Genomic DNA, 110123 nt, shown 5'->3' with positions numbered 1-110123 from the left:
AGTAAAGGTGATAGCCCGGAAACACCGGCCACCAATCCTCCAGCACGGGCGCCAGCCGGCCCGCTTCGATGTGGGGTTTGACCAGGTCATAGGGCACATAAGCCAGGCCCATGCCATCGAGCGCCGCCTGCAGCATCAGGAACGTATTGTTGAACACGGTCTGCCCATTCACGCGCACGCTCAGCGCGCGTCCATCCTTTTCAAAATCCCAGGCGTACAGGCCGCCGTGCGTGGGCAGCCGCAGGTTCACGCAACAGTGCTCCGTCAGTTCCTGCGGTGTGGCGGGCAGTGATCTGCCGGCCAGATAGTCCGGCGACGCGGCGACCGCCATGCGCAGGTCGGGCGCGATGCGCACGGCGATCATGTCCTTGTCCACGCGGTTGCCCACGCGCACTCCCGCGTCGAAACGTTGCGCGGCGATGTCGGTCATCGCGTAGTCCACGCTGAATTCGATCTGCACGTCCGGGTACTGCCGCAGAAGCGGCAACAGGCGCGGCCATAGCGCCGTCACGATGGCGTGGTCATGCGCGGTGATGCGTACCGTGCCCGCGGGCTTGTCGCGCATCGCGGTCAGCGACTCCAGCTCCTGCTGTATTTCGCTCAGCCGGGGACTCAGCACACTCAGCAGCCGGGCGCCGGCTTCAGTAGGTGAAACGCTGCGGGTCGTCCGGGTGAGCAACCGCACGCCCAGGCGTGCTTCCAGCGCCAGCATGGCGTGGCTGAGCGCAGACCGCGACAAGCCAAGCTGGGCCGCAGCGCGGGTGAAGCTGCGGGTCTGCGCCACGGCCATGAAGGCATGCAGATCGTTCAGTTTCTCTTTGGTCATTGGTGAATTCCGTGCACCAGGGAATACGGATTTTGCGATCTTCTCATCTAATCCGCCGGATCATACAGTGCGACGGGTGGGCGCCGATGGCCGGTCGGCGCCCCGCCAAACCCGACGTGGCGCGCGGCAGACAGCGCCGCCGCCCAACGAACAGAGGCAGAAAAGCATGCAAAAACACGTAAGCAAGATCGCGGTCTGCGCCGCGCTCGTCCAGACGGCGGCGGCGCAAGCCGCGGAACCGCAGCCCACCGCCTCCCCCGCGGCCCAGCAGATCGCTCGCGCGGGCGCGCAGGCATCCATCGCCGGTCCGGACGACTACTTCACGGGCCGCGCGCGCATCGATCCCGTGTGGGCGGCGGACAAGGACGTCAATGCTTCCGGCGCACTTGTGACCTTCGAGCCCGGGGCGCGATCGGCGTGGCACACGCACCCCGCCGGACAGCGGCTAGTGGTGACGTCGGGCGTTGGACTGACCCAGGAATGGGGCAAGCCCGTGCAAGAAATCCGCCCGGGCGACGTGATCCACTGCCCGCCCGGCGTCAAGCACTGGCACGGCGCCGCACCCGGCACCGCGATGACCCACCTGGCCGTCACGCCGTCGGTCGACGGCAAGAACGTCAACTGGATGGAGAAGGTCAGCGATGAACAATATGCCTCGCGCTAAAGCCCGCATGACCCAATTTCGCACTCGCGCGCTTGCCGCTGCCGTTGGCCTGGCCGCAGCGATCGCCCCGCCCGTCCACGCGCAAGGAGCCTCCAACGTGACAGACAAGACACAGACGGCGACGCAGGCCCCGGACTCGCTGTCCGCCCGCCAGGCGGCGATCGTGCCCATTGCCGCGTTGGCGGCAACCGGCGACATCGCGCGGCTGAACGCGGCGCTTGAACAAGGTCTGGATGCCGGATTGACGGTCAGCGATGCCAAAGAGGTGCTGGTGCAGCTGTACGCCTACGCCGGCTTTCCGCGCAGCCTCAATGCCCTGTCCGAACTGATGAAGGTAAGGCAGGCCCGCCAGCAACGCGGCATCCAGGATGCGCCCGGCGCCGAGCCCAGCCGGCCGATCCCGCAGGGCGACGCGCTGCTGGCAGCCGGAACGGCCAATCAGACCAAGCTATCCGGCGGCCCGGTCCAGGGCCCCTTGTTCGACTTCGCTCCCGTCGCCAACCAATACCTGCGCACGCACCTCTTTGGCGACATCTTCGAGCGCGACAACCTGGACTGGCAAAGCCGCGAAATTGCTACGGTCAGCATGCTGGCCGCACTGACGGGCGTCGAATCGCAACTGCAATCGCACATGCGGATCAGCATGAACGTGGGTCTGACGGCGCCCCAACTGCGCCAGCTTGCCCAGGTGCTGGCGTCACAAGTCGACGCGCAGACGGCCCGCCGCGCAACGGACGCGCTGGACCGGCAATTGCTGGTGCAAGCCGGCAAGTGACGGCAAGGGCCGGCTCCTGTGCAGGCAGCACCGGCCTCGGACACTGGCGAATTTGTCCCTTTAATGAACCAACCCGGGATTTTTTGGGCAAAATTCCGGACTCAAGCAATGATCCCCGCCACCCGAGGCAAGGCAGCTTGTCGTGCCCTCCCCCTGGACTCCCTACATGACGCAATTGCAAATCAACGGCCAGACCAAGGACGTCAACGTCCCGGATGAAATGCCGATCCTATGGGTCCTGCGCGATGAACTGGGCATGACCGGCACCAAGTTCGGCTGCGGCATGGCCTTGTGCGGCGCCTGTACGGTGCATATCGACGGTACGCCCGTGCGATCCTGTCTGACGCCCGTCTCCGTGGCCACCGGCCGCCAACTCTCCACCATCGAAGGCATGGAAGCCGATCCGGTCGGCCGGGCGGTGCAGGCGTCCTGGGTTACCAACAACGTCGCGCAATGCGGCTATTGCCAGGCTGGCCAGATCATGACGGCGGTAAGCCTGTTGAAGGCGACTCCCAATCCGACCGAACAACAGATTGCGGACGCCATGAGCGGCAACATCTGCCGCTGCGGCACGTACCCGCGGATCCTCGCGGCCATTCAGCAGGCCGCAGCCCGCCTCGCCCAAGGAAGCAAGCAATGACCGCCGCCGTTCAGCATTCGCGCCGTGCCTTCCTGCAGGGCAGCCTGGGCGTACTCACGCTGGCCGTCACCGCAAAGGGATGGATCACGGCGGCGGTGGCCGCCGAGCCGGATGCCAAAGCATACGGCGCCGACAGCATGCCCGGCGGCACCGTGGACGACCCGCTCGTCTTCGTCAGCATCGCTGCCGATGGCGCCGTCACCATCGTGGCGCACCGTGCCGAGATGGGCACCGGCGTGCGCACCAGCCTGCCGATGGTGGTGGCCGACGAAATGGAAGCACGCTGGGAACGCGTGAAGGTCGTGCAGGCCCCCGCCGACGAATCCCGCTACGGCAATCAGAACGTCGACGGTTCGCGCAGCATGCGCCACTTCCTGATGCCGATGCGGCGCGTGGGCGCGGCCGCCCGGCAGATGCTCGAAGCGGCTGCGGCGGCGCGGTGGTCCGTGCCCATTGCCGAGGTCAAAGCCGAACAGCACGAAGTGCTGCATGTGCCGAGCGGCCGCCGTCTTTCGTATGGCGACCTGGCGGCGGACGCGGCCAAGCAGCCCGTGCCCGCGGGCAACGCCCTCAAACTCAAGGCCCGGTCCGAATTCCGCTACATCGGCAAGGACCAGGTGCGACTGGTCGACCTTGAAGCCATCGGCAAAGGCCAGGCGACCTACGGCATGGACATGCGCCTTCCCGGCATGGTCTACGCCGTCGTTGCGCGCCCGCTCGTCGTGGGCGGCCGGGTGCGCCGCGTCGACAGCGCCAAGGCGCTCGCCGTGCCCGGCGTGCTGAAGGTCGTAGAAATCCCCGTCATGCAAGGGGCGCCCGCCTTCCAGCCGCTAGGCGGCGTGGCGGTTGTGGCGCGCAACACCTGGGCCGCGCGGCAGGGGCGCGATGCGCTGCAGATCGAATGGGACGACGGTCCGAACGGCGCCTATGACTCCGTCGCCTACCAGCAGACGCTGCAGGCGGCGGCGCGCGCGCCCGGCAAGACGATGCGCAATCAAGGCGACGCCGCGAATGCCTGGACCAACGCGCCGGAAGCCGAGCGCGTGTCCGCGGAGTACTACGTTCCGCACCTGGCCCACGCGTCGATGGAGCCGCCCGTCGCCACCGTGCAAATCCTAGGCGATCGCGCCGAGGTCTGGACGTCCATCCAGAATCCGGTCGCTGCCCGGGACGCCGTGGCCGCGCGCCTGAAGCTTGAGCCCGCCAACGTCAAGGTCAACGTGCTGCTGCTGGGCGGCGGTTTCGGCCGCAAGTCCAAGCCCGATTTTGTGGACGAAGCGGCCATCGTCGCCCGCGCCATGCCCGAAGGCACGCCGGTCAAGCTGGTCTGGACCCGCGAAGACGACATCCATCACGACTACCTGCACACGGTCTCGGTCGAGCGCCTGGAAGCCGTCATGAACACGCAGGGGCAAGTCCAATCCTGGCTGCACCGCAGCGCCTCCCCCACCATCGCGTCGTTGTTTGCGCAAGGCGCCAAGGGGCAGCAGATGTTCGAGTCCGCCATGTCGGCGATCAACATGCCCTATCGCATTCCCAATGTGCGCGTGGAAACCGCCGAAGTCGAAGCCCATGCGCGCATCGGCTGGTTCCGGTCCGTCGCCAACATTCCGCATGCCTTCGCGGCCCAGTGCTTCATCGACGAACTCGCGCATCGCGCGGGCAAGGATCCTCAGGCATTCGCGCTGGATCTCATTGGCCCCGCGCGCCAGATCGATCCGGGCACGTTGGCCGACACCTGGAACTACACCGAATCGCCTGAGCGCTACCCCTACGACACCGGCCGCCTTCGCGGAGTCATCGAGGCCGCGTGCAAGGGCGCGGACTGGGGCCGCACATTGCCGAAGGGGCATGGGCTCGGGCTGGCCTTCTGCTACAGCTTCATGAGCTACACCGCCACGGTGGTCGAGGTGGCGGTGGACGACAAGGGCGAGATCCGCGTCGTCGCCGTGGACATGGCGATGGACTGCGGCCCGCAGATCAACCCCGAACGCATCCGCGCGCAGATGGAAGGCGGCGCCATCATGGGGCTGAGCCTGGCGCTGACCAGCGAGATCACCTTTGAAAAAGGCCGCGTCAAGCAAAGCAACTTCCACGACTACGAGGTGCTGCGCCACAACGCCTCGCCGCGCGTGATCCGCACGCATCTGGTCAACGACGACCACGCGCTGCCACCGGGCGGCGTGGGCGAACCGCCAGTGCCGCCCGTCGCCCCCGCGCTGTGCAACGCGATCTTCGCCGCGACGGGCAAGCGGATCCGCACCCTGCCGGTCCGCAAGCTGGCATAAGCGGAAAGCCAACCTATGACTGAATCAGGGCCGTCCGCCATGAACGCCTTTTTGATCCGCAGGGAGCACGCCCATGGAAAGCGTTGATGTCCGCGTGCTGCGCGCGGCGCGCGACTGGCAGGAGGCCGGGCATCGCCTGATGCTGGCTACGGTCGTCAAGACATGGGGCTCGTCGCCGCGGCCCGTGGGGTCCATGATGGTGCTGCGCGAGGACGGCCGTTGCATCGGCTCGGTGTCCGGCGGCTGCATTGAGGACGACCTGATCCACCGCTACACGCGGGCTTACGGCGACGGAAGCATTCCACAATCGGCGCCCGAACTCGTCCGCTACGGCGTCACGGCCGACGAGGCGCACCGGTTCGGACTGCCCTGCGGCGGGACGCTTGAACTGCTTCTGGAATTTGCACCGGCCGGCGGAATACTGAATGAACTGGTCCGCCGGCTCGAGACCGGCCAGCTCGTACAGCGGACGGTCGATTGCGCCACCGGCGCGGTCACGCTGAGCGACGCCTCGGCGCCGGAGGCCCTGCATTTCGATGGCGTCACCCTGTCCAGCACGCTGGGCCCGCAGTACAGGCTGTTGCTGATCGGCGCCGGGTCGCTGGCCGAGTACGTCGCCACCATGGCGCTGTTCAATGATTTTGCGGTCACCGTGTGCGATCCGCGCATCGAGCATCTGGGCACCTGGTCCGTCGACGGCGTGGCATTCACCACCGAAATGCCCGACGACGCAGTGAGCGCGCTGAACCCGGATTCCCGCACGTGCATCGTGGCGCTCAGCCATGACCCCAAACTTGACGACATGGCGCTGCTGGAAGCGCTGCACAGTCCCGCCTTCTACGTCGGCGCCATCGGCTCGCGCCGTAACGCCGCCAGCCGCCGGCAGCGGTTCATCGAGCATCTGGACGAAACCGAAGCATCCGTGCAGCGGCTGCACTCGCCAGTCGGCCTGCACATCGGCAGCAAGACGCCGGCCGAAATCGCGGTGAGCGTGATGGCGCACATTCTGGCGGTGAAGAATGGCGTGATGACTGGATAGGGGCGCCGCCGTTCGCAAGTGATGTGTACCTGTCTATACTAGGAACCGCATCTTTCCTTGCTTACGTATCGCACTCCCAGGATCCCACCCGTGGCCGCTTCTCCCCCCCGATTGTCCGTCCCGGCCAATGCCCTGCCCGCCCCGCTGTACGCGCAGGTCAAGCAGATGATCGCGCAGCAGATCCGCAGCGGCGTCTGGCCTGCGCATTACCGCGTGCCGTCCGAAGCCGAGCTGGTCGATGAACTGGGATTCAGCCGCATGACGATCAACCGCGCACTTCGCGAACTGACCGCCGAAGGCCTGCTGGTGCGGATGCAAGGCGTCGGCACGTTCGTCGCGCAGCCCAAGGCGCGCTCTGCGCTGTTCGCCGTGAACAACATTGCCGACGAAATCGCGGCGCGCAATCACCGCCACCACAGCCGCGTCGTGCGGCTGGCCGAAGAACCGGCCGGCGCCGAGCAAGCTCAGGCGTTGGACATCCGCGCAGGCCAACCGGTGTTTCATTCACTGATCGTCCATTACGAAGACGACGTACCCATCCAGCTTGAAGACCGCTACGTCAATGTCCGCCTTGCGCCCGACTACCTGCTGCAGGACTTCACCCAAAGCACGCCGTACGAATACCTGACGCGCGTGGCGCCGCTGAGCGCCGGCGAGCACGTGGTCGAAGCCATTCTTGCCAAGCCGCGCGAATGCCAGTTGTTGCAGATCGACCGCGAAGAACCCTGCCTGCTGATCCGCCGGCGCACCTGGTCCGGCGACCGCGCGGTGACACTGGCCCGCCTGATCCATCCGGGTTCACGCCACCGGCTGGAAGGCAAGTTCACAACGTGACGTTCACCGCTTTCCGCACGCCGTACCTATGACGCGACGAGTCGCGTCCGACTGAACTGCAACGCGCCAGTGCGGCGCCCTCCCGCATGACGTTTCCCATGCCGAAATCTCACAGGTTTCGGCATTTTTCATTGGGGTAATCCCTCAGTCCAAAATAAGTCATCTGCTATTGTATATACAACCATAGTCGTCTTAAGATCTGCTCACCTTGGCGCTGGATCACAGCGCGCCTTGACCCGATCCAGGAGACTTCACTTGAACCCTTCCCTCCGATTCCGCGATGCCGTCATCCGCGCCCCGCGCGGCAGCCAGCTCAACACCAAAAGCTGGCTGACCGAAGCGCCCTTGCGCATGCTGATGAACAACCTCGACCCCGATGTGGCCGAAAACCCGAACGAGCTCGTCGTCTACGGCGGCATCGGCCGCGCGGCCCGCGACTGGGATTGCTACGACAAGATCGTTGAATCGCTCAAGGCCCTGAACGACGACGAAACCCTGCTCGTGCAATCGGGCAAGCCGGTCGGGGTGTTCAAAACGCACGCCAACGCGCCGCGTGTCCTGATCGCCAACTCCAACCTTGTCCCGCACTGGGCCACCTGGGAACACTTCAACGAACTGGACGCCAAGGGCCTGGCCATGTACGGCCAGATGACCGCGGGCAGCTGGATCTACATCGGCAGCCAGGGCATCGTCCAAGGCACGTACGAAACCTTTGGCGAAGCCGGCCGCCAGCATTACGGCGGCAACCTGTCCGGGCGCTGGGTGCTAACCGCCGGCCTGGGCGGCATGGGCGGCGCGCAGCCGCTGGCCGCCACCTTGGCCGGCGCGTGCTCCCTGAACATCGAATGCCAGCAAAGCCGCATCGACTTCCGCCTTCGCACCCGCTACGTGGACGAACAGGCAGCCAACCTGGACGACGCGCTGGCCCGCATCGCCAAACACACGCAGGCCGGCCGCGCCGTGTCCATCGCGCTGTGCGGCAACGCCGCCGAGATCCTGCCCGAACTCGTGCGCCGCGGCGTCAAGCCCGACATGGTCACCGACCAGACCAGCGCGCACGATCCCTTGAACGGCTACCTGCCCGCCGGCTGGTCCTGGCAGGAATACCGCGACCGCGCCCAGCGCGAACCGGCGGCGGTCATCAAGGCCGCCAAGCAATCCATGGCCGTGCACGTGCAGGCGATGCTGGCCTTCCAGCGCCAGGGCATCCCCACCTTCGACTACGGCAACAACATCCGCCAGATGGCCAAGGAAGAAGGCGTCGCCGACGCGTTCGACTTTCCCGGCTTCGTTCCGGCCTACATCCGTCCGCTCTTCTGCCGCGGCGTGGGCCCCTTCCGTTGGGCTGCGCTGTCCGGCGACCCGCAAGACATCTACAAAACCGACGCCAAGGTCAAGGAACTGATTCCCGACGACGCCCACCTGCATCATTGGCTCAGCATGGCCCGCGAGCGCATCAGCTTCCAAGGCCTGCCGGCGCGCATCTGCTGGGTCGGGCTGGGCGAGCGCGCCAAGCTGGGCCTGGCGTTCAACGAAATGGTGCGGTCAGGCGAACTGTCGGCGCCCATCGTCATCGGCCGCGACCACCTCGATTCCGGCTCGGTCGCCAGCCCCAACCGCGAAACCGAATCCATGCGCGACGGCTCGGACGCCGTTTCCGATTGGCCCCTGCTCAACGCCCTGCTCAACACCGCCAGCGGTGCGACGTGGGTGTCGCTGCACCACGGCGGCGGCGTCGGCATGGGCTTCTCGCAGCACTCCGGCATGGTCATCGTGTGCGACGGCACCGACGCCGCCGCCGAGCGCATCGCCCGTGTTCTGACCAACGACCCTGCCACGGGCGTGATGCGGCACGCGGACGCCGGCTACCAGATCGCCATCGACTGCGCACACGAACAGGGCTTGAACCTGCCCATGGTGACCGGCAAGCGCTGACACCCGCGCGGCGCAGCCTCGCGATGGACCAGCCCGCGCAACAGACCGCATGACAACGATAGCAAGCAGCCGGACCGCCGGCGTAGGAGAAAGAGGAATGGAATTGCATGTGAAACCGGGCCACTTGACGCTGGCCGACCTGCGGCGCGCCTATCAGCAGCCCGTTAGCCTGACGCTGGATCCCGGCGCCGCGCAGGCCATCGACGCCAGCGTGGCCACGGTTGAACGCATCATCGCCGAGGGCCGCACCGTCTACGGCATCAATACGGGCTTTGGTCTGTTGGCCTCGACCAAGATCGCGCGCGAAGACCTGCAGGCGTTGCAGACTTCGCTGGTCCGCTCGCACGCAGCCGGCGTGGGCGAGGCGCTGGACGACGCCATGGTACGGCTCATCATGGTGCTCAAGATCAACAGTCTGGCTCGCGGTTATTCCGGCGTGCGCCGCCATGTCATCGACAGCCTGATCGCGCTGGTCAACGCGGGCGTGTACCCGCACATTCCGCGCAAGGGTTCTGTGGGCGCCTCGGGCGACCTGGCCCCGCTCGCGCACATGTCGATGGTCCTGCTGGGCGAAAGCCAGGCACGCTACCAAGGCGAATGGCTGCCCGCGCGTGAGGCGCTGGCGCGCGCGGGCCTCGCGCCGCTCACGCTGGCCGCCAAGGAAGGGCTGGCCCTCTTGAACGGCACCCAGGTGTCCACCGCGTTCGCGCTGCGCGGCCTGTTCGAAGCCGAAGACATGATGGCGGCAGGTCTGGTGTGCGGCAGCCTGAGCGTCGAGGCCATGCTGGGCTCGCGCGCCCCCTTCGACGCCCGCATCCACGCCGCGCGCGGGCAGCTTGGACAGATCGACGTGGCCGCCGTCTACCGCAGCCTCTTGGGCGACGACAGCGAAGTCGGCCACTCCCACGCCGATTGCGGAAAGGTGCAAGATCCCTACTCGCTGCGCTGCCAGCCCCAGGTGATGGGCGCCTGCCTCACGCAGATCCGCCACGCGGCGCAGGTACTGGAAATCGAATCGAACGCCGTGTCCGACAACCCGCTCGTGTTCGTCGAGCAGGGCGACGTCATCTCCGGCGGCAACTTCCATGCCGAACCCGTGGCGCTGGTCGCCGACAACCTGGCGTTGGCGCTCGCCGAAATCGGCGCCCTGGCGGAACGGCGCATCGCGCTGATGATGGACAAGCACATGTCGCAGTTGCCGCCATTCCTGGTGCGCAAGGGCGGCGTCAACTCGGGGTTCATGATCGCCCAGGTGACGGCGGCGGCACTGGCAAGCGACAACAAGGCACTGGCCCATCCGGCCAGCGTGGACAGCATGCCCACGTCGGCCAACCAGGAAGACCATGTGTCGATGGCGCCCAACGCGGGCAAGCGGCTGTGGGCCATGGCCGACAACGTGCGCGACATCCTGGCCATCGAATGGCTGGGCGCGTGCCAGGGCCTGGACTTCCGCGAAGGGCTCAAGACCTCGCCGCAGCTTGAAGCCGCGCGCCGCGCGCTGCGCGAGAAAGTGCCCCACTACGAAGAAGACCGCTTCTTCGCGCCCGACATCGCAGCGGCCAGCGGCCTGATCGCCGCGCAAGTCATGAACGGCCTGATGCCGGCCGGTCTGCTGCCCAGCCTCTGACGCTGCCACCCCGGCCGGAAGCATCCGGCCGTCATTGCCTCGCCGCGCGTACGGGCCCATCAGAAGGCGCCTGCGCGGCGTTACACGCGAGATCGACCAAGGAACCGAGAGAGACAACAATGCAAGCATCCTCGCAGTCAGACACACCGGCAGAAGCGCAGACACTCAAACGCGGGCTGAACGCCCGCCACATCCGCTTCATGGCACTGGGCTCGGCCATCGGCACGGGCCTTTTCTATGGGTCGGCCAAGGCGATCCAGGCGGCCGGCCCCTCGGTGCTGCTTGCCTACCTGGTGGCCGGCGCCGCCGTCTATATGGTCATGCGCGCCCTGGGTGAGATGGCGGTGCGCAACCCGGTGTCCGGATCGTTCGGCCACTACGCCACGCAATACCTGGGGCCGTTGGCTGGCTTCCTGACCGGCTGGACCTATGCGTTCGAGATGATCATTGTCTGTCTGGCCGACATCACTGCGTTCGGCCTGTACATGGGGTTCTGGTATCCCGACGTGCCCCGATGGATCTGGGTCTTGTCCATCGTCTTCTTCATCGGCGCCATCAACCTGCTTTCCGTGAAGGTGTTCGGCGAACTGGAGTTCTGGCTGTCGCTACTGAAGGTGGGCGCCATCCTCGCGATGATCGCCGGCGGCCTGGGCATCATGCTGTTCGGCATGGGGATGGGCGCGGACAGCGTTGCAACCGGCGTGCACAACCTGTGGGAGCACGGCGGCTTCATGCCCAACGGCGTGGGCGGCCTGATTGCATCGCTGGCCGTGGTGGTGTTCGCCTTTGGCGGCATCGAGATCATCGGCATCACCGCCGGCGAAGCCAAGGACCCCGGCCGCACCATTCCCCGCGCCATCAACGCGGTGCCCATGCGCATCCTGCTCTTCTACGTGCTGACGCTATTCGTGCTGATGTCGATCTTCCCGTGGACGCAGATCGGCAGCCAAGGCAGTCCCTTCGTGCAGATCTTCGACAGCCTCGGCATCAGCTCCGCCGCCACCATCCTGAACATTGTCGTGATTTCGGCGGCCGTATCCGCCATCAACAGCGACATCTTCGGCGCGGGCCGCATGCTGTTCGGCATGGCCCAACAAGGCCAGGCGCCGCGCGGCTTTGCCTCGGTATCGGCCAATGGCGTGCCGTGGATGACGGTGGTGGTAATGACGGTGGCGCTGCTCTTGGGCGTATTGCTGAATTATCTGATCCCTGAGGATGTTTTCTTGCTGATCGCCTCCATCGCCACGTTCGCCACGGTGTGGGTGTGGCTGATGATCCTGCTGTCACAAGTGGCGATGCGCCGCAAGATGAGCCCGGAGGAAATCTCGCAGTTGAAGTTCCCCGTCCCGCTCTGGCCCGCTGCCCCGTTGATGGCCATTGCCTTCATGGCCTTCGTGATCGCAGTCCTGGGCTACTTCCCAAGCACACAGGCGGCGCTCGGCGTGGGCGCTGTCTGGATCGCGCTGCTTTGCCTGGCCTATCGCTTCTGGGTATATCCCAAGCGCCTACCGGAGCGGCAGCCGGTGCCCGCGCCCCAGGGTTCGGATTGAACGACGCGGCGCCGGCGCATGTGTTTGCGCTAGCGCCTGCACCAAGGAGAAACGCATGAGACAGGTCTGGCGACATTTCCACGCCGCCACGATGGCCGGCGGCACCTATTCCGTAATCGACAACGCGGCCATCGTGACCCGCGCCGATCGCATCGAATGGATCGGCCCGGATTCCGAACTGCCCGCCGTGGATGCCGCGCACGTCCATGACCTGGGCGGCGCGTGGGTCACGCCCGGCCTCGTCGATTGCCACACCCACCTGGTATTCGGCGGCGACCGCAGCAGGGAATTCGAACAGCGTCTGCAAGGGGTCGACTACGCCACCATCGCCGCCCAAGGCGGCGGCATCGCCAGCACCGTACGCGCCACACGCGCGGCAACCGAAGACGAACTGTTCGCCAGCGCCCATCGCCGTGCGCTGCATCTGCTGCGTGATGGCGTCACGACGTTGGAGATCAAGTCGGGATACGGACTTGATTTAGAAAATGAACGCAAGATGCTGCGCGTGGCAAGGCGCCTGGGTCAGACGCTGCCGCTGACCGTGCGGGCAACCTGCCTGGCCGCGCACGCGCTGCCGCCGGAGTTCACAGGGCATCCGGACGAGTACATCGACGAAGTCGCGCTGCGCATGCTGCCGGCGCTGACGGCGGAAGGCTTGGTCGACGCCGTGGATGCCTTTTGCGAACACCTTGCTTTTACGCCGGAGCAGGTCGAACGGGTGTTTCAAGCGGCGGTCCGGCTGAACCTGCCCGTGAAACTGCATGCGGAGCAGCTGTCGTCACTGCACGGAGCGAGTCTGGCGGCGCGCTATGGGGCACTGTCTGCCGATCATCTGGAATACCTGACCGAGTCCGACGTGCTGGCAATGGCCAAGGCGGGGACGGTGGCGGTGCTGTTGCCAGGCGCGTTCTATGCGCTGCGCGAAACGCAACTGCCGCCGGTGGATCTGCTGCGCCAGCACGGCGTCCCGATCGCGATTTCGACGGATCTGAATCCCGGGACGTCGCCGGTGCTGTCGTTGCGATTGATGCTGAGCATGGCGTGTACGTTGTTCAGGATGACGCCGGAAGAGGCACTGGCGGGGGTGACGCTGAATGGGGCGCGGGCGTTGGGATTGTCAGCGACGCATGGGACGCTGGAGGTGGGCAAGGTGGCGGATTTTGTGGCGTGGGATATCACGCATCCGGCGGAGCTGGCGTATTGGGTGGGTGGGGATGTGGCGAAGCGGGTGGTTCGGCATGGGGCATTGCTCGACGTTTCGGCGCTTTAGCATCCCGGACTGCGCCGTCGAGGATTACGAAAGCTTCCAGCCATAGCGTCTTCCACACCAACCGCGAGACCGCAAGCCTGCATGTCAGCAACTGACTTTGCCGGTCGACGTACTAGCAATCAGGCTTGCTCCGCATGTGGTCTTCATCCCCTCCAGCGCAGTAGGGATACCGCCTATTTTGTAAGCGGCATTTCCCTCTGCGATGGCGAAGACGCCATTGCACCTGGGGCAAGAAACCTTGTGCCCCACACCGGCCAACGGCCTCCCGTTGAAGTTGGTGTGTTCAAAGCCCTCCAGCACCACGCCGCCATGATCGGTGCTGTCGCCCTTGCGAATAACGTTGGGCATCGCTATGCCTCCTTCTACTGGACCGAGTTGGTCTTCGGACCCAATGGGCCGCCGTTGGGAAGCCCCGCAATAAAGTCATCGAGCATGCGCTGCTCCCGGGCGACCACGGCGGGGTCTCGATAGCGCGGCGCGCTTCGCTCCTGCGCCCGCTGATAATCAATGACCTGTTGACCGTGCCAGGCCTTGAACTCCGGAGAAGGCGCTTTAGACATCGGCGCGTGCTGAGGCCGCAACGCCACGTCAAACGGGTCGTCAACAGGCAGCTTTCCTGGCGATGGCGGCCTGATGCCGATGAAGGTTGCACGGTCCGTGCGGCGCAACGGCACCACCACGCTGCTATCGGCGTTGAGGTAGCTTGCCATCGTGGCCAGCGCCAATCCGACAAACGGCGATGCAGCGCCCGTGTCACCCAGCCGCTGGGTCAGGTCATAACTTTGAGCCGAGTCGAGCAGATCCACCGGATGCTGAGCCGCATGCAACGCCGGGGCCAGTTCGGCGATGGCGCCAGACGGTTTTCCCGTGTCGAAGAATGCCCGCGCAGGTGCCGCGCCCAGCGCCGAAACCGCCTGATCCCAGCCGTCGGCAAGCGCCCTATCGCGTGAAGCGCCCTTGAGCGGCATCGAGCTCTTTGCGTCCTGATGCAAGGAAACCGTCACCGGCCGATGCAACCGCGCCAGCACCTTCAGGCGATCCCACTGCTCGAAGCCGCGTTGCGTGATCGGGGCGGGGAAAAACGGGCTGGGTTTGAAGGCATGTGGCGGCGTACGCTCCCAACCGGTAAACGCCGGGTCAATGGAGTCGGGCTTGGACTGCGTGTACTTGGCGAACTCGCGCAGCCAGCCGATGCGTTCGGGGCGGGCGACGACCAGCGCCACCACGCTATCAGTCAGCTCGCCTGGTTGGCGGGGGCCCGTGCCGAGGCCAATGGGCTTCTCGCCGTGACTCATCAAGATGCGAGCCATGTTGTAGCCCTCGACGACATACAGCAATAGCGCTGGCATGTCAGGGTTTTGCTCGAAGACACCAAAGACTGCCTCGATCACGGCTTCTGGCGTGTCGTTGCAGATGACGCCATTTTTCAACTGTCCGACGCGGTGCCAATGCAGCCCTGCGTCTCCGAGCTCCAGGCTGGCCATATCGTTCAACATTCTTGCTGTCCGCTCAGGACGAAGGCGTAGACGCTCCGCGTTGGGGTTATAGCCTCGAACCACCGTGATGGCAGGAATTCGCCAGCGCTCCGGGAAACTTCTCAGCGCGAGCTCGGTAGCGTTGGAAATGCGCTGCTGCCAAGCCATGTCTTTGAGCGTCGCATCGATTGGATAGTCCTTTGGGTCCATAGGCAGTGCCGAGCCAAGATGCAACGTGTTGGACTGGCTCGTGTTTTGCTTTTGCAGCTCCGCCCAAACCTGGCCTTGCCGGAAGACATCAATGCTGACCCCCACGCGAACGATATCCAGGGTTTCGAGGCGAGGAGACGAGCGTGGAGCATTGAAGTACATGTGAACACCTGACGATACTGTGTCAACAAAAAAAAGGACGGCTAGGCCGGTCGGGCGGCGGTAGCGGACAAGTGACGACGGTCAGTGGGTCTGAGGGGGCGTCGGCGGCAAACGCGGAACCGCAGGCCATGGCTAGGGGTACGACTAGACCCGTGTAGATCGAACGCCCCGTCATCGGTATGCCCCTACTTTCCTCGGGCGGCGTGAACGCTGCGCTCGCGCTCGCTGATGGTCTCATTCACGATAAGCGTGGGAATGGGTGCACTTAGCGCGGATCCAGGTAGAAATCCGCCACCAGCAGCCCCAGCAAGACCCGCAGCGTCCTGCATCGGCTCCCTATTGCTGCGATATAGATCGGTTGCATCGATCAGACGCTTATTGATATCGATCTCGGCCTCATACAACTCGGCGAGCGCACTATCGGGCAGGGTGGACACACACCAATCCGAAGCGGCCTTATTTCAACCGTCTCTGTAGTTCGTTTCCCAGCTAAGCCGCCAATCCGCCACTCTGCATAAATAGGCATAAAACACTTCATCGTCAATGCTGCAGGCCTTCCCGATGGCCAGGTCGTACGCGACGGCGCGCCGGCGTCGTCTGCTGGGCTTCGGCCAGCTCTTTGCGCAGGATCACGATGCAAGGCTTGGGCTGCTGCTTTTGCACGTAAGCATCTGTCGCATTGGGCGCGACGATGGCGCGGGTCTTTCCGGTGATGGGGGGTGAGTGCATCGCTTGAACTCCCCAACCTTAGTTGCGCTTCGGACCCGACGGGCCATCGCCGGGTAGCCCCGCAATAAAGTCATCAAGCACGCGCTGCTCCCGAGCGACCACCGTGGGGTCTCGATAACGCGGCGCATTGCGCTTCTGCTCACGCTGATAATCCATGATCCGTTGCCCTAGCCAGGTCTTGAATTCGGGAGACGGTTCATCGGTAACCGTTGTGTGCTGAGGCCGCAGTTTCACGTCAAATGGGTCGTACTCGGGCTTCTTCCCCGGCGCAGGCGGGCTGATGCCAATGAAGGTTGCCCGATCGGTGCGGCGCAATGGCACCACCATGCTGCTGTCTGCGTTGAGGTGGCTTGCCATGGTGGCCAGCGCCAGGTTGACGAAGGGCGAAGCCGCGCCCGTATCGCCCATGCGCTGCGTCAGGTCGTAGTTCTGGTTGGAGTCGAGCAGATCCACCGCGTGCTGTGCATCTTGCAGGGCGGGGGCCAGCATGGCTAGATTGCCCGACAGCTTGCCCGTGTCAAAGAACGCCCGCGCTGGCGCTGCGCCCAGCGCCGTGGCCGCCTGGTTCCAACCGCTGGCGAGCGCTTTGTCGCGCGCGGCGCCCTTAAGTGGGGTAGACGCCGTGTCTTGTTGATGCAGCGAAACCGTTACCGGCCGGTGCAGCCGCGCCAGCACCCTCACGCGATCCCACTGCTGGAAACCGCGTTGCGTGATCGGAGTGGGAAAGAAGGTGCTCGGCTGAAAGCCGCGGGGCGGCAAACGATCCCAACCGATAAAGGCCGGGTCGATGGAATCGGGGTTGGACTTGGTGTACTTCACGAATTCCCGCATCCGGGCTAACCGCTCGGGTCTGGCGAAAACGATCGCCACCACGGCGTCGGTGGGCGTATCGGGCGTGCGCTCGCCAGGTGGTGCAATATTGAACAGACGAAGGTCCGAGCTGGACAGCGCAGCCCGCAAGTTGAAACTATCGAGCGCGTACACCAACAAAGCCGGCAAATCGGGGGTTCTCTCGAACAACTGGAATATGGACTCGATTGCCATTTCCGGGTCGGTGTTGCAGATGACGCCATTGTCTAACTGTCTAACATCATGCCAATGCAGGCCTGCATCGCCAAGTTGCAGGCTTACCATCTCCGTAAGCGCTATATCCATTCGCTTGGGAGGCACGCGAGGCCTTTCCATTCGCGGGTCGTAATCCCGCACGATCAGTACGGTGGGCACGGGCCAACGTTCCGGAAAGCTCGTCAGAGCCAATTCCAGCGCATTGGATTTTCGCTGGCCCCAGGCAAGATCCTGAAGGGTTCCGTCGACGGGGTAGTCTCTAGGGTCCATGGGCAAGGCGCTGCCCACCAGCAAGGCGTTGGGCTGCGCGGCGCTTTGCTTTTGCAATTGGGCCCAGGCCTGGCCTTGACGATAGACATCCAAACTCAATCCGACCCGGACTATATCCAGGGTCTCCAGACGGGGTTGCAACATGGGAACACCTTTGGAGCTAAAGGGAGTATTCGGTAAGACCGCCGCCGTGCGTAGCGCTTTCGAGGATGGCAACGGACACGCCATTGCTGTTAGCGGCGCAGTTTCCGGCTCGGGAAGCGGCGGAGCCACCGGGGCAACCGCCCACCAACGCAACAGTAATGAGGCAGCCAGAAGCGAGAGCGGGTTCATGGGTTCCTCCGTGGCCCGCACTGTAGGCCGCGGCCTTGGTCTCTATCATCCACACGCTGCCAGGCGAGCAGACTGGGATAGTCCGCATCGAGGGTAATTCTTGGCAGAAATCCCCCACCCTCTAGCGGCGCGTTCGGAGACGGTCTCTTATTGCTTTGATAAAGAGAGGCATCGGCAATCAACTTCCTGTTCGCCTCTGATTCAATTTCGTAACAACGCAACACCGATTCATCGGGTTCGTCGGGCGTTGCCTTAGATTGGGATCGCCAAGCTCCATCTTCACTTTTCCAACTCAGACGCCAGTCCGCCACTCTGCACAAGTAGGCATAAAACACTTCATCGTCAATGCTGCAGGCCTGCCCGATGGCCAGGTCATACGCCACCGCGCGCCGGCTGTGCATGGCGCTCATTGGAATGGCGGAATGAAACGAGATTGCTTCGTTGCTGCCAGCCGGTGCATCCATCATCCGCCTACGCGCCTGATTGGGAGTCTCTTCGAACACCGCGTCGTAACGACCTTGCCCCAACGGCGTCACGTGCGCGACGCGATGCCAGTCGGCCGCCCACGCGCTGTTCTCCGGATCCAGATAGGGATTGCGGCTCGGGTCATTCAGGTCAGTCGCCTTTTCCTCCAGCGCCCGCTGCAGCGCCGGGCCGCGCAGACTGTCCGTCGAAAGCGTCATCACGCGCGTAGTGTGGACACCGATGCCACCGTTTGTGATGGAGATCGACGCGTCGATGGGGTCGGTAGCGGTCCATACAGGCTTGATGCCCCGGGACCCTTGGCGATCCAGCGTCGTGCCGCCCCCAACAAAATCCGGCAGGAATGGGACCGGCAAGGCGGGCGCTTGAATGGTGACGGTCTGGCCTATTGAGAAGTTGGCGTTCGCGACCGTCGCGCGTCCGGAACCGAGTTCGGTGCCTTCCCAGGTGCGCTCGCCCTTCCCTGCGCCCCGCTGCCCCAACAGCGTGTACAGATAGGAAGGGGGACGCCCGACCTCCTCACCTTTGCCATCGCGTTCGCGCGTCGTGAAAACGCGCTGGAAGAAGCGACCGCCAAGCGCCGACAGCGCGGGAACCAGTATCTTGCGGTAGTCGACGTCATCCGCACTGGTCTGGTAGGCCGGGTTGTATGGCCTCGTCGCAGACGTTTCCGGGACAAAGGCGTTATAGCTTGCGGCTTGACCCACCCCCTGCCAGCCAATCCCCTGAACGTTTGCCATCCCGACCGTCTGATCCTGCGGCGAGAAGTACAGAAACACGCCACCTCGGTTGTCTCGCTCTGCAAATGTGATCGCCTTCCCATCGATCGAGGTTTCACATTGCTGCCCCGTCCAGCGAAGGCCGCCGATGCAGCTATCCTTGCTGGCATCGGCCATATCTGCCAAGGACGGCGTCTGATGGGGACTTCGGCCGATAAGGTTGACGATGTTGCTGAGCGTCTTTACGCGCGCCGGCGTCGTCTGCTGGGCTTCGGCCAGCTCTCTGCGCTCGAAGAATGTTTCCGCCAGGCTGTAGGGCGGGCTCATCATGACAAAACCATCGATAGGCCGCAAACCTTCATCGTGGAGCATGGCATTGGCCAGCATTGTGATGAGATTGCCCTGGCTATGTCCGACCACATTGATGGTGTCGTCGTCGCCCGAACGGCCATCGGGATGCCGATAGGCGCGGATGATCCGGACCAACATCGCCAGCCGTTGCGCCGCCAGCACCATGTAACGCCGCGACGGCGCCGGAAACAGCGGATGGTCGGGAGATCCAAACATCAAATTTGCCGGCAGCCCCGCCACCTTGCCGGAAAATCCACGGCCAAACATGTCCGGCAGAGTCGTTGTGGCATTGGCAAAAAAGCCACCTTCCTTTGTCCCGGCCTTGTCCAACCGGTTGCCGAAGCGGTCCAGCCATTCGCCATGGGGAGTGTGCTTCTGGATTCTGCCTTCCTCTTCTCGAAAGCCCCAATAGAAAGGAATCACCACACTGCGTGAATGACCGCCATGCTTGCCCGCCGTCGGTCGGCGACGGTAGTACACCGCATCGGGATTCGGCGCTTTCCCGTCATCGTCCTTCGGAGATGTGTAGAGGGCCGGATTGAGCGCAGCCGGACTGCGCTCGCCCCGCTTGGTGAACAGATGGTCCAGACGTTCGTTCAACCCCGTGCAGATCCCGGTTTCCAAGTCGTCATAAGCACCCGCCAGATCGTTGACCCCGTGAATCAGGATCACGATGCAGGGTTTGGGCTGCTGCTTTTGCACGTAAGCGTCTGTCGCGTCGGGCGCGAGGATGGCGCGGGTCTTCCCTGTGATGGGCGGTGAGAACATCCTTTTAACTCCCTTCTGCTTTCGGGCGGAGCGCTGGCGCTTCGGTGCGCTTCAAAAGCCAGCGCATTTCGATTCAATACAGCCAACGGTCCTGATCCAAAATCAGCCCGGAATACGCCGAGCTCTCATACGCATCCAGGCAACGCATCAGATTGTTTGTCTTGCCCGTCTCTTGCAGGACCTTCGTATCCGCGGGCACTACGCGCTTGAAGTACTCCCTTACGTGCGCGTAGGCCTCTTCCTCGTGACTCCCTAGTTGAAAGTACCCCCCTCTCGCGGTACCTGCCTCATCATCAGGTCCCTGCTGCTGATAAGTACCCAGGCAATACGCCATCCCCCACTTCTTGAGCATCAGCCGCATATCGTCGCGTTCGCCGGCCATCGCGAAAGCCATCGGAAGAAGCAATGCGAGTAGCCCTCGGATCCTCATTTCAATTCCCAGTAGTGCACAGCAGTAGTTTTTTCAGCCGACGTTGCGTGCGTGAAATAACAACTATCACCACAATCCATCCCATCCCACAAAGTGACGTGTCCGGTTGCGTTGCGCCAACCTGCAATCTCAAAAATGACGATGCCTTTCATTCCAGAGAGTTGGATATAGGCGTCCTGGCCGCTAGTCTTGATTGAGAGGTCTGGCTTACCAAACTGGCGTCGAATAAAATTCAGCATGTCAGACACGCGCATGATGTAGGCCTTGTTGTCACCACCGCGCAATTTGTATTCGCCAGGCCCTTTTGGAATCTCCATACCGCCATAGTTGAAGGCTCGGCTGAGACGTACCCCGCACGCGTTTGCATAGGCAATGGGATCCTCGACATAGTGTTCGTAGACACTTCCGCCAGCCAAGCGATACGCATCTTTCGCCGACACGCCTACTGGATAGGCAGACCACATCTCTGCAAACTTTGGTCTCCTGATACGAATTTCCGACCGAACCTGGCCCGCCGCTGCGCTTACGGTTCCCATGTCTTAGCTCTCCTGTGAGGCGACCGCGATACGCTGATTAGCCAGCACATTTTTTAGGGTCGCTGTTTTATCTTCACCAACGATCGCGTCAAGGAGTATGTCCAGAGGCGGTTCGCCCCCCTCCGATCGAAGTCGAACCTGCACGGCGTCCCCTGACTGATAGTTGATGGTCTCCACGTGTAGATTCAGGTCTGCGGAATGGCGGGAGATATCACTGATTGGGGTTTCCGCTTTGCCGTAAGTCCAAAATATTCTTCGTATTGCCTTTTCGTTGCCGGCCGGCATCTGTGTTGGTCTGTCAGGGGTATTCGATTGCGATGCCCCAGAGCCATTTCGAGGAAGCAGCGTTAGCGAGGCGACGTGCATCGCCCCCATCTCCACGAGGTCGGTGCCACCCTCGGCATCCGTAACGCCATCACGCACATCTCCATTGCTGAGCGTGATTCTGTACGGATGCCTGGCGGCGGGTCGTTCGCCGTCAGGCAACGTCAATACAAAGCGTCTCTGAGTCGATCCGACATCGAACTGAGGTAACGTCACGGATTCGCTCGCCGCACCCACCCAGTCGAAGCTGCCTGCTTTGAAGGTCATGGCACCGGGGCAGCCGTACTCGATGTTGCCCCCTTCCATCTTGATGTAGGCGCCCTGACATAGCAGGGTGATGTGCTTGTCGGCGGTCACCAGAACATGTTCATTACTGGCGCTGACCACGACGCTCTTGTTTGCCTGAAGGTGGATCGACGCTTGTTGAGCCTGGACGCGCACCTGCCCTTGATGCGCGATTTGGCGCAGATCACCGGCATGGGTGAATTGACTGATGCCTTGCCCGGCGTTCATGACGATGGACTGGCCCGCCGTGACATGTTGGTTTTGCTCAGCGACCGTATCCATATGCTGGCCCGCAGCGAGGGCGATGGAGCGCGGCGTGGCTGCGGCAATGCCTGCGGGGCTGCTGAGGCCGATAATGGGCTGCCCGCCGTTTTCGCCGCTCTCGTCGTTTGCGCCATGCCCCAAGTCGCGGACGGCGTTGGACAAGGTTGTCTGGGGACCGGCGTCGTGCGGCAGATTCTGATGCTGTTCAGCGTACTCACCGAGGTTTTTCGCCAACTCGAGCGCACTTTCCAGGCATTGGACCAACTGGGTGCGAGCAAGGTGTCCCCCTTGGGCGTTTGGCTGTTCATCGGTGGTAAGCAGCAGGCCCTGTGCGGCGCGCAGGGCGCCGTGCAGGTCGGTACGCAGCTCGAAGCCTTCACCGCGGGGGCTTCCGCCGCGGGGCCGAGGGTGCGTCAGGTAGCCAAGGTGCAGATGGGTTGCGCCATGGTCGTTCATCAGCGCGGCGCTGATCTGAGAGGTGGTGTCGTCCAGCCGCAATTCACTGGCGCGGTTCCCTTTGTGTTCCTTGCTTTTGACCGTTGCCAGTTCCTTGAATTTGGGCAATTCGTACGGCGGCAATTGCAGGCGGTTGTAGGCCCTGCCCGTAATGATCGGCTGATCGGTATCCCCATCCAGGAACTGGACGATGACCTCCTGTCCGATGCGCGGGATGGCCATGTGGCCCCAGGTGGCGCCGGCGATATTCTGCGACACGCGGATCCAGCATGAGCTGTGATCGTCCTGGTTACCCAGCCGATCCCACGGGAATTGGACCTTCACCCGTCCGTATTCGTCGGTAAAGATTTCCTCGTTAGGCGGACCAACCACGACGGCGTTCTGGGGGCCATCGATACGTGGCGGGGGCAACGGTTCGGCGCGCCACTCTGCGTCGTCCGGAACGAGATCGGCCTCGTAGCGGTAATGCGTACCCAATTGCGCCTGGGCGCTTTCCTCTGCCTGACTGGGGTGTTGCGTACCGCGGTGAACGATGCGCACCGGACGCCATCCGCGGTTCATATCTTCGCGCGGGTGGCCAGCCAGGATGAATGAAATGCCCGGCTGCAGACGGGCATCGTCGCCTTCGACCCGGGCGATACAGGCATCACGACGGCGACCGCGTAGGCGGTTCACGGCGAACGGCCTGCCGGCCTCGTCAAACTTGGCACGTGCGGGGTAGTCGTATCGCTCGTAGCGACGCCCTTGATGGTTCAGGTTTTGCCCGTCGCTACTGTGCTGATGGGTGTAGCGCGGGTTGTGAAAGGTGTAGTCGCGCTGCGTCTGGCGTGCGGTGCGCACGTTCTCGATGTACGAGAAGCGGCGCAGAGCGGGCTGCGGCTGGTCACCGCCCGGCGTTGGGTGATACTGCACGGGATCGTCACCCACGCGGCCGTGGATGAAGAGGCGATCGCTATGAACCAGCTGATGGCCCTCGGCGGTGTGGCGAAAGGAGTAGAAAAATCCTTCCTCGCGCATGATGCGCTCGACGAACTGGTAGTCGGTGTCGCCAGCCTGGACGCAGTATTCACGGGTCAGATGCTCAGTGGTGTTGCGCTGCTCGTAATCCTGGGTAAGTCCATGCGTCTTGAGGACGGTTTCGGCAATTTGCGGGACCGAAAGGGACTGGAAGATGCGCCAGTCGGAACTGAGTTTCAAGCGCGCAAGACGCGGCTCGACGATCGCGGAGTAACGGGTTCTGCGGAAGCCTGTGTCGCCCTGAACGAAGGCCGAGACGGCGCCGTGCACGTAGCGAACCGGCGTATCGCCGTGCCAGATGGTGAGCAGTGCGGCACGGTCCAACACTGTGCCGAAGTCGATGGCAGCGCTGGCGCTGGACAAGTCAACTTCAAGCAGGAATGTCTCGGACAACCCTTCCTGCAACGTAAATTCAACTACCTCGAAGGACTCATCGCCGATGGCGAATGTGAAGCGCAGATCAGATTGGGTGGGCATGGCGAGCTTCCATTTGGGTCATGCCACGCTGGTCGCTCTTGGCGCCAGGCAGCACTGCCCTTTTAGAAGCCACACCTATGCCCCGTAAATCAGATCAATATTATTTTCGCGATAGACGTGTGCTCTTGTGATCGGCATCATGCTCGCTGCCCCGCTTTGCGCGTCGAGGGAATGCAAGCCGCGAGAAAAGGCAAAGAGAGAATGCGCAAGATCGAGAGGCCGACACCGAAGATCGGCGCAGCCCTCCCTTGAAGCAAACTCAGGCAGTCAGAAACCGCACGACTTCCGCCCAATCATTCGTCGACAACGCCACATCCTCGTAGTCGCCTTCTTCCTCGTCCCAACGCGAGACGCAGTAGCGCTGGCTTCTGCCGGATTCGCGGTCGGCGTAGTTGGCGTAGTCGACATACACCTTCAAGCCGCGCTCCTCGTTCACGAAGGACGGCGCCGCGTCGATGCGTTCAGACGCGTCAACGTAGCCTTCGGGCAGAGTCGGCAGGGTGGAGATGTCGTAGCGGGGAAATTCCCGGCGCAGTCGGTCAAGGTTCATATGGCAAGCTTTAGGGCTGGCGCGGCAGGAGGGGCTCGAACCCCCGACCTCAGGCTTAGAAGGCCCGTAGGAAATCTACCTAACGCCTTGATTTCACACGGGTCTTTGTAATATGCGTTAGAACAAATCCCGTTTATGGGCCACGATTATATGCGGCTTAGCAGCCATCTGTTCTAACGCTCAGCTTGCAGCAGTTCGGCCGAAGCATCCCGGTTTCGGCTCGCACGTCTGATTTAGAGCGGCCTGCTCCGAGAACCGGTCGGGCGGAAAATGGTGTCCAGCAGCGTGTCAAGATGGGCAGGTTTTGTGAGCCAGGCATCAACGCCAATCGGTAGAACAACCGAATCCGCTAATCGCACGCTGCCACTAAAGATGACGACGCGGGGCGTATTGTCTGGGCAGAGGGTCTTAAGCCGCGGCGCCAGTTCAAGGCCTGAAGCATCAGGCAGTTCAATGTCCAAAAGAATCACGTCGGGCTTGAACTCAATCGTAGTCCGCATTGCCGTCGCACCGTCGCCCGCGGTCCGCGTCAAAACAGACTCGTCCATCATCAGACACTCGGCGGTCAATTCGGAAGTCGTCGAATCATCGTCAACGATGAGAACTCGCATTGCCCAGGATCCTTTAAACAACTGAAAGATACCTGCACGGCGCGAGAGTGCTTGAGCGCCGTTGCGTTGGCTCCAAGACTTGCACTTTGCGACAGATCCGAATCATGGTCAACCCGGCCTAGTTGTCCCTCTGCACCTATACTGACCTCCCCCGGGAGGACCTCATGTGTAGTCATTACCAGACCCTGAAAGATGCTGAATTGCTGCTGAAGAAGTTCGGCGTGACCCGGCCGGGTGTGCTCGGCAAGTACGACATGTGGCCGCGCTATCAGGGCACCTTCGTCCGCCGGCCGCCAGAGCACGACGCCGGCGACGAGGCCGTGCCCGGCATCGAAGCCGTGACGGGCCGCTGGGGCCTGATCTCGGGATCCACCCGGCCGGACGCGCTACCCGGCGCGGAGAAGCTGTCCACCTTCAATGCCCGCGACGACCGCGTCGCCAACGCCTTCACCTTCCGCAATGCCTGGCGCCGCGCGCAGCACTGCATCATTCCCGCCGATGCCATATTCGAACCTGACTGGCGATCCGGCAAAGCAGTGGCCACGCGCTTCACGCGGGCCGACGGCGCGCCGCTGGGCGTTGCCGGCCTGTGGGACCGCTATCGCGACGCGGCTGGCCAATGGCATGAGAGCTACACGATGCTGACCATCAGCGCGGACGACGATCCCCTGTTCCGCGACTACCACCAACCCAACAAAGAAAAACGAATGGTGGTGATCCTTCCCGAGGGCGCATACAGTGACTGGCTGACCGCCAGCGCCGATCAAAGCCGCGACCTCCTCGTCCCCTTCCCCTCCGAAAAGCTGGTCGCCACACCGATGACCTGACCCCGGTTTTGCTGCAATACACTGTACATCCATACAGTTTTACGCAGCAGAATCATGCTTTGTTCCGTCGTCCGCACCCACCATCTCGGCCAGAAGCGCCGCGACAATGACCCCGCGCCAGCGGTAACCGGCAGCGTGCGGATGTACTCGATCACGCGCGAGGACATGCGGCGCCAGGTACGCGTCATGACGATGGATGGTCTGGCCAAGTTCGGCGCGACGGCGAAAGGGCCGATACCCGACCTGCTCGAGCCGGAGCTGCTTACCTTCTGTTCTGACAGGGGGATGATGGTCTGCGGCTTCGAAGAGATCGACGGCCGGCGCTACTACCAGGGGTGGTGGATGCAGTGGCTCACCGCATAAGATAGAAATACAATCTCACAACTCAATTTTCCATTGCGGCCATGACCGAATCGATCGAACAACTTGAAGAGCGGAAGCGCAGGTTAGAACTTGAAACCGCGATTGCACGAATGGAGCGCCAGGAAAGGGCGATGAACGTGCTCTCTAGAATTCCTTCAATCGCTCGCCGCATTGCGGCTGTGGTGGTACTGGCTCTCGGAGCGATCGGCGCAATACTGTTGGTCCGCGGCCTGCTATTCCAACCACACGGCATACGGGCAGAAGCCAACTTGATTTCCGGCGCTATCTACCTATCCCCATTGGTAACAGTTTTGCTTTGGAAATTTTTTCGTCGATAGAGGCGCTACCGAGCAGGGCCTTAATGTAGTCTTGCAGGCCATTCACTTGGTCAGCCCATCCTGCAGCATCCTTTCCCACCTCGCCAAGTCGTCGTCCAAGGCTTTGAGCTCGGCCGAGACACTCTCCAAATACGCCGATCCAGTCGGGGCCGGCGCCATCAGGTCCGCCGCCGGCGTTGGGTGCCTCGGCGCGCCGGCCGTCGAGCTGCTTGAGCAACCCGCCAACACGAGCAAAAGCGGCATCACGTTCGCGCTCAGCCTTGGCCAGCTTCGATTCGGTTTGTTGGCGCGCCAGGACAGCGCCGCGGTATTCGGCATCAGCACGGTCTCTCTCCTCCTGCCAGGCGCGCTCGATGGCCGCCTGGCGTTTTTCGATTTCCGCTTGCTTGGCATCTGCGCCTGCCTCGTATTGGCTGGCGCCATACCAGCGCACGCCCAGGACGGCCGCGGCCAGCACCGCCGCGCCGATCAGGTAGGGCAACGCCGCGCGCAGCAGCGGGTTCATCGGGCCACCTCTGCCACCGCGCGTGCGTACAAGGCCGGCCACGTCTCTGGATGCGGCCTGCCCGGCCGCCAGGTGCGCAGGTAGAGATTCCAGGCGCCCTGCTCATCGCCGACCGCTGGCAGCCGGCCGGGGTCGCTCCAAAGCAGCAGCCGCGCCAGGCCGGCAGCCAGCACATCGTCGTTCTCGATGGCGTCCCAGATGGCGGCGTCCCGCGCCGGCACGCCCCGGGCCTGGTAAAGGTGCGCGGCCGCGGCGCGGGTGGCGACGTGCAGCCGGACGCCGTGCACCATCCCGCCGCCCTGCTCCGCCTGCCAGAAGCTTTTCGCCGGCCCGGTCGGGCGCGGCGGGTTGCCCACGAGTTGGCGCCGATGCTCGAAGCGCGATTCTTGCAGCCCGATCGCCAGCAGCATGATGCGCGCTTCGGGCGTGTCCATACTGGCGGGCAACAATGCCAGCGCCGGGTTGATCCCCGCGACGATGATTTCGGACAGCGTCATAGCTTTGGGCTCCTGATGTGCTTGGCCGTCACGGCGGCCACGTAGAAGGCGGCAGAGGCCGCGAGAGCCGCGTCTCCCGCGCTGGCCCAGCCCGCCACGAAGATGCGGCAGGCCGCGCCGGTAGCTGTCAGGCACACGGCCGACAGGCCGATCCGCTCGAGCGTTGTGTCCTTGATGCCGCGCGCGAAGACCGCCAGAGCCGCGCCGCCGGCCACCACCAGCCAGCAGACGAAGGCGAGGACCGCCCACAGCGTGAGAATGATGGTGCTGTCCATGTTCATGCCCCTCTGCCGCGCACGCGGTCGATCACGGCTTGCCACAACGCGCCGACGGGCGCCGCCTGCACCGCCTCCCAGGCGCGCGAGACGATGGCCATTCCAAACATGCCGGTCAGAAAGCCGGCCAGCCCTTCAGGAATGCCCAGCATGAGCGACAGGTACGGCGCGGCGTAATAGGCGACCAGCGAACCGCTGACCGCCATGCTGAGGCGCGCCGGCCAGGACCCCTGCAGGTATCGCATCGATACCGCGGCGCCAAGCACGCCGGCAAACTTTGCCGCGAAGGCGTCGAAGTCTTGGATGTTCAATCGCGTCCCCTATAGACGTAAAAAAACCCGCCGGAGCGGGTTTGATGTGGCTGAATCTGCTACTTGGAGAGGTAGAACGTACCTCGCCATTTCTCGTCGTAGTCGACCATCGACGACTTCGCTTCTGGGTGCTGCTCGAAGAAAGAAGCCCAGTCGAACTCATCATAGGTGTAGCCAAAGTGTGCGGCCATGAATTCAATAGCCGAGCGAGAAGGCCTGCCGACCAGCGTTCGCCCATTTCTGGTCATCGAATCTGACCAAGCCATCTGTTGGTCCTCCACGGGGTCCAGCAGAAGCTGGATATCGTGAGGGTTCTTGTAAACCAAACGAGGATCCTCAGACGTGACCCTCGGGCGCTCATCGACCGCCGGCGTAACCTCGGTGTCAATGACCACAAATTGAGCGCCAGTGCGCTCTATCAAGTCGAGTAGTTCCGCATGCCGGATCGTGTGGTAGTAAAAACCCAGACAGAACACCACGTCGAACTTTTGGCCCTCCAACCTGCGGAATACATCTCCCTGCTGCAGATCGTACCGGCTTGGAGCAATCCCATAGTGATGGAAAGTTTCCTTCGCGTTTGCGATCAACTCCGCTCGAGGTTCGATTCCCGTCACATGGGACGCTCCAGCCTGCAACGCAGCGAAGCTCCAACGCCCGTCATGGCTCGCTATATCGAGAACGCGCCGGCCCTCGATCCTGTCGGCGTTGCGCGCAACGATAGCCTCATGGCGACTATTCAGTCGATGAGGGAAAGGGCTTGTGTTACTTGTCTTGTAGAACTTCTCGTACTTGTCAAAAAAGCCCATGTCTGCTCCCGATAAGAAATCGAATTATCACCGATCTTATCGGTGCAGGTTAGTCTTCGGCCATGGTGCGCATCTAGCCCGCAATAGCGGGCTAGATTGATTGATTTCTTCGTAGACGATACAACCCTCGGGGTGTAGATCATGTAGCTCGGTCAGCTGAACAAACCCCAAATCGACCAAATTCCAAGGACATCTCGCCTAATCATCGCCAACAACCTGGGCGCTGGGCGCCAAGAATCTCTCGCCATCGAAGCGCCACCAAACGTCCGGCATCGGATTTTCATCGGACACGTTGATTAGCGTGGCGACGAATTGCGGGGTAAACCGAAGTTCAATCGGAATCTCAGACCCGTCGTCAAAGAACATCGGCTGGATGATCTCGACCACCATGCCATTTTCAATTCGCGCGTAGATCATTACGAATACTCCATGACGATAACGACGCCGGAACCGCCAGCAGCGCCAGACTGACCAGCTTGCGAAGCGGCCGACGCACCGCCGCCACCGCCCGCGCAATATGCCCCGCCATCATTGCCGGAGCCGCCCGCGATAGGCGTGCCCCCGCCACCACCGAATACGGAACTCGAGCCAGCTCCCCCCATGATGCGATTCAATGCAAGCGCAACGCCGTTATCCCCGGGAGTGCCAGTGGAGTTCAAAATATTGCCCCCAGTGGCGGGGCCTGCGCGTGAGCCAGATTGGCTGACTAGAGGAAACGATGAGGTAGTAAGCCCCACGGCGCCACCGCCTCCGCCCGGCGCTGTGACAATCGCACCGAAAGCTGACGAACCGCCAAATCCGCCACCACCGCCAACCGCGCCAGCGGCCCCGCCCGCGCCAACAGTCACAACCTGCCCGGTAAACCCAGACGTCAAGCGAGTTTCGGCGTACGCGCCACTACCGCCGCCACCACCACAAGAGGTAGCGCCAGCTCCATTCGCCTGGCAGCCACCGCCGCCGCCACCTCCACCGCCGACCCTGATGATGGCCGAACTTGATTGGGCCAACTTGGTGAAGGTGGTTGCCCCCGTGGTCGTGAACGCGCCGCCATCAACGCTCACTTGTTGAGTGCCCCCGGAATTGCGGTACACCGACGTTCGGAGCAGCGCTCCAGCGTTCTGGTTCACCCATCCTGCGACGCCTGGGCCTGGTTCGGCGACGTTATCGGCACTCGTCGACTTGTAGACGATTCCGCCATGGCTAACTTGGGCACCAAGGGGCCAACCGCCGTCGATAGCCTGCCATTTCGCAAAGCCATTCAGTTGCATCTCGCCGAGCCCTTCCGTGAGCTCGTTGAGAATGCCGTTCATCTCGGATCGGCCCACCGGACGGTAATTGGCGTTGTCGTTGGGCAGCTCGTAATCCGGCGTCCAGCCAGCCTGCAGCGATACCTTGCCGTCCGGTTGGTCGGCGGTTGCCAGCGCTTCTTTATCGCCCGTCGCAGCAAACGACGTTTTGTAGATCCTGGTAGCCATTTACGCTCCGAAGTTTCCGTTTTCGAAATTGAGGTGTTCAGGGCCAAAGCCCCACGAGGGTTTGACTTGCACCTTCCAACCGACCCCCACTGTGGACGGCCGGGGAAGGATGTCCGTTCTCTCCAACAGGCGTCGCAACCGGTAGTCCGGTGCCTGCGTGAAGAAAAAGGTGACCAAGTTCATGTCGTAGCTGTCTGCCACGTAGGCGATGCCGTCACCGAATACGCTCGCCAGCGCCTGATTGATGTTCGGCGCCGTGGGCCGCATGGTCAGCTGAAACCACCGCAGCTTCAGCAGTTTCCTCGCGGACTCGATATCCAGGCTGACCTGGCCGTCGGAGGAGCGCCCGAAATTGCCATTGCCGAAGTTCTTGTTTTCGGTGCCAAAGCCGAATACCCCCTCAACCCGGCGGGGCTCACCGATCTCGAGCGACACGCCAAGAATGCGCGCCCAGACCGCTAGTCCAAATTCATTGGCCGAGTCCAGATCGAAGACGTCCCGATGCCATGCGCGCCAGAAGTCCATCTGGTGTGTGTCGATCCACGCTTGATCATTCCGCGACAGCGCCACCGCCCGCGGCGCGCCCTCGTACTGCCATAGGATCGACCGCATCAGGTCGACCGAAAAGTCGAATTGCTGGGTTCCGCTCATGCAATCACCACCTGGATGGAGCTGCGCTGGGTCCGGGCGATCTGGTCGGGCGCAATGTCCATCGAGTCAGCGGACCACACGCCTGACCCTACAACCGACAGTTCGACCTTTTTCACAAAGATGGTCGGCTCCTGCTGGTTGATGGCGCTGGCGATTTCAAAGGTCGACACGTCGCTCCCCACCACAAAGCTCACGTCGCCCTCAATATCTCCGTTGACGCAGTTCATGACCAAGTCCGGGATCAGCTGCTGGACGTCCAGCGTGCTTGCCCTCACCGTGACACGGATGAGGAGCGCAACCTCCTCCGGCCGGTCGAACTTCACCTCGTACAGCCGTCCGTTAACCGGGTCCGGAACCTGGACGACGACCGCGCCGTTGTAGCCGCCGCCGACGGTCTTGGTCTCGAAAAGTGCCTGCGCAACCTCTTGTTCCGTGCCGCCTTCCACGCACGCCCAAATGCTGTGCTTGCGCATGGGGATGCCGTCGATGACTTGGTCGACGTCCGCATAGTTCTCGAGGTAGTAGCACGAGCGCACCGCCTCGATGCTGTAGAGCCGCGACACGATCGCCTCGTTGATCGAAGTCGTCTGAAGTGCCAGCGTCTGCGCGCGCCGGCGCCGCAAGAGAACATCGTTCTCTTCCAACTGGCCCGGAAGCGCCGCCACGGGGTTGGTGATCGTCTCCCATCCCAAGACGCTGGAGGCTACGGTGTTCAGCCCGCCAGGCGGCACGACCATCTCGCCGTCCTGCAGGGCGCGCAGGTTTCCCGAGGCGGTGCCGCCCGAATCAAGGACGACCGTTGTCACAAGTTCGAACTGCTCACCCTGATCGGTCTCGGCGATCGATCCGGCCGGAACGTTCGTGCCGGGAATACCACCAAGGAGCGCGCCGATGATCAACGACCGCACGCTGCTTCGACGCCTACCGCCAGTCAGCGCGACGAGAGAGTCCAGAAACACGCCGCCGGCGAGGTTCGGGTTGATCTGGTTGGCGAGCTCGGCGTTGTTCCGGGCGATCGCGTCCCGCTCCTCGGTGATGCGGGTGATCAGCATGCCCTGGGGCGTGGCCGCATCCGTCGGCATGTCCTCGCCAAACACTGCGCGGAATTCGGCTTCCACCTGTGCCCGCGTGGTGGCCGTATCCACGACGATGACGCCGCGGTTTGCGATGAAACTGTAATCAGCCATTGATCGTTACCGTGCCATATGTGGTCTGAAGCGTCGCCGTGTACTTCAGCGTTTCGCCCTCAATTTGGGTGACGAGGCTCAAGATGCCCGTCACATCCGGGGTCGTAAGCAAGCGCCGGCGCAGGGACGCTTCGAACTGCGCCAGGTTCGGCTGCTTGCTGAATGCCTCGCGCAGAAACGGGATGCCCTCGTCATAAGCGTGGATCATCTCCGCGCGCGCCGTGGCGGCGAAATGCTTGGCTTCCTGGGCCACGGCCTGGCGATCGGTCACCATAGCCAGATTGCCGTTGGGCAGCGTCACGAAGTCGTTGTCGTCGTCGGTCTGAAACGAGATCAATTGGGGCCTCCCGAGTTTCCGCTGCCGGGTTGCACCCCGTTGTGGGTATGGGTGCTTCCGATGTTCTTGCCGTTGTGCGTCAACGTGCCGCCTGACATCGCCACGTTCCCGCCGCTGGTGGCCACGTTGCCCTTGAACTCGATGCTCCCGATCCATTCCGTCTCGGGTATTTCCACCTTCGCCTTGGGCGCCTTGATACGCACCTCGCCGGCGTGCAACGAGATGCAGACCGAGCCATCCATGGACTGCAGGACGAGCGCATCAGCGTTCTCGCCGTCGATGGCCCAATCCTTGATCGTGTCAGGAAAGAACATCGCGTCGGAGAACGAATGCAACCTCTCGGTGTTCGGCCAATCCTCCCGGCCGCCGCGCTGGAACATCAGCGACACATCCCGGTCGTTCGCCTTCAACCAGCCGAAGTCACCTGGCTTGACGGGAAACCGCATGAAGAAGCCTCCGCCACCGAAGCGGAACACCGGGATGTTCGGGATGCTGCCGCGCGAGATCTTCTGCCCGTCCGTCGTGCCGACCATGATCAGCGGCTTCACCACCGCCCGGTTTGAGGCGTCGTCGTAGGAGACAAGCTGAGCGGGCAGCATGTCGTCCAGGTTCTCGCGGATGAACGCGCGGATCCAGGACTTCAGGACGCCCGACATGCTCCCATCGTCGGCGCCGTCGATATCGGGGGCTACAGTCGGCTGCATGTCGCTTGGTAGAAAAATGGATCTTCGTGGCTGGCCACGTCGAACTTCAGTTGATCGATCTTGTAGTCGCCGTTCAGCGACCGGTTGAACTTGCTTTCCAGGCGCAGCGTTCCACCCAAGACCGACTCGCCGTCGATCAGGTAGGTCACCTCCACGCCCTTCGCTGTGGCCTTGGGTATGCCCACCATGCCGCTGTTCACGTTCAGGACCTTGACCCGGCCGCTGACGGCCTTGTCGAAGTCCTGCACGATCAGCCGGGTGTCGTCCACGAAGGCTCGGACCCCGCCGGCCTCGGCCAGCCGGTTCACCTGGCCAAGCGCTCCGCCGGTATAGGTGTAGTTCCCGATCAGCTTGTCCAACGCCTGGAAGACCAGCGTCGCGCCGATGTCGGTGGCCACAGCTGCAGCGATCGCGGACAGTTTCGAGGTCGCCTGGGCGCTCTTGGAGACCACTACCCCGTTCGCCGCGTTGCCCGTCTTGGACTTCAGGACGATGTCCACGTCCGGCGGGCTGCTAGGCTCCGCGCTGATGATGTCGCCTGTGTATACCTTGAACAGGCCGGTGGAGATCCGCCCCACCTCCACGATCAACCGCTTCGGCGTCCGGTTCTTGTTGAACGGGCTCGTCTCGGTCAGCAGGAAGTCGCGCGTCTCGCGGCGCAGGTTCGAGATGGTCACGCTGCACTCGTTCTGCGTGGCATTGGCGTACTTCGTGCCGCTGGCCTTGATCCGCATGCCGTCCGCGGCGCTGTAGTAGTTCATCCGGCCCGACACCTCGATGCCGATTCGGATGGCGCGTAGGTCAATCATCGATGCCGACCTCCGTCGGTTCCAGATAGATCAGCGACTGCGACCGTCCGAACTCCTCCCACCATGGCAACTCGCCGTTCCTGGTCAGGATTGCGAAGTTTCCCTGGTGGCTCAGGTAGCGATACGGCAGGATGGGGAATTCGGCGACGATCCGCTGGCCCAGGACCAAGTCAACGCCGTCGCGGCGCACGTCAGCCAGCATCGTGCCGCGCGCGACCTTGATGGATAGCTCCCACAACACACCGTTGATCGTGGCCGAGAACGTCTGGTTCGGCACCGCCAACAAGGTGATATCTCTCACTTGAACACCCCGCTCAAGACGCTGCCCTTCCGCTCGGTGCCAGCGCCGGATTCCTCCGATGTCTGCTGGCCGCGCTTCACCGTGCTGGACTGGCTCTTGTTCTCCACCTTCGCCGGCGGCAGCTCGCCGAACTCAGGCTTGACCTCTACCCACTCCTGCATCCTGATGGGTACATTGATCGCCATTCCCAGCTCGGGCGTCTCGTCATGCGGCATGTCGACGATCAGCATGTTTTCGTACGAACGAACCTTCGTCTGTACGGTGACGAGCTTGTTCTGGTCGAACGCCTGGCGCAGGGACTCGAACTGGTTGCGCGTGTCATCGGCCAGCAGGAAGTCGATCTGGATTTCTGTCAGCTCGCGCACGACGTGGTCCGACCGCTCGCTGCCGTCCTCGACCGCGAACTTGGTGGCGCGCTTGGCCTCCCTCACCGCGACCCGCATGGGATGGGCCGACGCAAACAAGGTGTCGAAGCTCTCGGAATCGAGGATCGTCACTTGCTGCTGGGTAGACGTGGAAAGGCTGTCGGATAACTGCATTACCGTTTCACTCCGCTGGCGGAATCAGCCTGCAGGTTCCTGAGTTCGTCTTTCAAGCCGCCGCCGATCGACTGGCTGATACCTTGGGCGTCAGTCGCCTGCGTCTGCACCGTGACCTGACCGACCTGGACGTTCGTCTCGGTGTGCGTGTTGCTGGCATTCGAGATTGCGTTCGACGTGACCGAGTTCATCGGGTTGGCCGCGGCCAGGTCAAGCTGCGCCTGTGCCGCCTTCATGTTTTCGGCTGCCTTCGCCTCTGCCTCCGATACCCCCTTGGACACCGTCGATGCGGTCACCTGGATGTCGTCGCTGCTTCCGAAGCCCAACCACTTGCCGATCCGGGAAATGACAGACGAGACGCTGTCAAAGACCCCGCTGATGTAGGCCCAGGCGCTCTTCACCACGCCCACCACGCCCTGGAAGATGGCGCCTATGGACTTGCCCATGACGGCAAACGAGTTCACTGCTCCCGACGCGAAGATCTTGACCGAATCGTAGGCGCCGGCCAGCGCCTCCTTGACCCAATCGAATGCCGCTGTGACAGCCTGCGCCATCGCTTTTACGGTCTCGCCGACGATCGGATACTTCTCCGAGATCTGCCCAATGAGTGAATCGTTCCCGTCCAGGAAGTTCATCACGTCGTCGTACAGCAACGCGAAGAGCGCCACGACGGCGGCAATCGGCGCGGCCACCGCCAGGAACGGGGCAATCAGCGCCCACACCGCCGCGGTTGCCGAGATCACCGCCGGCAGGAACATCGCCGTCAAAATCACCGCCAGACCGATGAAGAAGCCCTTCACGAAGGTGTCGTGCCTGTTCATCCAGGTGACCACCGCATCCAACTTGTCGATGAACCAGGTGACCGCTGGCAGGATCCAGTCGACGATCCCGCCGGCGGCTTTGTCTGTGCTGTCCCTGAACTTCGCCATCGCTTCGGAGTAGGCCTTGGCGCGCTCAGCCGACTCCTTGGTTACGCCGCCCTGCTGCTTCTGGACGCGCAGCATGCGCTCTACTTCCTGCCGGCCTTTAAGGAGAAGCTCCACTGTGCGGTTGTCGGTGATCCCCAGCTCCTTGATCCGGAATACCGCCTCCTCCCGCCCCATCCCTTCTACGGCGCCGGCCAGCTCTACCATGCCCTGCACGGCATTCTTGGCCTGGCCGTTCACGTCCTTGAGGCTGATGCCCAGCGCCTTGAACGTCTTCGCGCGGCCGGACTCCACATCCTGCAGCGCCTCGCCGATGGATTCGGCCATGTCCGTCAGGGAGTCGCGCGCGCCCTGAGCGTCGCCGCCCATGCGTACGATGGTCCTCCCGAAGGCGTCCACATCCTCTATCGCAACCCCGAGCGCCTCGCTGGTGTTGCGGATCTGCTCGACCGTCTGCACGTGGTTGTAGAAGGTCTCCAAGGCCTTGGAGGCGGCGACCGTGGCCAGAATGGCGGCGCCGATCCGGGTGAACACCCCCTTGATCTTCTGCTCCATCAGGCCGGCCCGCCCCTCGGCGGTCAGCATCGACTTTCCGAACTCGTCGGTCTTCTGTTCCGACTTGTCGATCTCCTTGTTCAGCTTGGAGTTGTCGGCGTCGATGACGTACGTCAGGGCGTCCAGCAAGGCCATGTCACTTCCTCTTTTCCGCTTCCATCGCGCGGATCTCGTTGACCTTGTTGGTAGTGGCGATTTCCCAAAGGTCCATCGCCTCTTCCAGGTCAATTACGGTTTTGAGCTCGACGAGTCGGGCGAGTCCTGAGCTGACAATTGACCCAATAAAGGGGTCAGCATTGGCATAATCGAGTGGAGACACTTTTCCAGCAGGCAGTCGAGGAAACCGCGCTGCCCGCCGAGTCCGAAAAAACCGGTGTTCTCCTCGATCATCTCGATCTCCAGCTTCATGAGCTGGATCCCATCGTCGACGTGGTTGTCGATCAGCGCCGCGGTGGTCAACCGTTGCTCGCGCCCGTCCAAGTCCACCGCCACATAGCTCATGAGCTTTTTCATGACCTCTTCCGAGGTTTGGTAGTCGCCCAGCTTGGGAATGTTCGACAACGGGTACTTGGCGATCACCTCCCGCGCCACCGTGGCCGGCAGGCGGGAAATGGTGAATGCCTTTTCCACGCCATCACGGTTCTTGACCATGACGACGCGGGGTTTGATCAGGTCTGCCATGGCGGGCCCTTACGCGCGGGTGCGGGAGAGGTTCTGGAAGGCGAAGGTGTAGGACTTCGACTTGATGCGGCCGGCCGACGCCGGCGAGTTACCGGGCATGCCGTTGGTCATCTTGCCTTCGCTGAGCGTCAGGCTGGCGCCGTCCGGATAGGTGCCCACCAGCGTGATCTCATCGCGCGCGTGACGCTTGTTCTTCGCGGCACGGTTCGCCTCGAAGATCACCGCGAGATTGTTGTCTGCCTCGCTTCCCGGGATCACGTTCAAGGTGATGGTGATGGGCGTCGGCGCGCTGAACACGACCAGGTCGCCGTTGACCGTCATGGCCGGAGTGGCGATATCGATCGCGGGGATGTCAAAAGGATCCGCGTCATCGGCGAACTCGGTGATCGTGAAGCCGGACGGGAAGGACTCGCTGGCCACGCAGCGCAGCGCAACCCCGATAGCGGAAATATCGTACATGTCTGATCCTCAAAAGAAAGACGGCCCGCAGGCCGCCCAAAGTGTTGTCTTGCCCGGTCAGACCAGGTTGTGCGAGCCGTCGACCTTGCGGACCATGTCGCCCTTCGAATAGACCAGCGTGTACTTGGCCGTGAACTCGGTCACGCCCGATTCGCCCGTCTCCTGTTCGATGCTGACGTTGAACCAGTAGCCGTTGTCCTGCACGTCGTGCCAGGCCAGCGGATCGTTGGTCAGCTGGGTAACCGCCACCTTCTGCAGCTCGGTCAGGGTCTTGCCGATCAGGATCGTGCCGTTGTTCAGTGCCTTGTTGACGCCGCCCTGAATGATCGCCATGACCATGCCGCGGCCGTCGTTGTTGGCCGGGATCTTGTTCGTGGTGAGCAGCAGGCTCATCAGCTGGGCCGTCATGTACGCCTTGAGCCATTGCTCGTTGGCGTGCACCGACATGTCCAGGGGCGCCGTCGCGCCGCCCATCAGGTAGCCGCGTTGGAAGAACGAGATCTTCTGGCCGGCGCTGGCCGTCTGACCGTAGTAGTTGACCCGGCGCGCGTCGTAGAAGTCGGCCATCTGGTCGTCGGTCACGTCGGACGTGAGCGTCACACCAGACTGACGGAACATGTAGTTGATGGTGGCATTGGTACGGTCGTAGTCCGTGGCCGCCATCACCGCCATCGGCAGGGCTTCCTTGTACTCGCCGGCCGTGGCGTTAAGGATCAGACCGTTGGAAGCGGTGCCGATCATCGCCGCGTTCCAGGCATCGGCCGTCACCGAGTCCACCGGCCAGTACATCTGGTACTTCACGTTCTCGCCCGAGACGTACTCGGCCAGCGGAATCGCATCTTCCAGGTCCACGGCAACGCTGAAGGAGGCAGATCCGAACGAGTCGGTCACGTTCTCCGACGCGCGGAAGGCCTCCAGAGGCGTCATGGCGGCCGAGCCCGGGGAACTGATGGCCTGGGCACCCTGCAGCGCCAGCATCGCGCCGATATCGCTGCCGGTGGCCGGCGACACCACGATTGCGCCCGGGCCCGTCGCGGCGGACTCGACCGTGAAGGCACCGGCGATGGCGTCATAGGTGACGGTCGCGGCGGTGCCGGTCTGGGCGGTGGCCGCAGTGGCGATCGCAGTGGTCACAAGCTGGGCGACGTTCGTCAGACTGGTGGCGGCCGACAGATTCACGCCGGTGAGCGCGTAGGCAAATTCGCCAACCTTGATGTTCATCGCGCCAGCGCTGACGGCTTGGAAGTCCGCCAGGCTCGCTGAGATCCGGTAGCCGTAGACGCGGCCCGGGCGGGCGACGTCGGGATAGGCAGCAAACTGGAGCTCGGGCGCCTGCGAGGCCGGAGCCGGGCTGACGTACGAGAAGTACTGGCGGGCGAACGCCGCCTCGGGCGAGTCCGCGCCGAAGTAGTCGTCGGCGCCGCCCGGGCGCACCGAGACGATCTGGCCGACGGGCACGCGCGGGTCAGTGGTGAAGCGCCGGCCGGTCAGTTGCTGCTGGGCGACGGCATTGGCGCCGATCACCGCACTGATGATCCGGACGTAGCGAGTCATCTTGATGGACATGTCTTTTTCCTCAAATGCGATGGATGCCCGGCGCAACCTGTTGGATGTGTGCCGTGGCCTGGGTGATGTTGCGGTTGTGGGTGAAGATGACGGTGAAGTTCGGGTTGAAGTCGAAGTTGTCGCGTTCGTTCACGAACGAAGGCGTCACGATGTCTGTCGCGCGCTGCACGCCGATGCCGGCCGCCGTCATGGCCTGCGTGAATTTCATGGACTGCAGAACCCCGCGGACAACGGACAGGACGTCCGAGGCAAGCGGCTGCTCCGGCGCGTTCAGATCGTCGTCGACGAACGCTTGAAACTGGTACATCGACTCGTTGATCTGGGATTCCGTCGCCGTGAGTGCGGCACCGTCATCGCGGTACTTCCGCGACTGCCAGCCCCGCTTACCGCGGCCGATTGGGAAGAAGTAGATGCCATCGTCAACGCGGCCCTGCTTGGCCGGCTGGAAGGCCGCCAGCACAGGGAGGTCAATTCCCTGCTCGGTCAGCAACGCCAGCAGCGCGCCGCGTACCGTGGCCTCAAGCTGCTTCTGCTTCATGCTGGCCCCACATCGACGCAAAGGATGCCGCGCCAGCCGTCCTGGGTGTACCAGTCGGCTCCGCCCACAACGTCATGCCGGCGCCCGCCGTAGATCAGCTGGTCCGGCGCCGCGCCCCGTTGCACGTTCTCCACCGGGTGGGACGTGTAGAGGTTGAAATAGCGCTTGGCGGTGTCCAGCCCCAGGTCGCGGATCGTCGACTCGCCGACCGGCTGCCAGGAACCCTGGATCGTCTGCGGCGGCTCGTACTCGTTGACCCACTGCCCGCGCGCGTTCTCCGTGCGCCCCTTGAACTTGAGCCAGACCGGCGCCTGTTGCGCGATCACGCCGGCCGCGATGCCAAGCACATTGATTCCTGGAATCACGATTTATCCTCCACGACGTGGCTGACGGACTGGATCATCTGGCCGGTGTCGACCAGGGGCTTCTTGGACACTCCCGGCGTTTTCTTCCTGGCCTGGCGAGCTTCCAGCGTCGTCTTCTTCAGGGGCGGCGTGGTCACTCGGGAAATCGTCCGGGCAATGTCGCCAGCCGACCGCGCGCCCAGCGCCTCGAAGGCCTGTCCGATGTCGACCCTACCGTCGATGGCGCCGCGCACCGCCCCGGCGATCTGCCGGCCCCACTCGGCCTTCTTCTGCTCCGCCGTAGGGCGCATAAACGGCCGGGCCGGGATGTTTCCCTGCGGATAGCCGTATTCCTGGATGGCTGCCACGTACGCGACCGGCGTGCCGTCCGGGTACTTGGCCTCAGGGAAGAAGCCGACCCGGATCTGCTTGCCGCCGACGTCTTTCAACGTCGCCTTCAGCTTCTGCGTGCCGCCCTTGCGCACCACCTTCATCAGAACCTTCCCCCGCGGATGGACAGGCCGCCCACGTTGCGAAACGCCGCGCGCTCGGGCAGGCCGCCCACATACACCCCGCCAGCCGCGCAGCTCTTGGACAGAGCCAGGAACTGCTGGCCGTAGGGCGTCAGATTCAGCCAGTGCGACCAGGAATCGGTCGCGGGCGGCGCCTGAAAGGACACGCTCACCTTGTCGATGGTGGCCGAGGCCAGGGCGCCGGGCGCGCCGCCATTACCCGACTCGGCGTTCAGCCGCAGCTGCAGCAGGTGGGCCGTGATGAGCATCCACAGCTGCCCGTTGCACTGACAACCGCGCCCGCTGGTGTAGCACTGCGCCCATTCCGCCACGGCCAGCACCACGTCATCCGGCACGGCGTTGAACATGGGGAACAGGATCCGGAACTTCGCCAGCGGGAAGTCCATGTCAGGCCTCGGCGTCTTTGACCTTGGCGCCGCCGGAGTTGCGACGACGCGCCGATTCGGGTGTGTCTTGGGCCGCCTTGTCCGCGGGCGCCAGGTTGCGCGCAGCGAAGGTTTCCGCGTCATGCTTGTCGTGGGTGGCCGACACGAAGCCGTTCTTCGAATGCGCCTTGAACACGATGTTCTCCTGCAACAGGTTGAACTCGTCCTCCGAAACGGCGGTGACCATGCCCTTGGGCGTCACCAGTTGCTTGTTGGCCACGTTGGCCTTGCCCGTGACCAGGACCGACGCGCCGTTCTTGAGCTGGTAGCGCTGGTCGTTGCTGAGCGTGCTGTAGATATAGATTCGAGACATTTCGACTCCAGAAATGACAAAGGCCGGGTTTCCCCGGCCCTCTGTTCAGTGCGCGCCGATCAGGACGCGCTGATGGTCCGGCGCGCGAACGCCCAGGGACGCAGCACGAAGATGCCCGCCGTGGCGTTGATGGCGTCTTCGATGTAGCCCTTGATGCGGTTCTCGCTGCCCAGGACCTGGTAGCGCACAGGCACGGCCTGGATCAGGCTGGCGCCGGTGATGTCCGACTCGTCCTGGTCCGCGGCGTTCTCGACGAACAGGTAGGCCACGTCCAGGCCGCCATTGGCGTCCTTGAACTCGGCCGTCGTCACCACGCGCAGGTTCGGGAAGTTCTCGCTCAGCCATTGGCGGAACGTCATGCCAGAGGCGGCGGGGCTGTACACGCTGAAGATCGAGCGGTAGCCGGTGGGCAGGACCAGCACCAGGCGGGTCGTGTCCTTGAGCTCGCCGCCCATCTGGGTCTCGAGCTGGTTGTACATGCCGGTGAATTCGGCGACCAGCTGGTCGAAGTTCGCGGTCAGCCAGGGCGTGCCCGCCGAGACGAAGGCCGGCAGGCTGGGGTCGTTCAGCAGGCCGTACACGTTCGTGTCGGGCTGGTTGAAGCCGTAGAAGCCAACCTGGTTGCGGCTGATGTCCAGCGACTCGGTCGCGGCGCGGCGTTTTTCGTCCGCCGCCTGGTAGCCGATGGCCGCTTGGCGGGCGTCTTCCAGCTTGCCCACCTGGAAGCCCTGCTCGAAGCGCACGATGCCGCGCGATTCAACGGACTGGCGGTAGTCGGCGAGCGGGATATTGGTCGAGTCGCCGTACAGTTCGGCCTTGGCGGCGGGCTCGGCGACGCGCACGCTGATCAGCTCGTCCTCCCAGCGGCCAACCGTGGTGATGCCGGCGATCTCGTCGATGTTGCGCACCTGGGTCACGACGCGCAGCGTGCCGGGCAGCCAGGTCTGGAGCATGTGCGAGAGCATCGCGCCGTTCGTGACGGCCGGGCCGGTCAGGGCCGAGTCCATCGCGCGCAGGCCAACGCCCAGGTTCTCCAGGTCTTCGAAGCCGATCTTGGCATCGCTGCCCAGCTTGACGGCGCCGCGCGCGAGGGCCAAGCGGCCGCTCATGTGCATGTGCACCTTGGATTGAGTTTTTGCCATGATTTTTGGTTCCTTTCCGATCAGGCGCCAGGCGCGGCGGGGGTGGTCAGCGTGACCAGGCCGTTCAGCTCGATCACCGCGAGGCGCGGCGTTTCGGCGCTGGGTTCATGACGGGCGATATGCGCGCCGGGGATGACCGTCCCGGCCGTGCCGGCAGAAATGATGCCGGTATCGGGGTCGTAGGAGACGGCATCACCGATGTTCCCGTCGTTGCCCAATTGGACAAAGGCGACAGTCATCGTCGCGAATTCGCCGACCGTTCCGTTACGCGCATAATCGACCTCGATGGCGTAGGCCTTGGGGTTGATCATGATTCCAGCGAAGACGCCTTCGCCGCCTGCCTGCACTCGCTCGTACGTCCCGGGGCCTGACGGCTGGCCGGTCACATAGGTAAAGGCTCGGCCGAAAACGTTGTTCGTCTCGTCGGGCGAATCCAGCACCGCCGAGATGGCGCGGGTCGGGCCGTCGTGGCTGATGTTGCCGGGGATGCCGGACAGAAGATAGTTGCGTGCGGTGTTCGGGATCATTGTTTTTCGCTCCAGAGCTTGGCGGCCGTGTCTTCGGCACGCACCGTTTTGGAATCGCCGACGATCTTTTCGGCGTCGGACTTGGCGGCCTGCAGGTAGCCTTGCAGCACCGCGAGCTCGGCGCCGTCCTGCGCCTTCAGGCCCAGCTTCTTGACGGCGTACTTGGCGACGTGATCTGCCGACACCAGCAGCGCGCTGTCGAAGGCGCCGATGAACGGCGTCACGCGCTTGACCAGCGCGTCGCGGTCGGCGATCTGCTTGATCACCGCGGCGGCGTCATTGGCCTTGATCTCGGTGCGCAGCGTGCCGATCATGCCCATGACCTGCGAGTCCGCGGCGCGCGCGGCGATCTTGTTATTGGCGGCGCCAAGCTTGGCCAAGGCGGCGTCCAGGGCCTTCCGGCTGTCGGCCGTGGGGGCTGCCTTCACAGCCTCGGCAGCAGCCTCGACTTCCTCGAGGGCCGCCGTGACTTCTTCGATCGCGGCAGTGGCCGTCTCGACGGCGCTGGTTGCCTGCTCGGCCGACGCGGCGGTCTCCTCGACGGCGTCCTTCTCGGCCGGCGTCACGGCGGCCGGATTCGGCACTTCCGCGTCCGTGACAGCCTCCTTCTTGGGGTCGTTGTCCGAGACAGCGGCAGCTTGTTCCGCCAAGATTTTCTCGATCAACGCCCGCAATGCTTGTTCCATTTCGGGGGTGATTTCCATATTGATGAACTCCGCTGAGTCGTATGTGATGGTGAGGCAGTCCTGTACAGCCACGTCCGGCCCCGTCCTGCCCTCTTTCACGGATGCCAGATGATTGAATCGAATGTCGCGCTGGATGGCGTCGTACTGCATGCCATCGAACACGCCTTCGCTGAATTCGTATCGACAGCGGTAGCTGGGCGACAGCTCCACCTTGCCGCGGTCGATCAGGTTCTTCATGAAATCCGAGTAGGCCCGGATGCTGTTGCGCAGGTACGGGTATTCGAAGCGCGCGGTTTCGCCGGTGGTGCCCTGCACACCCTTCTTTTCGGCTGGCGTCCCGTCCTTGCCCAGGAACTCGTGTTCGTCGATCCAGGGCACAAGGTTGGCCGAGGCGATGGTCTCGGGCTTTTCCAGCTCTTCCTGCGGCCGGTACACCATGTAAATCCGGTCGGGGTCCGGCGCGCCAATCTCCCGACCCAGATACGGGAACACGCCGACTTTCGTGATCGGGTTGTCGCGCACCAGCAGGTAGCCATTGACGTCAGTTTGTCGCTTGCTCATCGAGGTACTCGGTAAAGTCGATGACCGGGCGCATGCGGCACCGGCAGTTGATCAGCTCGCCGGGGAATCCGCGCTGCCCGGTCCGCTTGTCGATGATGGGCGGGTTGTCCATGCTGAACGTCTGCCCGTCGTACTGGACGTGGAGAGATCGCGGTTCGGCGCCGCCTCCGCTGTGAATCCACTCGAACTGCTTGACGCCGGCGGCCTTCATCCGCTCTTCGTTCATAGCGGACGTGATCTTGCGCGTCTGGTCGACCGCGATCAGCTTGGCCCGGTTGCGGGTGACCTGGTTGAGATTCTTGATCTCGTCGAAGATCTGCCCGCTTCCCTGGCCGCCCGACTGGATCGACCGCATGACGATGCCCTGGATCCGCTCCTGAAACTGCGCCGGGATGCTCTTAATCAGCCCGACGTTCTCCGCTGTGCTGGCCAGGACCTTGTCGTACAGACCGGCCGGCATCTGGAACGTCTTAATGGTCAGGCCGCCGGACATGTCCCGCAGCGATGCGCCTAGGTTCTGCTTGGAAAACCGATCCACCTGCCCGATCGTGCGGTTCGCAAGCGGGCCCGCCTTCTCGGCAAAGGCCTTGCTCCACTTCCGCCCCAGCTCTGCCAGGATGCGCCGCGCCTGAGTGGTCACGCTCTCGTCCTGCGTGATCTCCGGGTTGCCGCGGTACAGCCGGCGTAGCGCGGCGTCGTACTCGGCCAGCATGCCGTCAATCAGAGACTCCATGCTGGCTCGGTACCGGCCCTCAACGGCGACCGGGTACGCCAGCGCCGAGCCCTTGAACTGGGTTGCCTGCTGCTGCTGCCCCCACGCCTGGCGCCGCTTCGTGACCATTTTCTTCGGCATCTACGAACTCGGCGTCTTCAAGGTTGTGGTAATCGCCCTCGCGGTCTTCACGCAGGCGGTTGCGGATGTCCTCCGCATCGATTGCGCCGGAGTTGAACAGCGCGGCGTCCCGGTCGGCCTTGATCTTGTCGATTTCGGCCCATTCCTTGGCGGTCGGGCTGTCCACCGGCATCCACTGGATGGCGATCTCGCCCGGCAGCACGATCCCTTCGGACTTCGCCAGCAGCCGGTAGTGCGTCTCCAGCAGCGGCGTCATGTCGTTGGACTGGATGCTCTCCAGGTCTTCCCTGTACACCGACTGCTCGTAATCCCCTGTGGCGTTGAAGCCCTTGGGCTGCGTGCCCAGCAGCTTGGTCGCCGGCACGTTCGCCACGGAAGCGGACAACTGGTACTGGGTCATGATGCCCGTGTCCACGTCGCCCAGCGCAGTGTCGAACTGCTGGATCGTCTCTTCTGCGCCGCCGACTCGCACGCCGTAGTTGTCGCGGTACGCGACCCACTCAGCAAGGTTCCTTTCCAGTTCCTCGCGGTTGGTTAGGGCCGCGTCGCCCACGTTCAGCGACGTCAGCCGCTTGGTCATCAGCAGCTGAGGACCTTCGTTCGCGCTGCGCTCGGCCGCGTAGGCTCGCTCCATCATCCGCTGAGGCACGCTCACGCCCAGATAGCGGTAGTGCGGCTTCAGGTAGTCCGGCACCGGATACGGCACGAAGATCCGGAGATGGGACTTGTGATAGACCCGGTCCTTGATCTTCCAGAATGTCGGCTCGTAGTAACTCTGGCTGGCCGGGTCGTTCAGGTTGTCCTCGGTCAGCACCGGCGTCACCCAGTTCGGATCGATCTGGGACATGCCGCGGTATGTGCCGGCCTGCACCCCGTCCAGATTGAACGGCGCCTTGTAATACTCCTCGGGGTTGGCCGCCTCGACGTCGAACAGCACGATCCGCCCACCGTACACGCGCCCGAAGTGCACCAGCTCGCGCAGGTGGCGCTTGACCGCGTACTTCTTGTCGCCAGCCATCAGGCGGGCCGAGATGGCGTCCGAGCCGCACGTCAGCAGATAGCCATTGCGGACCGCGTCGCGCGCGGGCATGTTGCACGCCTTGTCGATCAGCCAGTTCGTCGCCAGCATCGCGCAGGCCTGGTAGCCGATGAAGGTGCTGCCTGCAGCATAGAAGCCGAGCTGCGCCTCGTTGACAGGCGTGAAGCTGGCCGTCTTGGGCGTCGGGCGCTCGCCGATGTAGCCGTTGTCCGACGCGACGGTCGGCGCGCCCTGGGGCTGCTCGAACGTCGGCATCTCGAAACGCGCCTGGACCTTGTCGCCCAGTGGATGCGTGGAGAACAGGCCGCGCCGCTTGGAGGCCGGCGCGGGCTCTTGGCTCCGTCGGAACAGGTTGCGAAGGTATTTCATCCGAAGAATCCGCGCTTGCGCTTGATCATGGGCTGCAACGCATACCGCGTCGCGTCCATGTAATGGTTGTTGGCGTCGACAATGTCCGTCAGTACATCGCCCGTCAGGCGGTCCACCTTGTAGCTGTACAGCCTCGCCTCGCGCAGGGTCTGCACGCAGCGCGGATGGATGACGATTTCCTTGTACGAGCGCAGGTGGGCAATGCCGTCTTCCACGCTGCCCTTCCACTTCTCCACGCCTTGCAGCCGCGGAAGGCTGGCGCGCTGGCCGTCCCTGCCTTTGCTCTTGACGTGGCTGATCGTCTCCGGCCTAGCCGAGTCCGCACGGGTCACGTGCTGCTCAATGCCAGGCAGGCGCGCGATCATGAAGTCCGCGATGTCGTCGTTCTCGAGTCCAATCTTGCCGGCCTCGTACTCCACCCACAGCCGGTGGTCATGCACCCAAAGCTTGACGCCCGCCGTCGGGTCTTGGCTGAAGCCCCAGTCCAGACCGAAATACGGGCCATCCCAGCCAGCCGCCGGGTCGAACTCGGCAACGCGGTACTTGCCCGCCAGGATCTGCGCCTCGCTGTTCTCACGGTAGGCGCCGTCCCAGATCCAGGCATACGTCTGATCATCCAGGCGCTCCCGGTCGTTGCGGCGCTCCTGCTCCAGCACATCGGGGAACCACGGGTTGTCCGTGTAGTTCAGCTCGATGAGCTTGGAGTTCGGCGGGGGGCCCTTGACGAAACGCAGGTCCGTCGGGCTTCCATCCAGCTCTGGGTTCCAGGTCAGCCAGACCTCGGAATCGTTCTCGCGGACCGTCGGCAGCAGCTTCTGGTACGCGATCTCGCTGACGTTCTCCGCCTCGTCGATCCATGCGATCAGCACCCGCGCCTTGGACTTGATGCTGTCCAGGTTGTGGCGCAGGCCCGTGAAGGTGTAGGAGACGCGACGGTTGCGCGTCCGAATGAACTTCTCGCCGATATCGAAATAGGCATCGAGCCAAGGCACAGAACGGATCGCCTGCTTGACCTCCTCCATCGAGGAGTCTTCCAGGCTGTTCATGTACTCCCGGCCGCACAGGATCACGCCAGAGACGCCGGCCTGGGCGAACATGTACGCCCGCACCGCCGTCATCAGCGCGAAGCTGCGAGTCTTTGCACTACCGCGACCACCCCTTGCCCCCCTGTACCGCGCTGGCCCGGAGAACACCGGGATCAGCTTAGGAGGGAGTTGGATTTCAGCCGTCGTCACCTGGGGCAACCAATTGGATCGTCGTGGGCATGGTGGGGATCGGTCCGCCGTCAGGGCCCGAGTGCTCGAGCTTTTCCTTGAACATGCCGATGTGCTTGCCCAGCAGCTCCAGGGCTTTGTTCGCGGCGGTCGGCTCGAAAGCGTTTACGTCGACCTCTACCGACTCGGCTGTACCGGCCTGAGCGTTCTTGATTACCTCGGTGATCCGGATTGGCTTGCGGCCCATGCAGATGTCACGAAGCTCGCGTAGGTCCTTGATGACCTCGTCCTGCGTGACCTCTGTGCGCTTGGCCCGATCTGCCTGGGCGTTCTGAATCGCTGCGGCGATTTCAAGTTTTTTCAAGTTCTGCTCGCCAATCTGGCCAGCAGTCCTCTGGCTGTACCCCGCCCTTATCGCCGCTTGCGTGGCGTTGAGGTCAACGAGGTACTCATCCACGAAGCGGCGCTGTTTGTCTGTCAGCGCCATATTGTCTATATTCCGAAGTTACGAAATATTTCCTTTTCGAGTCCGTCAATCAATGATCACTCCCAAAATTGACCCTGCGCAACCTCGTCTCTCCCTCGTATGGGTGCCGGTAGGCGTTGCGTTCGTCCTCGTTGCTGCGTACGTTGGTTATTTCAAGTTCTACGTTGACGCCCCACCAGGGGGGGCCGACAGCTGGGGCCAGTTTGGAGATTTTTTGGGTGGGCTGCTTAACCCTGTTGTAGGGACGGTCACCATTGTGCTTCTTGTCAGGACGCTACTCGCCCAAGAACACGCAATCCGTTTACAGACGGACGAGCTTATCCTAGCCCGACAAGACTTCGATCAACAGTTAGCCGAAACCAAACAGTCCACCAAGGCATTAGCTGACCAACATCGCGCGATCGTTCGCCAAAGTTTCGAGCAGACGTTCTTTTCGTGGCACGGTAGCTATCGAGCCATGATTAATAATCTGTCTGGAGAACGCAGTTCCGAAAAAAGTGGTTCCCAGCGACTGGTAGATTTAGCAAGGTCCTTTCGTGCCAAGAGCGCAGCACATATTACAGACGCAAAGACGCACAGCTATAGCGAAGACACGGTGCCCTTCGTGACATACGAAGCAGCTCTCGATAGCTACCTTTCCGATAACGACCAACTGCTAGTCGAGCGCTTTAATCGTGCGCTCTTAGAGTACGAGCGAATTTATCGCACCCATCACCACGATCTGGGCGCAATTTTTCGGACTCTTTATCGCCTTCTCGACTGGGTCGATAATTCGGAAATAACCGATGCCGAGAAGTGGCATTACGTCGCGATTGCGCGTTCGCAAATGTCCTGGGGAGAAATGTACTTTCTCGCCTTCAACGGCCTGACTTACAGGGGCAGAAACTTTGTTCCTTTGATGAACAAGTACGCCATACTGGACAACCTTGAAAGCCACACTGACGACCTTGTCGCCGTCATGCGGGAAGGGTTTTTGACCCGAAAGCCCACGCTTAATGCTGACGCACGCTTGTGGAGATACGTCCCGGAGGCGTTTAATTCTGGTTTAGCGAAGGTTCGCCTAGGAATAATTGAGGCGAAAGACATTTGACACGCCTTTGCTTCGTCGCACCAGGCCAGAACGGGCGCCGTCCGACGCTGCGTCGATCTCAGGACGCCAAAATCCACGCATGTTGTCCGGCCTCTTAACCTGTCTCGTGAATTTGAGCACCGCTTCCTTCCACAGAGCGGGGGCCGGAGCCTGCGGTATGCCAGCCGGTGCCCATGCGGCCCGGCGGATGGTTCTCTCTGGCCTCTGCTCTCTGGAAACAAAAAAGTGCCGGTGTCAATTCTTTCGCGCAAATCAAGAAGGACTTGAAACCGTATATGGGACAGTAGGTTAGCTCCTTTCGGGGCCGCTTAGAAGAAGAGCGGCGTTGTCGGCTAGGAGCGACATAGGAGCGTTGGGAGAGAAAGCCGCATCGCACTGTGTAGTGCTGGATTGCCGAGGAACGGCGGGCCTGTCGCATCATCATAGCCCAACAGGCTCGGCGGCATCCAGAATGAAGAACGCGCAGCCTGGGCTGCGCGTTCGATGGATGCCGTTGAATAGCATGCGGTGCAATCATGGCGGCTTCGGTGGTGTGCTGCGGGTCGCCGTGCCCTTCCTGAATCCTCGATCCCCCGCCATGAACGCTTCCAGCATATGCGGGATCAGCGTCGCCGCATCAACGGCCTCGCCATACGCCTGCGCGTGTAGCGCGGCGTAGCGGTCGAGGTCGACTTTCAAGCTGGTCGGGCAAACGAAAGTCAGCTTGGTGCTCTCGGTCTTCGGCAGCGGGCCGAGCCGCAGCTTCTTGGTCGTGCTCATCGTGAAGTCCCCCGGTTGAAGAACAGCGGCTGGTACGGCCGCAGCACCAGATCCCGGTTGACGATGATGCGAACCGGCAGGCCCGGCCGTTGCGTTAAGGTCGGCTGGATGTTGAGGTTGCGCCGGGTCATCTCCTGGCCGACCTGATTGATGCTGTCCTGCGCGCTGTCGCGCCCAGCGATGATGACGCGATCACCATCCTGCCGGTTCTCCGGCGCGGCCAGCTCGGCACCGACGCCCAGCAGCGTGGTGAGTGCCGCACCGGCAAAGATGCGGCCCCAGTGGTAGTCCACATCGTCCTCCAGCCCGGCATAGCCGGCTGGGTCGGTGCCGGCCAGGTTGTCGAGCGTGAGCGAAGACGTGTCCGGCAGGATGATCCGGTTCCAGACGACTTGAACGCGGCTCTGCCCGTAGCTGACCTGGCTGTTGTATTTGCCCAGGATGCGCGAACCCTGCGGAATCAGCAGGAAGCGCCCGGTGGCTGTGTCATAGACCGGCTCCGTCACCGTGGCGATCACGTCGCCGGGCAAGTCCGACTTGATGCCCGTCACCAAGGCACCTGCGACCACTGTTCCGGCCATAACCTGATACGGCGAAATTGGCAGAGTCAGATTGCCGGAATTACGGGTTTCAGTGGGGCCAGCTTTCATGAAAGCCTCTTTCTGGTCTTGCCGGTTTTGCACCGCTGTCGGGTCAGCAGGTTGGGCCGCCGTGGAGGCCGGCCCGGCCGCCAGCGGGTCAAACGCCGCATTGGCGGCGAAGCCCGGCGCAGCGGCCACCTGTGTCTGCGCTACCGGCGCCGCATTCTGCCCACCCGAGCGGAAGAACACGGACGAGGCCGCGGCCGCCTCGGCTTCTTTTCGCAGGGCATCGTTCGGGTCGTGACCGGGGGCCGCGTAGGCAGCCGTCGCCGGTTGCTGCGACTTCACGATAGCCGGGCCAAGATCGCCCGGCAGCGGTGGCCCTAGTTCGGGAACGGCAGGCAGCAACGCCGGCGGCAGCTTGGAATAGTCCGTCGGCAGCGCATCCAGTCCTTCCGACTTTGACACGCGATCGACGTTGTAAAGCTCGGTCTGCTCGCCTGTGCTGCGTCGATGAGGTTGCAGCGACCACATCAGCGCGCCGAGCACGGCGACCGCTAGGACGCCGGCAAGGATGGCCAGCGAGCGCCGGTTCAGGCGTGTGACTGGACGCGGCTGGGCGCGCAGCGCCACTGCCTCCGGCGCCACCTTGTCCGCCTGCGGCGCGGCAAGGTCGGGAGTGTCATCCTGGCTCATGGTCAGTTCCTCCGTGCAACACCATCGGTGCGCTCGATCCGCACCACGTCGCCGCCATCGCCGCCCAGCCGCAGTTCGGCCGCGCCGAACAGGCGATCCACGACGTAGTACGGCGAGCGAAAACGGTAGTTCACCAGTTGCCCGTCGCCCTGCGCGCCGATGACAAACAGCGGCGGCAGCTCGCCCTGGGCGATGCCCGGCGGGAACTGGATATAGACCTTCTCTCCATCATCGAAGGCGCGCAGAGGCTTCCACGGCGGGTTGCTGCCCGATACCGCGTAGCGGAAGCGGATCTTGTCCAGCGACAGGCCCGTATCGACAGGCGTTGTTGCCTGCGCTGCCTGCGCCTGGCGCTGCAACGCGAGCATTCGGTCTTTCGGATAGTCCCAGGACACCGACGCCATCCATGCCCTCTCGGTCGAGGTCAGCTCCAGCAGGTAGGTGCGCCGACTGGTGGTGATGACGAGATTGGTTTTCAGACCGGAGCGGATAGGCTTGACCAGCACATTGACGCGCAGATCGGCCCCGCCGCCGCTGGACGTGTCGCCCACGATCCAGCGCACGGTATCGCCGGCGGCGACCGTTACCAGTTCCTCGCCCGGTTGAAGCGAAACCACCGTCACGCGCCCCGGCGACGCATAGACCTGATAAAGCGCGCCATCGGTGAACGGCCACACCTGAATCGCGTTGACGTAGCCCTCACGGGTAGGCGCGATACGCGCTTCTGCATTGGCACGGGAAACGCGCACCTTTTCGTCGGCCGGCTCCGGCGCAACGGGGGCCTCATCGAGTTCCGGCAGGGGCTTCAACTGCGCCGGCAGCGCCAGCGGTTCAGGGACGGCGACGACTTCGACGGGCTTGGGCGGTTCGGGCAACGGCTGGGCCAGCACCGTCTCGTCGAGCGAGATGGATGGCGGCGGCTTCCCCTGCGAGGCGCAGCCCGCGAGGGCCAGCAGCGTCAAAGGAACAACGTAAAGGCGGAAACGAAGTTTCATGGTTTGGCTCCTTCGGAAGAATCCAGTTCGCGGCTCCATGACAGGCCGTTGACGTAGATACCCAATGGGTTCTTGAGCAGGCGCTGTTCAGTACGCGGGGTTTGCAGGACGGTCGAAAGCACGGCGTTCCAGCGTTCGGTGCCGGCGGGCGCACCGTTGACATAGCGCTGCTCTGTCCAGCGCACGTTGAAAGACGTGTCGCTCGCGCGAACCACGCTGGTGATTTGCACCGTTACCGATTCCTTGCCGATGCGGGCGAATGGGTCATTGGTGCGGGCGTAGTCGTTGAGCACCGCCGCGCCCTTGTCGGTGGTGTAGTCGTAGGCATCGAGCCAGTTCTGCCGCACCACGATGGGGTCGATGGACAGCGAGCGAACCAGCGTCACGAAGCGCGCCAGGTGGTGCGCGATCTGCGCGTCGCCGGGCCGGTACGGCGTGGCGGCCTCTCCCACGGCGCGCACCTGCCCGGCTTGATCGACCTCGATGACATAGGGCGTCACGATGGACTGCGCCGAGCGCCACACCAGGCCGCCGGCCATCAACAGCGCGAGCACTAGGCAGCCGAAGGCCATCAGGCGCCAATTCTTCGCCTGCACGCGGGCGGAGCCGATACGGTCGTCCCACACCTGGGCGGCGGCTTGATACGGGGTGGCAGGCTGCGGCGTATCGGCGTAGCGCACCTGCGGTCGTTTGAATCGCATGGGTGTTCTCCTTGAAGGTTAGGTATCGGAATCCCGCAGGCTCGGGCCTTGCCCGGAGCCGCCGCCGTCGCCGCCGCGCAGCGTGTGGGCGGCAGTGGTCGCGGCATGGGTAGCCTGCTGGCGGCGGTGCATCCGCTTGGCCCAGGCCGGTTGCTGTTGCTTCTGCGAGCCTGCGGTGCCGTCTGCGGTCTGGCCGGGGCCAGCACCGTCGCTGCCGGCTTCTGTGCCGTTCCAGCCAGCGCGGAAGGAGTCGGCCACCTTCTGCCCAACAGCGGAAGCACCAGAGGTGACGCTGCGGCCTGCGGCTTGTGCGCCAGTCTTGGCGACATTGCCGAGGCCAGCCGCCGCGCCCTTGGCACCGCCGCCGGCCGCAGCGGAACCGGCCTGGAACGCCGATCGGGCACTGCCGGCCGCCGAAGTCGCGGCACGCGCACCGGCACCGGCCAGCTTTGCGGCCGCCGGGGCCATTCGTGCCCCGGCCATGACGGCGCCGCCCACGCCCGTTACGGCGGCGCCGATGGCAACGCCGGTGCCGACAGCCCCGACCGCAGCACCAGCCATCGCGCCCGCACCAAGCTGTGGCGCACCGGACACCAGGCCGGTGGCGATACCGGGGCCGAAAATGCCCAGCGCCAGCAGCGCGAGCGAGGCCAGCATCACGACCAGCGCGTGGTCGATGGATGGTTCGTCGGGATGCACCTGGAACTCGGCGAACAGGCCTGAACCGATGCCGACGATGACGGCCAGCACCAAGACCTTGATGCCTGACGACACCACGTTGCCTAGCACCTTTTCCGCGAGGAACGAGGTCTTGTTCCAGAGTGCAAACGGGATCAAGACGAAGCCGGCGAGCGTAGTCAGTTTGAACTCGATCAGCGTGATGAAAAGCTGTACGGCCAGCACGAAGAAGCAGAGGATCACCACCAGCCAGGCGATGAACAGAACCACGATAGGGTCGATGTTCACGAACACCTCGGGGAACCCAGCCATGTCCCCGATCTGTTCCAGAATCGGCGCGGCTGCGTCGATGCCGGTCTTCGCCAGCCGGCCCGGCTGAAGGAAGTTCTCCATCGTGATGGCCGAGCCGGTAGCGGTAATTCCCAAGCCGGCGAACGAGCGGAACACGATGCTCGCCAGCCAGTTGAAGTTGCCGATGATGTAGGCGAACGCGCCGACACAGAGCACCTTGCGCAGCAGCTTGGCGATCACGTCGTCGCCCTGGCCGGTGGCGTGGCTCATGGCCCAATACAGGCCAGCGATCGTCATGTCGATGACGATGAGCGTGGCGGTGAGAAATGCCACTTCGCCCTGCAATAAGCCGAAGCCCGAGTCGATGTAGCGCGAGAACGTATCGAGGAAACGGTCGATGATGGTCACGTCGTTCATGGCGAATCCTCGGGCGGAGTGAGCGGAACGGCGCCCTCTGGCAATTCATCTGCGGGCGTATCGAAGCTCGGCGGAATCGGCGGGAGTTCAGCCAGCGAGTTGTATTCATCCGGCCCGGTATGGCCGGCGAAGAAGCGCCGCCGGAAGGCTTCAGCGGCGGCGCGGCAGGCATCCTCGCCCACGGCCTGCCGGTCGGCCGCGCATTGCCCGCGCAACGCCTTGAGCCGCACCGGATCTGCGGCCAGGGCGTCGGCCAGGTTCTCGGCCGGCTGCTGGCCGCACGCGGTCAGCAGCACGGCCATCAGGACGGAAGCGCATCGCATGGCCGCCTCCGGTCAGTTGTTATAGAAGTTGACGGACTGCGGCGTGTACGGCGTGCCGGTGCCCAGAAAGCGCCGCCGCACTTCGCGGGCGCGCTCCATAGCCGCCGCTTGCCGCGCCAGTTCCAGTGAAGCGGCCCGGTCTTGCGTGATCTGGAGCTGCTGCGCCTGGATCGACTGCTTGGCCTGCAAAGCCAGGAGCTGGTTCGTCGCCTGCATCGCTTGCAGCGCGCCGGTGGCCGACTGGCTCTGGCTCACGAGATCGGCCAGCGCGCTTTCGTCTTGGGCGAGGTTCTGCGACACCTGCGCCTGCATCCGCATCGCGGTGTGCAAGCCGTTCAAGGTGTTCTGCCAGCGTTCGCGGGCGTCCTGTGCCATGCGGTCGCCGCTGATGGTGGCGGCGTACTGTTCCGGGTACAGGCGGGCGAACGTGGCATCCATGCTCTGCACGTCGTAGGCCAAGCCGCGCGCCTCGGCGATCAGGCGCTCGGTGGTGGCGAGCGTCGAGCGCAGGCGGTTGACGATGTTGAAGTCGAGATTTGCCAGGTTCCTGGCCTGGTTCATCAACATCTGCGCCTCGTTCTGAAGCTGGTTGATCTGGTTGTTGATCTGTTCCAGCGTGCGCACGGCGGTCAGCGTGTTCTGCACGAAGTTGGACGGGTCGAACACCGTCAGCGCGGATGCGGGCTGCACGGCCAGCAGCGATACCGACAGCACGGCAGCGAGTGAGACAGAGAGCAAACGGGGCTTGGTCTTCATGGTGAAACCTCCAGCGGTTGAGAAGCGAGAAAGGAAGCTGCCGCCGGAGCGGACGGCAGCAGGTCGGCGGCCCAGCCGAGGCCGCGATGGCGCAGCCACGCGCCGGCGAAGCCGGGAGCGCCGGCCTGCGTCAGCACGCGGTCAATATCGCGTTGGTCTTGAGGGGTGGATGCGCCCGCGAATGCGAGCGCGACAGGCCCCAGGTCGAGGTCGAACAGGCGATTGCCGAGGCGCGACTGGTAGTAGTAATCGCGCTTGGGCTGTGCGGTCGCCACGATCTCAATCTGGCGGCTGTTCAAGCCGAAGCCTTCGTAGATCGTGCGAATCTGCGGCTCGGTGGCCTGCGGGTTAGGTAAGAAGATCCTGCTCGCGCAGCTTTCGATGATGGCTGGCGCGATGGTCGAGTCCTTGATGTCGGCCAGCGACTGCGTGGCAAAGATGACGCTGACGTTCTTTTTTCTGAGCGTCTTGAGCCATTGCCGGATGCGGGCCGCGAAGGACGGCTCATCGAGGAACAGCCACGCTTCATCGAGGATCAGCAGCGTGGGCGCGCCGTCAAAACGTTCGTCGAAGCGGGCGAACAGGTAGCGCAGCACTGCTTGCACGGCGGCGGGGCTGTGCATCAGTTCTTCCATCTCAAAGCCCTGCACGTCGGCCATGCCCAGCCGGTCGTGGTCAGCGTCCAGCAGCTTGCCGTGGGCGCCGCCCAACACATAGGGCGCGAGCGCTTGGCGCAGCGCGTTGGACTGCAATAACACCGACAAGCCGGTCATGGTGCGCTGCTCCACTGGCGCACCGGCAAGGCTTCGCAGCGCCGACCAAATGGCAGCCTTCTCGTCCGGGCCGACCGTCACGCCTTCGTGCAGCAGCCGGCCCTCCACCCATTCGGCGGCCCAGGTGCGGTAGCCCTCGTGGGCTATTCGCGCGAGTGGCTGGAAGGCGATGCCGCCATCGGCACCGAGGTCGTAGTGCTCACCGCCAAGGCCGAGGATGGTGGCGCGCATCGAGCGCCCCATGTCGAAGGCGAAGATCCGCGAGCCGAAGTAGCGCCGGAACTGCATGGCCAATATGGCGAGCAGCACCGACTTGCCCATGCCGGTCGGCCCGGCGACAAGGGTGTGCCCCACGTCGCCGATGTGCGTCACCAGCCGGAACGGCGTCGCGCCATCGGTGCGGGTGACGATCAGCGGCGGGCCATCGAGGTGTTCGTTCTTCTCCGGCCCAGCCCATACCGCTGACATCGGCATCATGTGCGCCAGGTTCAGCGTCGAAACGATGGGCTGACGCACGTTCGCGTATGCGTTGCCGGGGACGGACGACAGCCAGGCATCGACTGCGTTGAGGGTTTCGGGGATGGTCACGAAACCCCGGCCCTGGATGACGCGCTCCACCATGCGCAGCTTCTCGTCGGCCACGGCCGGGTCGGCGTCGAGCACCGTCACCGTGGCGGTGAGGTAGCCGAAGGCGACTTGATCGCTGCCCAGCTCCTGCAAGGCGGCATCGGCGTCGGCGGCCTTGTTGCTGGCATCGGTATCGACCAGCGGGCTTTCCTGCTGAAAGATCGTTTCGCGCAGCAGCGCGATGACGTTCTTGCGCTTGGCGAACCATTGGCGCCGCAAGCGCCCCAATTCCCGTTCCGCCTCGGCTTTGTCCAGGCACAGGAAGCGCGTACTCCAGCGATACGCAAAGCCCAGGCGGTTGAGGTCGTCCAAGATCCCCGGCCAGGTCGAGGTCGGGAAGCCTCGTACCGACACCACGCGCAGGTGCTGATCGCCCAGCATGGGCGCCAGGCCGCCGACCAGCGCGGCATCGGCCAGCAGTGCGTCGATATGGAACGGCACGTCGGGCACGCCGACGCGATAGCGCCGCGTGGAGACTGTGGCATGCAGGTAGGTCAGCGTCTGGCTATCGTCCAGCCAGGCAATCTCCGGCATCACACCATCGAGCAGGTCGAACACGCGATCGGTCTCTGCCACGAAGGAATCAAGCCGACCACGCCAGTCCACACCCTCAGTGGGCCGGTTCTCGTACAGCATCCCAGCCGCACGGGCGCGAGACTCTTGCGGCGGTAGGTGTTGCAACGTGAAGTGATAGACGCTCTCGAAATGGCCATCCGACTCCTCGAACGCCGCGCGTCGCTCCTCATCCACCAGCCAGGACAGTGGTTCGGGAAAGGAGGATTGCGGATAGCTCGATGCCCGCATCCGCTCGGCCTCGATATAGAAGGCCCAGCCAGACCCGGTACGGCGAAGCGCGTTGTTCTGCCGCGCCGACGTGGCAATCAGCTCGCCCTGTGTCGCACTGTCCAAGTCGGGGCCGCGAAACTGGAACGTGCGTTGAAACGAACCATCTTTGTTCAGCACAACGCCCGGCGCGACCAGCCCGGCCCAGGGCAGCCAGTCGGCAAGCAAGGCCGGGCGCTGACGATATTCGGCAAGGTTCAGCATGGCGTCCTCCCCTCACACGTCCAGAAGCGGGCGGTGTTTGATATGCCGCGCGAAGACCTGCATGAACTGCGGATCGACGCGCGCACCCCATACGGCCAGCGAGTGGCCGACGATCCAGAGCACCACGCCGGGAATCCACAGTTGCAGGCCCAGCCCGACGGCGGCGGCTAGCGTGCCGTTGGCAATCGCCACGGTGCGCGGCGCACCGCCCAGCAGGATCGGCTCGGTCAGCGAGCGATGCAGCGGCACTTCAAAGCCCGGAAGATCGGTGGCCTTACTCATACGACGGCCCCTCCGGAGAAGCTGAAGAACGACAGGAAGAACGAGGACGCGGCGAACGCGATGGACAGGCCGAACACGATCTGGATCAGCTTGCGAAAGCCGCCGCTGGTATCACCGAACGCCAGCGCAAGCCCCGTCGAGATGATGATGATCACCGCCACGATCCGGGCGACTGGCCCTTGGATGGATTCGAGGATGGAGGTCAGCGGCCCTTCCCACGGCATCGAGGAACCGGCGGCCTGCGCCGTGCCCGCCAGCAACAGCATCAGCGCGGCCAGCAGCAGCCCTTGCCCTGCGGGACGGGCCAGGTGGCGCAGCCGCGCCATGCTGGACAGGCGAGAAATAGGATTTACGGAAAGACGGAAAGCATCAACGTGCGTCATGGCAGTTCTCCAGGTTGGTCAGGGGTCGAGGAAGGCGCAGCGGCAGCGGCTGCAAGAGGAACCGGCGGCAGCTCGGGAAACGGCGTTTCCAGCGCATCTGTCAGGCGATAGCCCGCACCGTCGAAGCCGACGACACGGGAGATGGTTTCGACGTGACGTTTGCGGCCACGGCCTGCGATGTGAATCACCACGTTGACCGCCTCGGCGATCAGGGCGCGGGGCGGATTCACTGCCACTTCGAGGATCAGTTGCTCCAGACGCAGCAGTGCGCCCAAGGCGGAGCCGGCATGGATGGTGGCAATGCCGCCGGGGTGGCCGGTGCCCCAGACCTTCACCAAGTCCAGGGCTTCGCCGCCACGCACTTCGCCGACGATCACGCGGTCAGGCCGCAGGCGCATCGTGGCCCGCACCAGCTCGGTCATTGTGACGACGCCGGCGCGGGTGCGCAGCGGCACATGGTCGCGGGCCGCGCATTGCAGCTCGATGGTGTCTTCGAGCACCAGCACGCGGTCGCCTGTGGCGGCGATCTCGGCCAGCAGCGCGTTCGCCAGCGTGGTCTTGCCGGTGCTGGTGCCGCCGGCGATCAGGATGTTCTGCCGCTCGCGCACGGCGCGGCGCAGGAACTCGGCCTGCCCGGCGGTCAGGATGCCGTCGGCCACGTAGCGATCCAGGCCGATGATGCTCACGGCCCGCTTGCGTAGCGCGAAGGCTGGCCCCGGGGCGGCCGGAGGCAGGATGCCCTCGAAACGCTCGCCGGTTTCCGGCAACTCGGCGGTCAAGAGCGGCTGGCCGCGATGCACCTCCGCGCCGACATGCGCGGCGACCAGGCGGATGATGCGTTCACCATCGGCCTCGGGCATCTCCACGCCCAGCGGCGAGCGACCCGACGACAGCCGATCCACCCACAGGGTGCGATCGGGGTTGAGCATGATTTCCACAACATCCGGATCTTCGAGCGCAGCGGCGATCAGCGGCCCCATCGCCGTGCGCAGCATCTGGATGCGGCGATCCTGGGACGCCGCGGCGGATGAGCGAGATTCAGGCGGAATCTGCGGAACGGCACTCATGACGCACGCTCTGCAGCTCGCTCATCGGCGGACGCCATCGCTGCTGCGTCATCCATCCGCATCGGATCGGGGTGCAGTTCCTCCACCACGTCGCGCACCAGACTGCGGCCACGCAGCAGGTGGCGACCCAACTGCTCGACGAACTGCTCGAAGCGCGCTTTGCCCTGGGCGCGGGCCGCGTCCTTGTGGGCTTCTGGCACCGGCGTGCTGATGGTCAAGAAATAGCGGATGAACAGCGCCAGCGTTTCGATCTGGATGTTCTGGTCGCGCTCCATGCGTTCGGTCTGCCGCGACAGTCGATCCAGCCGCTTGGCAATGGCGGCCTCACGCTGGTCGCCCGCATCGGGTGACAGCCAGGACGCCAAGGCCGCTGCGACGATGGAGGACTTGGACACGCCTTTCTTGGCGGCAAGTTCATCCAGGCGCTTGGCGTGCTCGGGCTGGATGAAAAGATTGAGGCGGTATTGGCTCATAGGTCGATTCCGTCGTTGGGGTCGAGAGAAGCCAGCCGGGCCGTGCGCTGCATGGCCGGGTCGAGCTGGCCGGGAAGCGGGAGCGCCAGGTCGTCGTCATCGAGCAGCTCCAGGTCGTTCGCACACGCGTCCAACTCGGGCTCGTAGGCGACGGTTTCGGAGAGTTCGAGCTGGCGGCGCGGGCCGCCGTCATCGGTGCCGCCCGGACCATCGGCGGATACCGAGGTCGGCGCCGTAGGTACGGCCGGGATCGCCAAGCCGCTCCAGTCGTCGGGGCGGGCTGGCGGCGCGTCGGCGTACCTCCCGACTGCGAGCACGGGCGGTGGCAGGACGCGATCCTTGAAATTGGCGTCGACGTAGTAACGCAGCTTCTTCGCGCGGATCGGGGCAACGCTGGACACCATGACTACGGCGTCCTCAGGTGGAAGCTGCATCACCTCGCCGGGCGTCAGCAGCGGACGTGCAGTTTCCTGACGCGACACCATCAGGTGCCCCAGCCACGGAGCGAGGCGGTGGCCCGCGTAGTTGCGCTGCGCGCGAAGCTCGGTGGCGGTGCCGAGGGTTTCGGAAATCCTTTTCGCCGTCCTTTCGTCGTTGGTGGCGAAAGTCACCCGGACATGGCAGTTGTCGAGGATGGAATGGTTCTGCCCATACGCCTTGTCGATCTGGTTCAGGCTTTGAGCGATGAGAAAGCTGCGGATGCCGTAGCCGGCCATGAAGGCAAGCGCGGACTCGAAAAAATCGAGGCGACCCAGCGCCGGAAACTCGTCCAGCATCAGCAGCAGCTTGTGCCGGCGCGCGATGCCATCGCTGCCGTCGAGCGATTCGGTCAGCCGCCGCCCGATCTGGTTCAAGATGAGCCGGATCAGCGGCTTGGTGCGGCTTATGTCGGAGGGCGGCACCACCAGATAGAGCGATACCGGGTGCTCGGCGGAAATCAGGTCGGCGATGCGCCAATCGCAGCGCGATGTGACTTCGGCCACGGTCGGGTCGCGGTACAGGCCGAGAAACGACATGGCGGTGGAGAGCACGCCCGATCGCTCGTTGTCCGACTTGTTGAGCACTTCGCGGGCAGCGGATGCGACAACCGGGTGAGGCGCATCGCCCAGGTGCTTCGTCGTCATCATCCGGTGCAGCGTCAGCTCGAACGGACACGCCGGGTCGCTGAGGAAGTTGGCGACGCCGCGCAGCGTCTTGTCCTCGCCTGCGTACAGAACATGCAAGATTGCACCGACCAGTAGCGCGTGGCTGGTCTTCTCCCAATGATTGCGCTTCTCTAACGCACCTTCAGGGTCAACCAGAATGTCGGCGATGTTCTGCACGTCGCGCACTTCATGTGCGCCGCGCCGGACTTCAAGCAGCGGGTTGTAGGCGGCCGACTGCCTATCGGTGGGGTTGAAAAGCAGGCAGTGCGAAAAGCGCGAACGCCAGCCCGCCGTGATCTTCCAGTTCTCTCCCTTAATGTCGTGAATGACGGCGGACGCCGGCCACGAAAGCAACGTAGGCACCACCAAGCCCACGCCCTTGCCCGAGCGCGTGGGTGCGAAGCTCAGGACATGTTCCGGCCCCTCATGTCGGAGGTATTGGTCGTCGTGTTGGCCGAGGAAGACGCCCGCCGGGAGGGTCAGTCCAGCTTTGCGGATGTCGACGGCATCGGCCCAGCGTGCCGAACCATAAGTCGTAACCAGCCGCGACTGCCGAGAACGCCATACCGACATGGCGATGGCGACGAGTAAAGCGAACAAACCGCTACCACCCGCAATCGCACCGCCTGTGTCGAAGACGTGCGGCGCGTAGGCATCAAAGAAGAACCACCATTCGAACAAGCGCCACGGGTGATAAACCGGTACACCTAGAAGATCGAACCAGGGCGATCCGAGGCGTACTTGATAGCCAAGGGTCGCTGCTGTCCATTGTGTGGCGCCCCAGACGCCGGCGATCACGATGCCGATTACCACAGCGATCTGGCCGAACAGAACGTTCGTCCCTTGCATGACCTGTCCTCCGATTTCTCCTGCGCTGGTGTCTCATTGAAAGCGTTGCACAGGGGGTGTCGCAGGCGTCAGGATCGGTTCTGGGCTAGTGCCGGTCAAAGACCGTTCGCAGCACAATGGTCGAGGGAAAAGAAAGAATGAGCGCGGTGGCGAGTCAAAGAAAAGCGCCGCAAGCGAAAGCGCACTGCGGCGCATACAGAGTTCCAAGCAAGTTACCCAAAAAAAGCCGTCAATGGGCCTTGCTTCCACTCATAGGCAATATTTAGATATCATGAAAAACGATGATATTTAAGATTGGAATAAAAATGAAAAATATCAAGAGTATGGATCTCAACTTGCTCAAGGCGCTGGACGCATTGTTAGACGAACGCAATGTGACACGGGCGGCGGCCCGTCTGGGACTAACCCAGCCGGCCTTGAGTGGCATGCTGACGCGGTTGCGCGAGAGCTTCGGTGACCCGCTTTTCGCGCGCTCGCAGCGGGGTATCGTTCCAACGCAGCGGGCGCTGGATCTAGGGATGCCTGTCAAGCAGGTGCTCGCCGAAATCGACGCGCTGCTCCAGCCACCTTCCTTCAATCCGGCCACCGCACAACTGACCTTCTCCATCGCCGCGACGGACTATGCGCTGCGTGCCGTTGCTGTCCCATTTCTATCGGCACTTAAACGGCACGCACCGCGTGTACGAGTCTCATTAGTGCCAGTCGAGAGCGGGCAGCTACAGAACCAGCTTGAGCGCGGTCAGATCGATTTAGCCCTCCTGACGCCAGAGATCACTCCGCCAAATCTGCATGCCCGAGAGCTGTTCAAGGAACACTATGTGTGTGTCCTGCGGGAAGACCATCCTGCGGCTATGGGGCGCAAGCTGACCGTTAAACAGTTCTGTGCTCTCGACCATGCGCTTGTTTCCTACGATGGTGGAGGTTTCCGCGGCGTCACCGACGATGCGCTAGAACAGTTGGGCAAACGACGCAGCGTCACACTGTCGGTCAAGAGCTTTCTGATCTTGCCAGACATCCTGCGTGCCAGTGACATGGTTGCGATCTTGCCGAGCCGCTTGGTCGCCGGTATGGACAAGCTGGCTATCTCCCTGCCGCCGGTGAAGATACCGGGGTTCACCAAGACGGCTGCTTGGCACGAACGCACCCATCACGATCCAGCACATCGCTGGATACGAGCACTGCTGTTCACTTCCTGTGCTAACAACAAGTAGGCAAGATCGCTCCTATCGTCATGCTCAGCACAACTCTACCTCGCACTACAAATAAGCAATCAGTCGGCTCAATTGGAGACGCGCCCTTTCGTAGCGCCGCTGCGAGATAGCCTAGTCGGTGGATGGCAGAACCTAGGCCTTGATATCATATTTTATGATATCAAAAATAGAAACTTAGGATTTCACTTATTGCAGATGGAGGCTCATGATTTGCTCCATGACCACTTGAATGACGCAGCCACCCCTGTTGCGTCATCGACATTTTGTGAAGGAGCTTCGATATGAGCAAGCAACAGAACGCCATCCTCTGGCCCGAAGGCTACACGCCGGGCTTTACTGAGAATTTCGCCTCCAATGAGATCATCGCCGCCGGCTTGAGCGCGGCCGACGTATGGCCTCTACTCGTCACACCATCGCTGTGGCCAAGCTACTACGCCAACTCGGCTAACGTGTGCTTTCATGACGGCAAAGGCCCGGTACTGGCCGACGGCGATCGGTTTTACTTCGAGACCTTCGGCTTCCCGGTAGAGGGGCAGTGCAACGAATACGTGCCACCTGCGGATGGGCAACCCGGCCGCGTGGCCTGGCACGGCTGGTCCGGCGAGGAAGGCACAGATACGCGCCTGGATGTGCATCACGCCTGGCTGGTTGAGAACCTGGACGGCAGGCGCGTGCGCATCCTCACGCAGGAAACTCAGAAGGGCAAACCGGCCGAGGAGCTGCACAACGCCAAACCCAACCCGATGATCAACGGCCATCAGGACTGGCTCGACAGCTTGGTCGAGGCAGCGCGCAAAGCCAAGCAGGCGTAGTGGTCTCCGGCCGCTTGATCCCAAGCGTCTGAACGGAGAAAACCATGATGAGAACTCCCCTCAGGATTCTGCTGGTCCTGACTTCGCAGGCAACGATGGGCGACGAACTGCTCAACCGCGAATGGTTCCGCAGTCGGACCGAAGCGAAGGTGCTGATCGAACGTTGGCGACAGTTCTACAACGAGCAGCGGCCGCATAGCGCGCATGCTTACAAACCGCCGGCGACGATCCGGCGCAACTGGATCCAATCCGATAGCATCCCCTCCGAACTCACTGCCTGACTGGCTACAAAGTTCGTACTCAGGTCACCTTGGCGCAGGCACTGAAGGTGGAGCCACCCGGAATGGGTGCTCCCACCGCCTTACGCGCACTGGCTCGAACTCTCCCGAGGCGCCGGCAAGCTCGTCACATAGCGACTAGAGAGAGGAGGTGACCGTACGAGTTCCCAGCGCCCGATCCACTCTGGGAGCTGGGTCGCCTAGCGACTACGCTACCAATGGAGCTAGCGATCAACTCGATAACTTGAGCGTGATAACGCCCAGGATGATCAACGCCACGCCAAGGTATCGCATCAGGGAGGTTGGGTCGCCATAGAAATGAATTCCGACTAAGAAAGTTCCCGCCGCTCCGATACCCGTCCACACCGCATAAGCAGTCCCAATCGGTATCTGACGCTGAGCAAGCCATAGGAAGGCGCCGCTAATTGTCATGAAAGAGACGGCTACTGCGACCCCACTCCAACGCGATGTTGGCTCTTGCGCCATTTTCAGCCCGACCGGCCATCCGATTTCAAACAATCCAGCCAAAACAAGATAGATCCAACCCATTGCGATTCTCCTTCAAATTTTTCATATCCGGCATACATACTCCGGCATGACCACCAGCTTAGAACTTCGGCGGCTCTTTAGGCGTGGTGTGGGGCACATCGCCATCTTCGTAAAAGCGCTTTCGCGTAGCCTCGGCAACCCGGTTACATAGTTGGTCGCCCAGCATTGGTCGATCCAACTTGCATTGCTTGCGCAACTCTTTCAGACGCTCAGGATTGAGCGCTAATTCATCGACTGTCGGAAGGTTGGCTTTATCTGGTTTCCCAGATGGGCTGCAGGCTGCCAATGTCGAGGAAAGCAATATGAGAGCAATCTTCTTCATGGTTAATTTTCTTTGGGAGATTGTGTGATGGTTTACCGCCGACCTTTGGCATCTGGAGATTTGATCGAATGAACGCGTTCCATGAAGCGAGTCAGCATTTCTGACGGCTCGCTGGCCGGCCGTAGTAGATAGGTCGTGAGCATTGGCGAACGTCCAGTCAGCGGCCGTGCGACCACCCCCTGTTCCCTGCTGGCTGTGATATGCGCGCCTCCTGTGAGGCCTAGTGCAAGTCCCGCCGAAACCAGGACCATCATTAGATCGCTGGAAGTCACGCGTTCGGCAATCAGTGGCTCTATGTCCACGCGACGTAGCACCCGTTCAACTTGCCGAGCATGGCCCTCACACGCCACCGCGTCGCAGAGCACCAGCGGATACCGCAACAGCTCTTCTAGGGGAATCTGTTTGTGGGATAGCAAGGGGTGCCGTGCGGGCACAGCTACCATCAGAGGGTCACTCCACACCGGCACGGCGATGATGCCTTCGCCGACTTCATCCGATTGAGCGAAGCCGAGATCGTACAGTTCGCCACACAATCCCTTGATTTGCTGTGCCAAAGGCACCTCGAAGAAGCGAACTTCCACTTCCGGCTCTTCCTGCCGGCAGAGCGCCAACAACGCAGGCAGGCGCGATGGCGTGATTCCATCAGACAATGCAATACGGAGCTGGCAATGAAAGCCATTGGCTGCGGCGTTCACACTGTCGCGCGCCTGCTGCAAAGCTGCGAAGACACGCGGCACGCTCTCAAAGAAGAGCCTGCCCGCACGAGTCAAGCGGGTGCTCCGAGTGGTTCTCGCAAATAGCGCTACGCCCAACTCTTCCTCAAGTTCCTTGATGGCGCGCGACAGCGGCGATGTCTCTATGTGGAGGCGCTCTGCGGCTCGGGCAAAGTGCAGCTCCTCTGCCACCGCCAGAAAGTAGCGCAGGTGTCGAATTTCCATGTTCGCATTCCTCATCACTCAGGCCTCACCACCTTCGCCTTGCGTCACGCTATTTAGCTAGCCTTCGCAAGCTGCTCCAGCATGTTTCTGCGATCAAACAGGAGAGCCGGATAATGCTTTTGCCAGGACGCCCCATTGCATGGCTGTCTCGGCCCGCGTGCGGATCAGCGAAGCCTGCGCTGACAGCACCCCGGCCTCAGCCTCGGCCACCACCGTGGCGTCCACTTGTCCCGCCTCGAACAGACGTCGGCTGCGATCGAGCTGACGCTCCGCGACTGCGACACCCTCGGCCTGATGCTCCAGTGCTGCGTGCTGCGTATGCCAACCGAGATATGCGTTCTCTACGTCCTGCAAAGCACTCAACAAAGTGCGCTCGAACTCCGCACGGGCAGCTCGGCTGCGCGCCTCTCCGGTCTCGATGCCGGCACGGATCGCGCCACCATCGAAGATCGGCAACGACACCCCGGCCCCAAGTGAAAAAATGTTTCCAGTGATGCGGGTTCCCACACTCTCTACGCGCTGCCGTCCGCCGCTCAGGTCCAACACCAGCCTGGGGAAGCGTTCGCCTTCGGCTGCGTTCCAGCGCGCGGTTTCGGCGGCGAACTTCGCTTCGGCGGCGCGCACGTCGGGCCGCTCACTCAGCAGGTCCGCAGGTATGCGTGTCGGTGTCCAGTCCGGGACGGCGAGCGACGCAAGAGTTGGGGAAGCTGCAGGCGCTCCGGGCGTTTGTCCCACTAGTACATCGAGTGCATGCGTCGCCTCGCCGCGCGCACGCCGCAGTTGCTCTTGCTCCACGCGCAGTGCGACGACGCCGGCGCGGGTACGCTCGATGTCGAAGCCGGTAGCTTGTCCGGCCTCGAACTTCCGTTGCATCAGCAAGACGAGTCGTTCTGCGGATGCCAGCCGCGCCGCGGCTAGCGCTTCGAGCTCACTGGCTTGGCGCTGCTGCACAGCCGCCGACACTGTTTCAAACGCGACCTGCCACCGCGTGGCAACCCACGCTTGTTCGGCTGCCACCGCATCCAGGCGCGCACCTTCTGCTGCCTGCGAAAGCCGTCCCGACAGGTCTGCCTCCCACGATGCGGACAACGTGGCGCGGCCATCATTGCCGATTGCAACGTTCTCTGAATAGTCGCGTCCTCGAGTTGCCTGCGTGCCCGCGGACAACGAGGGGAGCAGGGAGGCCCGTGCTCGCCGCGTGGCGGCCGATGCCTCGTCCACGCGCGCTCGCGCAATCGTCAGTTCGGTATTGCGCTCCAGCGCCGCCCGGACCAAGGCATTGAGGTGCGGATCGCCGTAGGCCGTCCACCAATCGACGGGAAGAGTACGGCGGGACGATTTGTCCAAGATGCCTTCACCTCCCTCTTCATTTGAGAAATGGGCCGGTACATCCAGGCGAGGTGGATCGGCAGAGTGCGGGGCATGGCTGCAGGCCGCAAGAAGCAGTAGCGGAGAAATCATGGCAATGAGGCGATAGCGTTCAAGAATTTGAGACATGGCAGCTCCTTGCGCTCCGAAAAAGTCTTGACGGACTGTTGTATGGCTTCTACTATACCGTCTGGACTGTATATGACTCAAGCTTTTTTGGAGCACGACCATGCCGCCCCGCGCGAAAACAAAGTTGCCCCCCCCGTCCACTGCCCATAGCAGCGCCGATGCGCAGCCCGGCCTCCAGCAAGGAGCCCAGCGAACTCGCGACCGCATCCTGCAGGCCGCCCGCGAACTGGTGCTGGAGGAAGGTGCCAGTCGCTTGACACTGGACGCCGTCGTTGTGCGGGCCGGGTTGAGCAAAGGGGCGTTTCTCTATCACTTCAAGACCAAACGCGATTTGTTCGTGACACTGATCGACGAGATGATCCGGGCGTTCGACGCGGTACAAGCCAATCACGAGCGCAGGTTTGCCGGAGATCCGGACCCCTGGCTGTCGAGCCAGGTGGAAGCGATGCCCGACGACGAGATGCAGAAGATGGGCGCAGCGCTGCTCGCGGCAGCTGCGGAAGATCCAACACTTCTCGACCCACTGCGCGAGTGTTACCGCGTGCAGTACGAACGCGTGCGTCGATCCCCGCGTGGCACCGAGACCGCGGCACTCATCATGCTGGCATTGGATGGCGCCCTGTTCGCCGATCTTCTGGGTTTGCCAATACTCGCACCCGCAGAGCGGCGGCATTTCTTTCGGGCGCTCCAGGATCTCGCCTCGGGCCATCTCGAACTTGTCCCGGCAAAAGGACGCACATGAGTCGCGTCCGTAGCGGTGTCATGACCGCGTGCGCACCGCGCTCCTTGGCGGTTGCTTGCACACTATCCATTTCGACTCTGCTCTCAGGGTGCGGAAACTCGCAATCCACCGTATCCGAGCCTCCGCGCGCAGTGAAGCTCGCCGCCGCGCAGTCGGATCTCCCGCATAGCTCTCGCATCGAATTGACTGGCTCGGCGCGAGCAACCGAGCGCAGCATCCTAGGATTTGAAACAGGAGGACGGATCGCCAAGTTGAACGTCGACGTGGGTGAACGGTTCTCCCGCGGCCAAGTCCTGGCAGAACTTGATGCGCAACCTGACCGGCTTCGCGTGACACAAGCGCAAGCATCCCTGGCGGCCGCCGAAGCCGGCCTGATGGATCGACGTGTACAGACAGATCAACAGCGCCGGTTGCTCGAAAGCGAAGTCATCTCCCCTGCTGCGTTCGAGAGCGCGAAGGCGCAGCTAGCGGTCGCAGAGGGTCAAGCGCGCACTGCCAAGGCGGCGCTTGGCCTGGCCGAACGAGCACAACGTGGCACGATGATCGTCGCTCCTTTCGATGGTGTCGTGGCGGAAAAGCTGGCTTTGGCGTTCACCGACATTGCTGCTGGTGCGCCGGTATTTCAGGTCGACGGCGTGCGCAGTGGCACTGAGATCATCGCGAACGCGTCTACTACACAGGCACCTCACATAGATGTCGGCCAACGCGCAGAACTGAGCTGGAGCGGAGCCGAACAACCAATCCGAGCGGTGGTACGTCGTGTCGGTCTGCGCGCCGAAAATGGCTCGCTCCTACCCGTGGTGCTAGTGCCTGAAGATAACGCGCAAGCGCGCGCACTTCGGCCAGGTATTCCCGTACAGGTCGTGCTCGACGCACCTGCGGCAACCTCCAAGACCTCTCGGCCCGAGACTGTATCCATACCTTATGCCTCGCTGGTGCTCGGCACGAAGCCGGGCGAGGCTTCCGTCTTCGTCTACACCCCTGAAGATAAGAAGGTGCACCGTCGCGCGGTGCGCTTCACGCCGGTACAGGAAGGAGACAGCGCGCGCGTCCTCGCTGGACTCAAGCCCGGCGAGACGGTGGTTGCCGCCGGAGGAGGATGGCTCACCGATGGACAGCCAGTGACACCACTGGAAGCCACCACTCAATTGACCAAGCGCTAACGCGATCCACCAGGTTACTTCATCATGAAGATCACCGAGATGGCGCTGCGCGCCAGTCGACTTACCTACTTTGTAGCGCTCATCATTTTCGTCGCCGGCATCGCGACCTTCCTGAATTTTCCTTCTCAGGAGGAGCCGACTGTCACGGTCCGCGATGCGATGGTCACGGCGTTGAACCCGGGGCTGCCCGCCGAACGCGTTGAGCAACTCATTGCCCGGCCGATCGAGGAGCGCTTGCGCGAACTGGCAGAGGTCAAGCGCGTGACGAGCACCGTGCGCGCAGGCAGCGCCATGATCCAGGTCACGATCTGGGACCGCTACACCGACTTGGCACCGATCTGGCAGCGCGTCCGGGCCAAGGTCGCCGATTCGAAGGATGCCTTACCACAGAGCACGATGGGGCCTTTCGTCGACGAAGACTTCGGCCGCGTCGCGGTTGCCTCGATTGCGGTCACTGCACCAGGTTACTCCATGAGCGAGATGCGCGTCGCGCTCAAGCAGATGCGCGACCGCCTGTACACCGTGCCTGGTATTGAGCGCATCACTTTCTACGGCCTGCAGGAAGAGCGCGTCTATCTCGAATTCGATCGGCCTAGGCTCGCGCGATTGGAGCTGACACCACAGGGGGTGATCGACCAACTCGTCAAACAGAACGTCGTCGCTTCGGGTGGACAAATTGTTGTCGGCGGCATCAATGCAACCTTGGCGGTCAGTGGCGAAGTGCGTGACGCTCCCTCCCTGCGAGCAATGCCGATCGCGCTGCCACGACCGCAAAGTAGTACGGCGCCCGTGCCGACGATCGCATTGGGTGAACTGGCGCAGGTGAGTGTGCGGCCAGCCGATCCGCCGGAATCTGCTGCCATCTACAAAGGCCAGCCCGCTGTCGTCATGGCGGTTTCGATGGCCTCCGGTCAGAACGTGGAGCAGTTCGGAAAAGCGCTCAAAGCACGGGTTGCAGACCAGGAGAAGCTGCTGCCGGCGGGTTTCGATCTGTCATACGTCACTTTCCAGGCCGATGTCGTCAAGCACGAGATGGGCAAAATGAACCACGTCATGATGGAGACGATCATCGTCGTCCTCGGTGTCGTCGTGCTATTTCTCGGTTGGCGCACCGGGATCATCGTGGGCATGATCGTGCCGTTGACGATCCTCAGTGCACTCATCGTCATGCGCGCGATGAACATCGAGCTTCAGAACGTCTCGATGGGCGCCATCATCATTGCGCTCGGCTTGTTGGTGGACAACGGCATTGTGATTGCCGAAGACATCGAACGCCGCCTGGCCGGTGGCGAAGATCGTAAGCATGCCTGCCTCGAGGCGGGCCGCACGCTCGCCATTCCGCTGCTCACGTCCTCGCTCGTGATCGTGATCGTGTTCTCGCCGTTCTTTTTTGGCCAGAACGCCACGAGCGAGTATCTGCACAATCTCGTGGTCGTGCTGGCACTGACGTTGTTCGCTTCGTGGCTGCTGTGCCTGACTGTCACGCCCCTATTGTGCTACCACTTCGCCAAACCCCATCACAAGCAGGAGCAGGGCGACGCCTATGACACCCGCTTCTACCGTGGCTACCGGCGCGTACTGGAGTGGGTGCTCCACCATAAGGCGGTCTATGTAGCGTCGATGATCGCGGCGCTTGCCATTGCGCTGTATGGCTTCACCACCCTGCCGTACGATTTCATGCCCAAGTCCGACCGGCTTCAGTTCCAGATTCCGGTGCAGCTCGCCCCCGGTACCGACTCGCGCGAAACGCTCGCCCGCGTGAAGCAGATCAGTGGTTGGCTGGGCGACACGAACATCAATCCAGAAGTCTCCGATCACATCGGCTACGTCGCCGATGGTGGCCCGCGCTTCATCCTTAGCCTGAATCCACCACTGCCGGCATCGAACATCGCGTACTTCGTTGTCACATTGAAGCCGAAGAGCGACATCGACGCCGTCCTCGCCCGCACCCGCAGCTACTTTGCGCAAGCACATGGCGACGTGCGCGCCGAGCCCAAGCGTTTCTCGCTCGGTGCGACCGAGTCAGGGACTGCCATTTATCGCGTCAGCGGTCCGGATGAGGAGGTATTGTTGGGGGCCGCGTCCAAAATCGAAGCAGCGCTGCGCAAGCTGCCCGGCACCATCAACGTCAAGAACGATTGGGATACGCGCGTTGGCCGCATCGACGTACGGGTCGACCAGGACCGCGCGCGTCGGGCGGGCGTGACGACTGAAGACATCGCTGGCGGGCTGGATGTCCGCTACAGCGGCAGATCGATCTCGGTTATTCGCGACGGTGACACCTCCGTCCCGATCGTCCTGCGCAGTATCGTAAGCGAGCGTCGCAGCACGGCAGACGTAGGCGCGACGCTCATCTATCCCACCAACGGCGGTCCAGCGGTGACGCTGGCTCAGGTCGCAGACGTATCGCTCGCGAGCGAGCCCTCGGTCATCCAACGGCGCAATCTCATCCGCACGATCACCGTGCAAGGACAGAACACCTCTTACACCGCCCAGGAGATCATCAACCGCCTGGCGCCTAGCGTCGCTGCCCTGGACCTGCCCGCGGGCTACTCGGTTGAACTTGGCGGCGAGATCGAGGAAGCCGCCGAATCGAACGCCGCGCTGTCGACCTACATGCCCCTCGCATTTCTGGCGATGCTGATGCTGTTCGTATGGCAGTTCAATTCTTTCCGCAAGCTCGGTGTGATCCTCGCGACGATCCCTTTCACGCTTATCGGCGTGGTATTGGCTCTGAAGCTGACCGGCACACCTTTCAGCTTCATGGCGACCTTCGGCGTACTGGCCCTGTTCGGGATCATTGTCAACAACGCCGTGCTCTTGCTGGAACGCATCGACCAGGGGCTAGCGGAAGGCCTGCCACGCCATGAAGCCTTGGTTGGGGCCGCGATACAACGGCTTCGTCCAATCGTGATGACCAAGGTCACCTGCATTTCGGGACTGGTGCCACTCATGCTCTTCTCCGGACCATTATGGAAAGGGATGGCGATCGCGATGATCGGTGGGCTGGCACTCGGAACGCTGGTGACGTTGGGCTTGATTCCGCTGCTTTACGAAGTCCTGTTTGGAATCAAGCGAATTGGGCCGTGGAACCTGAGTGTCGCCACCGCGCATGGAGATCGCTCATGAGTCTCTTGCGAGCCGCCGCGTGCTGCGCATTCTCAGAATTCGTATGCACCCACGCTTCATGCGTATGTCTCGCTAGGCTTATGCGATTCAGCACCCATCCGCTGATCTGGAAATCCTGGTCGATTGTCATTGCCGCAGGGGTTCTAGGAGCGGGCTATCCACTGGGCCTGCGGGCCATCACGGCGGGCGGTCCGATGCGCTGGGTCGGCCTCTGTGTGGCAGTGACGTGCATGGCGGCCAGCGGCGCACTTTTGTGGTTCGCGCTCAAGCGGATTCCGATCAGCGCGGCCTCTGCAGCCTGGGCAGGAATCGGGCTACTTGGAAACTTGGGCGTCGGCGCCCTCCTACTAGGCGATGTCGCATCGGTAACGCGCTGGTCTGGCACCGCCCTCATCGCAGCAGGCATTGCCTGTCTTAGTTTCGTTTGATCAAGGAGACCCATTATGAAGAGCAAAACTGCATTGATCCGCGGCGGCATCTTTTTTTGCGTAGCAGGCGCGCTCTCTGGATGCGCGACCAACAGCATGACGCGCTCCGGATTTCTCGGCGACTACGAGAAGTTATCGCCGACACGATACGAGAACGTACTGATGTACCGCGCAGCGGGATTCGAGCCCAAGCGTTATGCCGCTGTCGTGGTGGAAGAAGCGCAGATCAAGACCGCCTCGGGTCGCATCGATGGGCTCGATGACGCGCAGCAGCGCGAAGTGCTAGACCATGTGACGAGCGAACTGAAACGCCAGGAAGGCAAAAGTCCCGCCCCCCCAGGTGGCGCGGGACAGGTTCGGGTGCGTGTAGCGGTCACCGAACTGCAGACACCGAATCGGGCAGTCAATGCAATGACGACCCTGCTGGTTGGACCCGTGACGACGGGTGGTGCCAGCCTAGAGTTCGAAGCAGTCGATTTAAGGACGGGACGCCGGGTTGCTGCCGCCAGTTGCTTCGAGCGCGGCAACGTCATTAAAGAGTTCGCCGGTTCGTACACATTGCTGGGTCATGCCAAAGCGGCGATCACGAACTGCATCGAGCGCATCGACAGCGCTTGGCGGGACACGCAGCCATGAGCAACGCTTCACAGGCTTGGCTCCGGCAGGATGCCATGGTCGGCGGTGATCACAAATGGCTGGCGGGTGGCGACTGGACGATAGAGCACTACGCCAGTCTGGCAAAATCCGTGTCCGCCGCCCGCATCAGTCATGCCGAGGGGTACGCCACTCCCTTACTCGACTGGACGCAAGTCCAGAGACTGGACACCGCCGGCGCGGCTCTGCTGGTGGAAATTCTCGGGCCAGACTCGATACTCGACCGGCCGGAGGCAGCTCCAAATCTGTCCTCGGATCGCCTCGCCCTAATGAGAGCGCTGGCCGCCGCTGCTACCGATCAGCAGAAGACGGAGAAAGCAGCGGTGAGCGGGAATCCTCTGCTCCGCGGTCTGGGACGCATAGGCCTGACCTTGGAACAGGGCTGTCGTGCGTGTCTTGGTCTGGCCGGGTTCGTGGGCCAGATCATCGAAACATGGAGCCGTACCGTTCGTCACCCGCGTCGCTGGCGCGCGACCTCGGTGATCGCTCAAATCCAGCGATCAGCGGTGGACGCCATTCCCATCGTGGCGCTACTGAGCTTCATGGTAGGAATGGTGGTGGCGTTCCTGGGAGCAACGGTGCTGGCCAACTTCGGTGCGAGCATCTTCTCGGTGCATCTGGTCGCCTTCTCGTTCATGCGCGAGTTCGGAGTGCTGCTCCCGGCCATATTGATTGCAGGCCGTACCGCAAGCGCGTACACCGCCCAAATCGGTTCGATGAAGGCAAATGAAGAGATCGATGCGCTTCGCTCCAACGCGCTCGACCCCATCGAGTTACTGGTGCTGCCACGCGTGCTGGCGCTTCTTGTGTCCTTGCCACTGCTCACCTTAGTAGGCATCTTGGCTGGCATTGCGGGCGGCGCCACCGTATGCGCACTGAGCTTGGAAATTCCTCCCGCACAGTTCCTTGCCATCGTGCAGGAAAAAATCGAGGTGCGCCATTTTCTTGTCGGAATGAGCAAGTCCCCGCTCTTCGCGGTGATGATCGCCGCTATCGGCTGCCATGAAGGGTTCAAGGTCGCCGGTAGCGCTGAGTCGGTAGGCGACCACACGACGTCTAGTGTCGTGCAATCAATCTTCATGGTGATCCTGATAGACGCCATCGCTGCACTGTTCTTCATGGAGATGGGCTGGTGAGCGCGGTGAAGCAAGACACCGACAACGGTGTGCGACACGCTATTGAAGTGCGCGGCCTGGACAACAGGTTTGGAACCCAGCAGGTCCATCAGGACCTAGACCTGGACGTGCGGCGCGGGGAAATCCTTGGCGTGGTGGGAGGGTCAGGCACCGGGAAATCCGTGCTCTTGCGTAGCGTCGTCGGGCTGCAGAAGCCGCATTCGGGCGTGGTCCGTATCGGGGGGCGCGACCTACTGCGAGCCCAATGGCTTGCGCGCGCGCGTATGGAGCGAAGGTTCGGCATTCTGTTCCAGAAGGGCGCGTTGTATTCATCGCTGACCGTCTTGGAGAACGTCGCTCTTCCTTTGATCGAGCATGTCGGTCTGGCGCGGCCTCTTGCCGAGCGTTTGGCAAGAAGCAAGCTGGGCTTGGTGGGGTTGCCTGCCGGAGCGGGAGACAAGTATCCGGCCTCGTTGTCCGGAGGCATGGTGAAACGAGCAGCACTGGCGAGAGCCTTGGCGCTTGATGCGAACATCCTGTTTCTTGACGAACCCACCGCAGGACTGGATCCAATCGGGGCTGCATCTTTCGACCAATTGATTCTGACCCTGCGCAATGCACTGGGCCTCACGGTGTTTCTGGTAACCCACGACCTCGATACGCTGTACACCATATGCGACCGTGTCGCGGTCCTGGCGAACCAGAAGGTACTCATCAACGACGGCATCGAGGCAGTCGAGCGCTTCAAGCACCCGTGGATACAGGAATACTTTCACGGCCCCCGTGGCCGTGCGGCCGCACAGGCCACTGGTGCTTCCAGCCAAGAGACGCAGCCATGAAACCCCTCCGCATCTGCATCATTCTTCCGTCGCGCACGCATTGGGCTGGGCGCACGCAATATTTAAACTCTGAGAACGAGGTGGTCTGATCATGGAACCACGTGCCCATCATGTATTCATTGGTCTGTTCGTCGTGCTGCTCGGTGCGATTGGTATTGGCTTCGCGCTTTGGCTCAGCGACACACGTTCCGACCACGATTACCAGTATTACCGGATTATGTTCGATGAGCCAGTGACCGGGCTTACGCCCGGCAGCCAGGTTCAGTACAGCGGAATCACGATTGGCGAAGTCGTTGCACTTTCTCTTTCACCGCGAGACCCAAGGCGGGCGATAGCGCGCGTACGCATCAATGCCACCATCCCGGTCCGGCAGGATACCCGCGCTGAATTGGTCATCACGGGAATTACCGGCAACGCGGTGATCGAGTTGAGCGACGGTGGGCCAAACGTGCCATTGCTGGATCGGAGAGAGGACGAGGAACCGTTGATCCTCGCACCACGTTCGGCGATGGCATCCCTGGTCTCCGGTGAGGGGAACAGCATGACGACACTCAACGGCATCTTGCTGCGCACGCAGGAGTTACTGTCGAAGGAGAATTTGGCTCTTGTGCACCGCAGTCTGGTGAATCTTGAACAGACCACGGGCGCGGTCGCTGACCAGAGGGCCGAGATCGCGACGTTAATCAGCAATCTGACCGAAGCAAGCAGAGAATCGACAGCTGCCGTGCGCCAAGCAAATAGCACTCTTCGCGATGCCAACCTGCTACTAAATAACGATGGTAAGCAAATCATGGTGAACACGCGTGATGCAACGGCATCCCTCGAACGCGCCGCTTTCAGGGTTGAGACGCTACTGCAAAACAATCAGGAATCGCTGAACCAGGGCTTGGCCGCCACAGGTCCTGCCATGCACGAACTCCAGCAGGCGCTGGCCAATCTAAACACCGTGCTGCGCCGACTGGATCGCAATCCGGCGCAATACCTGCTCGGTGGAGAGAACATTGAGGAAACCAAGCCGTGAACACTTCCGCCAGGATGATTCCCGTCGCTGCCGTGACTATGACGCTAGTACTCGGCTTGTCCGCGTGCAGTGTGCTTCCCAAAGCAGCTCCAATGGTCACCTACAAATTGCCCGACTATCACATCGCCCAGGCGGAGAGTACGCCGCGCGCCGTTCCGGGACCCGGGGCGCTGCGCGTCTACGCCCCTGAGAGTAGTCGCGTCCTGGATTCGGAGCGGCTGTTCATTGCGCAGCCCGATGGTCGCTTGTCGGCTTGGCAAGGAGTGCGTTGGGCCGACCCCGCACCGGTGCTGCTGCGTGACCGAATCGTCGAAGCCTTCATGCGCGATGGGCGGTCGACTTCCGTGATTACCGATAGCACCCCAATGAGCGCCGATATGGAGTTGCGCAGTACGCTGCGGGCGTTCCAGCTCGAATACCGCGGCACTGAAGCGATCGCCGCGGTTCGGCTCGATGTGCAACTGGTCGATCCGGCCAAACGGACTGCTATTGCCAGTAGACGCTTCGAAGCAATCCAAGCCACAGGCAGCAAGCGAGAGGCCGATGTGGTGAGCGCGTTCGGTGTCGCCACGGATATATTGGCCGGGCAGATCGTTGAATGGGCAGTTCAGGTCGGGGCAGCGCGTTTGCGAGTTGCACCGGAATTGGCAAGCAACCATGCACCCACAGCGTCGTCGATAAGCACAGACTAGTCGTCTTAACGGAGCACAGAAGCTAGGGCCAAAACGCTGCTCGACACCTTAACTCGGTACGACAGCCTACGGCCCCGATCCAATCCCAGGACCTCTTTGCCGTCCAACCTCCCATGACACACCGCCGCCGCGTACAGTCGCGGCGATCTGCTGCCCCAGTCGTGGCTCGATTATCGGCCGCCAAGGCACCAGACTGAATCCCATGCCGTCATCGAGCAGCGCATAGCGACCGCTGGCGAGCATGACCGAGCGCCGGTAGATGCCGGCTACGCGCTGCCCGTCTGTGACGTGCCGATGCTCCAATCCGCTATCGGCGGCAATGTGCTGGGCGGCCTGCGCCAGCTCCCGATTGCGCAGCGTTTCCAGCAGATTCCGGGAGAGAATCAGCCGCTGCCCGCGCCGCTGGGCCAGCCCCTGTTCTTCGAGGAAGTCGGCGCGCTGCTGCAAGGCTTGCCTAGCATCGCCGCCAAAGCCCAGGTCGCCCAGTCCCTTGCCGCCGCCGATCAACTGCTGATCCAGCCAGGTCGCGCCGATGACGCGGGCCTGCCGTTCAATCGGCAGATGCGATTTCAGTTCGACCGCCACGCCGCCCAGCCGCTGCGCGTCGTACTGGCGGCCACGCTCGGCCAAGTCGTCCGGCACCTTCCATAACCCCTCGGCCACGCGCTCCACGATGCCGGCCCGCCGTAGGGCTTCCAGCCGGCGGATATGGGCCGCCACAGCCTCTTGCGGGTCGCGGCCGGGCTTGGCTCGGCCTTGCTCGATCGCCAGGTGGTGATCGGTGCGGTACAGGCCATTGCTCGCCAGCGTGGCGATGTTCTTGTCGGCCGCCCGCACCTCGGCGGAACCGCGTACCTCCACCACCGCGCCGATGGGATAGTTCGCCAGCTCGTCGCGGGCGTCCAACGCGACGTAGTGGGCTTTGCCGTCCAACCCGTCGATGACCAGATAGCCGCGGTCGTGCAGCTCGTCGGCCAGACCCTTAGCAGCCACGCGACCGACGATAGTGCGGCCGTCGTCGCCCGGCTCGAACACCGCCAGCTCGCGAGGCTTGCCGCTCATGGCCCGCTGCATCGTTCGGATGATGTCGCCACGCTCGCCCAGGGCACGCAAGGTCTTCTCCGCGTCCGCATGGACGGCCCAGGTGCCGGGCTGCACCTCGTCGGCCAGGCCCAGGCGCTGCAAGTGTTGCAGGCGGCCGATCAGCAGCAGGCGCTGGCGTTGCAGCCGGGGTTCGTTGAAGCGTTCGATCTGCACCCGGCCATCCTCGCCGGCCTCGCGCTGCAACGTGCGGTCGAGGCTCGTCCACCGCTCTTGCTCCACCTCGCGCTGCAAGGTCTGCTGGATCTCCAGTTCGGTGCGCGGCCCCAGCCATTCCGTCGCCAGCTCGGCGGCGCGATGGCGGAAGCCGTGGGCGATGTAGTCGCCCGCGATGATGAGGTCTTTGCCGGTATCGTCGCGTCCGCGCACGATCAGGTGCGTGTGCGGGTTGTCGGTGTTCCAGTGATCGACCGCCACCCAATCCAGCCGCGTCCCCAGGTCGGCCTCCATCCGGTTCATCAGGTGCCGGGTGTAGGTGCGCAGGTCGTCCAGCTCCGCACTGTCTTCAGGTGAGACGATGAAGCGGAAATGATGTCGGTCGTCCTGGCAGCGTTCCTTGAAGGCATCGAGGTCGGCTTCGTCGGTCTGCGGCCCGTAGGCACGGCCCGGCTCGCCGTTCCGGCCGGCACCGTCGCGCTCGATGTAGCGCAGGTGCTTGGCGAGCGACTGCGGACTGGCGTTGCGCTGGTTGACCAGCAGCGTCTTGATGGTCACGCGCCGTGACATAGGGGTCAGCTTTGCGCCTGCGAAGCGCGCCGCCGTATGGCCGCGTCCAAGCCGTGAGCCGGGCCGCTGGCCGGCGTGCTGGCCGCTCCCGCCAGCGGTAGGACGGCGCACCGCCGACTTGCCGCCGCTGGCCTTGCCAGCCTGCTTGAGCACCTTGGAAACGAAGCTCTGGCCCTGGCCTTTGCCTCGGTTCTTCGGCGCGCCAGGGCGCACCCAGAAATCATGGTCGCCGCGGTCGGTCATGGCTGTGCTCCCTGCAAGCTCCGGCGTGTCCGAGCGTGCGAAGCACGCGGACATGCCTGCATCGGCGCGTGCCTCGCGCCCCACGCGGCACGGCGGCGAAGCCGCGCCGTGCCGCGCCACCCCCACGTGCAGACTGGCTTTGCGGGCGGCAGAGTGCCGAACCCTTTTGTCTTGCCTTCCGCCTTTGCCCCTCGCTCCCGCTCCGGGCATCGGCGGCCCGGCGGCGCTGCTGCACGAGCAGCCAGCCCGCCGGCGAACACGCCAATGGCCGCAGGCCAGGCGCGTTCGAGGCAAGACGCCTGCACGTTGGGCGGCTGCGCCGAAGGCAGCGCGAAGTGCGGTGCGAATGCACCCGCACTGCACGCGCGACGACACGGCGACGAACAGTAGAACGACATGCCCGATGGCACGATGAGAGGCGCGGCAAAGTGCAGCGAATCGGCGGCCATCATGGACGTGTCTCCAGCCAGATCGGATGCGCAACGCCGATCACGGCGAACGCGCTGACCGGCCCGAAATAGCGGCTGTCGAACGACGCCGGGTTGGTCGCGCTCAACAGGAACAGTTCGCCCGGTTGGAGACGGCGGCAAAGCTGCAAGGATGGCAGCGGCCGGCCCAGCCGGTCGGCAGGCAGGGCGGCGGCCACCGGCACGCCGTCGATGCGAACCTGGCCGGCGACGATGCAAACGTGTTGTGGCGCGACTGCGCCCACACGTTTGAGCAGCGGAACGCGGGTCGGCAGGTAGCCGCGCTGCGCAGCCAGCATGGCGGCCCTGTCGGGCAGCGGCATCAGCACGATGCTGTCCACGGACAGCGGACGTGGCCGCGAGGCGGTGCGCGGGTCGAACGGTTCGATGCGATACCAACCGACCGCCACGCTGTCGGACGGGTTGTAGGCCATTCGCGGCAGGGGCTGCACGAACGCCGCCCAGGCCAGCGCAGCGAGGCCGACGGTGGCGAAGCCTGCCAGCACGAGGCGAGCGCGCAGGCGCGAGCGAGGATGCGGCACGGGGCCGGTCGTGGAAATCGTGGTCATGGCAATGCCCTCCCGGCCAGCCAGGCGGCGTGCCGTTCTGCGGTGTATGTGGGTAGCGCCGAGCGCGCTGCGAGCCGGTTCGCGAGCGTGCGCCAGTACGCGGGCGATGTGTCTGCGGCTGCGATGCCCAGCGCCTCGATGCCGTCGATGCGTTCCAGCACGGCGCGCACGTTGGCATCGCCTTCGGCGTGCAGCAGCAGACGCGCGCCCGGCTGCACGCCGGGGATGCGCTGCACGGCGTCCAGCGGCGTGGCGGTCTGCATCACCATGAGCTGCCAGCGGATCGTGCCGTAGTCGTTGGCCTGCCAACGGATGCGGCACAGAACCGCGTTCGGCAGGAACACGGCGCAGCGCCGCCAGCGGTCGAGCTGGAGCGTGCGCGCCGGTTCGCCGAAGCGCAGGTAGAGCTTGAAGCGCGGTTCGATGTAGGCCAGCGCCACGCGCGTCAGCGGCACGTTGCCGGCCTGGCCGGCGAGTGTCGAAGGCGCCGGCGGCGGCGCAGCCGTGGGCGCACTTGCTTTGGGGGTGTGGGCGGTCGAAGCGGATGCGTTCACGGCGTGCCCTCCGGGGGAAACTCCCGCTCCAGCAGGTCGCGCAGCAGTTCGGCTACGGTCACGCCTCGCGTGAAGGCCGACACCTTGATGCGCGCCCGCATGGCGGGCGTGATGTCGAGCGTCAGTCGAGCGGTGTAGAGGTCGCCTTTCTGCACGGCATCTGCGTCGCCCTGGCGAATCCACGCTTCGGCGTGCGGATTCGCTGGGGGACGCGCACCGATGCCGACGCGCTTGCTGCGTGGTGGTGGCTTCCCAGTCATGTCGGCCACCGCAGCAGTTCGTCGGTGAGCGCGGCGATCTCGCGGGCAGCGGCGCTGTCGGGCGCGGTTTCGCGGGCGAGCCGGCCAGCGGCTACGCTGTCGGCAAAGACGATGCGCTGGTGGATCTCCGAGCGCAGCGCGGGCAGCGGCTGTTCGGCCAGCGATTGCCGTGCCTCCCTGCCGATGATGGTGGTGCTGACGCGCCGGTTGATGACGAAGGCCGCGCGCAGCGCTGGCCGGAACACCTGTGCTTCGCGGATCAGTGCGACCATCTCGGCAGAAGCCCATACGTCGTAGGGGCTGGGCTGCACGGGGATCAGCACGCGCTCGGCCGCCAGCAGCGCGGAACGCGCGAGGGCGGCGATGCGCGGCGGGCCGTCGATGATGATGTGATCGGCCCGCCTGGCGAGTTCTGGCGCTTCCTGATGCAGCGTTTCGCGGGCAAGGCCCACGGCGCTGAACAGACGGGGCAGGCCCTGCTGGCTACGCCGCTGCGTCCAGTCGAGCGATGACCCCTGCGGGTCGGCATCCAGCAGGATGACATGCAGGCCGCGCATCGCCAGTTCGCCGGCGATGTGCGTGGCGAGCGTGGTCTTGCCGACGCCGCCTTTCTGGTTGAGAAACGCGAAGATCATGGCGCGGCCCTCCGAGCTGGAAAGCCGGCCTGGCCGTGCCGTTTCGTGGTTGTCCACCGAAACGGCGCGCTTCTACTAAAAGTTATGTATTTCTTGTTAGGTAAGTTAGAGGGAACGCAAACCCGCGCCGTTGTTGGCTTTCCGGCGTTTTCGTACTCCTGATAGCACGAGGGTCGTACTCCTGATAGCACGATACCCGGTACTCCTGATAGCACGAGGCCGTCCACAGGTTCTCCCGCAGTTATCCCCGTGCCGCGTGCGGCACGGGCCGGAAGGTCAGCAGCTCGGTGTTGTCGTCCGGCATCCGCTCGATGCCGAGGACGTAGCCGGGCAACGACTGCCGCGCCACCAGGGCGCGCACGTCGTAGGCGAAGTCCGAGAAGCGGGCCGCGCTGCCGGATTTGCGGTACAGGTGTCGGAAGTCGAATTGCCAGCCGTGCTCCTGCCGCCCGCCATGCTTGCGCACCAGGCGGTACAGCCAGCGTTCGATACCGCCCTTCAAGCGGAAATAGGCCGGGTCGATGGTCAGCACCAGGGCGGCGTCGAGCACGCCGGCATAGAACCAGTCCGGCAAGATCAGCTCGATGCCCAGCGGGGTGCCGCTGGCGTCGGCGAGTTCCTTCCACTCGTTGATCCACGAGAAGCGATGCAAGCGCCTTCCCGTGGTTTCGCGGATGGACGTGGCCACCGTGGTCGATTGCAGCCGGTCGAGGGCGGCCTTCAGGCGCTGGTAGTCGTTGAGGGACGTGCCGCGCCCGATGAAGCGCAAAATCTCGTAAGGCGTGGCGCGTATCCAGCGCGACGGGCGCAGGCCCGCGTCGCGCGCCTCCACGATCTGCGAGGCGGCCCATATCAGCACGTCGGCATCCCATATCGTTGCGATGCCGTGCTCCTGCGTGCCTTCCACGCGAATGGTGACGTTCCCGCTGCGGAAGTCGATCGGCGCCGTGCGCCGCGACTTGGCAAGCGAGAAGAACGGAAAGGCCATCAAGTCCTGGGAATCGCGTGGCGCCATGTCGCCCGGCAGCGCGCGGAACAGATCGAGCTGTTCGCGCTGCGGCAAGGCTTGCCCTGGCGGGCTGGACATGGCGAAGGCCACCCACGCGCCGACGATCAGCGGCCATCACGGTAGTCGCCCGCGTGGCGCTCGGCGTATTCGGGATCGGACGTGGCCTCGTAGCTGCGCTGGTCGGCCCAGGCATCGAGGTCGGACACCGCGTACATGACGCGGCGGCCGAACTTGCGGAACTTGGGGCCGCCGCCGATCACCCGCTGCTTCTCCAGCGTGCGCGGCGACAGCCGCAGGTAGTCGGCGGCTTCGTCGTTTGTCAGGTAGCGTTGAGGCTGCGAGGTCGCAGTGACGGCAGCGGCGGCAGGCCGCGAGGGAGCAGGTCGCATGGGATGTACCTCCATCAAGCCCGGCCACACCACGCGGCCGGATAGAGGCACTCTCAAGAAAGCAAGGCTTCTTGCTAAGGGACGATTCGCACGGGTCGAGAAACGTCCCCCCTAATGCGACGGGAACATTGGAAGCTGCGCTAGTCGGCGGTAGCCGCCGTGCATCAGCTCATCGCCGCGGCGTACCAGCCGCCGTACGCGGGCACGCAATGCACTGTCTTTGTGCCAGTCGGCCGCGACGGCATCCGCGCCGAACAGACCTTCGCCCACCTCGCGCAAGGAGGCTCCCGCGAGGGTCGCGTCGAGCGCTTGCAAGGTATGCAGTTCCAGCAGCGCGGCGGGCGTGGGGCGGGAGCGGGCTGTTGCCACAGGCGTGGCCACGGTTGCGGCAGATAGCGCATCCAGCTTCGCAGCGAGCGTGCGGTAGCGCGCACAGGGCGTGGCGCAGGCGCGTGTGGCGTAGAGATAGGCCGAACCATCTTCCAGGTCGGGTGCGAGTGCCAGCCGAACGCAGCAGCCTGGCCAATGCGATACGAGCACCAGGCGCTTGCCGTCGTGGGTCAGTTGCTTGCGCCCAGGAATGCGCCAGAACTCGAAGGTATGCGCATCGGGTGGTGGGTCGGCGTCGGGGTATAGCTGCACCACGGCATCGTGATCGGGGAACCAAGCAGGATGTGCGTCGCGCGCATCCAGGCCGGGATCTTCCAGCAGGCGCAGGCCCCAGGCCTGCGCCGCATCAGGCTTGCGACGCCGGCGTAGCCAGTCGCGCCGGTAGCTTGGATTCCTGCGCAAATACTCCCAAGCCAGCGCTGGGCCATCGAGGTGCAGCGTGTAGAGATACGCGGCCGTGGGATACCAGTGTTGGCTGCTGCGGTCAGTCATGGCGAAACCTCCCTGTTTCTGGGAACGTCGCCACAATTCCGCTGTGCGGGAGCTATCGAATCGCCATCAAGTGGTCATCAAACTCGGGTTACGCTTTAACTGCTGGTGTCAAGACAGATTCGCTCCAGTGCATTGCCGAAATCGTCTAAATGCGACGACTGCACCGCCCGGAAATGGGGTGCAGCATTGAACACCGTGCCGAATCTCGCGCCTGGCATCATGACTGTTTTGGTCAGGAGCGCACCACCCTGGTGCAAGCATGCGGATCAAGACTTGCCAGGTCTTGGCTAAGACCGAAATAGTCACAATGCGATACTTTTTGCCTGGTCGCGCTGGAATGCGTCAATCGGTGATCGAACCGTTTTCCTGAGCCAGTCGAACGTATTCCGACAGCGGCCGCGTCGGCTGGAAATACCGATCTCGTATCACGGGCTGCTTGAGCGGCCCGACGATGGACGCCAGATCGGACAGCTTCACCGTCGCCAGGGCAGGCATCCCGATCCCGAGGTCGATCAGGCCGTAGGCCGTATCGCCATCGGTCGGATCGAGCGCGGCCAATAGCCAGGTCGCATGTGCGTCCGGTGTGAACAGGCGCACCACGGGCAGCGGGTCACATTCCTGGCCTGCGGCGCGGGTGAGGCCGTGGGCCAGTAGGTGCACCCGGTCTTCCTCGGTGACAAGCGTGGTCAAGGCCGCGCCCCTTCCACGAACACACGCAATCGCCGAGGCGCATCTGTGCCTGCGGACGGATGCACGTATGCGCAAGCGCACGAAGCCGCAAAAGCGGAGAGGCACGAAGGCGTATTGGTGGAAGTCAGGAAAGACACGGATGCGGTTCCCTGGGTCTGAGGAAATCCGCAGATGCGGATCTCCGTAAAAGCACGGAAAAGGAAAACATCACCACCAAATGAACACTATAGATTGTAGTCCTATAGGGCGCAATGGGCTGTCATCTTGGTTTTTTGGGGAAACCATAGGTGGCAGCGAAGAACTCATTGGCAGCGGCGATTCGGACGGTAAGGAAGGCGCGTGGTTTGAGCCAGGAAGCGTTCTCCAACGTGTCCAGTCGCACCTACATGAGCACGCTGGAGCGCGACCTGAAAAGCCCAACCATCCAGAAGCTGGCCGATCTGTGCGAGGTCATGGAAGTGCATCCGCTCACGCTGCTCACATTGGCTTATGCCGGTGACAGCACCCGCGAAGCTGATGAATTGCTGGCACAGGTGCGCCAGGAACTCAGGGCGATATTGGAAGAGCCCGACACGCCTTAGCGCGTTGGCGTGTGGTACTGAATTGCAGCAAGCGGAGCGCGCAGCGCCGCAGGCGCGAAGGCGTGAGGGATTGAAGCCGGATGGCCGTGACGGCTTGCCGGCACGGGGCGAAGCCCGAAAGCCCGGCGGCGCTTACAGCGCCGACACGCCACACACCGCTCGTTGACACGGATTGCGAGCCACAAGGCACGCATGCAGGCCCGCCGTGACGGGCGTATCCAGCACGCGGCAGCAGCAGAAATCCTGCGCGTGCGGTGCTGCGATCAGCAGCATCGCGCCCCGCCGCAGTGGGCGGGACGCGGTAAGCGGCTGTCAGGCCGCCTTCGGCTTGTTGCGCGACCAGATCAGGTCGTGCGTGCCGTCCTCGTTCTCGATCAGGCGGGCATAGACCGTCGCCGGGAACGAAGGGTCGTCGATGGATACGGACAGGTATTCCCGCCCGGCCTCGCTGGTCTTCTTCCACGCTGCGCCGACTTCGTGGCCAGCCGCTTGCAGGTGGAAGTCGGGGGCGTTCTCGGTGTCGCCCTTGTCGTTGGGAACCAGCTTGACCTTGACGTTGAGCGTCAGGGTGCGAAGCGTGCCGGTGAAGCCGTCTTTCTCTGCGGTGAAGGTGCCGATGTTAGCCATGATGTTTCTCCTTTCGGGTTGAACAAGGTCGCGCCAGTGCGTCCTTGTTGTGATCCGGCCGGCGGGGGATGGGCTGGTCGCACCGCACAGCGGTCGCAACAACGTGGAGAACCTGGAAGCGAAAAGAATTTGTCCCGCGAGGAATGCGCGCAGCGCAGGGGAAATTGTTTTCGCTGCAAGGTTGCGGCCATCAAGCACAAGGCGCAGCCGCGCCACCGCCAGGATTCACAACAAGACAAGGACGCACAGGCCGCCCGCTCCCGAATGGAGACGTGGCCAACTCGGCATCCCCGCGTGACGGCTGCACCGGCTTGCGCCCTGACGCGGGCCAGGTCAATGCCCCGACGACAAGGCCAGAGCGCCCCTGCCGCAGCTCACGGCCACATACTGAGGCGTGGTGTGGAAGCTCCATAGAAGCGAGGCTGGGCGGCGTGTCGGTGAACCGTCTTTCGTGACGTACAGACAACGAACCGCCAGCGTCGGGGACGGCACGCTTTCGTGCAACCTGCCGCAGCAAGCCGGGGCGTAGCCACACCAGCCCCGCCCATTGCGGCGGGGCTCGGTCGAATCGTTGGCGGCGCGATGCGCCGCCACACTTGCTGGCTTCGTGGATTTCGCGCACGAGCGCCCTTGTGCGTGGCCCCATCGCCGCCTGTCCGAAGGCGGCGATGGGGCGTTTTGGCTTTGAGCAGTGAAACCGGGCGCGGCCACCGCCGCGCCCGGAGTTTTCGACCACCGGCCCCAAGGCGGCACGGCTTGGGGCCGGTGCGGCTCGTTATTCCTTGGTTTCGATGATCCACCACACGGCGCGCGGCAAGGCGCGGCCCGTGAGGGGATGCAGATCGGTCAGGTCGGCGCGGGCCGTCCAGCCACGCGGCGGACGGTAGCCGCGCACGTCGCCGTCGCCGTGCCAGCGGCGGGCGCGCACCGTGCCGGAGGCATAGGTCGCAGCTATGCGGGGGCGGTTTGCGGGTTGGTGGGTCATGGCAGGCATCCTCAACATGAAGCGCCCCGGCCGGAACCGGGGCGCTATCTACGGTGCGAAGTCACGCGGCCAAAGCCTCGGCCTGCGGCTGGTCATCCGCCACGGCGGCCACTTCTTCCTGTGCTTCGGCTTCGCCATCCGCCGGCGCGTCCTGCCCGGTCTGCTGCGGGCCTTCGGAGCGGAAGATGGCGGGCATCCAGCCGGTGCCAGCGGCCAGCCGTTCGGCTTCGCTGGCAATGTCGCCCTTCTTCAACTTCGCCAGTCGGGTGACGTGCGAGGGCGCGAACCCGCCAACGGCTTCCAGAATCGCGGCCTTCGGCACATGCCGGAAGTAACCCTCATTGGTGGGCTGCCACCACGCGGCCATATCCAGCCCCACGGCCTGCGCCAGTTCCGCGCCGGGCTGGTGCGGCGTGGCGCGAGGCGTCACCACGTCCACCGTGGAAGCTAAGCACACGGCCAACAGCCGCACCAGTTCATCCTGTGATTTCGCCAGCAGCGCGGCGAACAGTTCGGCGCTGTCCTCCGGCAAGGTTTCGCCTGCCACCTGTTGCAGTTCGCGCAGCGCCACGGCGGCGGGTGATTCCGGCCAGTCCGGGGCCATGCCTTCCAGCCGGTCTTGCACCGTGAGGCGCACACCCAGCGGCAGGTCGTGCCCGTAGTGCCTTTCCTGCAAGACGGTCTGCACCATGCCATGCACCACGGCGGCCAGCGCTGCTTGCGGATGCCGTGCAACTTCGATTTGCAGCGCAGCGGTACGGTGCGCGCTCAACCGCTGCGCCAGTCGGTCAGACATGGCGGCGGTCTTGGGCTGCTCGTCGTCCTCGCCTGCGTCCTCGTTCGCGGCTTCGCCTTCGCTGCCGAAACCCTGCCGCAGCCGCTCCAGCGTGCGCAGTGCCTTGGCCTCCGCTTCGCGCAGCAGCCCGCGATGAATCGCGGCCTGCCCGTCGCGGTCGATGGTGACAATGGCACCGGCTGCGGCCTTCACGTTGGCCGCATAGTCCAGCAAGCCATCTTCCAGCGCCTGCAACTGCTCGCCCAGGCGTTCGCCTTCTTCCTGCAAGGCATCGGCCTTTTCCTCGTCCTCGTCGTCCAGCGCGGCATCCACCGCCTCGGCCAGTTCGTGCAGCTTGGTTTGCAGCTTCTCGATGCGCTGCGCGTCGCGCTTGTTCGGACTGCGGCGTTCCCTTGGCGCACGCTGGAAGGCTTGCAGATCGGCATGGGTCATGCCCGGCGTGGCATCCACCCACGCCCAGCCCTCGGCCTGCACCTTGGCGGCGATACCTGCCAGCTTGTCCTGCGCCAGCCGTTCCAGCAGTGCGGCATCGGTCAGATACACGCCTTTGTCGCCCTCCGCGAACAGGTCGCGGCGGATGCCACCGCCTTCCTGCTCGTAGCCGTCCAGCCCGACAAAGCGCACCAGCGGATGCCGGTAGGCGTCGATTTCGCGTTCGGTCAGGCGGTCGCGCAGGTTGTGCGGGCCGCGCTGCCATGTGGGCGCATCGTAGAACGCGGCTTCCTGCGCAGCATGGTCGTCGGTGATGGCGAGGGCCATCAACTGGTCAAGGCTCACGGCCTCGGCCCGGTAGTCGGCCAGCAGGCGCGGCGACACGTTGGCGAGTTTCAGACGGCGCTGCACCACCAGCGGCGTGACGCTGAAATCCGCTGCAATGTCCTCGATGCTGCGGCCTTCGGCCACGAGCGCGGCGAACGCCTCGAACTGGTCGGCGGGGTGCATGGCTTCGCGCTGCACGTTCTCGGTGAGGCTGGCCGTGCGGGCGGTGCCATCGGCCACCAGCAGGCAAGGCACCTCCCATTCCTTGCTAATGCGGTGCTTTTTCGCCAGCAGCTTCAACGCTGCGAGGCGACGGTCACCGGCCACGACCTCGTAATGCTCGCCATCGGCGGCGGCAATCACGATGAGGTTTTGCAGCAGGCCGACACGCTGGATGCTGGCGGCGAGTTCGGGAATGGACATGCGCGGGGTCTTGCGCACGTTGCGGCCAGTGGGACGCGACACCAGCCGCGACAGCGGAACCAGAATCAGGTTCTTGGTCGGATCAGCGGCTTCCAGCGGGATAGCGGCGGCGGTGTTGATGGCGCGGGCTTCGGTTTGGGTAACGGCGTTCATGGTGATAACTCCTATCGGTTCAGGGATGCAGCAGCGAAGAAAGCGACAAGGGCTGCTGCCTGCCCCTGCCGCGTGGGGATTCAGGCTTTCAACTGGCGCATGCCATCGGCCAGCAGCCAGAGGGCGCGATTTAGTCGGATGTTTTGGTCGATGCCCTGCACCGGGCGGGTTTGCTGTCGGCGCCCGTTGGCGCTGCGGCCACGCAGCCCGCCTTGGGTCAGGTTTTCTTGGGTGCGGTTGAACACGCTCCACAGGTCGGGGCGGCGGTCGTCGAAGCGGCGCGGCATCAGGATTTGCGATTCCGTGATGGGCGCGGGCTTGTCGGGGTCGTCGTACTTGAGGGCGAGCGCGGCGCGGGCGAACACTTCGGATTCGCCATCGTCCAAGGTGATGCCGCGCATGGCATCGCGCGATTCCTTCACCCGATCGAAACCGCTCAAGACTTCGTAAGCCCCCTCAATGACCAGACCGGCCACGTCGCCTTTATGGGGCACTCGCACATCGGCCACGGTGTTGCCGCAGACAAGGCCATTGCTGCACACGAACCGGAACATTCCGGCCAGCATCTGATAGCTGCTGGTGCCGTCGTGCGAGTTCAGCAGCACGATTTCGTTGGCCTCCGCGCCGTTGATCTGGCTGGCATGGCGCAAGCGAATCATGTGTTTGGTGTGCTCGCGCTTGCCTTCGTCGCGCACGCGGGTTTGCGTCACCATGAAAGGCTGGAAGCCTTCTTTGCGAAGCTCGGTCAGCACGGCGGCGGTGGGGATATAGGCGTACCGCTGCGAACGGCTCTCGTGCGGGGCATCCGCGAAGATGGACGGGGCCACGCGGTGAATCTGGTCGTCGGACAGCGGGTAATCGCTGCGCAGCGAGGGGGAGCGGAAAGCGAAACGGGATGCGAGTTGCATGGTCTTTCTCCTGACAAAAGAGGTTTGCTGTTCACACCGCACACCGGATTTCTAGATTCGGAGCCCAGCCTTTCGGCTGTTTGGTGCGGTCGGCACGAGGAACCCGGTTGGCCCTGTTGCCACCGTCTTTCCTGAGTTCATCGCCCGCGCCCAAAGGAGCGCGCGGACGGGGGCCGTCAAGGAGCCAAGCGCAGGGTTGGTGCGGCCCGCAGGCGCAGCCGAGGACACGGCCCTGCGCGCCTTGACGGCACACGGTCGCGGGCTACGGTCGCGGGTAAGGTGATGAAGTCAGGGGAGACGGCTGGACAAGGCAACGGCCATCCCTTTGTGCTGACCGCACGCAAGCGAAGCGCGCAGGCCCGAAGCTGGAAGCCGGGCCGTAGGCGTCAGCGATGCGGAAGGCTGGCGAAGCCAGTCCCGCCAGGGATGAGCGACTAGCGAACCTGGAGCAGCGCGATCCGCGAAGCGGAGACGCAAGAGGACTCTTCGTTTACCATTTGTTTCGCAAGCAAATGATGGGAAAGCAAGAACACGGAGATATAGAGATGATTGTCTGCATCAACCGCCTCAAACAGTTCGGAATCTTCAGCGACTTCAATGGAACGAAGATCCAAAAGTTCGGCCGGTACAACCTGGTCTATGGTTGGAATGGAACAGGCAAGTCAACGTTATCGAATCTATTCTCTTGCTTTGAGCTTCGCTCGATGGTTCCCCGCTTCAGCACGGGCCAATTTTCAGTAGTTCTGGAGGATGGCTCAACGATCACGGAATCCACACTCCACTCATCCCAATTGAATATTCATGTTTTCAATCAACGCTTCGTGCATGAGAACATTGATTGGGACAAATCCGTAAAGAGCATCCTTCTTATTGCGAAAGAGAAGATTGATGACTTGCAGAAGCTGGAGAAGCTGAAGAGCGAGCTTCAGTCGAAAAAGAAGGCTCACGACGACAAGCAAAGCGATATCAAGAAGCAGCGTGAGGCATTAGAGAAGTTCCTGACCAATGCTGCCAAGAAAATGAAGCTTGGACTTCAGGCGATTGATACGAGCGACAGTTATTACTTGAATTACGACCGCCGCAAGCTCTTCAACTTCATACAGAATAACGGCGAGACAATTATCAAGGCGGAGTCGGTTCTTCCAGATGAGAGGGTTATCGACCTTACGAATGCCGCCAAGCCAGATCAGCTTCCAAGCATTGCTTTCGCCTCAACGGCCATTGAGCCGGACTACTTTAAGAAAGCGGCGGGCCGCATCAGAGATTTGATTGGGACTACGGCGGTCAATCAAGCAATCCAGCGGCTGACCGATAACCCGGAAATCCGCGAATGGGTTCAAGCAGGCTTGGAAATCCATAAAAACCACGACTCGCAATCCTGCGAGTTCTGCGGCTCTCCGTTCGCCCAGCTTCGTGCCGAGGCGCTTGCTGCCCACTTCAGCAAGGAGTTCACGGAGTTTCAGAGCCGACTTCAGAACGCGGCGACATGGATTGAATCTCAAGGCGCTCCAGCTAATCAGTTTCCCGCATCGACCGAGTTTTATAAAGAACTATCGGCCGAGGCAGAGAAGCTTCAAAAGGACTACGCAACTGCTGCTGAAAAGATCGACCAGCAAATCGACGCCTGGCGGGAAGCCCTGAAGGCCAAGATCACAGACCCTGGGAAGACAGACATTCAGATCTCGGATGTGGTTGAAGACGATGTCACCAATTTCAATGACATCCTGAAATCGATTGTTGCTCTCGTTGGAAAGCACAACAATAAGACTTCAAATTTCAAATCTGAGACCTCAAAAAGCAAGGTGGCACTGGAGCTTCACTTTGCTGCGGCTGAGGTGCAAGAGTTTGACTATGCTGGAAGTGAGAAGAAGTGCAATGACCTTGAGTCAGAAGCAAAGAACGACCATAAGGAAATTGAAAAAATTAGTCTAGAGGTCGGAGCCATAGAAGCGGCGCTCTCGAATGAAACGGTCGGGGCAAAGGAGTTCAATGACATCCTGCATCGCTTCATTGGCCGCTCTGAGCTTTGCCTGAACTTCAATCAGAAGAAGAAAGGCTATGAGATCATCAGAAACGGGGTTGGTGAGCACGATGGGAATTTGAGCGAAGGTGAGAAAACTGCGATTGCATTTGTCTATTTCATCACGAAGCTCAAAGAAAATGGAAATAACATCAAGGATACGATCGTCGTCGTTGACGATCCGGTCTCAAGCTTTGATTCTAATCACTTGTTTCACGCCTACTCGTTTTTGAGAACGCAATGCACTGAAGCCAAGCAACTTTTTGTGCTGACTCACAACTTCACTTACTTTAAGCTAGTGAGAGACTGGTTCACTGGCACCAATAGGAATCGAGTCAAAAAAGGCAACGCCGAGAATTGCTTCTTTTATCGCCTGGATGCGCCACCTGGCTCCCCTCGTCACTCCCTACTTGTGGATGCCGACGACTCACTCAAGAACTACGGTTCCGAGTACCACTATATCTTCAAGAAGCTCTACGAATATAGGGCGCACACAACACTCAATCGAGATGAGGCGTTCTTGACCGCCAACCTCGCCCGAAAGCTTGTTGAATCGTTTTTCACCTTCAAATATCCAAGGCGTCGAAGCGACATTAGTCAATTGATGGAGGCTGGCCTAAAAGATTGCACCATCACGACACCAGAGCTTAAAGAAAAAATCTACCGCTTTATCAATAAGTATTCACATAGCGACGTTATTGAGATAACAGAGGAATCCGCAGAAAACTTGGCAGGCGAAAGCCACAGCGTCATCGGGAACATCTTCCAGTGGCTGGAAGAGGTGGACAAGAAACATTACGACGAGATGATTCAGGTTGCGACGGCCTGAGCATCAGGCCGCGAGGGCCATAGCTATGCCACCAGGCGCAGCAAAAAGGGGCCGAAGCCCCTTGGGCTAGATCAGCCCATGCTCGGCGAACGATGCCGTTTCGTTGCCCGCAACGATGATGTGATCGAGCACGCGCACGTCCACCAGACCCAACGCTTCCTTGAGCCGCTGGGTCAGCGCCCGGTCAGCCGCGCTCGGCTCGGGGTTTCCGCTCGGATGGTTGTGCGAAACGACGACCGCCGCCGCATTGAGCCGCAGCGCCTCCTTGACCACTTCGCGCGGATACACCGACGCACCGTCAATAGTGCCGTGGAACATCTCCCTGTATTCGATCAGACGATGGCGCGTATCCATGAACAGCACTACGAACACCTCATGCTCGAAGCTGGCCAACTTTGTACGCAAGTATTCCTTGACCGCCGCCGGCGAAGTGAACTCTGCTCCGCGCCGCATTTTCCGGTCAATGACCTGGCGCGCAGCTTCCAGAATGTCGTCGGCCGATGCCGGTAGATAGCGCCCGTGCGCGTCGCGCACCAGCAGACAGGAATCGAACGAGGGAAAGGACAGTTGCGACATGATCGTGCTCCGGTTGCTCGGGCGGAATTGCCCGGAACCGGCGGCAGCACGGCGCAGCGCAAGCAGTCAGGGGTCGCAGACGGCCGCCAGGACGCAAGCGCGCATGGCGCGCGCCGCCCTTGACGGCGAGAACGCCGTGATACGGTGAAGGGAACAGCAAGACCGCCCACACCCGCCCACTGCACAGAGTCGATTTTTGGCAAGCGGAGCGCGCAGGCCCGGATCAACGAGCCGGGACGGAGGCGTCAGTGATGGAAGCCCGACAGGGGCGAGACTCGCGCAGCGAAGCTCGATGCGCAGCACGACAGCGCGACGGCGGCACGCCGGGACGCCCGACTGCTTGGGACAGGACTACTCGTTGTCCGTCTTGCGCTGCTCGATTTGCAACTGCGCCCGTTGCGTTGCCTGTTGCAGCCGCTCCACCAGCACGCCCCTCGGCGGCAAGGCGGTCAGATACTCGGCAACGTGGATGCCGGACTTGTCCAGCTCCAGCAATTCGATCTGCTCGCGCTTCTTGCCGGTGCAAAGGATGATCCCGAGCGGCGAGGCTTCCTCCGGCTCCCGTTCGTGCTTGTCTAGCCACCGAAGGTAAAGCTCCATCTGCCCTTTGTAGGCCGCCTTGAAGTCACCTACCTTCAACTCCACCGCAACCAGCCGCCGCAGCTTGCGGTTGTAGAACAGAAGGTCAAGGTGGAAATCCTCGTCGTCGATCGGAATGCGCTTCTGCCGGGCGACGAATGAGAAGCCCGCGCCCAGCTCCAGCAGGAAGGACTCCATTTCACGGATGATCGCCGCTTCCAAGTCGCCTTCCTGCCAAGTGTCCCGCAGGCCCAGGAAGTCGAGGATGTACGGGTCGCGCATGACCAGGGCCGGCGACATGCGCTGCGCATCGCGCAGGGTCGCCAACTCCTGCGCTATGGTTTCTTCCGGCTTTTGGGAAAGCGCCGTGCGCTCGTACAGCATCGAGTCGATACGCTCGCGCAGCGTCCGCACGCTCCAGCGTTGGGTGCTGGCCATCTGTGCGTAGTAGTCCCGCTGGAGCGGGTCTTTCAGCGGCATCAGGGCGATGAAGTGCGTCCAGCTCAATTCTCGTATCAGTGATACGAGAATTCGCTCGTCGGGGAAGGTGGCGGCGAACTGCACCATGCGGCGCAAGTTCTGCTCTGCAAAGCTGCTGCCGTACTCCTCCACCAACTGCGCAGCCAAGGTGGGCAGAACTTCCTTGCCGTAGGCGCCCCGGCGCCTGTCCAAGACCTGCGTGTGGATGCGTTGGCCGATGCGCCAGTAGAGCATCGTAAGCTCGCTATTCACCGTCGAGGCGGCGCGCAAGCGCGCCGCCTCGATCAGTGCCCGAATGTCGCCCAGCAGCGCCGCGGGCGCTGCGAGCGATGCTGCTGATGGCCGGCGCCCGTTCATGCCACCGCCTCCGCAAGCTGCCGCGCGCCCGTGATGGCTTGGCGGCGGCTGGCCACCAGCTCGGCCGCCTCGCGCACCGGCTTGTCCTCGGTGTGGACGTAGTGCATGAACATCGCCACGGTCTTGTGGCCCGTCAGCTTCATTCCCACTTTGGTCGGCACACCGGAATTGGCAATGTCGGTGGTCGAGCGATGACGGATGCCGTGCGTGCCTACGTGCGGCACGCTGGCGGCCTTGAGCGTCCGGCACCAGCCGCCATAGTGCTCGCCAAAGGTCAGGTGCTTGGCCGGGTCGTTCGGCGACGGCAGGACGTAAGGGCAGCCTTCCAGACGCGGCGCCGTCGAAAGCAGCCGATAGGCTTCCTCGCTCATGGGCTTGGAAATGCCGCCAACCTTGCTGTCGGGCCACACCACGCGCCGGTTCTCGAAGTCCAGCCAGCTCCATTCGAGCGGGCAGATTTCGGAGCGCCGCGCCGCAAACTCGAATTGCAGCCGGATCGCCAACGGGATGACGTAGTTCTCCAGCCCCTCCGCCTCCAGTTTCTCCAACTGGCGGAAGATCCGCACCATTTCCTCGTCCACGATGAGCCGGGTTTCCTTGCCCGGCGGGTACATCGGGACGTGGCGGCACGGATTCGTGCCGTCCGGGCGGAAGCCCCAGACTTCGGCCAAGTTGAACATCTTGCGCAGCACGCCGAAGGTCTTGTTGGCCTCGGTCGGCTTGTAGGCCAGCTTTTCCATGAGCCCCGCAATGTCGGGCCGCTTCACGTCATGCACCTTCTTGCGGCCCAGCAGCGGGATGATGTTGCGGTCGATGACGCCCTGGTAGCCGTCCTGCGTGCTGACCTTGTTGCGCTTCTTGGAGTAGTCCTCCATGAACTTTTTGCACAACTCGGCCATCGTGGGCGCCTTGCGCGCCTCGGCCTTGGCACCGCCGGGATCACCACCCCGGCGAACCTCGGCCAGCCAGTCCTGCGCTTTGACCCGCGCCTGTTCGACGGTTAGCTCCCCGTAGAGTCCCAGCGAGGGCTTGCGGGGCTGGCCAGAGTTCGTGCGGTACTGGAGCATGAACACCCGGCGTCCCGTCGAGGTAATCTTGCAAAGGAAGCCGGGCACGACGGTATCCCGTAGTTCGATGTCCTTCGCCTGGGGTTGCGCCGACTCTACGGCGGTCTTGGTGAGCTTGATCTTTGCCATGATGACTCCTTGGAACGACCCGGATTCCAGGAGCCAGATAGGAGCGGCGCGAGGGAGAACCGGGTCAAGTTTCAGAAAGCACCGGCATATGATGGAAGCGCGTAAGCTATTGATAAACCTGCTGTATCGGGCTACGTCGCAGTCCAGCGAACTACCGGGCTGGAGTCATCGTGAAACAAAAAAGCCGCCCGAAGGCGGCCACATCAGTGCAAAGAAACTATCGCGGCTCGGTCAGCGGTTGCCATCCTTCCACCAACTCTGTATTTGTCCCGGCGACCCGACCTTTCCAAACATTCCCTTCCGTATCGAGGCCGATAACCACGAAATAGGTCGTATCCGGCTTGGGGGGTGCGATGGCAATCTGCACGAACTTCGGCGTCATTTCTTGATCCTTAAAGGGGGTGGAAAGCTCATTCTTCCACAAGGATCCCCAAACGTCATAGGCAAAACTGACAGAAACGTCGCCCTGTTTCTTCAAGGCGCAAGAGCCCGGGAGAATTGTCCCACTTCCCGTCCCACTTTTGGCGGGTTCATGTCCCACTTGTGGGACACGGAGTATTCCGCGAAGGCGCCGCGTGCTGCTGCCGGCGCGCTGACCTGAACGGATCCGGCCGCCACCAGAGCATCAAGCACCCGCTGCACGGCCTTTCGCGCCGCGTCCCGCTCGCGCGGCTCCAACGTCCGGCCGCGGGTCACATGGCGCACCAGCTCGAGCATGCGGAAGCTGCGCATCGGGTACGCACCCATCAAGTCCATCACCTCGTGCGCGTACTTCACGCCAGCCTCCTTTCGACCTGGCCGCGGAACAGGCCAAGGTACAGCTTGTATTCGGTTTCGGTCAGCGCTACGCCGGTGGTCGTCGCAATCCACGCGCGCGCGGCCTTGCGCCTGCCCTTCGGATCCAGGCCACCGAACTTGGCATTCTTCTGCGGGTACTCGGCGATGATCACCATGCGCTCATGCCACGGCAGCGCCGCGTGCATGGCCTCCACTACCTGGGCATGGTCATGGAGAATCGGCCGGGGATCGTCTTCCCAGGACACATAGGCCTCCATGTTGCCCACCGTCGCGCCGGACCAGGTCCAGCGGGCCCAGTTCCACAACAGGTCGTCGCCCGTCAGCCTACTCATCAGCCACCTCGTACTGTTTGCATTTCTTCCCGTATGGCTTGCCCTTCAGGCAGCGGCGCATCGTGTCGCCGAAGGGCGTCTGGACAGTGCGCGCGTTTGCGCAGCCTTCGCAGGAGCGCTTGAGCGCCGCCTGCTGTCGGCTCATCACGACCAGCATCGGGTCCCGGAACTCCCACTTCTGCAGATCGGCCGTCATACGGACCACCCAGCGCGCACCGCGCGATAATCTCCGCATGCCGTGCGGAGAATAGGGGCGCTAATCTCCGCAAACCCACTTTTCGCTTCTGGCCGACGGCCCCAAAAAGGCCGGCTCATCGTCCAATCTCCACGACTACGAAGCCCTTCTTGTCTGCGTCCAGCGCGCCGTCCAACGTGAGCGGCCTGAACTGGCTGTCATCGATGCCTAGCGCCGCGGCGATGCCGTCCAGCCGCGGCTTCTCAGCCGACAGCAGGCCGTCCAGGTCGCGGCGGATCCGGTTGGGCGCCACCCAGGTAATCGCCACCGGCACCTGGCCGGCGGCGGCCAGGCTGTTTCGGCCCAGCGCTTCCTTGGCGGCGACGAACGCAGACTCGCGCGCGCGGACCTTGGCGGCATGGCTGGCGCCCCAGTGCTTGCCTCCCTTGCGGTTCGCCATCAGGCTGGTGTCGGGCCACGGCAGGCGGATGGTCAGGCGATCCAGGTTCATGCCGCCACCTCGCCGGCTTCGCCCTTGGCGCGCTTCAGCATCGCCGCGATGGCGGGCGTGGGCTGCTCACCCTTGGCCATGCGTTCGTCCCACTTCTCGATCCAGCGACGCGCGTTGCGGCCAGACTGGTCCAGCGCCTTGTCCGCGCCCATCTTCTTCAGCGCCGCGGCCGCTTCCGCCTTGGTCGCCAGCGTTTGACCAGGGGCGGGCAACGCCTGCCGCGGCTCGGGGATATCCGGCCACGCGCCTTTCGCCAGTTCGTCGCTCAACGTCTTCTCCCAACGCGTCTTGATCGAGCCGTAAGTGCTGGAGAGCAGATCCACGGTACTGACGCCGACCGCGGCCCAGTACACGGCGGGATGCGACCAAATGCCGATCTCGCCGCGCTTGCGGGCGGACATGCCGCGCACCGCTTCGTGGTACGCCACCTCCGGCGCCATCCAGGGGCAGCACAGCTTCACGAACTCCGGCAGCGTGGGCGGCCATTCACGGGTCATGCAGGCAACCAGACCGTGGCGCACTTGGGCCTCATCGAGGCAGGCCAGCTTCTGATTCCAGGAGTCCTTCAACTCGCGGGGCGTAAGGCCTTCCCACTGCTGGGCGAACTTGGCGCCGTACAGCAGGTGCATCTCGTTCACCACGAGAGCGCCCAAACCGGTCTGAGCGTTAGCTACTTGCATCGATCACCCCCATGTCAATTTCCCTTCGTTCCTGGCCCTCAGCCAGCACATCCCGCAACTCGGATGACCACGCGGACCGCCGCTGTGCCGCGGTAGGCGGGCTGGCGCGCGCCTGCGCCCTCGGCGGGAAAAGCCCCTGGTAGCCCCCGGCGATGCTGTTGGCGATCACAGCGCGCGGTTGATGGCCTTCGGTCAGGTAGCCAGCGAGCTGCTGCAGCTGACGCTTGGCGCCCTCCTCCGTGACCGGCTTCTTGCGGGCCTTCCGGTCGGCAACCCAGCTTTCCCAGTCTTCGCGGTCGAGCCAGTCGGGCAGCTCGATCGCAGAGGCGTCGAATCCTTGCCCCCGCTTGCGGGGGGTAGGGGGGATATCTTTCTCTTGGTTATGGTTCTGGTTCTGGTTAGTTGCACAGTCGTGGTTCGGCTGTTCAACAGGTGTTGAACGGGTGTTCAACGGTCGTTGCGTTTTTTGGGCTCTTTTTGCCGCACTGGCCTTCCCCGCGGCCGATTTCGCCTCGCGCTGGGCGTGATACTTCTCGATTTCGGAATCGCAGCGCGAATGGCGCCATCCCTCGTCGGTTTCTGTGAAGAACTCGTTCAACACCTGTTCAACAGCTGTTCGTTCTTCGTTGGAACGAGCGATAAGCAGGCGGCACAGGACATCCAAGTCCAGGGTCAGAGGTGCCTCGGTGTCGTAGTACAGGTCGAGCATGTCGCGGTACACCGACCGCTCAAGGCGCGTGAGGTGCCTTGTGGCGCTGTTGAAGTCGCCGATGTGGTGGGGGTAGTAGTTCATGCGTGCTCCAGCATCCCCGCCGCGCGCAGCGCGCCGTCGGGGACCTCCAAGCCTTGGGACTGCAGTTGTTCAATGCACCAGACCAGAAGGTCGCGTTGGCGGCCATACCGGGATTCGAAACGGGCCTTCCACGGATGCACCGCGATGCGCCCAGGCGCGCCAGTGCCATCCTGATGGTTGCCGGCAGACAGCGGCAGGACGAGCCAGTGCGCATCCGGCTTGGTGCGCCCGTCGATGTGATGGATCGAGCACTGGCTGTCGAAGAAGCCATCCATGCGCGAGGCCACGCAGCCGACGTTCGTGGCCAGCAGATCCCAGAATCGCTTCTGCTCGGCGGTGGGGTTGCGGCCTTTCATTCGCCGAAGCCTCGCAAAACAATCTCCAGCATCTCGCTGGCGCGCGTCGGCGACAGGTGCGGCCACATGGTTTTCTGAGCGTGCGCGGTGCGCAGGAAAGCCACGGCGTCATCATGGAACTGCTCCATGTCGACCTGCTCCAGCTTCGCGTAGCTGATCGACCGCGGCACAGGAATGACACCGCCCTTCGGGCCCGGGTACCAGTCCACGAAACCGCTGCCCGTCTTGAGCCAGGCGCGGAACGCCTCGAATTCCTCAAAGCGGTCCTGAGCCTCAAACAGCGCCGACTCCAGCGCCATGTGCTTGCGGTGGTACCAGCCCGTGCGCTCTTTGTGCGTCGTGATGGACATCATCTCGCCCGGCTCCAGCCGAACGATCTGGTTCCACAGGCGGCGCCATTGCTTGCGGCCACGCTCACCCAGGCCGTCGACCATGCCGAAGATCAATCGGCGTGCGGCTTCCTTCTCCTGCTCGGAGGCTCGGACGGGCTGCTGACGGACCAGGGTGATATCGGCCATGTCAGTGCCTCCGGCTCTCGACCTTGGTGCGCAGGTATTCGTAGGTGAACAGCTCAAGCGCCTCGATGCGCTCCTTGCTGTAGACCATTGCCCCCACCGGCGCGAATTGCAGTCCCACGGCAGCCATCAAATGGCACACCTTGTCCAGATCGTCGGCGACGATCCGGTTGACGGTGCTGGCTGACGTGCCCATGAAATCCGCTGCACGAGCTTGCGTGAACAATGAAATTGCGCCGCCGATCTCGCTCCGAAGTCTTTCAGCGATCTTGCGGGTGCTTTCAACCTGGTCTGGCGATACTTCTTGCGTGCTCATCGAGTACTTCCTTATGAACAAAGAGCGAGGTGTGTTTCGTGACCGAAACGGAGAAGTTGTTGATCAATGCCCAGGACTTGGCCCGCCGGATCTTTGAGAACCCGAGCGAAAAGGCGGTCATGGATTTGTTTCAGGAGCTGTGTGCCGAGCGTGACCGCATGACGTGGGCAACGGACGGCCGCGAGAGCGCGACGGTGCATTGATCGATGGCCATGGCGTGCATAGAGGTGTCGCGAGCCGTTAAAATTCGCACTCTCAAATTCAGTGCCACCGCAAAGGGACATGAGCATGGACAAGCACGCCTTCTTCATCGATGCAGTCCGGAATCGGTTCATTGTTCAGCTCCATTACGAGGCGTTTTCGCGCCCGGCAATTTTTGTCGAGCCGTATGCATATGGTTTGAAGGATGGAACACCCACTCTTTTCGTCTGGGATCGTTCGTACTCCGAATGGGATTGGGACAACGGCTGGCGATGGCTACGCCTGGACGACATCCTGAATCCGGGCCTGCACGGTGGCGTTTTTTCTGGCGGGCGCCGCGGTTACCGCCACGACAGCCGGCATCTCCAAGAGATCTACGCTCAGCTTTAACTGCCACGAGCGCGCGTGCGAGGCAGTCATGCATAGCGCGCACCCCCCTGATTCGTGTCCGTACCGATGGACAACTCTGGCCACGTCCTCCAAAAATCATCGGGACGAAGATCCTGGCGACGCATGAGACCGCCAGAAGCCAACTCGAGACCCATGCAGTTTTCCGGCGACGGCAGGCGACCTTTGTAGCGAGTGCGCCACTGTCGTATCTGCGCGTCGTTCTTGACGTCGTATCCAAGCTCAACCATGCGAGCGCGCAACTGCGCCACGCTGAGAGCGCCGGGGGAAGACAGGTATGAATTCAGGTCCATACGCGCATACTAGTAGCGTTTGCTACGTTTCGCAAGTAGCAAATGCACCCGTAGCGCGTGCTACTGTCCCGCGCATGAATGAGGTTGAGCTAAACGAGTTCAGGATGGGCCGTTTATCGGCCGCCGTGGACCACGTATCTAAAGGGAACAAGACCGACTTTGGCCGCCGCCTAGGCTACAAAGACGGGGCTTTCGTTCGTCAAATGCTTTCGGGAATTCGCCCGGTCACCGAGAAGACGGTGTGGGCAATCGAGGCAATGCCCGGCATGAAGGGATGGTTTGATGTCGAGGGCGTTGAGGCGCCTGCCGCCCCAGCCTCCCACGACAACGATTGGCCGTTCAAGACCATCACGGCCGCCGATGTCCGCGCGCTGCCCGCGGGCCAGCTCACAGCACTCGAGGGTGCGCTTGCGCTTGCCATCGCACAGCTGAAGATCGGTTTGAACGTTTCCCCGCCTCCCTCACCGGCGCCCGCTACAGTCATTCCGTTAGGTGGCCACAAGCCGGGCGGCCTAGTCGACATGGATCATGCTGACGATCCATTCCCAATGCGCGTCGCTGGCCTGCCACCCGCGCCATGGGACGGCGGAAAGACGACCAAACAAATGGAGCGTGAAGCTCACGGTCTACGTATCAGTCAGGCTGTCAACGTGGGGCATGTTGAAGATTCTGGGTATTCGGCGAACGACCATGAATTCGTGCCGATCCCGGAACTTGACGTGCGCATGGCTGCGGGCAAGCTCGGGATCGAGAACTACCAAGAGACAGAGATAGGTCAGATTCTGCTGCGGAGGTCGTTCCTCGAGTCGTTCAAACGTCCGATCAAGCGAATGAAGATTTGCTACGGCAACGGTTTCAGCATGGAGCCGGTGATCCGACACCGCAACCCCATGCTGGTGGACATTCACCCCGTGGAACTTGATGAGGTGCAGCCGCGTTTCGTCTACGCAATCAACCGCGGCGGCGAAATGATCGTCAAGTGCCTCGAGCGATGGAAAGATGGGACGTGGATGGCGATTTCAACCAATCTCGACCCGGAATACCACCCCTTCCCTCTATCGACCGATGACGGCCGCGAGGTTCGTATCATCGGTACGGTTCTCTGGTCCCCCTACGATCTTCGGAATGGCGTGGATGAGCGGCTGTTGCTGGGCTGGCGCTAGACTGCGGGAAGATGCGGAAGACCGGTGGATCCGGTGCTTAGGCGTCCGCATCAAGTGAGAACTAGGCTCGTCGCTGCAGCATTCCTCGCGCTATTTGCATTCGGAACACGCGCGGATGCCGAACCCGACTTACTCGAAAAATGGAGGCGTCCGTGACGCTTTTCTTTGGTATCCGCGCGACGGCCAGAAAGTCCCAGGCTGCGGTGCTCGTACAAAACTTGCTTGAAGTATGCGCTAAGGAGTCCGACCTCGGGGCCCGCCCGGCAGACCTGGCGAACAAACTCGTCGGGATTACTTGGGATCGAAACCCGCAATGGTTCGGCCCTAACAGACCGCTACCGAATAAATTTGTGCTCGCGGCTTGCGCCTTTTCTTCTGGCGCGAATGCAATGGCCCAGATGCAAAGCAGGAGCACAGAACTTGCAATGATGGTCTGTCTGGGGGAGCTGCTGAAAGAAATATCCATGCAACGTGAGTTCAACAATCTGCGGCTGAGTGCCCTAGACCTGTATTTGGTAGAAATGGTCACCGAGCATATGGCTGCGGTGACCGCTTAGCGGCGAACCGCCTGTTTATAGCGGCGTCACAACTTATCGGCGCTTATCACGAGGAGCTTAAGTGGCATTCATCCGCAGATTATTCTGTTTGAAGGCGATCATTGCTGTCGGCGTTGCTGCAGTTTGGTCCGCTCCGGTTCACTCACAGGAACGGGAGGTAAGTGAGTTCTCCAAGAGCAAATCGCACAAGTATCAGTTGTCGGCGCAAGAGTTCAACCTGTTCTCGTCCCTGGTGGACAACGAAATTGAAAGTTTTTCCGGCGGTGGTCAAACACTTATCAGCCGAGCGTTGAACATTAAGGACGTCACGAGCAACGATCTTGCCAAAGCCTACCGCGCGAACGAAGTGGCCGGTGATCGTGACTTCAAACGTAAGACGCTTTTCGTTTCCGGGAAAGTTGATCGCATCGGATCCGGCATCGGCGACACACCCTATTTCGTCATGGGTCAAGGAATCGACGCACCCCAGGCCCACATTGCCGACGAAGCGTTAGACTTCGCGGCGAACGCCAAGAAAGGACAGCTTGTGCGCCTCGTATGTATCGGCAATGGCTCAATCATGGGCACGGCAATGTTGAAGGATTGTCTGCCCGCGGAGATGGTCGCAAAACGCGAATCAAAAAAATTGGTTCGGCGCCTGGACCTCCTACTGTCCGGCGTGGGTTCAGATGAGGTCGCGGCCAAGATGGCATCTGTTGTCGTTGCCATTGGGGACTACCTTCAGCCCACTGAATGCACCACGCCTGGGGCCGCCTGCATGAAAGCTGTGAAGCGCGTCACCGGCCAGAAAGACTTCTCTTCGAAGGTCGACGCCGCCACCGAGAAGCTAAAAGGCGCGGGCGTAAGAATGCCCTCCTAATCCTCCCTCGCTTGTAGAGAAGCCCGCCCCGAGCGGGCTTTTTTTCGTCCGTTACAAAAAAGCGTAGCATTTGCTATTGCCGTAAAGCGTAGCGTTAGCTACCATCTCTTCAACGCCTTTCCGAACTTCTCGAGGCGCCGGCAACACCCCGCTCTTTCACAACCAGCAAGCCATGGAACACGCCTAAAGCCGCTAGCGGCCGGTAAGCGCAGGTGGCAATCCCCCACGCCTGAATGAATAGACCGGGGGCTATCACCGACACGCCTTGATCCCAAGTGGGGATCGCATAGGGCGTGCACGGGATTGAAGAGGCAGCGCACTACCTGGAGCCGCGATGAGCGGGAGTAGCCAGGGGTGCCCTGCCCCGGAATTATCCGTCAGCCCGTTCCTTGAGCGCCGGCTGACGAATGAATCCTCCCCACCCCGGGGATCAGCCTAATGGCAAAGGAGATGAGATGGGCTTAGACGTGAGCGCCTATGCGCGCATCAAGAAGCTTGACGCGGTGTTTGACGATGGCGGAGACGCCATCGACCCGACCTCGCGAGAGCCGCTGGCGTACGACTTCAGGGCCTACCACAACCCCGACTTCCCCGGCCGCGCTGACGACATCGAGAACCGAGGGGTGTACTTGGGCGAAGACGCCGTGGGCCTCTCTGTTGGTTATGGCGGCTACAACGCTTGGCGCGAAGAACTCGCGAAAGTTGCCGGGTATCGCAAGGGAACTTTCAAGCAGTTCGGCAGGGATCAGGAAAGTCACTGTGTCGAATGTTGGAACGGCGCGCAAGGGCCTTTTGCCGAGTTGATCAACTTCTCGGACTGCGAAGGAACTATCGGCACCGCCGTGTCCGCCAAGCTGGCCCACGACTTCGCTGAGTTCGACGCTAAAGCCAAGGCGCATAGCAGTGATCACGGGTCGCGCTTCTACACGCTATACGGCGAGTTCCGTGCCGTCTTCGAGATGGCGGCTGACGGCGGCGCCGTGAGCTTCCACTGATCTCCCCGGTACTTCATAGCTTGAGCAACCCGCCCCGAGTGCCGGGGCTTGGAGACTTCCATGAACCAGAACCGCATCAAACGCCGCGCCGCGCGTATCGGCGCAGTTGGCCAGGAATACCTGCTGAACGTGTCGAAGCTGCGCGCCGTGGTGCGCGACTACTCGCGGGACCGTCATCCGGTCTACCGCGTGAACCCAGCGAACCGCCAGCGCGCGCAGGACGCGCTGTTCAAGGAACGTCGGTTCTGGTTCGGCGATCGCTTCAGCGGCCCAGTCAGCCCGGCGGCCCGCGCAGCGCTGCGCGTCGCGTGCGACGTGGGTACGGACTTCTTGTCTCTGCGCGCGGCACTGATCCCGCATTACTTCGCCCGCTTGCTGGCGGCCCGCCGCATGCCCGCCGCGCCGCGCGCTGGCGTCCTGGCTGCTGCCTACGAGAACGAAGGACGGAACTGACATGAACGCCCGCCAACACTTCGAACAGCTGGGCGACGACCCGGCCCGCACCGCGCCGCCCGGGTCTCTGTCGAACGAGTACGACGAAGACGCACCCACCGTGTCCCGCGCTTTTGCAGTCGCCGCGGTCCGTGCGTGCTTGTCCAACCAGACCGCCGGCGCCTTTGGCCTGTCGGCCCGCATCTGGGGCGAGAGCCTGTTGAACGCGCTGGCCGACAACCAGGCCGGCGCGGCTCTGGTGATCCTGGCGGCCGACGCAAGCCCGCGCATCCAGTCGTTCGTGCAGGGCCAGCTAGAAGCCCACATCGAGAAGACCGCCAACGACCTGCTGGCCGAAATGGACCCGGAAGAAGCAGAGAGCTACCTGTGACCGCCTACGCCATCTGGGGCGCGGCCGCCCTCTACCTGATTGCACTGATCGGCGACTTCTGGATGTCGCGCTGCTGGAGAGACGAATGACGACGAAACACACGCCCGGGCCGTGGGCACCGCACCTTGTGGACGAAACCATCGTGGTGATTCCGCGCCGCCCTCTTCCCCAACATATCAGCACGCTTGGGCACTCCGAAGTCGCGGATGACGAAGATTACGCCAACGCCCGCCTGATCGCCGCCGCGCCGGAGCTACTGGAAGCGCTGGAAGGGATGGTTGCCGAGTTCGGCATCCATTGCGATGCAGACAGCCCGCTCGGGGCCGCCTGCGCCGCAATCGCCAAGGCCAAGGGAGAGCAACCAAGGCTCAACGCCGGCCTGCCCCGCGCAGCATTCCCGCACATGAGCCCAGCCGAATACTTGGCTCAGCGGCTCCGCGAAGACGACGAGGATCTGCAGGACCTCATGGACCGGGACATGGGGGGCTGACATGCAGATGATCCGCCGTCTCCTGCGCGCCCTGCCCCGCCTCGACCGCTACGAATGGGTCGGCATCGCCGGCGGCGTCGTGGTGCTGGCCGCCGCCCTCGGCGTGCTTGGCCCGACGCTGGACGCCCAATCCACCCTCACCGCCTGCGAGGGCTGCGGCAAGACCGCAGTCGCCGCGAAGGACTGACATGACCGAAGCAACCCAACTTGCCGAGCTGCCGCCGGCGGAGACCGCCCTGGACGTCTACTCCAAGCCGGGCGGCCTGGATCCCTGGCTGGACAAAATCCGCGCGGAAGTGACCGGCCACGTGCCGGACCTGAAGACCAAGAAGGGCCGCGACGCGATCGCCAGCCTCGCCTTCAAGGTCCGCAAGGTGAAGACCGCTCTGGACGGCATCGGCAAGGAACAAGTCGACCGCCTGAAGGAGATCCCGAAGAAGATCGACGCCGAGCGCAAGCGCATGCGCGAAACGCTGGACGCTCTGGCCGATGAGGTCCGCGCGCCGCTGGACCAGTGGGAACAGGCGGAGGAAGCGCGCCAACAGCGCCACCAGCAGGGCATCGAGTGGTTCCGGCTGCGCGCTGATGAGAACCGCGACCTGGACGCGGACGAGCTGCGCGCCACCATCGCTGACGTGCAAGGCCGCGCGGTGGATGAATCCTGGGAAGAATTCGAACCCGAGGCGCATCGCGTCAAGGCCCGCGCGCTGGAGGCGCTGCAGCAGGCGCTGGCCGCCCGCGAGAAGCACGACGCGGAGCAGGCCGAACTGGCGCGCCTTCGCGCTGAGGCCGCGGCGCGCGAGCAGAAAGACCGCGAAGAGCGCATCGCCCGCGAAGCTGAGGAAAAGGCCCGGCGAGATGCAGAAGCTGCAGCGCAGGCTGAACGCGAAGCGGCCATCCGCCGCGAGCAGGAAGCCAAAGCCGCAGCGGAGCGCCGCGAACTTGAACTGAAGCTGCAAGCCGAGCAGGCCGAGAAGGCGGCCGCCAAGGCAAAGGCCGACCAACTCGCCGCAGAGCAACGCGCGGAGCAGGAGCGCCTCGCAGCCATCGAGCGCGAGAAGAAGGCAGCAGAAGACGCGCGCCAGGCGGAAATCAAGCGCCAGGCCGACGCCAAGGCAGCAGAAGAGGCCGAGGCCCGGCGCCGCGAGGAGGACAAGGCGCACAAGGCAAGCATCAACCGCGCCGCTCTGGATGCGTTCGTCGCCGGCGGCATGCCCGAGGAATGCGCCAAGCTGGCGGTCACGTTGATCGCCAAGGGCCTGATCCCCAACATCCGAATCACCTATTGAGGACGCCATGACCGAAGTTATCGAAGCACCGGCGCGCGAAGTCGCCGCACCCATGGCCGGCCCGGCCGCCAATTCCCCGATGGGCATGATGCTGGCGGCGCTGAACCAGGGCGCCCAGCTCGAGCAGATCGAAAAGATGATGGATCTGCAGGAGCGCTGGCAGAAGGGAGAGGCTAAGAAGGCATATGACACCGCCTTCGCCGCCTTCAAAGCCGAAGCGGTCAAGATCATCAAGGGCAAGGATGTGACGGACGGCCCACTGAAAGGGAGGTCCTATGCAGAGCTGCACGACGTGGTGAACGCAGTCACGCCGGCGCTCTCGAAACACGGCCTGTCGTCGTCCTGGAAACTCACCAAGGACGAAAAAGACTGGATGGAGGTGACCTGCTATTTGCGGCATGTTGGCGGTCACGAGGAAAGCGTGTCCATGGGAGGGCCGCCTGATGCCGGCGGCGCCAAGAACGCCATCCAAGCCCGCGCCAGCACCAAGACCTATTTGGAGCGTTACACGCTCAAGGCGATCACCGGCCTGTCCGAACAGAACGACGACAACGACGGCGCCGGCGCGAATGACGCCGCCTTCGATCTGCGGGACGAATGGATCAGCAAGATGGCCCAGACGGACAGTCTGGACGCCGCCGTGTCGACTTGGCAGGACGGCTGCAAGGCCATCGAAGCCACCAACAACCTTGCGGCGTTCGCCGCGTTCAAGAAGGCCTACGCCGACAAGCGGGCCATGCTCAAGCAGGAGAAACAGTGATGGGTCTGATCATCCACACCGCCCCGCAGGGTTCGCAGGAATGGCTGGACGCACGCCGCGGCGTGATCACGGGCAGCCGGTTTAAGGACTGCCGCGACAAGCTCAAAGGCGGCGCGCCGTCGAAGAAGTGCCTGTCCTATGCGATGGATGTCGCGCGAGAGCGTGTCGGCGGCCGGACGCCGGAAGTCTTCGCGAATGCCGCCATGCGCACCGGCACCGAGCAAGAGCCTTTCGCCCGCGCCGCCTACGAGGCGAAGACCGGCAACTTCGTTGAGGAGGCGGGTTTCATCACGACGGACGACGGTCTGTTCGGCGTGAGCGTCGATGGCCTCGTTGACGACGACGGCATCATCGAAATCAAGACGATGGTTTCGTCCGACACCCTGTTCACCGCCGTGGTCGACGCCGACATCGGCGCCTACACCGACCAATGCAACGGCGCCATGTGGCTGCTGGGCCGCAAATGGGTCGACCTCGTCCTGTGGGCGCCCGATCTGGACCCTATCGGCCGCCAACTCACGATCATTCGAATCGAACGAGACGACGATGCCATCGAAGAACTGGAAGAGGAGCTGATGGCATTCGAGCGTCTGGTCTCCAAGTACGAACACCTGCTGCGCAAGGAGGCCGCGTAATCATGGCTCAACTCTTCGGTTTGGCCCGCATCGGCCGCGATGTTGTCGTCCGTCACACGCAGAACGGTGAACCGGTGGCGAACCTGGCGCTGGTCTTTGCCTACGGCAAGAAGGACGCCGACGGTAAGCGACCGACTCAATGGGTGGACGCCTCGCTTTGGGGTCAACGCGCCGAATCGCTCGCGCCGCACCTCACGACCGGCGTCAAGGTCAGCGTCACCATCGATGAAGTGCACATCGAAACCTACGAGCGCCAAGGCGGCGAACGCGGCGCCAAGCTGGTTGGCCGCGTTTCAAACATCGAGTTCGGTGGCGCGCCGGCGCAGCAACAACCGGCCGCTGCAGAACCGCCGCGCCAGCAAAGCCAACCAGCTCCGCCGCGCAGCGCCGCCCAGCCCACCCAGGCCTCGACGCTCGCTGACATGTCGGACGACGTGCCCTTCTAAGCCCAGCCGTTCGCTACGAACCTTGCCGCGGCCTCAAAACTCCGGCAAGTCTTCCAGACCTCGAAGGTTGACGTCATCGGACGCCTCTGATCGAAGCACTTCGACACCGTCCGCTTGAACCTCCACGCGCACATCCCGGCCCGCCACATGCAAGCCACCTGAGGCATGCCGCGTGGTCACTGTATCGCCACTCATGATTGCATCGACGGCTTCCATCGCGTCGGCCTCAATCTGTGGCGAGTTCCAGCCGTTGGCGTCTGGATCAGCCATTCCCCACAGCACCCGCGTCACATTGCCGGTTTCCGGATTTCGACGAACTGCGGTGATCACATAGATCGACATAGCGCCCTCCCGTAGTTGGCAGGGCCATCGTACCGCACGCCACTGAAGCCGGTGCCGGCCACCCTATACCGAGAACGACATGATTCCCGCCATGAACCGCCAGCAGCGCCGCATGATGGAAAAGCAGCAGGCCCGTGTGCGCGCCACGCGCCGGCCTGATCGC

Annotated in this window: 128 protein-coding genes and 1 pseudogene (2 of these 129 cut by a window edge); 42 read left to right on the top strand and 87 right to left on the bottom strand. The window is 63.0% G+C overall.

All coding sequences use genetic code 11. From position 1 onward, the window contains the following. Positions 1 to 826: the 5' portion of a LysR family transcriptional regulator gene (locus tag B3098_RS21995; RefSeq protein WP_286898937.1), read on the bottom strand. Its footprint begins 101 nt before the window's first position; 826 of the gene's 927 nt are visible here — the first part of the coding sequence; its start codon is at positions 824 to 826; its stop codon lies off the left edge, out of view. A 166-nt stretch (positions 827 to 992) separates the two neighbouring features. Between B3098_RS21995 and B3098_RS21990 the strand changes: the two genes are divergently transcribed. The 10 genes from B3098_RS21990 to hutI all read left to right on the top strand — a co-directional run bounded on the left by B3098_RS21990 (position 993) and on the right by hutI (position 13448). Then, entirely contained in the window at positions 993 to 1490 is a 498-nt protein-coding gene (locus B3098_RS21990; RefSeq protein ID WP_175124367.1) for a (R)-mandelonitrile lyase, read from the top strand. After that, positions 1468 to 2265, top strand: coding sequence for a carboxymuconolactone decarboxylase family protein (locus tag B3098_RS21985; RefSeq protein ID WP_414631300.1), 798 nt, complete (start codon positions 1468 to 1470; stop codon positions 2263 to 2265). Before B3098_RS21990 ends, B3098_RS21985 begins: the two co-directional genes overlap by 23 nt. A gap of 166 nt (positions 2266 to 2431) precedes the next feature. Next, on the top strand, positions 2432 to 2905 hold the full coding sequence (locus tag B3098_RS21980; protein ID WP_218344411.1) for a (2Fe-2S)-binding protein: 474 nt from the start codon (positions 2432 to 2434) through the stop codon (positions 2903 to 2905). Then, complete coding sequence (locus tag B3098_RS21975; protein WP_286898933.1) at positions 2902 to 5193, top strand: xanthine dehydrogenase family protein molybdopterin-binding subunit; 2292 nt, start codon at positions 2902 to 2904, stop codon at positions 5191 to 5193. The genes B3098_RS21980 and B3098_RS21975 overlap by 4 nt, the downstream gene beginning before the upstream one ends. 73 nt (positions 5194 to 5266) lie before the next feature. Beyond that, the gene (locus tag B3098_RS21970; protein ID WP_286898932.1) at positions 5267 to 6232 is read left to right on the top strand and encodes an XdhC family protein; all 966 of its coding nucleotides are present in this window, start codon (positions 5267 to 5269) and stop codon (positions 6230 to 6232) included. A 90-nt stretch (positions 6233 to 6322) separates the two neighbouring features. Further along, positions 6323 to 7066, top strand: coding sequence for a histidine utilization repressor (hutC, locus tag B3098_RS21965; protein ID WP_286898931.1), 744 nt, complete (start codon positions 6323 to 6325; stop codon positions 7064 to 7066). Positions 7067 to 7321: 255 nt separating this feature from the next. Then, positions 7322 to 9001 (top strand): urocanate hydratase, encoded by a 1680-nt coding sequence (gene hutU, locus B3098_RS21960; protein ID WP_286898930.1) that lies wholly within the window; start codon positions 7322 to 7324, stop codon positions 8999 to 9001. A gap of 97 nt (positions 9002 to 9098) precedes the next feature. Next, entirely contained in the window at positions 9099 to 10628 is a 1530-nt protein-coding gene (gene hutH / locus B3098_RS21955; RefSeq protein WP_286898929.1) for a histidine ammonia-lyase, read from the top strand. Positions 10629 to 10747: 119 nt separating this feature from the next. Beyond that, positions 10748 to 12178, top strand: a complete 1431-nt coding sequence (locus B3098_RS21950) for an amino acid permease (protein WP_279974888.1) — start codon at positions 10748 to 10750, stop codon at positions 12176 to 12178. Positions 12179 to 12233: 55 nt separating this feature from the next. Next, positions 12234 to 13448: an imidazolonepropionase gene (hutI, locus tag B3098_RS21945; protein WP_286898927.1), complete on the top strand. Its 1215-nt coding sequence runs from the start codon at positions 12234 to 12236 to the stop codon at positions 13446 to 13448. Between the two features lie 84 nt (positions 13449 to 13532). On the opposite strand, the gene B3098_RS21940 is transcribed toward hutI, so the two are convergent. From B3098_RS21940 to B3098_RS21890, 12 genes are all read right to left on the bottom strand, one after another. After that, on the bottom strand, positions 13533 to 13796 hold the full coding sequence (locus B3098_RS21940; RefSeq protein ID WP_286898925.1) for a PAAR domain-containing protein: 264 nt from the start codon (positions 13794 to 13796) through the stop codon (positions 13533 to 13535). 14 nt (positions 13797 to 13810) lie between these two features. Next, entirely contained in the window at positions 13811 to 15295 is a 1485-nt protein-coding gene (locus tag B3098_RS21935) for a type VI lipase adapter Tla3 domain-containing protein (RefSeq protein ID WP_286898922.1), read from the bottom strand. A gap of 185 nt (positions 15296 to 15480) precedes the next feature. Continuing rightward, complete coding sequence (locus tag B3098_RS21930) at positions 15481 to 15732, bottom strand: hypothetical protein (RefSeq protein WP_286898920.1); 252 nt, start codon at positions 15730 to 15732, stop codon at positions 15481 to 15483. A gap of 24 nt (positions 15733 to 15756) precedes the next feature. After that, complete coding sequence (locus B3098_RS29195) at positions 15757 to 15840, bottom strand: effector protein Tle3 domain-containing protein (RefSeq protein WP_414631306.1); 84 nt, start codon at positions 15838 to 15840, stop codon at positions 15757 to 15759. Next, positions 15836 to 16024 (bottom strand): hypothetical protein, encoded by a 189-nt coding sequence (locus tag B3098_RS21925; RefSeq protein WP_286898919.1) that lies wholly within the window; start codon positions 16022 to 16024, stop codon positions 15836 to 15838. The genes B3098_RS29195 and B3098_RS21925 overlap by 5 nt, the downstream gene beginning before the upstream one ends. Positions 16025 to 16042: 18 nt before the next feature. After that, positions 16043 to 17692, bottom strand: coding sequence for a type VI lipase adapter Tla3 domain-containing protein (locus B3098_RS21920; protein ID WP_286898918.1), 1650 nt, complete (start codon positions 17690 to 17692; stop codon positions 16043 to 16045). Continuing rightward, entirely contained in the window at positions 17689 to 20013 is a 2325-nt protein-coding gene (locus B3098_RS21915) for a T6SS effector phospholipase Tle3 domain-containing protein (protein WP_286898917.1), read from the bottom strand. The genes B3098_RS21920 and B3098_RS21915 overlap by 4 nt, the downstream gene beginning before the upstream one ends. Positions 20014 to 20086: 73 nt before the next feature. Next, complete coding sequence (locus B3098_RS21910) at positions 20087 to 20407, bottom strand: hypothetical protein (protein ID WP_286898916.1); 321 nt, start codon at positions 20405 to 20407, stop codon at positions 20087 to 20089. A gap of 32 nt (positions 20408 to 20439) precedes the next feature. Then, positions 20440 to 20979, bottom strand: coding sequence for a type VI secretion system amidase effector protein Tae4 (locus B3098_RS21905; RefSeq protein ID WP_286898915.1), 540 nt, complete (start codon positions 20977 to 20979; stop codon positions 20440 to 20442). A gap of 3 nt (positions 20980 to 20982) precedes the next feature. Next, positions 20983 to 23802 (bottom strand): type VI secretion system Vgr family protein, encoded by a 2820-nt coding sequence (locus tag B3098_RS21900; protein ID WP_286898913.1) that lies wholly within the window; start codon positions 23800 to 23802, stop codon positions 20983 to 20985. A gap of 259 nt (positions 23803 to 24061) precedes the next feature. Further along, the gene (locus B3098_RS21895) at positions 24062 to 24352 is read right to left on the bottom strand and encodes a hypothetical protein (RefSeq protein WP_175124381.1); all 291 of its coding nucleotides are present in this window, start codon (positions 24350 to 24352) and stop codon (positions 24062 to 24064) included. 233 nt (positions 24353 to 24585) lie between these two features. Then, complete coding sequence (locus tag B3098_RS21890) at positions 24586 to 24963, bottom strand: response regulator transcription factor (RefSeq protein ID WP_286898912.1); 378 nt, start codon at positions 24961 to 24963, stop codon at positions 24586 to 24588. Between the two features lie 164 nt (positions 24964 to 25127). On the opposite strand from B3098_RS21890, the gene B3098_RS21885 reads away from it, so the two are divergent. After that, a complete protein-coding gene (locus B3098_RS21885) occupies positions 25128 to 25790 on the top strand; it encodes an SOS response-associated peptidase (RefSeq protein WP_286898911.1) in 663 nt (220 codons plus the stop codon). A gap of 54 nt (positions 25791 to 25844) precedes the next feature. Then, entirely contained in the window at positions 25845 to 26153 is a 309-nt protein-coding gene (locus B3098_RS21880) for a hypothetical protein (RefSeq protein ID WP_286898909.1), read from the top strand. 282 nt (positions 26154 to 26435) lie between these two features. Here the strand turns inward: B3098_RS21880 and B3098_RS21875 are convergent, their stop codons facing one another. The 30 genes from B3098_RS21875 to B3098_RS21730 form a co-directional block, all read right to left on the bottom strand. Next, positions 26436 to 26996 (bottom strand): hypothetical protein, encoded by a 561-nt coding sequence (locus B3098_RS21875; RefSeq protein ID WP_286898908.1) that lies wholly within the window; start codon positions 26994 to 26996, stop codon positions 26436 to 26438. Further along, positions 26993 to 27493 carry a hypothetical protein gene (locus B3098_RS21870; protein WP_286898906.1) on the bottom strand — a complete coding sequence of 167 codons (501 nt, stop codon included), beginning with the start codon at positions 27491 to 27493 and terminating at the stop codon, positions 26993 to 26995. Before B3098_RS21870 ends, B3098_RS21875 begins: the two co-directional genes overlap by 4 nt. Next, positions 27490 to 27768: a hypothetical protein gene (locus B3098_RS21865; RefSeq protein WP_286898905.1), complete on the bottom strand. Its 279-nt coding sequence runs from the start codon at positions 27766 to 27768 to the stop codon at positions 27490 to 27492. The genes B3098_RS21870 and B3098_RS21865 overlap by 4 nt, the downstream gene beginning before the upstream one ends. A gap of 2 nt (positions 27769 to 27770) precedes the next feature. Next, positions 27771 to 28079, bottom strand: coding sequence for a hypothetical protein (locus B3098_RS21860; protein WP_286898904.1), 309 nt, complete (start codon positions 28077 to 28079; stop codon positions 27771 to 27773). A 59-nt stretch (positions 28080 to 28138) separates the two neighbouring features. Then, entirely contained in the window at positions 28139 to 28885 is a 747-nt protein-coding gene (locus B3098_RS21855) for a class I SAM-dependent methyltransferase (protein ID WP_286898903.1), read from the bottom strand. Positions 28886 to 29083: 198 nt separating this feature from the next. After that, the gene (locus tag B3098_RS21850) at positions 29084 to 29302 is read right to left on the bottom strand and encodes a hypothetical protein (protein ID WP_286898902.1); all 219 of its coding nucleotides are present in this window, start codon (positions 29300 to 29302) and stop codon (positions 29084 to 29086) included. Continuing rightward, positions 29302 to 30360 (bottom strand): hypothetical protein, encoded by a 1059-nt coding sequence (locus B3098_RS21845; RefSeq protein WP_286898901.1) that lies wholly within the window; start codon positions 30358 to 30360, stop codon positions 29302 to 29304. The genes B3098_RS21850 and B3098_RS21845 overlap by 1 nt, the downstream gene beginning before the upstream one ends. Next, the gene (locus B3098_RS21840) at positions 30361 to 31011 is read right to left on the bottom strand and encodes a DUF2612 domain-containing protein (RefSeq protein WP_286898900.1); all 651 of its coding nucleotides are present in this window, start codon (positions 31009 to 31011) and stop codon (positions 30361 to 30363) included. Beyond that, the gene (locus B3098_RS21835; protein WP_286898899.1) at positions 31008 to 32198 is read right to left on the bottom strand and encodes a baseplate J/gp47 family protein; all 1191 of its coding nucleotides are present in this window, start codon (positions 32196 to 32198) and stop codon (positions 31008 to 31010) included. The genes B3098_RS21840 and B3098_RS21835 overlap by 4 nt, the downstream gene beginning before the upstream one ends. Then, positions 32191 to 32535 (bottom strand): hypothetical protein, encoded by a 345-nt coding sequence (locus B3098_RS21830; protein WP_286898898.1) that lies wholly within the window; start codon positions 32533 to 32535, stop codon positions 32191 to 32193. Before B3098_RS21830 ends, B3098_RS21835 begins: the two co-directional genes overlap by 8 nt. After that, positions 32532 to 33239, bottom strand: a complete 708-nt coding sequence (locus B3098_RS21825) for a Gp138 family membrane-puncturing spike protein (RefSeq protein ID WP_286898897.1) — start codon at positions 33237 to 33239, stop codon at positions 32532 to 32534. Before B3098_RS21825 ends, B3098_RS21830 begins: the two co-directional genes overlap by 4 nt. Further along, positions 33224 to 34048: a baseplate hub protein gene (locus tag B3098_RS21820; RefSeq protein ID WP_286898895.1), complete on the bottom strand. Its 825-nt coding sequence runs from the start codon at positions 34046 to 34048 to the stop codon at positions 33224 to 33226. The genes B3098_RS21825 and B3098_RS21820 overlap by 16 nt, the downstream gene beginning before the upstream one ends. Next, a complete protein-coding gene (locus tag B3098_RS21815; RefSeq protein ID WP_286898894.1) occupies positions 34041 to 34349 on the bottom strand; it encodes a hypothetical protein in 309 nt (102 codons plus the stop codon). Before B3098_RS21815 ends, B3098_RS21820 begins: the two co-directional genes overlap by 8 nt. Beyond that, positions 34346 to 34888: a phage baseplate protein gene (locus B3098_RS21810; protein WP_286898893.1), complete on the bottom strand. Its 543-nt coding sequence runs from the start codon at positions 34886 to 34888 to the stop codon at positions 34346 to 34348. The genes B3098_RS21815 and B3098_RS21810 overlap by 4 nt, the downstream gene beginning before the upstream one ends. Beyond that, positions 34888 to 36504 carry a phage tail tape measure protein gene (locus B3098_RS21805; protein ID WP_286898892.1) on the bottom strand — a complete coding sequence of 539 codons (1617 nt, stop codon included), beginning with the start codon at positions 36502 to 36504 and terminating at the stop codon, positions 34888 to 34890. The genes B3098_RS21810 and B3098_RS21805 overlap by 1 nt, the downstream gene beginning before the upstream one ends. Positions 36505 to 36597: 93 nt before the next feature. Then, positions 36598 to 37050 carry a hypothetical protein gene (locus tag B3098_RS21800; RefSeq protein ID WP_286898891.1) on the bottom strand — a complete coding sequence of 151 codons (453 nt, stop codon included), beginning with the start codon at positions 37048 to 37050 and terminating at the stop codon, positions 36598 to 36600. 9 nt (positions 37051 to 37059) lie between these two features. Next, a complete protein-coding gene (locus B3098_RS21795; RefSeq protein WP_286898889.1) occupies positions 37060 to 37509 on the bottom strand; it encodes a phage tail fiber protein in 450 nt (149 codons plus the stop codon). A gap of 57 nt (positions 37510 to 37566) precedes the next feature. Then, entirely contained in the window at positions 37567 to 39075 is a 1509-nt protein-coding gene (locus B3098_RS21790; RefSeq protein ID WP_286898888.1) for a DUF3383 domain-containing protein, read from the bottom strand. 10 nt (positions 39076 to 39085) lie between these two features. Then, positions 39086 to 39613 (bottom strand): phage gateway protein, encoded by a 528-nt coding sequence (locus B3098_RS21785; RefSeq protein ID WP_286898887.1) that lies wholly within the window; start codon positions 39611 to 39613, stop codon positions 39086 to 39088. Continuing rightward, the gene (locus tag B3098_RS21780; protein WP_286898885.1) at positions 39610 to 39978 is read right to left on the bottom strand and encodes a phage collar protein; all 369 of its coding nucleotides are present in this window, start codon (positions 39976 to 39978) and stop codon (positions 39610 to 39612) included. Before B3098_RS21780 ends, B3098_RS21785 begins: the two co-directional genes overlap by 4 nt. After that, positions 39975 to 40451: a hypothetical protein gene (locus B3098_RS21775; RefSeq protein ID WP_286898884.1), complete on the bottom strand. Its 477-nt coding sequence runs from the start codon at positions 40449 to 40451 to the stop codon at positions 39975 to 39977. Before B3098_RS21775 ends, B3098_RS21780 begins: the two co-directional genes overlap by 4 nt. Beyond that, complete coding sequence (locus B3098_RS21770; RefSeq protein ID WP_286898883.1) at positions 40451 to 40876, bottom strand: DUF4054 domain-containing protein; 426 nt, start codon at positions 40874 to 40876, stop codon at positions 40451 to 40453. The genes B3098_RS21775 and B3098_RS21770 overlap by 1 nt, the downstream gene beginning before the upstream one ends. 1 nt (position 40877) lies before the next feature. Then, positions 40878 to 41228 (bottom strand): hypothetical protein, encoded by a 351-nt coding sequence (locus tag B3098_RS21765; protein WP_286898882.1) that lies wholly within the window; start codon positions 41226 to 41228, stop codon positions 40878 to 40880. Positions 41229 to 41287: 59 nt separating this feature from the next. Continuing rightward, positions 41288 to 42370, bottom strand: a complete 1083-nt coding sequence (locus tag B3098_RS21760) for a major capsid family protein (protein ID WP_286898880.1) — start codon at positions 42368 to 42370, stop codon at positions 41288 to 41290. A gap of 20 nt (positions 42371 to 42390) precedes the next feature. Further along, on the bottom strand, positions 42391 to 42897 hold the full coding sequence (locus B3098_RS21755; RefSeq protein ID WP_286898878.1) for a structural cement protein Gp24: 507 nt from the start codon (positions 42895 to 42897) through the stop codon (positions 42391 to 42393). Further along, positions 42894 to 44144, bottom strand: a complete 1251-nt coding sequence (locus tag B3098_RS21750; RefSeq protein WP_286898876.1) for a DUF2213 domain-containing protein — start codon at positions 44142 to 44144, stop codon at positions 42894 to 42896. Before B3098_RS21750 ends, B3098_RS21755 begins: the two co-directional genes overlap by 4 nt. Next, positions 44125 to 44877 (bottom strand): minor capsid protein, encoded by a 753-nt coding sequence (locus B3098_RS21745; protein ID WP_286898875.1) that lies wholly within the window; start codon positions 44875 to 44877, stop codon positions 44125 to 44127. The genes B3098_RS21750 and B3098_RS21745 overlap by 20 nt, the downstream gene beginning before the upstream one ends. Before the next feature lie 19 nt (positions 44878 to 44896). Continuing rightward, positions 44897 to 46405 (bottom strand): DUF1073 domain-containing protein, encoded by a 1509-nt coding sequence (locus tag B3098_RS21740; RefSeq protein WP_286898874.1) that lies wholly within the window; start codon positions 46403 to 46405, stop codon positions 44897 to 44899. Beyond that, a complete protein-coding gene (locus tag B3098_RS21735; RefSeq protein ID WP_286899281.1) occupies positions 46402 to 47598 on the bottom strand; it encodes a PBSX family phage terminase large subunit in 1197 nt (398 codons plus the stop codon). The genes B3098_RS21740 and B3098_RS21735 overlap by 4 nt, the downstream gene beginning before the upstream one ends. 28 nt (positions 47599 to 47626) lie before the next feature. After that, positions 47627 to 48106, bottom strand: coding sequence for a terminase small subunit (locus tag B3098_RS21730; protein ID WP_286898873.1), 480 nt, complete (start codon positions 48104 to 48106; stop codon positions 47627 to 47629). 52 nt (positions 48107 to 48158) lie between these two features. On the opposite strand from B3098_RS21730, the gene B3098_RS21725 reads away from it, so the two are divergent. Next, positions 48159 to 49196, top strand: a complete 1038-nt coding sequence (locus tag B3098_RS21725) for a putative phage abortive infection protein (protein ID WP_286898872.1) — start codon at positions 48159 to 48161, stop codon at positions 49194 to 49196. 513 nt (positions 49197 to 49709) lie between these two features. On the opposite strand, the gene B3098_RS21720 is transcribed toward B3098_RS21725, so the two are convergent. From B3098_RS21720 to B3098_RS21660, 13 genes are read right to left on the bottom strand one after another with little or no spacing between them, the layout of a single operon-like run. After that, positions 49710 to 49955, bottom strand: coding sequence for a DUF2274 domain-containing protein (locus B3098_RS21720; RefSeq protein ID WP_000108283.1), 246 nt, complete (start codon positions 49953 to 49955; stop codon positions 49710 to 49712). Then, positions 49952 to 51232: a TrbI/VirB10 family protein gene (locus B3098_RS21715; protein ID WP_003092274.1), complete on the bottom strand. Its 1281-nt coding sequence runs from the start codon at positions 51230 to 51232 to the stop codon at positions 49952 to 49954. The genes B3098_RS21720 and B3098_RS21715 overlap by 4 nt, the downstream gene beginning before the upstream one ends. A 2-nt stretch (positions 51233 to 51234) precedes the next feature. After that, complete coding sequence (trbG, locus tag B3098_RS21710; protein ID WP_000776560.1) at positions 51235 to 52227, bottom strand: P-type conjugative transfer protein TrbG; 993 nt, start codon at positions 52225 to 52227, stop codon at positions 51235 to 51237. Next, positions 52224 to 52928, bottom strand: a complete 705-nt coding sequence (gene trbF, locus B3098_RS21705; protein ID WP_001211312.1) for a conjugal transfer protein TrbF — start codon at positions 52926 to 52928, stop codon at positions 52224 to 52226. The genes trbG and trbF overlap by 4 nt, the downstream gene beginning before the upstream one ends. An 18-nt stretch (positions 52929 to 52946) precedes the next feature. Next, entirely contained in the window at positions 52947 to 54314 is a 1368-nt protein-coding gene (gene trbL / locus B3098_RS21700; protein ID WP_023093366.1) for a P-type conjugative transfer protein TrbL, read from the bottom strand. Next, positions 54311 to 54637 carry a hypothetical protein gene (locus tag B3098_RS21695; protein ID WP_014603538.1) on the bottom strand — a complete coding sequence of 109 codons (327 nt, stop codon included), beginning with the start codon at positions 54635 to 54637 and terminating at the stop codon, positions 54311 to 54313. The genes trbL and B3098_RS21695 overlap by 4 nt, the downstream gene beginning before the upstream one ends. A gap of 12 nt (positions 54638 to 54649) precedes the next feature. Next, a complete protein-coding gene (gene trbJ / locus B3098_RS21690; protein ID WP_003092277.1) occupies positions 54650 to 55393 on the bottom strand; it encodes a P-type conjugative transfer protein TrbJ in 744 nt (247 codons plus the stop codon). Beyond that, positions 55390 to 57840, bottom strand: a complete 2451-nt coding sequence (gene trbE / locus B3098_RS21685; RefSeq protein WP_000933135.1) for a conjugal transfer protein TrbE — start codon at positions 57838 to 57840, stop codon at positions 55390 to 55392. Before trbE ends, trbJ begins: the two co-directional genes overlap by 4 nt. Positions 57841 to 57852: 12 nt before the next feature. Beyond that, positions 57853 to 58122: a VirB3 family type IV secretion system protein gene (locus B3098_RS21680; RefSeq protein WP_003092280.1), complete on the bottom strand. Its 270-nt coding sequence runs from the start codon at positions 58120 to 58122 to the stop codon at positions 57853 to 57855. Next, positions 58119 to 58505 carry a TrbC/VirB2 family protein gene (locus tag B3098_RS21675; RefSeq protein ID WP_000150010.1) on the bottom strand — a complete coding sequence of 129 codons (387 nt, stop codon included), beginning with the start codon at positions 58503 to 58505 and terminating at the stop codon, positions 58119 to 58121. The genes B3098_RS21680 and B3098_RS21675 overlap by 4 nt, the downstream gene beginning before the upstream one ends. Beyond that, positions 58502 to 59572, bottom strand: a complete 1071-nt coding sequence (gene trbB, locus B3098_RS21670) for a P-type conjugative transfer ATPase TrbB (RefSeq protein WP_023093367.1) — start codon at positions 59570 to 59572, stop codon at positions 58502 to 58504. Before trbB ends, B3098_RS21675 begins: the two co-directional genes overlap by 4 nt. Beyond that, positions 59569 to 60045: a ribbon-helix-helix protein, CopG family gene (locus tag B3098_RS21665; protein WP_000085131.1), complete on the bottom strand. Its 477-nt coding sequence runs from the start codon at positions 60043 to 60045 to the stop codon at positions 59569 to 59571. Before B3098_RS21665 ends, trbB begins: the two co-directional genes overlap by 4 nt. Beyond that, positions 60042 to 62039 carry a conjugal transfer protein TraG gene (locus B3098_RS21660; protein ID WP_001163195.1) on the bottom strand — a complete coding sequence of 666 codons (1998 nt, stop codon included), beginning with the start codon at positions 62037 to 62039 and terminating at the stop codon, positions 60042 to 60044. Before B3098_RS21660 ends, B3098_RS21665 begins: the two co-directional genes overlap by 4 nt. A 305-nt stretch (positions 62040 to 62344) precedes the next feature. On the opposite strand from B3098_RS21660, the gene B3098_RS21655 reads away from it, so the two are divergent. From B3098_RS21655 to B3098_RS21645, 3 genes and pseudogenes are all read left to right on the top strand, one after another. Continuing rightward, positions 62345 to 63250 (top strand): LysR family transcriptional regulator, encoded by a 906-nt coding sequence (locus B3098_RS21655; protein WP_023093368.1) that lies wholly within the window; start codon positions 62345 to 62347, stop codon positions 63248 to 63250. A 281-nt stretch (positions 63251 to 63531) separates the two neighbouring features. Next, positions 63532 to 64062 (top strand): hypothetical protein, encoded by a 531-nt coding sequence (locus tag B3098_RS21650; protein WP_000043569.1) that lies wholly within the window; start codon positions 63532 to 63534, stop codon positions 64060 to 64062. A gap of 101 nt (positions 64063 to 64163) precedes the next feature. Then, positions 64164 to 64343, top strand: a pseudogene (locus B3098_RS21645) (integrase core domain-containing protein); the annotation flags it as partial. Positions 64344 to 64571: 228 nt separating this feature from the next. On the opposite strand, the gene B3098_RS21640 reads toward B3098_RS21645, so the two are convergent. The 4 genes from B3098_RS21640 to B3098_RS21625 all read right to left on the bottom strand — a co-directional run bounded on the left by B3098_RS21640 (position 64572) and on the right by B3098_RS21625 (position 67646). Next, positions 64572 to 64889 (bottom strand): DMT family transporter, encoded by a 318-nt coding sequence (locus tag B3098_RS21640; protein WP_000539741.1) that lies wholly within the window; start codon positions 64887 to 64889, stop codon positions 64572 to 64574. Between the two features lie 58 nt (positions 64890 to 64947). Then, a complete protein-coding gene (locus B3098_RS21635) occupies positions 64948 to 65211 on the bottom strand; it encodes an EexN family lipoprotein (protein WP_000717310.1) in 264 nt (87 codons plus the stop codon). 32 nt (positions 65212 to 65243) lie between these two features. Further along, a complete protein-coding gene (locus tag B3098_RS21630; RefSeq protein ID WP_000405670.1) occupies positions 65244 to 66149 on the bottom strand; it encodes a LysR family transcriptional regulator in 906 nt (301 codons plus the stop codon). 93 nt (positions 66150 to 66242) lie between these two features. Further along, positions 66243 to 67646 (bottom strand): efflux transporter outer membrane subunit, encoded by a 1404-nt coding sequence (locus B3098_RS21625; protein WP_000078291.1) that lies wholly within the window; start codon positions 67644 to 67646, stop codon positions 66243 to 66245. A 100-nt stretch (positions 67647 to 67746) separates the two neighbouring features. Here B3098_RS21625 and B3098_RS21620 point away from each other — a divergent pair, with 100 nt between their 5' ends. The 9 genes from B3098_RS21620 to B3098_RS21580 all read left to right on the top strand — a co-directional run bounded on the left by B3098_RS21620 (position 67747) and on the right by B3098_RS21580 (position 77429). Then, positions 67747 to 68388 (top strand): TetR/AcrR family transcriptional regulator, encoded by a 642-nt coding sequence (locus tag B3098_RS21620; protein WP_024944154.1) that lies wholly within the window; start codon positions 67747 to 67749, stop codon positions 68386 to 68388. Between the two features lie 131 nt (positions 68389 to 68519). Then, positions 68520 to 69551 carry an efflux RND transporter periplasmic adaptor subunit gene (locus B3098_RS21615; RefSeq protein ID WP_225984323.1) on the top strand — a complete coding sequence of 344 codons (1032 nt, stop codon included), beginning with the start codon at positions 68520 to 68522 and terminating at the stop codon, positions 69549 to 69551. Between the two features lie 24 nt (positions 69552 to 69575). Next, a complete protein-coding gene (locus B3098_RS21610) occupies positions 69576 to 72680 on the top strand; it encodes an efflux RND transporter permease subunit (RefSeq protein ID WP_003092293.1) in 3105 nt (1034 codons plus the stop codon). A gap of 80 nt (positions 72681 to 72760) precedes the next feature. Beyond that, complete coding sequence (locus B3098_RS21605; protein ID WP_038421338.1) at positions 72761 to 73108, top strand: DMT family transporter; 348 nt, start codon at positions 72761 to 72763, stop codon at positions 73106 to 73108. 15 nt (positions 73109 to 73123) lie between these two features. Continuing rightward, on the top strand, positions 73124 to 73744 hold the full coding sequence (locus tag B3098_RS21600; RefSeq protein WP_000837791.1) for a DUF3313 family protein: 621 nt from the start codon (positions 73124 to 73126) through the stop codon (positions 73742 to 73744). Then, positions 73741 to 74898: an MlaE family ABC transporter permease gene (locus tag B3098_RS21595; protein WP_000063629.1), complete on the top strand. Its 1158-nt coding sequence runs from the start codon at positions 73741 to 73743 to the stop codon at positions 74896 to 74898. Before B3098_RS21600 ends, B3098_RS21595 begins: the two co-directional genes overlap by 4 nt. Continuing rightward, positions 74895 to 75716, top strand: coding sequence for an ABC transporter ATP-binding protein (locus tag B3098_RS21590; protein WP_023093371.1), 822 nt, complete (start codon positions 74895 to 74897; stop codon positions 75714 to 75716). The genes B3098_RS21595 and B3098_RS21590 overlap by 4 nt, the downstream gene beginning before the upstream one ends. Before the next feature lie 91 nt (positions 75717 to 75807). Then, positions 75808 to 76737 carry an MlaD family protein gene (locus tag B3098_RS21585; protein ID WP_000433686.1) on the top strand — a complete coding sequence of 310 codons (930 nt, stop codon included), beginning with the start codon at positions 75808 to 75810 and terminating at the stop codon, positions 76735 to 76737. A gap of 92 nt (positions 76738 to 76829) precedes the next feature. Beyond that, on the top strand, positions 76830 to 77429 hold the full coding sequence (locus tag B3098_RS21580) for an ABC-type transport auxiliary lipoprotein family protein (protein WP_003124411.1): 600 nt from the start codon (positions 76830 to 76832) through the stop codon (positions 77427 to 77429). Between the two features lie 66 nt (positions 77430 to 77495). Here B3098_RS21580 and B3098_RS21575 read toward each other — a convergent pair whose 3' ends face one another. The 9 genes from B3098_RS21575 to B3098_RS21535 form a co-directional block, all read right to left on the bottom strand. Then, positions 77496 to 79499: a relaxase/mobilization nuclease domain-containing protein gene (locus B3098_RS21575; RefSeq protein ID WP_000132148.1), complete on the bottom strand. Its 2004-nt coding sequence runs from the start codon at positions 79497 to 79499 to the stop codon at positions 77496 to 77498. Positions 79500 to 79947: 448 nt separating this feature from the next. Next, positions 79948 to 80535 (bottom strand): S26 family signal peptidase, encoded by a 588-nt coding sequence (locus tag B3098_RS21570; RefSeq protein WP_003092304.1) that lies wholly within the window; start codon positions 80533 to 80535, stop codon positions 79948 to 79950. Beyond that, positions 80532 to 81089, bottom strand: coding sequence for a DUF2840 domain-containing protein (locus B3098_RS21565; RefSeq protein ID WP_023093372.1), 558 nt, complete (start codon positions 81087 to 81089; stop codon positions 80532 to 80534). The genes B3098_RS21570 and B3098_RS21565 overlap by 4 nt, the downstream gene beginning before the upstream one ends. Then, positions 81086 to 81349, bottom strand: a complete 264-nt coding sequence (locus B3098_RS21560) for a hypothetical protein (RefSeq protein WP_000147048.1) — start codon at positions 81347 to 81349, stop codon at positions 81086 to 81088. Before B3098_RS21560 ends, B3098_RS21565 begins: the two co-directional genes overlap by 4 nt. After that, positions 81346 to 81984 carry a ParA family partition ATPase gene (parA, locus tag B3098_RS21555; protein ID WP_003092312.1) on the bottom strand — a complete coding sequence of 213 codons (639 nt, stop codon included), beginning with the start codon at positions 81982 to 81984 and terminating at the stop codon, positions 81346 to 81348. Before parA ends, B3098_RS21560 begins: the two co-directional genes overlap by 4 nt. A gap of 241 nt (positions 81985 to 82225) precedes the next feature. Further along, a complete protein-coding gene (locus tag B3098_RS21550) occupies positions 82226 to 83083 on the bottom strand; it encodes a replication initiator protein A (protein WP_003092315.1) in 858 nt (285 codons plus the stop codon). A gap of 14 nt (positions 83084 to 83097) precedes the next feature. Further along, positions 83098 to 83382 carry a helix-turn-helix transcriptional regulator gene (locus B3098_RS21545; RefSeq protein WP_001247107.1) on the bottom strand — a complete coding sequence of 95 codons (285 nt, stop codon included), beginning with the start codon at positions 83380 to 83382 and terminating at the stop codon, positions 83098 to 83100. Between the two features lie 111 nt (positions 83383 to 83493). Continuing rightward, the gene (locus tag B3098_RS21540) at positions 83494 to 84264 is read right to left on the bottom strand and encodes a DUF2285 domain-containing protein (RefSeq protein WP_003092318.1); all 771 of its coding nucleotides are present in this window, start codon (positions 84262 to 84264) and stop codon (positions 83494 to 83496) included. Positions 84265 to 84606: 342 nt separating this feature from the next. Beyond that, positions 84607 to 84954 carry a DUF2958 domain-containing protein gene (locus tag B3098_RS21535; protein WP_016487838.1) on the bottom strand — a complete coding sequence of 116 codons (348 nt, stop codon included), beginning with the start codon at positions 84952 to 84954 and terminating at the stop codon, positions 84607 to 84609. A 287-nt stretch (positions 84955 to 85241) separates the two neighbouring features. Between B3098_RS21535 and B3098_RS21530 the strand changes: the two genes are divergently transcribed. Beyond that, the gene (locus B3098_RS21530; protein WP_006379425.1) at positions 85242 to 85535 is read left to right on the top strand and encodes a helix-turn-helix domain-containing protein; all 294 of its coding nucleotides are present in this window, start codon (positions 85242 to 85244) and stop codon (positions 85533 to 85535) included. 312 nt (positions 85536 to 85847) lie between these two features. Here B3098_RS21530 and B3098_RS21525 read toward each other — a convergent pair whose 3' ends face one another. The 4 genes from B3098_RS21525 to B3098_RS21510 all read right to left on the bottom strand — a co-directional run bounded on the left by B3098_RS21525 (position 85848) and on the right by B3098_RS21510 (position 90186). Then, positions 85848 to 86162 (bottom strand): DUF736 domain-containing protein, encoded by a 315-nt coding sequence (locus B3098_RS21525; protein WP_001273857.1) that lies wholly within the window; start codon positions 86160 to 86162, stop codon positions 85848 to 85850. Between the two features lie 775 nt (positions 86163 to 86937). Next, complete coding sequence (locus tag B3098_RS21520; RefSeq protein WP_022580212.1) at positions 86938 to 87147, bottom strand: hypothetical protein; 210 nt, start codon at positions 87145 to 87147, stop codon at positions 86938 to 86940. A 61-nt stretch (positions 87148 to 87208) separates the two neighbouring features. Continuing rightward, on the bottom strand, positions 87209 to 89278 hold the full coding sequence (locus B3098_RS21515; RefSeq protein ID WP_000994919.1) for a ParB/RepB/Spo0J family partition protein: 2070 nt from the start codon (positions 89276 to 89278) through the stop codon (positions 87209 to 87211). 80 nt (positions 89279 to 89358) lie between these two features. Then, positions 89359 to 90186, bottom strand: a complete 828-nt coding sequence (locus tag B3098_RS21510; RefSeq protein WP_003092327.1) for a DUF932 domain-containing protein — start codon at positions 90184 to 90186, stop codon at positions 89359 to 89361. 392 nt (positions 90187 to 90578) lie between these two features. Here B3098_RS21510 and B3098_RS21505 point away from each other — a divergent pair, with 392 nt between their 5' ends. After that, positions 90579 to 93035 (top strand): ATP-binding protein, encoded by a 2457-nt coding sequence (locus tag B3098_RS21505; RefSeq protein ID WP_001223964.1) that lies wholly within the window; start codon positions 90579 to 90581, stop codon positions 93033 to 93035. A 66-nt stretch (positions 93036 to 93101) separates the two neighbouring features. Here the strand turns inward: B3098_RS21505 and radC are convergent, their stop codons facing one another. The 13 genes from radC to B3098_RS21440 all read right to left on the bottom strand — a co-directional run bounded on the left by radC (position 93102) and on the right by B3098_RS21440 (position 100699). After that, complete coding sequence (radC, locus tag B3098_RS21500) at positions 93102 to 93611, bottom strand: RadC family protein (protein ID WP_003092330.1); 510 nt, start codon at positions 93609 to 93611, stop codon at positions 93102 to 93104. 351 nt (positions 93612 to 93962) lie between these two features. Continuing rightward, positions 93963 to 95027, bottom strand: a complete 1065-nt coding sequence (locus tag B3098_RS21495) for a PDDEXK nuclease domain-containing protein (protein ID WP_003092331.1) — start codon at positions 95025 to 95027, stop codon at positions 93963 to 93965. Beyond that, entirely contained in the window at positions 95024 to 96223 is a 1200-nt protein-coding gene (locus B3098_RS21490) for a tyrosine-type recombinase/integrase (RefSeq protein ID WP_001062689.1), read from the bottom strand. The genes B3098_RS21495 and B3098_RS21490 overlap by 4 nt, the downstream gene beginning before the upstream one ends. Positions 96224 to 96440: 217 nt before the next feature. Then, on the bottom strand, positions 96441 to 96701 hold the full coding sequence (locus tag B3098_RS21485; RefSeq protein ID WP_286898861.1) for a hypothetical protein: 261 nt from the start codon (positions 96699 to 96701) through the stop codon (positions 96441 to 96443). After that, entirely contained in the window at positions 96698 to 97000 is a 303-nt protein-coding gene (locus B3098_RS21480; protein ID WP_286898860.1) for a hypothetical protein, read from the bottom strand. Before B3098_RS21480 ends, B3098_RS21485 begins: the two co-directional genes overlap by 4 nt. Beyond that, positions 96997 to 97353, bottom strand: coding sequence for a hypothetical protein (locus B3098_RS21475; protein ID WP_286898859.1), 357 nt, complete (start codon positions 97351 to 97353; stop codon positions 96997 to 96999). The genes B3098_RS21480 and B3098_RS21475 overlap by 4 nt, the downstream gene beginning before the upstream one ends. Continuing rightward, complete coding sequence (locus B3098_RS21470; protein ID WP_062841998.1) at positions 97346 to 97549, bottom strand: hypothetical protein; 204 nt, start codon at positions 97547 to 97549, stop codon at positions 97346 to 97348. Before B3098_RS21470 ends, B3098_RS21475 begins: the two co-directional genes overlap by 8 nt. Positions 97550 to 97664: 115 nt before the next feature. After that, positions 97665 to 98039: a hypothetical protein gene (locus tag B3098_RS21465; protein ID WP_286898858.1), complete on the bottom strand. Its 375-nt coding sequence runs from the start codon at positions 98037 to 98039 to the stop codon at positions 97665 to 97667. Next, complete coding sequence (locus tag B3098_RS21460; RefSeq protein ID WP_286898857.1) at positions 98036 to 98719, bottom strand: hypothetical protein; 684 nt, start codon at positions 98717 to 98719, stop codon at positions 98036 to 98038. Before B3098_RS21460 ends, B3098_RS21465 begins: the two co-directional genes overlap by 4 nt. Continuing rightward, entirely contained in the window at positions 98706 to 99512 is an 807-nt protein-coding gene (locus tag B3098_RS21455) for a YdaU family protein (RefSeq protein WP_286898856.1), read from the bottom strand. The genes B3098_RS21460 and B3098_RS21455 overlap by 14 nt, the downstream gene beginning before the upstream one ends. After that, positions 99509 to 99868, bottom strand: coding sequence for a Ref family recombination enhancement nuclease (locus tag B3098_RS21450; RefSeq protein ID WP_286898855.1), 360 nt, complete (start codon positions 99866 to 99868; stop codon positions 99509 to 99511). The genes B3098_RS21455 and B3098_RS21450 overlap by 4 nt, the downstream gene beginning before the upstream one ends. Next, positions 99865 to 100386: a DUF1367 family protein gene (locus B3098_RS21445; RefSeq protein ID WP_286898853.1), complete on the bottom strand. Its 522-nt coding sequence runs from the start codon at positions 100384 to 100386 to the stop codon at positions 99865 to 99867. Before B3098_RS21445 ends, B3098_RS21450 begins: the two co-directional genes overlap by 4 nt. Position 100387: 1 nt before the next feature. Continuing rightward, on the bottom strand, positions 100388 to 100699 hold the full coding sequence (locus B3098_RS21440; RefSeq protein WP_286898852.1) for a MarR family transcriptional regulator: 312 nt from the start codon (positions 100697 to 100699) through the stop codon (positions 100388 to 100390). Positions 100700 to 100737: 38 nt separating this feature from the next. Here B3098_RS21440 and B3098_RS21435 point away from each other — a divergent pair, with 38 nt between their 5' ends. The 14 genes from B3098_RS21435 to B3098_RS21370 all read left to right on the top strand — a co-directional run bounded on the left by B3098_RS21435 (position 100738) and on the right by B3098_RS21370 (position 109618). After that, the gene (locus tag B3098_RS21435; RefSeq protein WP_286898851.1) at positions 100738 to 100902 is read left to right on the top strand and encodes a hypothetical protein; all 165 of its coding nucleotides are present in this window, start codon (positions 100738 to 100740) and stop codon (positions 100900 to 100902) included. A 79-nt stretch (positions 100903 to 100981) separates the two neighbouring features. Next, on the top strand, positions 100982 to 101290 hold the full coding sequence (locus B3098_RS21430) for a hypothetical protein (protein WP_286898850.1): 309 nt from the start codon (positions 100982 to 100984) through the stop codon (positions 101288 to 101290). A gap of 415 nt (positions 101291 to 101705) precedes the next feature. After that, the gene (locus B3098_RS21425; RefSeq protein WP_286898849.1) at positions 101706 to 102764 is read left to right on the top strand and encodes a S24 family peptidase; all 1059 of its coding nucleotides are present in this window, start codon (positions 101706 to 101708) and stop codon (positions 102762 to 102764) included. A 152-nt stretch (positions 102765 to 102916) separates the two neighbouring features. Then, on the top strand, positions 102917 to 103321 hold the full coding sequence (locus B3098_RS21420; protein ID WP_286898848.1) for a hypothetical protein: 405 nt from the start codon (positions 102917 to 102919) through the stop codon (positions 103319 to 103321). A gap of 61 nt (positions 103322 to 103382) precedes the next feature. Further along, positions 103383 to 104180, top strand: a complete 798-nt coding sequence (locus B3098_RS21415; RefSeq protein WP_286898847.1) for an OB-fold protein — start codon at positions 103383 to 103385, stop codon at positions 104178 to 104180. Between the two features lie 455 nt (positions 104181 to 104635). Continuing rightward, on the top strand, positions 104636 to 105175 hold the full coding sequence (locus B3098_RS21410; RefSeq protein ID WP_286898846.1) for a hypothetical protein: 540 nt from the start codon (positions 104636 to 104638) through the stop codon (positions 105173 to 105175). 60 nt (positions 105176 to 105235) lie between these two features. Next, positions 105236 to 105628, top strand: a complete 393-nt coding sequence (locus tag B3098_RS21405; RefSeq protein ID WP_286898845.1) for a hypothetical protein — start codon at positions 105236 to 105238, stop codon at positions 105626 to 105628. 1 nt (position 105629) lies between these two features. Then, entirely contained in the window at positions 105630 to 105998 is a 369-nt protein-coding gene (locus B3098_RS21400; protein WP_286898844.1) for a hypothetical protein, read from the top strand. Between the two features lie 85 nt (positions 105999 to 106083). After that, on the top strand, positions 106084 to 106488 hold the full coding sequence (locus B3098_RS21395) for a hypothetical protein (protein WP_286898843.1): 405 nt from the start codon (positions 106084 to 106086) through the stop codon (positions 106486 to 106488). Position 106489: 1 nt separating this feature from the next. Then, positions 106490 to 106675, top strand: a complete 186-nt coding sequence (locus tag B3098_RS21390) for a hypothetical protein (protein ID WP_286898842.1) — start codon at positions 106490 to 106492, stop codon at positions 106673 to 106675. 1 nt (position 106676) lies between these two features. Further along, positions 106677 to 107777, top strand: coding sequence for a hypothetical protein (locus tag B3098_RS21385; RefSeq protein WP_286898840.1), 1101 nt, complete (start codon positions 106677 to 106679; stop codon positions 107775 to 107777). A gap of 7 nt (positions 107778 to 107784) precedes the next feature. After that, on the top strand, positions 107785 to 108537 hold the full coding sequence (locus tag B3098_RS21380) for an ERF family protein (RefSeq protein WP_286898838.1): 753 nt from the start codon (positions 107785 to 107787) through the stop codon (positions 108535 to 108537). Then, positions 108537 to 109172 carry a lambda exonuclease family protein gene (locus B3098_RS21375; protein ID WP_286898837.1) on the top strand — a complete coding sequence of 212 codons (636 nt, stop codon included), beginning with the start codon at positions 108537 to 108539 and terminating at the stop codon, positions 109170 to 109172. The genes B3098_RS21380 and B3098_RS21375 overlap by 1 nt, the downstream gene beginning before the upstream one ends. Positions 109173 to 109174: 2 nt before the next feature. Next, complete coding sequence (locus B3098_RS21370; RefSeq protein ID WP_286898836.1) at positions 109175 to 109618, top strand: single-stranded DNA-binding protein; 444 nt, start codon at positions 109175 to 109177, stop codon at positions 109616 to 109618. Between the two features lie 33 nt (positions 109619 to 109651). Here the strand turns inward: B3098_RS21370 and B3098_RS21365 are convergent, their stop codons facing one another. Beyond that, the gene (locus B3098_RS21365; protein WP_286898835.1) at positions 109652 to 109960 is read right to left on the bottom strand and encodes a carbohydrate isomerase; all 309 of its coding nucleotides are present in this window, start codon (positions 109958 to 109960) and stop codon (positions 109652 to 109654) included. Positions 109961 to 110039: 79 nt separating this feature from the next. Between B3098_RS21365 and B3098_RS21360 the strand changes: the two genes are divergently transcribed. Next, positions 110040 to 110123 carry the beginning of a hypothetical protein gene (locus B3098_RS21360; RefSeq protein WP_286898834.1) on the top strand. 408 nt of this gene lie beyond the right edge of the window, so the window shows 84 of its 492 coding nt (coding positions 1–84); the start codon lies at positions 110040 to 110042; its stop codon lies beyond the right edge, outside the window.

The organism is Achromobacter sp. UBA2119, from assembly GCF_002331005.1.
In the GTDB taxonomy this organism is placed as follows: Bacteria; Pseudomonadota; Gammaproteobacteria; order Burkholderiales; family Burkholderiaceae_B; genus Achromobacter; species Achromobacter animicus.
The sequence above is the reverse complement of the archived record's forward strand: the minus strand, read 5'-3'. Positions and strand labels throughout refer to the sequence as shown.

Excerpts from the sequence above, each read along its gene's own strand:
- B3098_RS21870 (WP_286898906.1), bottom strand. The coding sequence starts at position 27,493 with ATGACGCTGTCCGAAATCATCGTCGCGGGGATCAACCCGGCGCTGGCA.
- B3098_RS21655 (WP_023093368.1), top strand. The coding sequence starts at position 62,345 with ATGAAAAATATCAAGAGTATGGATCTCAACTTGCTCAAGGCGCTGGAC.
- B3098_RS21680 (WP_003092280.1), bottom strand. The coding sequence starts at position 58,122 with ATGAGTAAGGCCACCGATCTTCCGGGCTTTGAAGTGCCGCTGCATCGC.
- B3098_RS21885 (WP_286898911.1), top strand. The coding sequence starts at position 25,128 with ATGTGTAGTCATTACCAGACCCTGAAAGATGCTGAATTGCTGCTGAAG.
- B3098_RS21925 (WP_286898919.1), bottom strand. The coding sequence starts at position 16,024 with ATGCACTCACCCCCCATCACCGGAAAGACCCGCGCCATCGTCGCGCCC.
- trbL (WP_023093366.1), bottom strand. The coding sequence starts at position 54,314 with ATGAACGACGTGACCATCATCGACCGTTTCCTCGATACGTTCTCGCGC.
- B3098_RS21975 (WP_286898933.1), top strand. The coding sequence starts at position 2,902 with ATGACCGCCGCCGTTCAGCATTCGCGCCGTGCCTTCCTGCAGGGCAGC.
- B3098_RS21890 (WP_286898912.1), bottom strand. The coding sequence starts at position 24,963 with ATGCGAGTTCTCATCGTTGACGATGATTCGACGACTTCCGAATTGACC.
- B3098_RS21600 (WP_000837791.1), top strand. The coding sequence starts at position 73,124 with ATGAAGAGCAAAACTGCATTGATCCGCGGCGGCATCTTTTTTTGCGTA.
- B3098_RS21515 (WP_000994919.1), bottom strand. The coding sequence starts at position 89,278 with ATGAACGCCGTTACCCAAACCGAAGCCCGCGCCATCAACACCGCCGCC.
- B3098_RS21675 (WP_000150010.1), bottom strand. The coding sequence starts at position 58,505 with ATGACGCACGTTGATGCTTTCCGTCTTTCCGTAAATCCTATTTCTCGC.
- B3098_RS21540 (WP_003092318.1), bottom strand. The coding sequence starts at position 84,264 with ATGACTGACCGCAGCAGCCAACACTGGTATCCCACGGCCGCGTATCTC.
- parA (WP_003092312.1), bottom strand. The coding sequence starts at position 81,984 with ATGATCTTCGCGTTTCTCAACCAGAAAGGCGGCGTCGGCAAGACCACG.
- trbG (WP_000776560.1), bottom strand. The coding sequence starts at position 52,227 with ATGAAACTTCGTTTCCGCCTTTACGTTGTTCCTTTGACGCTGCTGGCC.
- B3098_RS21715 (WP_003092274.1), bottom strand. The coding sequence starts at position 51,232 with ATGAGCCAGGATGACACTCCCGACCTTGCCGCGCCGCAGGCGGACAAG.
- B3098_RS21840 (WP_286898900.1), bottom strand. The coding sequence starts at position 31,011 with ATGAGCGGAACCCAGCAATTCGACTTTTCGGTCGACCTGATGCGGTCG.
- B3098_RS21380 (WP_286898838.1), top strand. The coding sequence starts at position 107,785 with ATGACCGAAGTTATCGAAGCACCGGCGCGCGAAGTCGCCGCACCCATG.
- B3098_RS21390 (WP_286898842.1), top strand. The coding sequence starts at position 106,490 with ATGCAGATGATCCGCCGTCTCCTGCGCGCCCTGCCCCGCCTCGACCGC.
- B3098_RS21610 (WP_003092293.1), top strand. The coding sequence starts at position 69,576 with ATGAAGATCACCGAGATGGCGCTGCGCGCCAGTCGACTTACCTACTTT.
- B3098_RS21865 (WP_286898905.1), bottom strand. The coding sequence starts at position 27,768 with ATGGACAGCACCATCATTCTCACGCTGTGGGCGGTCCTCGCCTTCGTC.
- B3098_RS21635 (WP_000717310.1), bottom strand. The coding sequence starts at position 65,211 with ATGAAGAAGATTGCTCTCATATTGCTTTCCTCGACATTGGCAGCCTGC.
- B3098_RS21935 (WP_286898922.1), bottom strand. The coding sequence starts at position 15,295 with ATGTACTTCAATGCTCCACGCTCGTCTCCTCGCCTCGAAACCCTGGAT.
- B3098_RS21665 (WP_000085131.1), bottom strand. The coding sequence starts at position 60,045 with ATGAGCCAATACCGCCTCAATCTTTTCATCCAGCCCGAGCACGCCAAG.
- B3098_RS21570 (WP_003092304.1), bottom strand. The coding sequence starts at position 80,535 with ATGACCACGATTTCCACGACCGGCCCCGTGCCGCATCCTCGCTCGCGC.
- B3098_RS21560 (WP_000147048.1), bottom strand. The coding sequence starts at position 81,349 with ATGACTGGGAAGCCACCACCACGCAGCAAGCGCGTCGGCATCGGTGCG.
- B3098_RS21625 (WP_000078291.1), bottom strand. The coding sequence starts at position 67,646 with ATGTCTCAAATTCTTGAACGCTATCGCCTCATTGCCATGATTTCTCCG.
- B3098_RS21585 (WP_000433686.1), top strand. The coding sequence starts at position 75,808 with ATGGAACCACGTGCCCATCATGTATTCATTGGTCTGTTCGTCGTGCTG.
- B3098_RS21940 (WP_286898925.1), bottom strand. The coding sequence starts at position 13,796 with ATGCCCAACGTTATTCGCAAGGGCGACAGCACCGATCATGGCGGCGTG.
- B3098_RS21875 (WP_286898908.1), bottom strand. The coding sequence starts at position 26,996 with ATGAACCCGCTGCTGCGCGCGGCGTTGCCCTACCTGATCGGCGCGGCG.
- B3098_RS21790 (WP_286898888.1), bottom strand. The coding sequence starts at position 39,075 with ATGTCCATCAAGATGACTCGCTACGTCCGGATCATCAGTGCGGTGATC.
- B3098_RS21720 (WP_000108283.1), bottom strand. The coding sequence starts at position 49,955 with ATGAGCACGACCAAGAAGCTGCGGCTCGGCCCGCTGCCGAAGACCGAG.
- B3098_RS21755 (WP_286898878.1), bottom strand. The coding sequence starts at position 42,897 with ATGATCCCGAACACCGCACGCAACTATCTTCTGTCCGGCATCCCCGGC.
- B3098_RS21770 (WP_286898883.1), bottom strand. The coding sequence starts at position 40,876 with ATGGACTTCCCGCTGGCGAAGTTCCGGATCCTGTTCCCCATGTTCAAC.
- B3098_RS21810 (WP_286898893.1), bottom strand. The coding sequence starts at position 34,888 with ATGCAGTTATCCGACAGCCTTTCCACGTCTACCCAGCAGCAAGTGACG.
- B3098_RS21760 (WP_286898880.1), bottom strand. The coding sequence starts at position 42,370 with ATGGCAAAAACTCAATCCAAGGTGCACATGCACATGAGCGGCCGCTTG.
- B3098_RS21365 (WP_286898835.1), bottom strand. The coding sequence starts at position 109,960 with ATGTCGATCTATGTGATCACCGCAGTTCGTCGAAATCCGGAAACCGGC.
- B3098_RS21575 (WP_000132148.1), bottom strand. The coding sequence starts at position 79,499 with ATGACCGACCGCGGCGACCATGATTTCTGGGTGCGCCCTGGCGCGCCG.
- B3098_RS21845 (WP_286898901.1), bottom strand. The coding sequence starts at position 30,360 with ATGGCTACCAGGATCTACAAAACGTCGTTTGCTGCGACGGGCGATAAA.
- B3098_RS21800 (WP_286898891.1), bottom strand. The coding sequence starts at position 37,050 with ATGGCAGACCTGATCAAACCCCGCGTCGTCATGGTCAAGAACCGTGAT.
- B3098_RS21660 (WP_001163195.1), bottom strand. The coding sequence starts at position 62,039 with ATGCAAGGGACGAACGTTCTGTTCGGCCAGATCGCTGTGGTAATCGGC.
- B3098_RS21750 (WP_286898876.1), bottom strand. The coding sequence starts at position 44,144 with ATGAGCAAGCGACAAACTGACGTCAATGGCTACCTGCTGGTGCGCGAC.
- B3098_RS21695 (WP_014603538.1), bottom strand. The coding sequence starts at position 54,637 with ATGCGATGCGCTTCCGTCCTGATGGCCGTGCTGCTGACCGCGTGCGGC.
- trbF (WP_001211312.1), bottom strand. The coding sequence starts at position 52,928 with ATGCGATTCAAACGACCGCAGGTGCGCTACGCCGATACGCCGCAGCCT.
- B3098_RS21985 (WP_414631300.1), top strand. The coding sequence starts at position 1,468 with ATGAACAATATGCCTCGCGCTAAAGCCCGCATGACCCAATTTCGCACT.
- B3098_RS21465 (WP_286898858.1), bottom strand. The coding sequence starts at position 98,039 with ATGAACCTGGATCGCCTGACCATCCGCCTGCCGTGGCCCGACACCAGC.
- B3098_RS21490 (WP_001062689.1), bottom strand. The coding sequence starts at position 96,223 with ATGGCAAAGATCAAGCTCACCAAGACCGCCGTAGAGTCGGCGCAACCC.
- B3098_RS21855 (WP_286898903.1), bottom strand. The coding sequence starts at position 28,885 with ATGGGCTTTTTTGACAAGTACGAGAAGTTCTACAAGACAAGTAACACA.
- B3098_RS21650 (WP_000043569.1), top strand. The coding sequence starts at position 63,532 with ATGAGCAAGCAACAGAACGCCATCCTCTGGCCCGAAGGCTACACGCCG.
- B3098_RS21765 (WP_286898882.1), bottom strand. The coding sequence starts at position 41,228 with ATGTCTCGAATCTATATCTACAGCACGCTCAGCAACGACCAGCGCTAC.
- B3098_RS21425 (WP_286898849.1), top strand. The coding sequence starts at position 101,706 with ATGGGCCGTTTATCGGCCGCCGTGGACCACGTATCTAAAGGGAACAAG.
- B3098_RS21385 (WP_286898840.1), top strand. The coding sequence starts at position 106,677 with ATGACCGAAGCAACCCAACTTGCCGAGCTGCCGCCGGCGGAGACCGCC.
- B3098_RS21525 (WP_001273857.1), bottom strand. The coding sequence starts at position 86,162 with ATGGCTAACATCGGCACCTTCACCGCAGAGAAAGACGGCTTCACCGGC.
- B3098_RS21980 (WP_218344411.1), top strand. The coding sequence starts at position 2,432 with ATGACGCAATTGCAAATCAACGGCCAGACCAAGGACGTCAACGTCCCG.
- B3098_RS21430 (WP_286898850.1), top strand. The coding sequence starts at position 100,982 with ATGAGCATGGACAAGCACGCCTTCTTCATCGATGCAGTCCGGAATCGG.
- B3098_RS21740 (WP_286898874.1), bottom strand. The coding sequence starts at position 46,405 with ATGAAATACCTTCGCAACCTGTTCCGACGGAGCCAAGAGCCCGCGCCG.
- B3098_RS21495 (WP_003092331.1), bottom strand. The coding sequence starts at position 95,027 with ATGAACGGGCGCCGGCCATCAGCAGCATCGCTCGCAGCGCCCGCGGCG.
- B3098_RS21445 (WP_286898853.1), bottom strand. The coding sequence starts at position 100,386 with ATGGCCGATATCACCCTGGTCCGTCAGCAGCCCGTCCGAGCCTCCGAG.
- B3098_RS21520 (WP_022580212.1), bottom strand. The coding sequence starts at position 87,147 with ATGACCCACCAACCCGCAAACCGCCCCCGCATAGCTGCGACCTATGCC.
- B3098_RS21990 (WP_175124367.1), top strand. The coding sequence starts at position 993 with ATGCAAAAACACGTAAGCAAGATCGCGGTCTGCGCCGCGCTCGTCCAG.
- B3098_RS21905 (WP_286898915.1), bottom strand. The coding sequence starts at position 20,979 with ATGGGAACCGTAAGCGCAGCGGCGGGCCAGGTTCGGTCGGAAATTCGT.
- B3098_RS21915 (WP_286898917.1), bottom strand. The coding sequence starts at position 20,013 with ATGTTCTCACCGCCCATCACAGGGAAGACCCGCGCCATCCTCGCGCCC.
- B3098_RS21375 (WP_286898837.1), top strand. The coding sequence starts at position 108,537 with ATGGGTCTGATCATCCACACCGCCCCGCAGGGTTCGCAGGAATGGCTG.
- B3098_RS21620 (WP_024944154.1), top strand. The coding sequence starts at position 67,747 with ATGCCGCCCCGCGCGAAAACAAAGTTGCCCCCCCCGTCCACTGCCCAT.
- B3098_RS21440 (WP_286898852.1), bottom strand. The coding sequence starts at position 100,699 with ATGAGCACGCAAGAAGTATCGCCAGACCAGGTTGAAAGCACCCGCAAG.
- B3098_RS21400 (WP_286898844.1), top strand. The coding sequence starts at position 105,630 with ATGAACGCCCGCCAACACTTCGAACAGCTGGGCGACGACCCGGCCCGC.
- B3098_RS21895 (WP_175124381.1), bottom strand. The coding sequence starts at position 24,352 with ATGAACCTTGACCGACTGCGCCGGGAATTTCCCCGCTACGACATCTCC.
- B3098_RS21510 (WP_003092327.1), bottom strand. The coding sequence starts at position 90,186 with ATGCAACTCGCATCCCGTTTCGCTTTCCGCTCCCCCTCGCTGCGCAGC.
- B3098_RS21450 (WP_286898855.1), bottom strand. The coding sequence starts at position 99,868 with ATGAAAGGCCGCAACCCCACCGCCGAGCAGAAGCGATTCTGGGATCTG.
- trbE (WP_000933135.1), bottom strand. The coding sequence starts at position 57,840 with ATGCTGAACCTTGCCGAATATCGTCAGCGCCCGGCCTTGCTTGCCGAC.
- B3098_RS21725 (WP_286898872.1), top strand. The coding sequence starts at position 48,159 with ATGATCACTCCCAAAATTGACCCTGCGCAACCTCGTCTCTCCCTCGTA.
- B3098_RS21910 (WP_286898916.1), bottom strand. The coding sequence starts at position 20,407 with ATGGCTTTCGCGATGGCCGGCGAACGCGACGATATGCGGCTGATGCTC.
- B3098_RS21970 (WP_286898932.1), top strand. The coding sequence starts at position 5,267 with ATGGAAAGCGTTGATGTCCGCGTGCTGCGCGCGGCGCGCGACTGGCAG.
- B3098_RS21820 (WP_286898895.1), bottom strand. The coding sequence starts at position 34,048 with ATGATTGACCTACGCGCCATCCGAATCGGCATCGAGGTGTCGGGCCGG.
- B3098_RS21605 (WP_038421338.1), top strand. The coding sequence starts at position 72,761 with ATGCGATTCAGCACCCATCCGCTGATCTGGAAATCCTGGTCGATTGTC.
- trbB (WP_023093367.1), bottom strand. The coding sequence starts at position 59,572 with ATGAGTGCCGTTCCGCAGATTCCGCCTGAATCTCGCTCATCCGCCGCG.
- B3098_RS21545 (WP_001247107.1), bottom strand. The coding sequence starts at position 83,382 with ATGCGACCTGCTCCCTCGCGGCCTGCCGCCGCTGCCGTCACTGCGACC.
- B3098_RS21745 (WP_286898875.1), bottom strand. The coding sequence starts at position 44,877 with ATGGAGTCTCTGATTGACGGCATGCTGGCCGAGTACGACGCCGCGCTA.
- B3098_RS21455 (WP_286898856.1), bottom strand. The coding sequence starts at position 99,512 with ATGAACTACTACCCCCACCACATCGGCGACTTCAACAGCGCCACAAGG.
- B3098_RS21795 (WP_286898889.1), bottom strand. The coding sequence starts at position 37,509 with ATGTACGATATTTCCGCTATCGGGGTTGCGCTGCGCTGCGTGGCCAGC.
- B3098_RS21370 (WP_286898836.1), top strand. The coding sequence starts at position 109,175 with ATGGCTCAACTCTTCGGTTTGGCCCGCATCGGCCGCGATGTTGTCGTC.
- radC (WP_003092330.1), bottom strand. The coding sequence starts at position 93,611 with ATGTCGCAACTGTCCTTTCCCTCGTTCGATTCCTGTCTGCTGGTGCGC.
- B3098_RS21640 (WP_000539741.1), bottom strand. The coding sequence starts at position 64,889 with ATGGGTTGGATCTATCTTGTTTTGGCTGGATTGTTTGAAATCGGATGG.
- B3098_RS21410 (WP_286898846.1), top strand. The coding sequence starts at position 104,636 with ATGGGCTTAGACGTGAGCGCCTATGCGCGCATCAAGAAGCTTGACGCG.
- hutH (WP_286898929.1), top strand. The coding sequence starts at position 9,099 with ATGGAATTGCATGTGAAACCGGGCCACTTGACGCTGGCCGACCTGCGG.
- B3098_RS21475 (WP_286898859.1), bottom strand. The coding sequence starts at position 97,353 with ATGAGTAGGCTGACGGGCGACGACCTGTTGTGGAACTGGGCCCGCTGG.
- B3098_RS21595 (WP_000063629.1), top strand. The coding sequence starts at position 73,741 with ATGAGCAACGCTTCACAGGCTTGGCTCCGGCAGGATGCCATGGTCGGC.
- B3098_RS21775 (WP_286898884.1), bottom strand. The coding sequence starts at position 40,451 with ATGAAGGTGGTGCGCAAGGGCGGCACGCAGAAGCTGAAGGCGACGTTG.
- B3098_RS21630 (WP_000405670.1), bottom strand. The coding sequence starts at position 66,149 with ATGGAAATTCGACACCTGCGCTACTTTCTGGCGGTGGCAGAGGAGCTG.
- B3098_RS21785 (WP_286898887.1), bottom strand. The coding sequence starts at position 39,613 with ATGAAGCAGAAGCAGCTTGAGGCCACGGTACGCGGCGCGCTGCTGGCG.
- B3098_RS21880 (WP_286898909.1), top strand. The coding sequence starts at position 25,845 with ATGCTTTGTTCCGTCGTCCGCACCCACCATCTCGGCCAGAAGCGCCGC.
- B3098_RS21920 (WP_286898918.1), bottom strand. The coding sequence starts at position 17,692 with ATGAACCCGCTCTCGCTTCTGGCTGCCTCATTACTGTTGCGTTGGTGG.
- B3098_RS21835 (WP_286898899.1), bottom strand. The coding sequence starts at position 32,198 with ATGGCTGATTACAGTTTCATCGCAAACCGCGGCGTCATCGTCGTGGAT.
- B3098_RS21580 (WP_003124411.1), top strand. The coding sequence starts at position 76,830 with ATGGTCACCTACAAATTGCCCGACTATCACATCGCCCAGGCGGAGAGT.
- B3098_RS21850 (WP_286898902.1), bottom strand. The coding sequence starts at position 29,302 with ATGATCTACGCGCGAATTGAAAATGGCATGGTGGTCGAGATCATCCAG.
- B3098_RS21950 (WP_279974888.1), top strand. The coding sequence starts at position 10,748 with ATGCAAGCATCCTCGCAGTCAGACACACCGGCAGAAGCGCAGACACTC.
- B3098_RS21825 (WP_286898897.1), bottom strand. The coding sequence starts at position 33,239 with ATGCAGCCGACTGTAGCCCCCGATATCGACGGCGCCGACGATGGGAGC.
- B3098_RS21395 (WP_286898843.1), top strand. The coding sequence starts at position 106,084 with ATGACGACGAAACACACGCCCGGGCCGTGGGCACCGCACCTTGTGGAC.
- B3098_RS21900 (WP_286898913.1), bottom strand. The coding sequence starts at position 23,802 with ATGCCCACCCAATCTGATCTGCGCTTCACATTCGCCATCGGCGATGAG.
- trbJ (WP_003092277.1), bottom strand. The coding sequence starts at position 55,393 with ATGAAGACCAAGCCCCGTTTGCTCTCTGTCTCACTCGCTGCCGTGCTG.
- hutI (WP_286898927.1), top strand. The coding sequence starts at position 12,234 with ATGAGACAGGTCTGGCGACATTTCCACGCCGCCACGATGGCCGGCGGC.
- B3098_RS21405 (WP_286898845.1), top strand. The coding sequence starts at position 105,236 with ATGAACCAGAACCGCATCAAACGCCGCGCCGCGCGTATCGGCGCAGTT.
- B3098_RS21460 (WP_286898857.1), bottom strand. The coding sequence starts at position 98,719 with ATGCAAGTAGCTAACGCTCAGACCGGTTTGGGCGCTCTCGTGGTGAAC.
- B3098_RS21805 (WP_286898892.1), bottom strand. The coding sequence starts at position 36,504 with ATGGCCTTGCTGGACGCCCTGACGTACGTCATCGACGCCGACAACTCC.
- B3098_RS21730 (WP_286898873.1), bottom strand. The coding sequence starts at position 48,106 with ATGGCGCTGACAGACAAACAGCGCCGCTTCGTGGATGAGTACCTCGTT.
- B3098_RS21470 (WP_062841998.1), bottom strand. The coding sequence starts at position 97,549 with ATGACGGCCGATCTGCAGAAGTGGGAGTTCCGGGACCCGATGCTGGTC.
- B3098_RS21505 (WP_001223964.1), top strand. The coding sequence starts at position 90,579 with ATGCGGAAGGCTGGCGAAGCCAGTCCCGCCAGGGATGAGCGACTAGCG.